This window comes from Lacticaseibacillus mingshuiensis (assembly GCF_016861785.1).
GTDB classification, from domain to species: Bacteria; Bacillota; Bacilli; order Lactobacillales; family Lactobacillaceae; genus Lacticaseibacillus; species Lacticaseibacillus mingshuiensis.
In genome coordinates this window covers 1-115,343 of record NZ_BOLS01000010.1, presented here as the reverse complement: position 1 = coordinate 115,343, position 115,343 = coordinate 1, and the positions used below count along the sequence as shown (strand labels likewise).

The window sequence follows — 115,343 nt, the reverse complement described above, 5'->3', positions numbered from 1 at the left end:
CCAGAGACCTGACGCAATTGAATCAAGAGGCCGCATGCCGCAACTTCCCGAAAAATAAAAAAAACCACTGACGCGGTCAGTGGGTTGTTAGGCAGATAAAACTTTACGTCCCTTGGCGCGACGACGAGCTAAAACTTTACGGCCGTTCTTCGTGCTCATACGCTTCATGAAACCATGAACGCGTTCGCGATGACGCTTCTTAGGTTGGTAAGTCCGCTTGGTGCTCATATGCTGCCACCTCCTGTTTCGATCACTTATATGCGACTCATTATTTCAAACATCTTCCCATTATACGGACGGGACCCCTTGGCGTCAAGGCGAAGCGAAAATTTTTCACCGAGAACTTATCCACAAAACTTGTCCAAAAGTCGTGTCCTTTGTGGACAACCCGTGAAACAGGCTGTGCCAGTTTTCCCGCTTATCCACAGTTCATCCGCCGCTTATTCGCAAATTCACACCCTGTGTAACACGTTATCCACAGGCCTGAGGAAAAGCGGGGAAAACTTGTGAAACATGCATTGCATCAAGGCTTCGGTTTCACAGGAGGCCTGTGGATAACATCTGTGATATGCGGTGCTATCAGTTTTTCCACAATTCTGTTGATAACTTGTCGACATCGCTGTCAAAAAACTTTCCACAGCCCTGTTGATCATGTGGAAAACTGCTTTGCCTGTGGAAAACTCCTAGGCGCAATGCTAAACTTATTCTTGCGGCAACTGATGACCCATGCAGCAGTTGCACCGCATTTGGCCTGGTCCGGCTGTGTGCGGCGAATTGAGGAGGAACCACTGTGGCAAATATCGATGATCTATGGACGTTTATTCAAGAAAAGTTCCGCGCCAGCATGACGGCTGTTGGCTATAACACCTGGGTCGATTCCGTCCGGCCACTGCGGCTGACCGACACCACGCTGACGATCGGCGTCCCGTCGGAGTTACATAAGGATTACTGGGAAAAGACGCTGGTGACGAAGATCGTCGCGTGGGCGTATGAGTTCGCGAATCTGGAGATCAACCCGCTGATTCAGGTCATGCAGGAGACACCAAGCGATGACGCCGAGGAGATCACGATCGCCAATCATCACGAGGAAGACCCGATTCCCACCTTCCGCACCACGACCCAGCTCAATAGTAAATACACGTTTGACACCTTCGTGACAGGCAAGGGCAACCAAATGGCCCATGCCGCCGCGCTGGTCGTGTCGGAAGAACCTGGCCAGCTCTACAACCCGCTTTTCCTCTATGGAGGCGTGGGCTTGGGCAAGACCCATTTGATGCAGGCGATCGGCCACGAATTGTTGAAAAAAGAGCCGCATGCGAATGTCAAATATGTGACCTCTGAGGCCTTTGCAAACGACTTCATCAATTCCATTCAGACCAAAAAGCAGGAGCAATTCCGGCAAGAGTACCGCAATGTTGACCTGCTGCTGGTGGATGACATCCAGTTTTTCGGCGATAAAGAGGCGACGCAGGAAGAATTTTTCCATACGTTCAACGCCTTATATGAAAACAAAAAACAGATCGTGCTGACGTCTGACCGCCTGCCCAACGAGATTCCAAAGTTGCAAGAGCGCCTGGTATCTCGCTTTAAATGGGGCTTATCGGTCGACATCACACCGCCGGACCTCGAGACCCGAATCGCGATCTTGCGGAACAAAGCCGATGCCGAACAGCTCCAGATTCCGGATGACACGCTGTCTTACATCGCCGGGCAGATCGATTCAAACGTCCGCGAGCTGGAAGGGGCGCTGGTCCGGGTCCAGGCTTATGCCACCATGCAGGGCCGCGACATCACGACCAGCCTCGCCGCCGACGCCTTGAAGGGGCTGGCGACCAACAACAAGGATGCGGGCCTCTCGATCAACCGCATCCAGGACGCCGTTGCCAAGTATTACCAGGTGACCGTGACGGAGCTGAAGGGGAAAAAGCGCGTCAAGCAGATCGTCATGCCCCGCCAGATCGCCATGTACCTCGCCCGGGAAATGACCGATAGCAGTTTACCGAAGATCGGCCAAGAGTTTGGCGGCAAGGACCACACAACTGTCATCCATGCGCACGAAAAGATCACCGAGGCGATCGCCGGCGATGAGCAATTGCGGGCGCAGGTCTTAGAACTGAAAAACAAGTTGAAAAATCGCGGCTAAGGGGCTGTGGATAATTCTCGGATCGTCCCCGTTTTTGTCCACAAGTTATCCACAGTGCATAACTCACTGCCTTGGTAGTTCCGCGGTCTTTTCCCCAGTTTCCTCAGTGCCTACTACTACGACTTAAAAAGATCTAAACTATAGATATAGATGCACCGCATCCATTCAGGAGGGACAAGATATGAAATTCACGATCACCCGCAGCATTTTTAGCAAAGCGTTGAACGATGTCTCACGCGCGATCTCGACAAAGACGACCATTCCCATTTTGACCGGCCTCAAACTCGATCTGACCGAGCAAGGACTTGTGCTGACAGGCAGCAATACCGATATCTCCATTGAAGCCACCTTGGACGTCAACTCCGAGCAAAATGACCTGCAGATCGAATCGACCGGCAGCATTGTGTTGCAGGCAAAATTCTTCGGCGACATTGTCCGCAATCTGCCGGAAAAGACGATGACGCTGGAGGTCAAGGATGGCTTCCAGACCGTGATCACGAGTGGCGCCTCTGAATTCAACATCAATGGCTTGGACGCGAACAACTATCCGCACCTGCCAGAGATCGACGCCGAGGATGCCTTGACCGTCCCAGCCTCTGTCTTGCAGCAGCTGATCAACCAAACGGTCATCGCGGTGTCCAACCAGGAGAGCCGGCCGATCTTGACCGGGGTCCATTTGGTGATCGATAGTGGAAAGCTGATCGCCGTGGCCACCGATTCCCATCGTCTGGCCCAGCGGACATTGGCACTGCCAGAAGCAGGGGATGCGCATTACGATGTGATCATCCCAGGCAAGAGCTTGACCGAGTTGAGCCGGACGCTGACCGACGATATTCAAAACGTCGAGATTCGCTTCGCGGAAAATCAGGTCCTGTTCATCGCTGGCCGCAACGCATTTTACTCCCGCCTGCTGGAAGGCAACTATCCGGACACCTCACGTCTGATTCCAACCACCAGCTCCACAACGGCGCAGTTCACCGCACCTGTTTTGCTAGCGTCCATTCAGCGTGCGAGCTTGATGTCGCATGAAAGCTCCAACAACGTGGTCCGCCTGTCCTTGGACCCAGCCAGTCAAACGGCGACCCTGTTTGGGAACTCACCTGATGTCGGGAACGTAGAAGAGCAGCTGACCTTCACGAGTCTGGCAGGGGAGGCCCTGGATATCTCCTTTAACCCGGATTACATGAAAGATGCCCTGCAAGGCGTCGGCCCAGCAACCATCGAGTTGGCCTTCACGGCACCGCTTCGCCCGTTCACCATGGTGCCAACAGAAGACCGTGACCAATTCATTCAGTTGATCACCCCGGTTCGGACCTTCTCGTAAAAATACAAAGCAATAGACTTGCTGAAAGCTGTTTGCGCGTGTTACGCAGATGGCTTTTTTGCTGTCTGTAAAAAGAAATGGTCTTCACCGAAAATACCGTTCGTTTGGTTTTAGGGTCTCAGGATGCCGCCGTTTTATCGACATGGCGGTCCATATTCATGCAAAAAACGTTTGCGTTTAGTATCTTAACTCATGCATCAAAAAACATTGTTACTCGCGGCTCATTCTGCGTAATTTGTTGATATGACAATGAAGGAGTGGAGTGATGCAACATGAATAGACGATGGCTTCTTTTTTGCGCCGCCTTATTGACTTGGATCGCCGTCGCTGTGAATCCGGGTCAGCCGACGCGTGCGGCAACCAGCGACCTCTTTGCGGGGGTCACCTATGACCCACTTTCGGCAGAGGGGCAAGTCATCTCGCCGCCAGCCGATCTTTATACGGTCGTCAATGAACCGCTTCTCTTGGCGGCGGTGTATGGCCTGGCTCGCGATCAGCCGGCGACCACCACCGTCCCATACATTCGCGGCCTTTCCAGCGACATGATCGCGACAACCGTCTATCGCCCTGCAAAAACGCTCGCGGCGGTCAGCTTTTTTGATGTCGTTGGGGCGGCTGGTTATGCGCACCGCCAACTCGTTTTTAAGGAAACCGGCACGTTTACCTTGTCTGTCTATCCGACGCTGTTTAATGGGGACACCGTCGCTGCAAGATCAGTCACGGTGCATGTGCTGCCCAGTGCACCCGCCCATTTGACGGCGCTTGTTGAGGGGCAGACGGTCGCGTGGAACGTGTTGTTGCCACTGTATTGGCAGGACGATCAAGGCCGGCTTTTTGCCCCAGCCAGCACCGTGACCTATGATCGCCCGCGCCCGCTCTATTATTATCTGGCCAGCACGCAGCAATTGATGACCTTGACCGCGCAACAGACGTTAGCGAAAACGCTGCTGGTCCCGCCGCTCGATGGCCCGCCTGATAAACCGTTTCAGGCCCATCTTCAGATCACAGTCGGTGGCCATGTGTTCACCGGCCAGTTCACGCAAGGCGGGCTACAGGAAGGACACGACGAGGTGGGGGACTACCTGGACGCGCCCGTGAGTTACCCTCCTCAACCGACGCATCAACGCCGCTTCCTCTGGTATCGCGAAACTGGTGGTCAACGCGAATTGATGCAGGCGGACACGCGCTCACGATTTTATCTGCCGGCTGGCGGCGGCCGCTCGCGGTATCAAGTTGTCACTCAGTACACGACCAGCGCCACAACCGCGGCCGTCGCGTTTGCGGAGGCCTTTCAATTGCCGCTTGTCAGCAGCGGTGATGAGCGCACGCTGTTGACTGTTGGCGTCCGCCAATTACTGCACCAAGACGTTCGGTTGGCACTGCCATGGACCGAGCTCACGATCGACGCAGCCGGGCCTTGGCAACTTTGGGTCACGGCCAAGCCGGTGAGCGATGGGCAACACACTTTGGCCGCACAATGGCATTTGGGTTCAGCCTTTGCCAATGACCAACGCCACCCATCGCTTTCAGAAAATTGGGTCGCAAGTGGCAACGGGCCTGCTATCCTGCCGTTTGAGGACCCGTATCTACAACTATTCGCGCAACCTGTTGTTTGGCGGGGTCAGTATCAGACGAGTCTGATATTTGAACTGCGGCAGGAGCCGACCCCGGAAGTGCTTGAGAAATGACACAAAATTGGGCCAGATCGTCGAATTTGGCCCAATTTTGCGTTTTAACCGTTTTTAGGGTGTTTTAGACATAGGGGCTATCTCTCACTAAAATCGAGTGAAACCGCCTGATATCGCCAAATCGAATTGTTTTAGGTACAAATAAACGGTATACTATATAGGTAGGATTATTCTCAAAAACTCAAACCAAGGGAGTGGCAAACAATGGCGATCGTGACGATCAACACGCCGTATATCACATTGGGTCAGTTACTGAAAGAAGCTGGCGTGATCGATAGCGGCGGGGCGGCAAAGGCTTATCTTGCTGTGAATACGGTGCGCATCAACGGCGCCCCAGATTCACGGCGTGGCCGGAAACTGGTGCCGGGCGACAAGCTGGCCTTGCCTGACGGGACTGCGATCACCGTCACTTCTGCGTAATGAGACTGGATCATCTAACGCTGAAGCAATACCGCAATTATTCGGCGGTGGATGTCGATTTTTCACCGCAGATCAACGTGCTGATGGGCGCCAATGCACAAGGCAAAACGAACCTGCTTGAGGCGATGTACGTGCTGGCATTGGCGCGCAGCCACCGCACTAATAACGACCGGGAGCTGATTCAATTCGGCGAACAATTTGCGCGCATCGCGGGCCATGTTTCACGTGAAACGACGAGCAACGACCTGGAGCTGATCATCAGCACTCAGGGCAAGCGCGCCCGCATCGATCGCATCGAGCAGCCAAAATTGTCGCAGTACCTGGGCCGGTTCAACGTGGTGCTTTTTGCCCCAGAGGACCTGGCCTTGGTGAAAGGCTCCCCGGCAACGCGACGGCGGTTCATTGATATGGAATTCGGCCAAATGAGCGCCAAATATCTCTTTGCACTCTCGAGTTACCGGACGATGCTCAAACAGCGCAATGCCTATCTCAAGCAACTCAAATTTCATCAAGCCAACGACCAGGTGTATCTGGAGGTGCTCGGCGATCAGTTGGCAGGGTTTGGCGCCGAGATCGTCGTAGCCCGGACCAGCTTACTCCAGCAAATGGCCACTTTTGCAGCAACGATACATGGCGGCATTACCAAAGGGCGGGAACAGCTGACCTTCGCCTATCAAAGCCAAGTCCCGGAAGAGGCAAGGCAGTCGGTGGAAACGGCGCAGGCGGCCTTGCAAACGCTTTTCAAGCAGCACACCGCGCGGGAGATCGAGCAGGGCACCACATTGGTCGGTCCCCATCGCGATGATGTGGCGTTTATCGTCAATGATAAAAATGTCGCCAATTATGGCAGCCAAGGCCAGCAACGGACCACGGCCTTGGCCGTCAAACTCGCCGAGATCGACCTGATGAAGGCACAGACTGGCGAATATCCGGTGTTGCTGCTGGATGACGTGTTGTCGGAGCTTGATGATGCGCGCCAGACTCATTTGCTCAAGGCAATTCAAAATAAAGTGCAGACCTTTCTCACCACGACCAGCCTCGATGGCATCGCGCGTGAGTTGATCGACGCGCCGACTGTTTTCCATGTCGACCACGGCACGCTTAGCACGCAATAATCAAAAGACGGAGGAATCAATCTCGTGGCAGAAAACACAAACGAAACACCTGAAGAGATCGAAGCAGAAGCCGAAAAGAAAGACGAATTGGCAGCGGAATATGACGCTAGCCAGATTCAAGTGCTCGAAGGCCTCGAAGCGGTCCGCAAACGACCGGGGATGTACATCGGCAGCACCAGCAGTCAGGGGCTCCATCACCTGGTCTGGGAAATTATCGATAACGGGATCGACGAGGCGTTGGCGGGTTTTGCCAGCGAGATCAACATCGAAGTCGAGCCGGATAACTCGATCACAGTTGTGGATGATGGGCGCGGCATTCCAGTCGACCTGCAAAAAAAGACTGGCCGGCCGGCGCTGGAAACAGTCTTCACCATTCTCCATGCCGGCGGGAAATTCGGCGGTGGCGGCTACAAAGTCTCCGGTGGCCTGCACGGGGTCGGCGCCTCGGTCGTCAATGCGCTGTCGACCTCGCTTGATGTGGTCGTCACCCGTGGCGGCAAGCGCTATTACATCGATTTCAAGCGGGGAAAGGTCAACACCCCGATGAAAGTCATCGGCGACGCGCCAGAGCACGAACATGGCACCAAGGTCCATTTTGTGCCGGATCCGGATATTTTCACTGAGACCACGGTCTATGACGATAAAATTCTGACCCAGCGCATCCGCGAGCTCGCGTTTTTGAATAAAGGCCTCAAGCTGACCTTTACCGACAAGCGCGCCGAGACAGCGGAAAAGAAAGTCTTCCATGCTGAAGGCGGGATCAAGGAATATGTTGAATTCCTCGACCGCAGCAAGGAACACCTGCTGGAAGAGCCGATCTATGTCGAAGGGCAAAGCAATGGCATCACGGTGGAAGTCGCCATTCAATACACGAATGACTATCACACCAACTTGATGACGTTTGCCAACAACATCCACACCTATGAAGGCGGGACGCATGAGACCGGGTTCAAGGCAGCGCTGACGCGGGTGGTCAACGACTACGCTCGCAAGTTCGGCTCGCTGAAGGAAAATGATGAGAGTCTTTCCGGCGACGATGTGCGTGAAGGGATGACGGCGGTTGTTTCCGTCAAGCATCCGGACCCGCAATTTGAAGGCCAGACCAAAACCAAGCTCGGCAATGCCGATGCACGGACGGTCACCGATCGCACCTTCTCGGAAGCCTTCAACAAGTTCCTACTCGAGCATCCAGATGAGGCCCATCAGATCGTCGATAAGGCGATGGTGGCGTCAAAAGCGCGCGCCGCTGCCAAGCGTGCCCGTGAAGCGACCCGCAAAAAGAGTGGGCTGGAGATCTCCAACCTGCCAGGCAAGCTCGCCGATAACTCCAGTAAGGATCCCGAGATCTCTGAGCTGTTTATCGTCGAAGGGGATTCGGCGGGTGGTTCGGCCAAGTCTGGGCGGTCACGCCTGACTCAGGCCATCTTGCCAATTCGTGGGAAGATCCTGAACGTTGAAAAAGCCAGCATGGAACGGATTTTGGCCAACGAAGAGATTCGGACCCTGTTCACCGCGATGGGCACCGGCTTCGGTGATGACTTCAATGTCGCCAAGGCGCGTTATCATAAATTGATCATCATGACCGATGCCGATGTCGATGGCGCGCATATCCGGACGTTGCTGCTGACGCTGATCTATCGCTACATGCGGCCGCTCTTGGATGCCGGCTATGTCTACATCGCCCAGCCGCCGCTGTATCGCGTGCGCCAGGGCAAAATGATGCGGTACATCGATACGGATGAAGAGCTGCAGGATGTCTTGGGCCAGCTGCCGCCTTCGCCAAAGCCTGAGATTCAGCGTTACAAAGGGCTAGGTGAAATGGATGCCAGCCAGCTTTGGGAGACCACGATGAATCCGGACACGCGCCGGATGCTGCGGGTCTCACCGGAAGATGCCGAAAGTGCGGATGGTATTTTTGACATGCTGATGGGCGACAAGGTCGATCCACGCCGCAAGTTCATCGAGGAAAATGCGAAGTTCGTCGACACTGAAAATATCGATGCTTAACTCAAGTTGCCTCGCTTCAATGCGGGGACTCGAGTTCTAAAAAAATCGGGGCGCGATTGTTAGACGCGGCCCAGCACCATTTTTGCTATGAAGGGAGATAGTAACGTCAATGGATGATCGTCAAGAAAGCCGCATCACCAACGTCAACTTGGCGCAAACGATGAAGACCTCATTTCTCGATTACGCGATGAGTGTCATCGTTGCGCGTGCCTTGCCAGATGTGCGTGATGGCCTGAAGCCGGTGCAGCGCCGGATTCTGTATGGGATGAACGAACTGGGGGTCACCCCGGATAAACCGTATAAGAAATCCGCCCGTATCGTCGGGGATGTCATGGGGAAATACCATCCACATGGGGATTCATCGATCTATGAAGGCCTGGTGCGGATGGCCCAGGACTTCTCATACCGGTACATGCTGGTCGACGGGCACGGGAACTTTGGCTCCGTCGATGGGGACGGCGCCGCCGCGATGCGGTACACCGAAGCGCGGATGAGCCGCATCACCTTGGAGATGCTGCGCGATATCAATAAGGACACCATCGATTACACCGATAATTATGATGGCACGGAAAAAGAGCCAGTAGTCCTGCCGGCACGCTTCCCGAATCTCTTGGTCAACGGCGCGACCGGAATCGCGGTGGGGATGACCACCAATATCCCGCCGCACAACCTCGCCGAAACGATCTCGGCGCTGCATCTGTTGATGGATGACCCGGATGTGACGACCGCCGATCTGATGACCGCGCTTCCTGGGCCAGATTTTCCAACAGGCGGCTTGGTGTTGGGCAAGGCCGGCATTCGGCGTGCCTATGAAACTGGGCGCGGGACGATCACGGTTCGCGCGAAGACCGAGATCGAGACCAGCAAAACAGGCAAGGAGACCATCATCGTCACGGAGATTCCGTACATGGTCAACAAGGCCCGCCTGGTCGAGCGTATCGCAGAACTCGCGCGCGAAAAGAAGATCGATGGCATCACCGACCTGAATGATGAATCGGACCGCGATGGCATGCGCATCACGATCAATGTGCGCCGCGATATGAGCGCCTCTGTCGTGTTGAACAACCTCTTCAAGTTGACGCCGATGCAGACCGGTTTTTCCTACAACATGGTCGCCATCGTCAACGGCGAGCCCCGCACGCTGAGTCTCAAGGAAATTCTGCAATACTATCTCAAGCACCAGGAAAGCGTCATTCGCAGGCGGACCGAATTCGACTTGAAAAAGGCCGAAGCGCGCGCCCATATCCTGGAAGGCTTGAAGATCGCGCTGGATCATATCGATGAGATCATCTCGATCATCCGCGGTTCCCAGACCGGGGATGCCGCCAAAGTGATCTTGATGGACAAATTCAAGCTCTCCGATAAGCAAAGCCAGGCCATTTTGGATATGCGTCTGGTTCGGCTGACCGGTCTGGAACGCGAGAAGGTCGAAAACGAGTACAACGATGTCATTGCGGCGATCGCCGATTTCAAGGACATCCTCGCCAAGCCGGAACGTGTGCACCAGATCATCTACGAAGAACTGCTCGATATTCAAAAGCGGTTTGGCGACAAGCGGCGCACCGAGCTGCTGGTCGGCGATGATCTGACGATCGAAGATGAAGACTTGATCGAGGAGCAAAACGTGGTCATCACCCTGACCCATAATGGCTATGTCAAACGCCTGCCAGCAGAGGACTTCAAGGCCCAAAATCGCGGCGGCCGCGGCATTCAGGCCACTGGGGTGCACGACGATGACTTTGTGGAGCACCTGGTCTCCACATCGACGCATGACTTCCTGCTGTTTTTCACCAACACAGGGAAAGTTTATCGCAGCAAGGGCTACGAGATTCCTGAATACGGTCGCAGCGCCAAGGGCATCCCGATCATCAATCTGCTGGGTATTTCCAATCAGGAAAAGGTCCAAACGGTGATCAATGTGACACCGGGCGGGGATGGCGAGCATTATCTGTTCTTCATCACCAAAAACGGTATCGTCAAGCGCACGCCGGTCAAGGAGTTCTTCAACATTCGTAAGAACGGGTTGATCGCCTTGCACATGAAGGACGGCGATGAGCTGAGCAATGTCATTCCAACAGACGGCACCGACAGCCTGATCGTGGCGACACGTCTGGGCTACTCGGTCCACTTCAAGGAAAGCGACATTCGCAGCATGAGCCGCATTGCCACTGGGGTGCGGGGCATTCGCCTGCGCGACAGTGACTATGTGATCGGCTCCGACGTGCTCCGCGATGACGAGGAAGTCTTCGTCATTTCTGAAAATGGCTACGGCAAGCAGACCGCAGCCAGCGAGTACCCAACCAAGGGCCGCGGAGGCAAAGGCATCAAGACCGCCAACGTCACGGAAAAGAACGGGCCGCTGGCAGGCATGGTCGCGGTCGATGGCAGCGAGGATATCATGGTAATGACGGACTCTGGGGTCACGATTCGCTTCAATATCCAAAGTGTCTCGCAAACGGGCCGCTCCACATTGGGCGTTCGCCTGATGCGGGTCGATGATGGCGCCAAGGTCGTTGCGATGACCAAGGTTGAGCCGGAACCCGACGAACCGGATAGCCCAGAGGCAGGCGATCAGCCAAGCGATGGGCTAACCTCTGAGAGGCCAGTCGCCACTGACGGACCAGTCGCCGAAGCAGACGATGGCGCGACGACGGAAGAAAACGCCGACACGACTGAGTATGCCGGGGACGCCGATCAACAGGTCCAAGACCTGCTGAACCGCGCGGAGACTGACGCCGATGACGATGATGACGCCAAGGATTCGACTGACGCCGATGATGACGACGACATTTGATCACCAGCACGAAAAAAGCGGGTGTGATGACCCGCTTTTTTCATAGAAAGGAGACGGCAAATGTATCATTTAACACTGATCGATATCGTCGGCCGCTTGCTTCTGGCGATCGTTGTGTCGGGAATCATCGGCTATGACCGCGAACATAAGAACCGGCCGGCGGGTATCAAGACCCACATGCTGGTTTGTGTGGGTGCCTGCATCCTGGCACTGGTGCAAAAAGAGATCGGCTATAATGCGCTGAACATGGCGATCAGCCATCCCAATTTGTCCGGGGTGCTGCGGGCCGATGACGCGCGGCTGATCGCGCAGGTCGTGTCCGGCATTGGCTTTCTCGGCGCCGGGACGATCATGGTCGAGCACCGCACCGTTCGCGGGCTGACCACCGCCGCCAGTTTGTGGGCCGTTGCCGGGCTGGGCATCGCAATCGGCATGGGCAACTATGCGATCGCGCTGGCCGCCGCCATTGTGGTGATCGGTGTGCTGACGCTGCTGCAGCGGGTGATTCACGTCAATCCGATGAAGCGGCTCGAGATTCAGTATCATCACAAGCTGGAGACCAAGCAGTTTATTCAGGATTATTTTGAGGCGCATCATATCACCGTCAACGATGTGAATTTCAAGGTGACGCAAAACGATGATCTGCAGGTCTATACGAATATCTATGAAATCGAGTTGCCGAAAAATATCAGCTACGCGGATGTCATTGAAGACATCTCATTGAACAAAAACATTATGCGAATCCAGACCATCAGCATTTGATGCCCTGGACGACGGAAAAACGGGCGGCGGCTCGTTTTTTTGAATCAGGGTGCGGAGGTCCGCGGGATGGCGGAACAGCTAGGGCGGCTCGTGGGCGTATGGCGTATTTGGCCATACGTACATGAGACGCCTAGATGCTTCCGCCATGCGGGCCGAAGCCCAACTCGAAAAGGGTGCGGCGCGCGGCGTTCAGGTCTGAGCAGCTAACAGGGGCTGGCACTTGGGGTCGAACTTAGCCCCGAGTGCCGGACCCAGTTAGATGTCTCAGACCTGCCGCGCGAAGCCCAACTATGATTCAGGGTGCGGCGGTCCGCGGGATAGCCGGGTAGCTGCTGCAGACATGCTGAGCGTCTAGGCCGGGCAGGTACCTCACTATTTTTACCAAAGCCCTGTCCTTTTTCGCCGACTTGCGTAATCTCTTTTATCAGCGAAAAATTCAGCGTGCACCCTTGTCCGTCAGGGGGCTTGCCGGAGTTTTCAGTTGAGGTTTCAAAGGTGGTATGGTACACTACTATCTTGTGAGTGTGCAACCTTATTTGGGTTGCGCTTACTCCTTGCCCCTAGGAAAAAGGGGCCAAAGTCCATAAGGAGGTGAAACGTCAATGGCTGAGACCAAGTATGAGATCACTTATATCATCCGGCCTGATCTGGATGAAGAAGCGAAAAACCAATTGGTAGAGCGTTTTGACAATATTCTGAAGGAAAATGGTGCTACCATCATTGATTCCAAGGATTGGCAAAAGCGTAAGTTTGCCTATGAGATCAAGAACTACACCGAAGGCATCTACCATATCGTAAATGCAACGGCTTCCGATGCAGCTGCGATCGATGAATTCGATCGTCTTGCGAAGATCAGTGGCGACATTCTGCGTCAAATGATCGTTAAGCGCGAAGACTAGTTCTGACGGACTGGCTACAGGCAACTAAAACGAAAGGGGAGCTAAAGGGATGATCAACAGTGTTGCATTGACCGGCCGCCTCACGCGTGATGCAGAATTGCGTTACACGCAAGCTGGCGCCGCCGTTGCATCGTTCACACTGGCGGTGGATCGTAACTTCACCAACGCCCAAGGGCAGCGGGAAGCCGATTTTATCAATTGTGTGATCTGGCGCAAAAGCGCAGAGAACTTCAGCAACTTTACTCGCAAAGGCTCATTGGTCGGTGTCGAGGGCCGCATGCAAACGCGGACTTACGACAACGCCCAGGGCCAGCGCGTCTATGTGACTGAAGTCGTCGTCGACAATTTTGCCTTGCTTGAATCCAAAGCAACCACGCAGGCACGGCCGTCTGAGCCAAATGCTGGCGGTCAAAACTTTGGCGGCAATCAAGGCTTCGGTGGTCAATCGACCCCGAACTTTGGTGGTGCCGCTGCCCCAACGTCGTCATCGTCCACCCCATCAAACGCTGGCCAAGGCAATGCGCCGCAGTCAGGTGATGGTGCGGGCAATAACGATCCGTTTGCCAATAACGGCCAGCCAATCGATATCTCGGACGACGATCTGCCATTTTAAGCCTCGGCTTGAATGGCATTCCAATACGTTTTTTCTAAAAATCCTATCAGTGAAGGAGTGAATTCCATGGCTCAACAACGTCGTGGTGGCCGTCGTCGGCGCAAAGTCGACTTCATCGCCGCAAACCACATCGAATACATCGATTATAAAGACACCAACCTGCTGGAGCGTTTCGTCTCCGAACGTGGCAAGATCTTGCCGCGTCGGGTGACCGGCACCAGCGCCAAGAACCAGCGCAAGCTGACTGTTGCGATCAAGCGGTCCCGTATCATGGGGCTCTTGCCTTTCGTCGCAGAAGACTAATATGTGCGAAGCCGTCCAGTGATGGGCGGTTTTTTTATTGGGTGGAAACGTGCGCCTATATAATAGAAGAAACACGTCTGCGAAAAATAGGTGGCAAGGGGCGATAGCGCGGCGCGTGCTGTGACGAGCAGCCTTTGCCGCCACGCCGGTGCATGCCATCAGGTGACCGACGCCATGCAGTAGGTTATACTAAGGCCAAAAGGAGGGCTCACTATGATCGAAATGAACGTCCAACTCGATGGGGCCACAACCACGGTGACTTTGGCCAATACTCAAGGCCAACTGATCTTCTCACCGCTGAATGATGTGCCTTCAGACGCGCACACTGTCGTTTTTTATCTCAAGGACAGACATCTGGCGGACCGAGAAAAAGCCGATGAGCAGGGTGTCCTGCGCTTACCTTGGACCGTTGAACCGGAATTTGTGACGCGCTGGCTTGCCAATCAGCAGGGGGAAAGCCCGGTGACGGTGATTCCGCTGGCGCAAGAAAAGGCCCTGGCGCCGAATTTTGACCTGCTGACCCAGGTGCTTAGTCGACTTGGCATTCACTTAGCGCCAGTCCCAGCCCCAACGCCTGCTTCGGCCGCATCGAAGCCGCATCCAGCCAAAGCCCGCCACCGCTTCGATAAAGCGCTGGTCACCACGCCGTTTACGGTCAGCCGAAATGGTAGCCGGGCGACGGTTTATTGGGTCGCGGCCAAGGAAATGCTCGTTAAGGCTGGCGCGGTCCTGACGCAAGAACCGCTTATGAACAAGGATGGCTCGCTGCGCTATGGCACCAAGTACGGCGATAAATTGCGGGATGATAACGCCGGCGCGATCGCTCATTTCACGTTGATCAAGGATGTCAGCTTGCGCAGCGTCAATGAAGTGGGCCTGTTTCTCTACTTCGGTGACACCAACGGCTGGCTGGAGTTGCGTGACGCGCAGGGACGCACACTCGACGAACTGACCCGGGTGGATTAGTTTCACGTGAAACGCTGCGCGAAAGGAGCGGCACGAAATGGGCTATGTAGAAAACTTGCGAGCGCTGGTCGGGCATCGCCCCCTGATTCTGCCAGGCAGTTGCGTCTTGCTCCTGGATGCACAAGGCCGGCTGCTGTTGCAACAGCGCAATGAACCGACAAAGCGCTGGGGTCTGGTTGGCGGATTGATGGAAGCCGGGAAGCGACCGGGCCAAGTGGTCGTCCGTGAAGTGCGTGAGGAAAGCGGCCTCGAATTGAACGAGGACCGGCTGCAGCTCTTTGGCGTCTATGGTGGAGACCGGCTCACAACGGCGCCGAACGGAGATCAGTTCTATCCCGTGATCACCGCCTTTGTGGCACGGCTCGAGGCAGGCCAGCCCGTGATCAGCGATGACGAGACGTTGCAGTTTCGCTGGTTCCCCCTCAATGGGGTGCCGGAACCACTGGCAGGCACCCACCAACAGATCGTCACAGATTTTCGAAAACAGATGGAGTCAACTGATGACTAAAGACGCACAAAATATCATTTATCAAACGCCGCGGCTGTATACGCGAAGGCTGGTCGGCACTGATCTGACGGCGCTTGCGCGGACCTTGCAAGACCCGCTGGCGATGACTGCTTATGCCCACGCCTTTTCAGATGCGGAAGTAGCGGCCTGGCTTGCCAATCAGCAGGCACGGTACCGCGAACCGGGGTTAGGATTGCTGGCGGTGTGTCGTCAAAGTGATGATCGATTGATCGGCCAGTGTGGGCTGACGCATCAGGACTTCGGCGGCCAGCAGGTACTGGAGATCGGCTATCTTTTTGAGCGTGACGCCTGGCATCAGGGCTATGCGATCGAGGCGGCGCGCGGGGCCAAGGCCTATGCCTGGGGACTTGGGGTCACCGAGTGCTGGTCGATCATTCGCGACACCAATTTTGCCTCGATGAATGTTGCGATTCGAAACGGGATGCTGGTCCGCGGCCGCATCGTGAAGCATTATTATGGCCTCGACATGCCGCATCTCGGCTTTTCGGTGCGGCGCCGCGGTTGAGCCGACAACAATAGGGACCTGGACATGCGCAACCGCGCGCGAGCCAGGTCCCTTTCTTATGGCCGTAATTGTTTGATCAAGGCCTCAACGGTGTGGCTGATCGCTGTTTCCGTCAGGGCTTGGTCGAAAAACAGATAGCCGATCGCTGCGCCGCCGACCGTTGACCAGATCAGGCGCAGCACTTCCTGGGGGTCCCACGGCACCATTTCGCCCAGTGCCTGGAGGATTCGCAGTTCATCGCGCACTCGGTCCCAGTAAGGCTTGGGTAGGCTCTTCATCAGGAGGTCGCGCATTTCCTCATGGTAAAACAGTTCCCCGATGAAGATCTTGACCACCCGTGCATTTTCGATCACAAAGGCCAACCGGTCGCGAATGATGCCGTCGATAAAATCGGCCAGCGTCTGATTATTTTTCGAGAGCTGGTTGTCGATCAAGTCGCGCAGGGTGAACGGGAAGATCTGGTCGATCACCGGATTCACGATCGCCTCGAGGAGGCCCCGTTTGTTGGTGAAGCGATTGAAAATATTGCCCTCGGCCACGCCGGCGCGGGCCGCGATCTCCTTTGTGCTGGAGTTCGCATAGCCTTTTTCGGCGAACACATCGATCGCCGCCGACAAGACGCGCTTTTGTTTTTCGGTCATGTCGTCGAGCAGGTGCTGCTGCTCATAAAGTTTCAAATTGGCATTCACTGCTTGTCGCCTCCAGGAATCCAGCCGGCGATGTCGGCCGCGGTAAATGGTGCGTCATAGGGACGCTGGTAGGCCGCCTCGAATGCGGCTTGTTTCTGCTTGAAGTCTGTGGCCATCATCTGCTGACTATTTTCGCGGACGGACAAGCGCTTATCTGGAAAAATAGGCGGTAAAATATGTGCCGCATAGCCGATCTGGTAAAAATCGGCCGCTTCCTTTTTGGCCAAGACATGCGTCGAGACAAATAGGGAGATGACCGGCACATGGGCCTGTGCTGCGTAAAAATAGGCCCCGCGCTTGGGCGGCCGCGGCTTGATGTAGTTGTACCACATCTCCTGTTCCGGATAGATCAACACCTTGTGGCCCGCTGCCAACACCTGGTTCAGACGCGCGGGAAAGGTGCGCCCCAGATAGGTCACGTCGCTGCCCAGGGGCAAGATGTCCGCGTAGTTCATGATGTAGCCGAGCAGCCCCGGCATCTTCAGATTAGTCGCTTGCGACACAATAAACAAGCGGGGCAGACCCAGCCCCTTGCGCACCGCCATATTTTCATGCGGATTGAAGTGGTTGGAGGTGACAATGGCGCCACCTGACACGCGGGCGAGGTTTTCCTTGCCGCTGACGGTCATGCCGGCGAATTGCACGCGCGTGGCGGTGTGCACCAGCGTCCGCGCCACCCAGTTATTGAGGCGGTACTTCGCCGTTGGGTACCGCTGCCAAAAAGCCGCCAGCAGCGCCGCTTCTTCAGCTGCGTCCAGGCCGGGATCATTGACTTCGACTTTCACGTTGAATGTTTTTGCTTGAATCGCCGCGCGGATGTTTGCGATGACCGGGTCGCGTAGTCCGCGGTCGAGCACTTTGCTCATAACGCCACCTGTACCCCTTGCGCTTGCATATTTTTGAACGTGACCGGCACCGTCACGATATCGCGGGCCAACTGCATCAATTTGGCCTGGTTCGTGGCATCGGTCTGCTCACCTGTTTTGCCCCAAGCGGCTTGGGTCGCTTTCAGGCCGGCTTCTTCCGGCGTCCCCGCCGCGTATTGCCAGAAATACTGATCGTTGGCCACATCGGCATAATGCCACGGCTTATCGTACAAGTTGAAATGCACGATATGCGGCTGATCGATGCCTTTTTGCGTGCCCTGGGTGTTCCAGCTCGGGTCCAGAAACTGGATGCGGTGCTGCGCGATCGCGTTGATGTAGTCCTGATCCGGCGCGAGGCTGGCGAAGTGATAATCATTGAGCAAGTTGAGAAAATGGGCGGAAAAGCCGGCCGCTCGCAGCGCCTTGAGGTCCATGATCAGAACGCCGGAATTGACGTAATGGCTGACAGGAATGCCGATCGCGTCTTCCGCATACCGCACCGTGACTGGGTCGCCAGCGATAAATGGATCCGGCACGGCGCCGAAAAAGTTGCCGTTAAGTGGTAGCTCAAAGAGGTCGGCGACATCCGTCAAGATCACGGTGTCGGCGTCCAGATACAAGGCCTTGTCCAGCGTCGGGAACAGCTCGGCGATGAACAACCGGAAGTAAATGGTGAAGGTGAAATAATCCGCGCGCAGTGTGTTGCCCTTGTCGGTGATGCGTGCCTTCAGCCGATCCGTGATCGAATTGAAATCGACCGTCACGTTGGCGCTGGCTTCCTTGAGCAATTGCGCCTGGTGTGGCTGGGTCAAGCCCTCCGTCAAAATAGTGACGTGATAGCTTTTCTGTGGATCGGTGTTGGCCACCAGGGACCGTAGCGCGATCGTCAGCGCCGGCACATAGTTATCATCAACGGAGAAAAAAATTCGGTAGGGTTCAGTCATGAGTTTGTCCTTTCATTTGCGCAAGTGTCGTCTCAAAGTCGGCCAGCAGCGCGTCCTGCGCATGGTAGTTCAACTGGTCATGGACCTTGGCGACCTCCCAGGGTTTCACCGAGATCGGGGTGAATTTTGGCAAGAATTTCAGCCGCGTGGAAAAATGGAGAAGCACGGTGTCCGCATGAGGGCCGTGCTGGTCGTTATACCGGCGCTTGGCCACCCGTTTTTTCGGGCCAGCCAGCTTGTTCAACGCGGATTGATCCGGCATGAACATTTTCACCTTGGCACAGCGCCGGCGACAGGCCGCCAGCAGCCCGCTTTCGCGCAGCGCCGCCAGGTCCATCAGCAGCACGCCGGAGTTCAGGTAGTCGAACCCCAGCCGGGTGTGGAACGCCCATTTGCCATAATGGTCCAGCACCCCGACCACCTCGGCACTGGCGAGGTCTTGATGGTAAAAATCGCTGGGGTCGGCCGCTGCGATCACGTCGGTATCTAAGTAAAGGAGCCGGTCGGGCAACGCGCTGATCTGATCGGCATACAGCCTTAGCATGCAATACGGCGTGAAACGCGTCGCCATATTCGCAGTTGGCGGCTCCCGCAAAAATTGGGTGGTGATATCCAGCCGCATCACTCGACTGCCGGGACGCGCGGCCTGTAGCCACCGGTCGATAAAAGCAGCATCTGCGGCAGCCAAAGGGGCATACGACCGGTCAGCGGTCTTGAGCTGCGCTGTTAATAGGAAGACTTGCAATTTTTCCGCGGTGTGCGCGACCAGCGACATCACTGAAAGTAGGACCCCCGGCGCCATCGACGCATCGCCGCAATATAAGATATTCATTCGCTGCGCCTCCGGTAATCGATGCGAGAATAAGTGCTGTGTTGGCTGCGGCGGGTCATGCACCGGGCGATCTCGTCGCACAATTGCCGCTGCTGAGCGCGCCGCGGCAGGTTCGGCTCGGGCCAAAATGGGCCGTCGACATAAACTGTCACATGATGGCGCTGGTAGGTCGTGGTGAAGCAAAAAGAGGGCGCGTGCATCGCCACTGGATAATGGAACACGGAATCGGAAAAGGGTCTGATCTGCGTGTACCAAGGCCATAAATGCGCCTCGGGGAAAATTCCGACTGCCTCATGGCTCGCGATCACCTGCTCGATCGCCGTGTAGAACTCGCCCATTTGGTGGGTCGATTGCGGCAAGATCAGCGCGTTGCCATAGGGAAGCAGGCCGCCGATCACCGGCATGCCCAAGTTGGCCGGCGACGCGATCGTGTGCACGATCTGCTTGCGGCCGGCCAGCACCATCGGCAGCAGTGGGTCGCCAAATGTCTGGGTGTGGTTCCCATAGAGAAAATAGCCGCGATCCGCATACGGCGTGAGCTTGGCGCGACCGACAAAGCGGGCGGCCAGGCGCGTACGCCAAAAAGCACTGCCGATGCGGCGCGCCGTTGGATAAACCAGGCGCTGCCCCACGCGAAAGCCAAGACTATCCCGCAGCCAGTTGAAATCGGCGGCGAGCTGATAGTCCTGATTCGCGCTCGTCACAATGTCATCTTGTAGCGTGTCGTAGTAAAGTACCGGTTTTTGCTGTGCCACGCAGACCCCTCCTTGGGTTGAGTAAGTACTCAACCAACCATGGTGAAAATTATAAACGAGTTCAAATCACTGTCAACAATTAAGCCTTGTGAATTAACCATTGCAAGAAATAGCGGGTTATTTAATCTGCGTTTTAATTATTTTCTGAAAGAATTTCACTCAAAGCCGAAAATGATGGGAAGTACTAGAAATATTTTTCCTCATTTCGTTTCATCGAGTCATCAGCGCCCGGCCATCGCATTCTTACCAGCAATTCGGCGGGTTTTCACTGCTGCCTCAGGTGTCCTCCATACAATGGACAGGCAACGGGTTTACCTGAAAGGATAGATGAAAATGGCAACGGAAAAACAATTGCGTTGGTATAATGTCGCCCTGATCGCCTTTGTCGCGGTGTGGGGACTGGCCAATGTGTTCAATAACTATGCGCAACAGGGCCTGGCGGTGATCACTTCCTGGGTGCTGATCATGGTGCTGTATTTCGTCCCATATGCGCTGATCGTGGGGCAGCTCGGGTCGGCGTTTAAGGATGCGGAAGGCGGGGTGTCTTCATGGATCGCCGCCACGTCAACGAAGCGCTTGGCTTATTACGCCGCATGGACCTACTGGGTGGTCCATGTGCCGTATCTCGCGCAAAAACCGCAGACGATCGTGATCGCGTTCAGCTGGTTGTTCCAAGGCAATGGCCGTTTTGTGCAGGAAGTGCCGGCCATGACCACCAGTTTGATCTGCCTGGCACTGTTTTTGCTGTTCTTGTGGCTCGCATCCCGCGGGGTGGCGACGTTGAACCGCATCGGTAGTATCGCCGGGACGGCCATGTTTATCATGTCGCTGCTGTTCATTATTTTGGCGGTGTCCGCGCCGTTCATGATTCGCGGCGTGCAGGTGGCGACCCCGGACATGGGCAAGCTAGCGACTTATTTGCCAAAATTCAATCTGAATTATTTCACCACCGTTTCGATGCTGGTCTTTGCGGTTGGCGGGGCGGAGAAGATCTCGCCGTATGTGAACAAGACCCACCACGCCGCGCGCGAATTTCCGCTGGGCATGCTGGTGCTGGCCGGGATGGTCGCGTTTTGCGCCATTCTTGGGTCCTTTGCGATGGGCTTTTTGTTTGACTCCGACCACATCCCGGTCGATCTGATGACCAATGGGGCGTATCTGGCCTTCGCCAAACTCGGCGGCTATTATCACGTCGGCAACCTCTTTGTGATTCTGTTTGCGATTGCCAACGTGCTGGCGCAAGTCTCCAGCCTCGCATTTTCCATCGATGCCCCGCTGAAGATCCTGCTCGGCGATGCGGACAGCCGCTTCATTCCGCGCCGCCTCAGCCAGACCAACAAGCGCGGCACGCCGGTCAATGGGTATGTGATGACTGGCGTGTTGGTCTCGCTGTTGATCATTGTGCCGGCGCTTGGCATCGGCAACATGAACGAGCTGTATAAGTGGCTGCTCAACCTCAACGCCTCGGTGATGCCGCTGCGCTACCTGTGGGTCTTTCTGGCTTACATTTTGCTGAACAAGCAGCTGGCGAAATTTCCATCTGCCTACCGCTTTGTGAAAAATCGCAAGTGGGGGATGACCATTGGTGCGTGGTGTTTTGTCTTCACGCTGCTGGCCTGCTTGCTGGGGATGCTGCCGAAGATCGACATGGCGGCTGATCCGGCGACCTGGTGGTTCCAATTGACGCTGAATATTTTGACACCGGTACTCTTTTTGGCCCTTGGGCTGATCCTGCCAGCGGTGGCCAAGCGGCAAAATCATCTCAAATCGTAAAAAAATAGCGCCACGGCCGTTTTGGTCGTGGCGCCTTTGCTATACTGAAGGCAGAAGAAAAATGGGAGGCCGCTTTTGATGAAAGTGATGCTGATCGGCAATGGTGGAACAGGAAAATCGACATTTGGGAAGGCGCTGGCTAAGCAGACCGGCTGGCCGTTATTGACGCTGGATTCGATCTGGCACCCCAACGACCAAAGTGCCGCCGCCAAAGCAAAATTTCGTGCGGATCAGCGCGCGTTCATGGCCGAGCACAAAGACTGGATCATCGATGGCAATTATTCCAGTTCCATCGAGGTGCGGCTGGCTGAGGCCGAGCTGATCGTTTGGTTCCGCGCCCCACGCTGGGTCAGCGAGGCCCGCGTGTTGCGCCGCTCGCTGAAACACGGTAAGCCGCTTCCTGGCCAGACAGCCGGTTTCCACGAGCATTTTGACCACAGTTATTGGCACCTGTTGCGCGCGATCTGGCAATACGACAATCGCGCGGAACAACACGTCTCGCCCAAACTCCATCATCTGAAAAATGGTCAGCGCGTGATCATGGTCCGCAATGCGATGGATGAGGAGATCCTGCTCAAGGCACTGACAGAAGGCGCCAAGTGAAGGTCCTACTGATCGGCAATAGCGGCACCGGCAAGTCGACCTTGGCCCGGGTGCTGGCGGCCCGCACCGGCTGGCCGCTTTTGGCGCTGGATCGCCTGTGGCACGCGGACGATTACTCTTCCGCAGCGAAAACACGGCTGGCTGAGGCCCAGCGCCAGTTCATGGCGACGCATGATGATTGGCTGATCGATGGCAACTACAAAGGTACCTTGCCGCTGCGGCTTGCGCAGGCGGATCTGGTGCTGTGGTGCCAGGCGCCGCGGCTGGTGTGTGAGGCGCGGGTCATGCAACGGTCCTGGGCCTTTCATCGCGACCCTGCCGCGCGTCCGGACATGGCCCCGACGTTTCGCGAGCATTTGGATCGCGATTACTGGGAATTTTTAAAATATGTCTGGCACTATGACGACGCGGCCATCCGTGCGATGGTTGCCGGCCACATCGTGATTCCGGTGCGCAATGGCGTGGAAAAAGCTGTGGTGGTGCGCGCTCTGAGTCAGCGATGAGAATGGACGTTCTCGGGAAACTGAGGACGTCTTTTTTTGTTGGCGTCGTCCCCCATCATGATTCTTCCTCTAATTCTAGATCTCGCAGCGGGCGGCCTGCGATCTTCACCCCGATCGTGCTGATGATCAGGCCCAGCGCAAGGAACGGGACGAAATCCATGCCGACCGAGAACCAAGGGATGAAGCGGGTCCCAAAGTCGATCAATTGCTGAAACAGCCCGAAGTGGTTCCACCCATATGGCAGGCTGTTGATCGCGTCGAGTAGGGCGGGGATGATCGTCAAACCGGTCGTGGTGGCGTAGATGACCCGATTTTTGCCAATGAAGGGATGCAAGAGGCCCAAGATGATCAGGCTGATCGCCAGCGGATACAGAAACATCAGGACCGGCGTGGACAGTGCGATGATCTGATCCAGGCCAAAATTGGCAATGACAAAGGCGCCAAAGCAATCAAGCGGCAGGAAGAACTTGAACCCGAGGTGCGGGAAGCGGCGGCCGAGGTCCTGCGACAGCGAGGTGACCAGGCCGATCGCCGAGGTCAAGCAAGCCAGCAGGGTCATCGCGGCCAGCAGTCCGGTGCCGATCAGGCCGGTATAGTGAGTCATGATGGCGTTGAAGGCCGGCCCGCCGTTTTCGGTCACCTTGGTAAAACTGAGGCTGAGCACGCCCAGCGCGATCAGCAGCGCATAGATGATGGCCTCAAGCCCCATCGCCAGCGCCCCGGTCTTGGCCACATCCTTCGCGCGCTTGGTGGCATCGCTGACGCCGAAGAATTTCAAGGCCGCAACGATCGTGACGCCAAAGCCGAGGCCTGCCAGCGCGTCCATGGTGTTGTAGCCCTGCAGGAAGCCGTTGATGAGATTGCTCCCGGCAGCGGTCGGCGTACTCATTTTCGCCAACTGCGCGCCATCGCCATGAATAAGGAAGGCCGCGATGAACGCCGCGGCGAGCAAGGCCAGCAGGACCGGATTGAGCATTTTCCCAACATAATCGGTGACCTTCGACGGATTGCGCGACAGCAAGTACGTCGCGGCGAAAAAGAGGGCGGAGAAGATGAACAGCGCCACCGTCTCACTGCCTTTAGGAATAAATGGCAACACCCCGATCTCAAAAGTGACCGTGGCCGTCCGGGGACTGGCGATCAAAAGGCCCAGCGTCGCATGCGTGGCGATCAGGAAAAATAGCGCAAAGCCATGCCCAACTGGCCGCGCCAAGTCATACATCGAATCGGATTCCGTCAGCGAAATGGCGAGAATGGCCAGCAAAGGCAAAAGCACGGCCGAAATCAAAAAGCCAAGCGTCGCGGGTAGCCAGTTGGTCCCGCTGATCTGTCCGAGATGAATAGGGAAGATCAGGTTGCCGGCCCCGAAAAACAGGCCGAACAGCATGGAACCCAATGCCAGATACTGTTTGCGTGTGAGTGTTGTCATAATGAGCCCTCCAGATGAGTGACGAGTCAGTTGCGAGACTAAAAAAGCGCCCCCTGCGATCGAAATGATCGCAAAGGGCGCGTTGCGCGGTACCACCTAGCGTTGCGGCTACGTCACCGCAGTCGCCTTACAAAGTACGGCCGACAAGCGGCGATACTTCTGCGCTGTAATGGGCGCATACCCAGCTGCCGCTTCCAGTGGTCGCAACAGCAACTCATAGCCTACTTTCATCGATCTTGTCAGGCCGCTTCACACTTTACGCGGCTCCCTGACTGACGCCATCGATTACTCTGATACTCTTCGTCAGTGATATGATGTTGAGCCTATTTTATTGGTTTTTGATGAGAAGTCAAGACAAATTTTTGCCGTTATGCCATCGCGCGGCGTCAGCACTCACTAGCGGGGCGCGTATTATTATTTGCAGGCACAGCAAACAGGCCGAAGTCTCCTCCGACCTGCCAATTTTTAGGTTGGATCCCTTTCCCTCTTCATTTTCGAGATTCCTCCCGTCGGTGTTAGGGAACTTATTCAGTTTGAAATGCAGGTGGTACATTTTTCCGGTACTTCCCAGTACCGGGTCCGTTTAAGCCCTTTGGGTCACCCAACATGTAACAGGTGACCGTCATTGCGTCGCTCGGGGTAGGTCGCGGGTTGGATCCCGCCGGACTGACCGACGCTGGGAGAAAACTCGTGGCCAGCTCCTCCACGCCTCTCAGTGTCGAGATTATAATAACCCAGGTAAGCGGATACGTCAACAGATTTGCTTGTAAAAAGTCTGTACATCTTACGTAAATAATTCTTCGAAATCCGGCCTCATTTATAGCGCTGATTTGCCGTTTTGTGGCGATAATAGGCAAAAAATAGATCGCGCCGAAATGGCCTTTCATTGACTGGATATCTTTCTGTGTCCGGCCAAAACGTTCGCTCAATAAAAAACAATGGACGACTAACGACGACGAGTCTAAATGTAAAGAAAAACCGAGGTGTCCGGGCCTCGGTCTACGATGCGACTTTTTTATCTGTTCGGCGCAACAGCTGGGGTTCTGAGACCCGAAGAAAGATCAGGTTGATGAGCAGCAGCATGGCGGTGGAGATAAAGACGGTGTTGTAATCGAACCAGCCGGCCAACGCCCCGCCGAGAAAGGCGCCGAACATATTGCCGAGGGCCTGGAAGCTCTGATTCCAAGAGAAGATCGCACTTGTGGTCTCCGGCGGCGTATTTTTCGTCAGCAAGGTCTGAATCGTCGGGAACAGGCCGGCATCTGAAACGCCGACAAACAGGCGCAACACGCCGAGGCCGATGATACTGCCGATGAAGCCCTGTGGCAGATAGACCAAAACGGCGAACAGGTAACAGCCGATGAGCACACGTCCTGAGCCATGCTTATCCCCATACCGGCCAAGCCGCGGTGCGGCAAGGATGTTTGAGATGCCAGGCAGTGCGGCGATCACGCCTGCGACCACGGTGACTGCGCCTTGGCCGTGCATCAATTCTTTGATGTACAGCGAGATGATCGGGGAGATCGAGGCATTGCCGATCTGCACGATCATTGTCGAGACAAGCAAAATGATGATCAGCTTTGGATCCGCCACTTTTTTCAGCAGGCCGGTGCGTTTTTCACCTTTCGGATGCTCGACTGGCACAAAGGATTCCTCGACCATGAACGCAGACATCAGGCAGACTACTGTAAGCAGGCCAGCGGTGATGAAAAACGTGTTGCGAATGGAAAAGACTTGGGCGAGGATGCCGCCGACGATCGGGCCAAAAAGCGTGCCGGACACGGAGCCGGTGACCAGCGTCCCAAGGGCGGTGCCTGCCTTGCTGCGCGGGGTCTGCGAGGCGACCAGCGCCTGCGCGTTTGGAATGTAACCGGAGAAAAACCCTTGGAAAAAGCGGCAGGCGAATAATTGCCAGATATTGGTGCACAGCCCCATCAAAAGCATCGAGACCGCGATGCCTAGGCTGGCGCGAATGAGCATCACCTTGCGCCCGGTGCGATCCGCCAGACTGCCCCACATCGGCGAGACGATCGCCGTGATCAAAAATGTGATGGCGTAGATCGCACCGCTCCAAAAGGTCAGCTGTTGTTTGGAAAAATCCCCCATCTGACCCACATATAAGGATAGAAAAGGCATGATCTCAGAAAAAGCGATGCCCGCCACGAAGGTACAAAACCAGAGGATGTACAGATTTTTCTTCCAAGGGCCTTGTTCGCGCTGTGCGTCATCCATGTTTGTCGCCTCCAGTGTGGGCTGATCGCCCAATTTTGGACCGCGGCCATGGCTGGGATAAGTCGTGGTCGCGGCCAGTTACAAACTGTCATTATAGGACTTTGGCGGGCCTTTGTTAAATGCAGACGGCCCGCTGCCTCTACCATAGCATATTGGTGCGAGGAAATGGGCTCGGTTTCACGTGAAACAAAAATGGTTTTAGTTCCCGAGCCAAGTTAGCTGCCCACCCCTGAGCGCTCGGCTTCGCACCGTAGTTGGGCTCCGGTGCGCATGGCGGAAGCATCTAACTGTCCCTGTCACTCGGGGCTAAAAGCGCCCCAAGCGCCAGGCTAGCCTAGCTGCTCAGCCCTGAACGCCGCGCTCCGCACCGTAGTTGGGCTCCGCCGAGCAGGGGTGGGACATCTAACTGGGTCCGGCACTCGGGGCTAAAAGCGGCCCCAAGCACCAGACCCTGTTAGCTGCCCACCCCTAAGCGCTCGGCTCCGCACCGTTATTTCCATGGCCACCATTCTGGTGCTTGTGGGAGGTGGGGTTGGGGGATGCTGGCGCGCAGGGCGATGATCAGTGCGCCCAACGCATGGCGCCAGTTGCGATAGACGTCAGGATCCTGCGCCCGCAAGCCGGTCAACAGGCGGCGTGCTTTTTGCGGCCAATCCTCTTTCAGTTCGTCAAATGTCTCGGCCTCGGTCTGGGTGATCAGCTGATACGCGGCATTCAAACAGGCGGCCTTGGTGGCATCGTCGAGGTCGGCGACCCAGGCGGCAATGGTGCGCTGGGCGACTTGTGAAACAGGGTCCAAGTGGGGAAGCCGGCGGAAATGCAGGCCGTCGATCGCCCAGGTGAATGGATCGTGCTGACCGATGCCGTGGGCGCTGCTCGCGACCACATGATAATCCTGGCCGGGATCAAACAGCGTCCCGATCATCGAGGTCTGGGGTACTAGTTTGTGGATGCGCGGGGTCAGGGCTGGATCGACAACTTGCGCGATGCCTGGGCCATCCGCGTTGAACACGCCGCGCACCCGTGCCTGCAACGTTGTATGACTATGCACAAACGCATAGGTGGCCAGACTGCCGCCTTTGGAGTGGCCGCCCAGCCAAAAATCGCGGTCCGGCGCGGCCTCGGCCAAGCGGCGAAAATAATGAAGCGCGGCCTGCTGCGAGGGAATGGCTGGCAGATAGGCCATATTGAAGTCTTCCTTCCAGTCAACAAACGCCGCGCGGGTGCCGCGGAAGGTGAGAAACTCGGTGTCATCCGGCAGGGTCAGGGCCAGCGCTGAGAACTGTTTTTCCTGCGCCAGGTCCAATTGGTCGACGCGGTCGTGGAAAATAATGTCCGCGTACCGGGGACTGCTGGCCATGGCGGTGAGCAGCGCTGCGTTTTTCGCTGGGCGCCAGGTGCCTTCAGTTAGACGACTGCGGTCCTTCACCGACAGATCACCGAGCCGCCCGCTGCCGGTGAAGTCAAAATAGGCAAGCTGGGCCAGCACCACGCCGTCGATAGTCGTCAGGGGCAGGCGCGCCAGTGGTTGTTTGCCAAATTGCAGGACATACCCGATCAGATCTGTCATTTTCTCACCTCCATGACTATTATTGCACAGACATTTTTTAAAGAAAAATATGAAACTTGACCGCCGTCAATTTTTTCGCAATACACACCCTGTAAGATGAGTCTTGTGATGAAGGGAGCGATGATCAATGAAGGTTCAACGTTGGATTCAAGCCCACACGACGCCGATCACCTGGGTGGTGGCGGTGCTGATCGCGGGCGGTTATCTAAGCAAATGGTTGCAGGCACCGCGCCTGTACGCTGGGTTATTGGCGCTGGCGTCGGTGTTGGCAGTCGTGCCCATCGCGATGCATGCCTGGCAGGCGCTGCGGGTGCGGGTCGTGTCGATCGAATTGCTGGTCACGATCGCGGTGATCGGGGCGTTTGTGATCGGCGAATACAACGAATCGGCGATCGTGACGTTTCTCTTTTTATTTGGCAACTTGTTGGAACAAAAGACATTGGCCAAAACGCGGTCATCGATTCGCAGCCTGACGGAAATGGCGCCAACCACCGCGGATCGCTTGCGCGCGGATGGCACGACGGAGACCATTGATGTCGATGACTTGGTGACAGGCGACGTGGTGGTTGTGCGGCCCGGCGCCGCGCTGCCTGTCGATGGCACGGTGGCGGATGGCGATGGGTATGTGGACGAGGCGGCGATCACTGGCGAAAGTCGGCCCGTGCATAAAACAGTCGGCGCAAGTGTGTACGCAGGGGCCATGCTCAGCAATGGGTTTTTGCATGTGCAGGCCACCAAGGTTGGGGATGACACGACCTTTGCGAAGATCGTGGAACTGGTCGAAGAGGCGCAGGACACCAAGTCGCATGCGGAAAAATTCATCGATCGGTTTGCGCAGTATTACACACCCGCTGTGTTGGTGATCGCGCTGCTGGTCGGGCTGGTGACGCGCGATCTGCGCCTGGCAATCACGGTGTTGGTGCTCGGCTGCCCTGGGGCGCTGGTCATCGGCGCGCCTGTGTCCAATGTCGCCGGCATCGGCAATGGCGCCAAGCATGGCATTCTCGTCAAGGGTGGCGCGGTGATGGACGACTTTGCTAAAATTGACACATTTGTTTTCGACAAGACAGGCACGTTGACGCAGGGCCGCCCGGCAGTCACCGCTTTGACGACATTTTCGGGGGATGAGGATGAGGTGTTGGCGCAGGTCGCCAAACTGGAAAGTCTTTCCGACCATCCGTTGGGCCAGGCGATCATTCAGGCGGCTGAGCAGCGTGGCCTACAATATGCCGCCTTGCCGCTTGCCGCCAGCGAAGTGATCAAAGGCGAAGGGGTGACGGGCACGATCGCCGGCCACCGCATCTGCGCCGGCAACGCCAAACTCCTGGCGCGGCACGGGGTCGCCTTGACCGCAGCTCAGCAGACCGCTTTGACCACGCTGCAGCAGCGCGGGGCCTCCAGCGTCTTGGTCGCGATCGATGGGGCGCTTGTGCAGCTGATCGGCATCGCGGATCAACTGCGGCCGGAAGTTCCAGCGGCCCTGGTCGCCCTGAAAAAGGCCGGTGCGCTGCATTTGGTGATGCTGACAGGCGATAATCGCGCGACAGCCACCACTGTCGCCAATCAATTGGGCATCGATGAGGTGCATGCGGAGTTGCTGCCGGCGGATAAGGTCGCCTATGTGAAAAAAATGCAAGCGGCCGGCCGCCACGTCGCGTTTGTCGGCGATGGCATCAACGACAGCCCGTCCCTGGCCACCGCGGACATTGGCATCGCCATGGGCAGCGGCACGGATGTCGCAATCGAGACCTCGGATGTGGTGCTGGTGCAGGCCAATTTTCAGGCGCTGGTCCACGCCTATCAGCTCGCGAAAAAAACGGTTCGGAACACTCGGGAAAATGTGGTGATCGCGATCGCGGTGGTGGTCTTTCTGCTGATCGGACTGATCGCTGGGTTCATCTACATGGCCAGCGGGATGTTTGTGCACGAGGCCTCGATTCTGGTGGTGATCTTCAACGCGATGCGCCTGATCGATTTCGGCGGGCGCCAAAAAAATCAGAAACTTGATGCATCAGCTTGACCACCGTCAATTTTTCCCCAGCGGCGTGCAGTTACAATAGAAGTAATTGATCAATAGGAGGTTATTCTGATGACAAAAAAATTGACCCTACAACTCGACGAGCTGACCTGCCCGTCTTGTCTGACGAAGATCGAAACGGCGGTCAAGAACCAGCCTGGCGTCGAAACGGTCAAAGTGTTATTCAATGCCGGCAAAGTGAAGGCGCAATTCGACGACAGCCAGATCGCCGCCGACCAGTTGACCCGAGTCGTGAGCGACCTGGGCTATGAAGTCAAAAGCAGCAAAGTCACCGAAGCGTAAAGGAGCGAAACGAAATGACGATTGAAGAACGTTATCAAGCAAGTGTGGCGCAGGCGGATCTGGACCATCACAAGCCGACAGCCGGGGCGATGACTAGCCACATCGTCGCCAATCTGTGGGTGCTGGATGTGAAATTTCACCAAGCGCGCTGGTTCGTCAGCGGCCCGCAAACCGCCAGTCTGCAGGCGCTGTATCAGACGCTGATCGACATGGTGCGGGGCCAGCTCGACCGTCTCGGCGATCTGTTGCTGGACGAAAATGAGCTGCCGCCTGCCACGACCGCGGAGATCGCGGCTTACGGTAAGATCGATGAGGAGCCGCGGCTGATGTTTTCGCCGGCCGAAACGATCGTCGATGCCAGCGCGCATGACCTGACCATGGCCAATCTCTTCATCGACCGGGCGATCAAGCTGGCCCAGCGCGAGGACCGGCCCGCAATGGCGGCGGTGTTGACCACGGTCCGCGGCGAAAACAATCACGCGATTCGCCAGCTGCAGGCGGTTTTGGGCAAAACAGCTTGGGAAGGCTTGCACGACGAAGACGAGGACGACGAAGATTAGCGGACACTTGGTCACACGCAAAAAGGACGTTGAGACGGTTGCCTCAGCGCCCTTTTTGAGTGGGGAATCACTGCCGCTGCGCTTTGATGATCAGCATCATCGGCATGCGCAGCGAGGACTGCATGTCCGGCCGGTCGCGCAAGGCCGGGGCGGGCTGTGGTTCGACCAGTCGCTGCAAGCTAAACCCATGCGTGAGCAAGGTGTCCACAAACGTCGTCAGGGTGTGGTGATATTTGGTCACGGTGCGGTCCAGAAAATGGGCCTCGCGTTTGCCTTCATCAAAATAATGATCGACGGGCCATTTCCACGGCTCGCCGTTTTTGTCGTACAGCCAGTCCTGACTACCTTCCGCGGTGAAAACCGGGTGCTCCACTGTGAACAAAAAGACACCACCCGGCGCGAGCCACTGATGGACATGCGCCACCACCGCCCCAAAATCTTCCAGGTAATGCAGGGCCAGCGACGACAAAACGAGGTCAAAACTGCCGGCTGGGGCGGAAAACGCTTGGATGGTGGCTTGCTGATAGGTGATGGCCGGCGCCGCATTTTTTTCGCGGGCCACCGCGAGCATCTTCTCCGAAGCGTCGACGCCAAGCACCGCCGCCGCGCCGTGATCGGCGACATAGCGGCACTGCCAGCCGTACCCGCAGCCCAGGTCGAGGACGCGCTTGCCGGCTAGATCGGGTAGGAGCCGTTCAAAAGTCGGCCACTCGCCGGCTGCGCTGAGACCCGCCTGGCTGCGCGGCATCGCCTGGTATTGGGCAAAAAAGTCTGGATCGTCGTAGAGTGCGGTCACAATGAAGTCCCCTTTCTTGATGAGGCCAGTGTACCAGAAACGCGTTGTCCCGGCTAAAACAACTTTATTTATAGGATACCGGCTGCATGAGTAGTGATCAAAGAATCTTTTTAAAAGCTTTCCACGGGTGATGAGAGCTTTATTCCACAAACAGATATAAACAATTTAATTGTCGCCAAACGACTTGCCAAAATAACTCACTTTAAGGCATAATTTCCTTGTCAATCGTAAGCGCTTCCCGCTCTGTCGTTGTCACTTTCTATCTCCTGGGGGAGGAATAGACATGAGATTTTGGCAAAAGGTGATCGGCGGTGCGGCAACGCTGGTGGTCTTGATTTTGCTGGTCGCCTGTCGCCCAAGTTCGCGTCAACAGCCGACCGCTTCATTGAATGGCAAGAACCTGGCTGGCGCGGTCACATTGTGGGTCGATGCGGTGCAGGTGCCTGCCTATCAGCAATTAGTAGCGACCTTTACGAAGAAGTATCCGCATGTGGTGGTGACGGTCACACCAAGTCCCAACGGCACTGTCAACGCAAAGACCGATGTCCCGAAAACAACGCCCAACGCGGCCGATGTATTTGAGGTCCCCAATGATCAGTTGGGGCAACTTGCTGAGGCGGGGTATATCAATCCGCTGTCGCCCGCAGCTGCAAAGAAGATCAAGGCGACCAACATCGAAGCGGCATACGACGCGATGAAGTGGCAGGGTAAGTTATATGGGTATCCGTGGGCCCAGCAAGCGAATGTCTTGTATTACAACAAGGCACGCCTTTCCGCTGATGATGTCAAGAGCTGGGACACCCTGACGGCCAAGGGTGTGATCGGGCTTGATTTCACCGTTCCCTATGACACGTTCCCGATCTTTGTGACAGCCGGTGTCCAGTTATTTGGGGAAGACGGTGAAACGTTGGCTGGCGCCACGATGGCCTCTCAGGCTGGGCAGAATGCGCTGGCCTGGTTTGCCCAACAACAGCATAATCGTGGGGTGATCGAGACCTCAACTGAGATGAGTCTGCTAAAGACCGGCCAACTTGGCGCGATCATTGGTGGGCCATGGGATGCGCAGGCGGTCAGGAAGATTCTGGGTGACGATCTCGCCGTGACGACCCTGCCAACGATCACGCTAGCAGGGAAGTCTGTCCCGATGAAGGCTTTCCTCGGGGTGATGGCCTTTGCCGTAAACGCGCACACTGCGCCAGCCAAACAGCAAGCCGCCCAGACCTTAGCCGCCTATCTCACCGATCGCATTGGCCAACTGGCACTCTATCAAGCGCAGGGCCAGATTCCGATCGATAAACAGGTGTTGCAAACGTCTGCGTTGACCACCGATTCCATTGCCGTTGCCGTGGTTGCGCGGGCCCGTCGTTCGGTCTTGATGCCGAAGATGCCGCAAATGGCGCAGCTGTGGGACAACGCACCGGCACTGATGATCGGCGCTTACACAGGGACGATTAAACCGGCTGACTATTCGGCCAAACTGGCGGCATTTCAAGAGGTGATCTCGCAGCCTTGATCGCACCGCTAGAGCGCCCGCGTTTTTGGTGCGGGCAAGACACCTTTATTTGGCGCGGACCGTCTGGCAGATGACTGTCGGGCGGTTTTTCTGTTGAAAACGGTCTCGCCCTCAGATAGAGTGGGGACTGTATCAATCAATTTAGGGAAAATAGATTGAAAAAATTTTTTAACGGAGTGCTGTCTTTGCCTCGGCGACCCTACTGCTGGGACTGACGCTGACGGGTTGCCGCGCGCAGGCCGCATCGCTGGATGGTGATTATTACGGCTATAGTAGTGGTGATCTGATTCGCGTCCATCTGCAGCTCAAGGGCACCAGCGGGACGCTCGACCGCAAGATCCATGGCAATGGGGGCATGGAGACCTTTACGATCGATACCGTCAAGCAAACGACGCCATTTAAGGGTCAAAAGGCCGTCGACTATCAGCTGGATAAAAAGACTCATGCGCTGACTGTGCAAGATAGCTCGACCAAACTGCAGACCGCCTGCGTCGACACCAAACAGGGCACTCTTTTCAAAAAACAGTCTCAACAACAAGCCGATAAGTGAGGGAAAACATAATGCACGAAGACATGCATGACGGCAGCTTGTATCTGCCGCGCGAGGACCTGCTGGCCGCGCAACGCGCCTGCCTGGAAAAACAATATGATTATAATCACAGTCGGCCCAGCGAAGTCGCCAAGCGTGCGCAGCTGCTGCAGGAGATGTTTGCCGAGATCGGGCCGAACTGCTACATTGAGCCGCCGCTTCATGCCAACTGGGCGGGCCATTTTGCCCATTTTGGCGACCACATCTACGCGAATTTCAATTTGACGCTGGTCGACGACACGCACATTTATGTCGGCGACAACACGATGTTTGGCCCGAATGTCACGATCGCGACCGGCGCGCACCCCATTTTGCCTGCCCTGCGTCGCCGTGAGTACCAGTTCAATCAGGCGGTGCATATCGGGGAAAATTGTTGGTTTGGCAGCGGCGCGATCGTGCTCCCTGGCATCACGATCGGCAACAATGTCGTGGTCGGAGCCGGCAGTGTCGTCACCCACGACCTACCGGACAATGTGGTGGCGGTCGGCAACCCGGCGCGGGTGTTGCGGCCGATCAACGACCATGACAAGGAATTTTATTTTAAGGACAGGCAGATCGACTGGGACCAGATCGATTAAAAAGGTTGCGGCGATTCTTGGCTTGCATAGAAAAAGACGTTGCGGCTTTTCTCAGCTTGCAACGTCTTTTTGAGTTGCCTGGTGACCTGGCCCGTCAGTGGTGCTGATACGCACCCCACAACCCGTTCAACGCATCGACTAGCATGATCGCCGCCATCAAGATCATCGCGGCCATATTGTGCATCGTCAGGACTAACCCGATCAAGATGACGTTCGCGATGACGATCAACCACGCGAGCGTTTTTGGCATTGTTCCCATATGGACCCCTCCATTTCTGCTTTCAGAAAAAGTGTACCACTTTGCCCACGGCGCGAATAAGGAATGCCTAAAAAATAATCTTCCGTCCCTGCATCAAGGTGGTAAACTAGAACTGGTACAAAGTAAAAGGAGGGCAATAGCATGAGCAAAGTCTACTCGGATTACTTTTTTGACGAACCGGCCTTTAACACCCACGATGGCGGTTATGTGCCGCTTGAGGTCGCAGCGGCGCCGGCGCGGCCGCTGGCGATTCCGCCGCTATTGAAGCCGGACAAGGAAACGGCGACGGATCTGTATTACACGGTCACCGCCCAAGCCGGCGAGACGCAGATCTTGCCTGGGGCTAAGACGAAGACCTGGGGCTACAACGCCAGCGTGTTGGGCCAGACCATCGTTTTTCCAGTTGGCAAACATATCCATGTGCATCTGCAAAATCATCTCAAGGAACTGACCACCTTCCACTGGCACGGGCTGGCGGTCACGGGACCTTATGTGGATGGCGGGTGCCACGCGCCTGTTTACCCGGGCGAAACCTCTGACATCGACTTTACGTTGGATCAACCGGCGGCGACCACTTGGCTGCACGCCCATCCGTGTCCGAGCACGGCCGAGCAGGTCTGGCACGGGTTGGCCACCTTGGCGCTGGTCACCGACGACCACATCAACAGCCTGCCGCTGCCGCATGACTATGGCGTCAATGATATTCCGCTGGTGCTTCAGGACCGCCGTTTCCACGAAAATAATCAGTGGGATTACCGCGCGGATTACGATCCGGATGGGGTGCAGGGGCCGACTGCGTTGATCAATGGCACGGTCAATCCGTATTTTGATGTGACGACGCAGAAATTGCGGCTACGCATTCTCGATGGGGCCAACCGGCGTGAATGGCGTCTGCATTTTTCCGATGACCTGCCATTCACGCAGATCGCGGGGGATTCAAGCTTGCTGGCGCATCCGGTGACGTTGACGCACCTGATGATGACCTGTGCCGAGCGCGCCGAGGTGATCGTCGATTTCAAGGACTACAAGGAAGGCGACACCGTCACCCTATTTTCCGATGACGTGCCGATCGTGTCGTTCCGCATTCATGTGTTTGCGCCGGATGACACGACCTTGCCCGCGGACCTGCTGGATGTGCAGGCGCCGTTGCCGGATCCGGCGATGCCTGTGCGCAAGGTCGTGATGAGCGGCATGGACGAGGCGGTCGCAATCGACGGCAAGAAGTTCAACATGCAGCGCATCGACGCCACCCAGCAGATGGGGCAGGCCCAGTATTGGGATGTGACAAACACCAACACGATGCACGGCGGCATGGTGCATCCGTTCCACGTGCATGGGACGCAATTCCTGGTGGTCAGCCGCAACGGCCACGCGCCGTATCCAAACGAGACCGGCTTTAAAGATACGGTCGGCGTCAATCCGGGCGAAACGGTCCGCCTGCTGGTGCGCTTTGATCTTCCTGGTGTTTACATGTATCACTGCCACATCATTGAGCATGAAGACGGTGGAATGATGGCCCAGATTCAGGTCATTGATCCAGCCGAGCCGAACAAGACGTACAAGCTGATGGATATGGACACCCTCGTCCACGCCTTTGCGGAGGAGCGCGGCATCAAGCCTGAGGACCTCTGGATGGCGGGGATGGATTCGTATATGAAAATGGGCATGAAGATGTAAGTCACGTGGTAGGGAAAAAGCGGCTGAGGAGGCCGCTTTTTTTGTGGACGGAGGCGGCGTGGCAAGCTGCGCTCAGATGGACTGTCCGCGCCTTTTCCTTCGGGTGAAAAAGTTATTTAAAATAAATATATCGGCCGCTGACAAGACAGCAATGGAAATGCCTTTGTGACGCGCTTTTTACGCGTTTAAATTGTCAGCAAATAAAGTTGACAAAACCGTTTACACTGGAGTATATTAATCGACAGTTGAAGGGGTATCTGGCGTGGCCACACAGATTGCTTTCCTCCGAGACGGCGTGCCCGGCGAGGGAGTCCACCCCCGTCGCAAACCTAGAGCAGCCGCTATGAAGGGCACCCGAGTCAGTGGTGTCATAAATTAGGCGAGAGGGCGTACCACCAGCACCACCGTTGTCCGGCAGCAAAAATCGCACCTTGATCGAGCTGCCACGTTGAAAATCTGATCCCGCTAAGCCCCGCGGCAAGGCGCCCTCAGTCTCCTAATTGAAAAGCTTCAATGCACACTGGCCATGGCTGAAAAGACACGTCGACCGGTGTGTTTGTCGTACATAGGGGCCGAATCTTTTTTTTCGATTCTGATTTTTTGAAAATTGGAAGGTCGTACATGGTGTTTACGATATTTGCTAGTGGTTGGATGCGAAAAAGGGGTGCAGGCAAGTTCGTCTGCACCCCTTTTTTGCGTGATCGATCTCACCGTGGCATGGTGCTAATCGCGAACGACCAAGACGGAGCAAGGGGCGTATTTCGCCATGTAGGCCGCCTGGCTGCCAAAATGCTTGGCGATGCCGGTCTTGGCGGCCGCGCCGATCACGAGTAGGTCCGGCGAAACGGCGGGGATGATCGTTTTGACGATTGTTTCGCCTGCGTCGCCTTCACCGATCACCGCACGGACGGATTTGATGCCGGCTTTTTCGGCCAGGGCGACATACTCTTTCAAGTGGGTCTCAAGTTCTTCGCGCTCACCATGGACATAATCCTTGGTGAGGGCTTCATACACGTTCATTTCGCCGGATTCGAGAATTGTGGTGATGATGAGGCTCGCCTCGTCGACGCGGGCGCGGTGAATCGCGTAACGGAACGCAGCCAGTGCGTCCTGCGAGTCATCGACCCCGACGAGGATGGTCCTAAAATCTTCTGCCATCGTACTTCTCCTCCTTATTTTGCGCGGCGGGCCTGATCTTCCTTCAGCTCCGTTGCGCGTTGCTCAGCTAGGGACATGTTGAATTCCTTGTCGGCGCGGTACATATCGATGATCGTCCAGGCCAACAAGGCGATGATCAAAACGATTGCGATGTAAGCCACAATATGCGCTTGCGTCGCCAGTGACGGGGAAACGAAATCTGCAAAGGCATCCGGCAGGTTCAGCATATTCAGGAAGGTCAGGCCGATGACTGAGATCCAGCCCAGAATCTTGACCCACATCACATTTTTGAACCGGTCGCCCATTTCGGTCGCGTTGTCGGTCATCAAGAGCAGCGGCAACATGGAAAATGGCAAGGCGAAGGCCAGGAACACTTGTGAGTTGTTCATCAAGGTGTTGAGGGCCTCGTGCTGCTGGACTTCTGATTGCCGACTGGTCATGGCCACGCAGACCAGGACTGGGATCACGGAGATCAACCGGGTGACGAGCCGCCGTGCCCACAGCGGCATCTTCATGTGAATGAACCCTTCCATGATGACTTGGCCGGTCAGGGTGCCGGTGATGGTGGAGTTTTGGCCAGAGGCGAGTAAGGCGACCGCAAACAGCACGGACAGGACCCCGGACTTGGCGACGCTGATCAAGATGCCGTTAGACAGGGTCGAGGTGTCAGAAAGCGCCTGGAACAGCCCGAAGAACGATGGATCCTTCACGGCGCCTGTTTTGAAAACAGCGACGCCCATGATCAACAGCAGTGAGTTGACGAAAAACGCGCAGGTCAACTGAATGTTGGAATCCCAAGCGGAAAAACGGACGGCCGTTGCGACGTCTTCTTCGTCGTTGTGGTCGATCTTGCGCGTCTGGGAGATCGCAGAGTGCAAGTACAGGTTATGGGGCATGACCGTTGCCCCGATGATGCCCAACGCACCATTCAAGGGGGTCATGCCGCCCACTGATGGGCTCGTTGCGAATGTTTTTGCCGACGGGACCAAACCGTACAGGACGGCGGACCAATCTGGGCGAGACAGCGCGACTTGGTAAACGAAAACAAAGAGGATCACGAGAATCAGGCAGACCACGATCGCTTCGATCTTGCGGAACCCGATACGTGTCAAAAGCAATAATAGCAAGACGTCAAATACAGTGATGAAGACCGCGATAACTAGCGGAATGTGGAACAGCAGGTACAGTGCGATGGCCGCGCCGATGACTTCCGCAATATCCGTGGCCATGATGGCGAGTTCTGTCATGATCCATAACACAATGCCGAGCGTTTTACTCGTCCTAGCGCGAATCGCCTGGGCGAGGTCCATTTGGGTCACGATGCCAAGTTTCGCCGCCATGTATTGAAGCAACATCGCGATCAAACTTGACATTAAAATCACTGACATCAGGAGATACTGGAAGTTTTGCCCACCGGTGATACTGGTCGACCAGTTGCCTGGATCCATATAACCGACGGCAACCAAAGCCCCGGGACCTGAATAAGCAAATAAGGTACGCCAAAACCCTTTACCATGGGGAACTTCAACGGTGCCGTTGATCTCCTCCAGCGAGGGGCCGTTCGCGTACTCGATCAATTTGTGTCGAGGCGCCTGCTCCGTGCGTGGTGTTTCTTTCATTTTGTCCCTTCCTTTCTGAAACCACCACTCAGTATACGACCGATGTCTTGAATGTAAAGTAAAAATTTAGGATTCCCTAAGATGATAATTGAAGCGACGGGCGCCTATTGTTCGGCAAAAGGGAAAAATAAAAGCACACAACCAAATGACGGTTATGTGCTGGCTAACAAAACTTTCCTGGGGTAAAAGAGGCGTTTTCATGAGGCGGTTGGGCAGACGGTTACGAGGAACCTTTGTTATTTTTAAGGCAATAACGGAAACTTGCGGCGAATTTGCTCGTTCGCGAGCTCACTCGCAAGAAGCCCTGTTGGCCTAGTTATGATGGATAAGATGCTCTCTTGCGTATGCCAACATGGATCGCAATAACGGAAACTTGCTACGTATCTGCTCGTTCGCGAGCTCACTCGCAAGAAGCCCTGTTGGCCTAGTTATGTTGGATTAGATTTTCTCTTGCGTATGCCAACATGGGCCAAAATAACGGAAACTTGCGGCGAATTTGCTCGTTCGCAGGCTCACTCGCAAGAAGCCCTGTTGGCCTAGTTATGTTGGATTAGATTTTCTCTTGCGAATGCCAACATGGGCCAAAATAACGGAAACTTGCGGCGAATTTGCTCGTTCGCAGGCTCACTCGCAAGAAGCCATGTTGGCCTAGTTATGTTTGATAAGATGCTCTCTTGCGAATGCCAACATGGCTTCTTGCTGCCAGTTCAGGAGGGGTGGGAGTTGGTCGAGTGGCCAATAGGCGAGGCCTTCTGTTTCGTCTGTCACGTGGTCTAGCAGGTGGCCGCCGATCGGTTCGCATAAAAAGAGCTGGGTAATGCATTGGGCCACGTCGCCGTTTGGGTAATGGACGTCGCCTTCATCGAACAGGTGCAGTGGGCGAATAATGCGGACGTCCAAGCCGCTGTCTTCTTTCATCTCGCGGATGCAGGCTTTTGCGAAGGTCTCGCCATATTCGAGGTACCCGCCCGGTAAACTCCAGTTGTGGGTGTCGGTGCGCAGGTTGAGCAGTACCTCGTTTTTGTCGTTCAAGATCAGGCCGGCGCTGGTGTTGAGGATGATCGGCATATGTCCGACCAAGCTGCGAATTTTTTTGATATAGCCGTATGTCATGAGGCCACCTCCTTGCCTGATTCTAGCCGCGCCAAGGGAAAAAAGCGAGTATCTATAATTTGACCACAGAATCCTTGAGTGCCTCACTGGCTTTTCCTACCCGAACCGGTACACTAAAGTTGAAGGAATCTGGAGGTATCTTGAGGAGGGCGTGTCATGGCAGAAAAGCAACGTGGTGGCAACTCGCCGCTTGAGCAAGTCGGCCGCAGTCTCGGTGGTCTTGGGGCAGGACCAACGCAGCGAAGCAATCTTGCGAAGGCGCGACTCGAAACGGACAAAAAGCAGACGGCGGTGCCCACCGATTTTCACCTGCCGGAGATGCGACCGCCGAAAAAGCAGTGGAAATACCGGCGGCCGGTGTGGGTGATCGGCATCGCGTTGGCACTTGTCATTGCGGCGGCAGTGGCTTGGCATAACCTGACTGTTTCGCCGATGGTTGGCTTGACGGACCCGAAGCAGTATTGGTTTGAATACACCCAGTCCGCGCTGACGCAGCCGTCCTCCAAATTCGAGGCGGAAAACGTGCTGCCGCTGTTTGACGACGCGCACCCGAGCAAGCGCACCAAAGCCGCCGCGGCCAGTGTCCGGTTCAACAAGGGCCACACCGGCGTCCGCGTCGGCACGGATGGCACGCAGACCTTTACCTGGACCTATGCGCCGAACAAGCTCATGGTCAAGTTCAAGGGCCAACCGGCGGCGCATTGGGGACTGGCCAAGGTGACTAACAATTTAGAGAAACAGAAGTATACGGGATTTTCCGTCAGCGTGGATGGCGGTGGCACGGCATTTTACCTGTTGCGCAAGCGCTGAGCGGACGCATTTCCCGGGAAATAGAAATGAGATGAGTCGATGGCAGAAGATGAAAACGAGCGCCGCGATGCGCAGCGCCAGCAGCCAACTGGGATGCAGCGGCTGGGCAAGGCGATGGGCAACATGTCGACCGGCCTGCATGATGACAAACAGGCGGTGGCCCAAGAGGAAGATAAGCCAAATATTTATATTCCAAACACGATGGACATCGAGCGGCCCCAGATCGCGCCGCCCAAGACGCCGTGGAAGTACTGGAAATTGGCGATTCGGCTGGGTATTGTGGCCGTATTATTGCTGGCGTTTGGTGGGTTCTGGCTCTATGTCCGGCGCTCGCCGATGAAGCCGCTGACGAATTCTGCATACACCTGGTATCAATATGCAGGGTCGGCGCTGCCGGAAGGGGACCAAAGCAACATGACCACCCAGCCGGATCGCCCGCCGCTGCCAAAGCCGCAAGCCCAGGTCGTTTTCAAAGCGGACCACACTGGCTCGCTTCAAGATCGAAAGACCGGCGATAAACAGACCTTCACCTGGACCTATTCCGCGAACAATTTACGGGTGAACCTCGCTAAGGCGGGGCCTGAGCGCTGGACGCTGGCTTGGGTCACGACCAACGCGGGTAGCCACAAGTACAAAGGGTTTCGCGTCGTGTTGCCAAGCGGGAAGAAGTTCTACATTTTGCGTCGCGCCTGACCGGGTCAGTCGGCGCCGGCAGTCCTGGTTAGCCGCGATTCGCCTTGGAAAGCGTATTCATCGGTCAAAATACTTCCAATTCGGCCGATTTTCTGTCATGATGTTTGCTGTCAAGACACCTCGGCTGCAGCTGAGGAATACAGGAGGCGTTTGTTCATGAAAAAAAGTTGGATTCTCAAGGCAGCCGGGGTGGCGGCCATGGCATTACTGCTGGTCGGCTGCGGCAAAAGCGCAACGACCACAAACACAAAGAAGGCGGCAGAGCCTGTCAAGATCACCTATTGGCACCGCATGACCGGGTCCTACAAGACCGCGCTGGATCACTTGATCAAGCAGTTCAATGATTCTCAGAAACAATACAAGGTGGTCGGTGTTTCTCAGGGCAGCTATGATGCGCTTCAGCAAAAGATCATGGCGGCGGCGAAGTCCAAGACCCTGCCAACGCTGTCCCAGACGCCGTACACGAACATCGGCGATTATGTTAAAAATGATTTTCTGATTCCGTTTGACGATCAGATGCTGAACGGCGATAACAAGTTATCGGCGGCACAGCTGGCTGACATTTACCCGAGCTTCCTTGAAAGTGGCAAGTACCAGGGCAAATATTACGGGCTACCATTTTCCGTGTCCACCAGCATCCTTTTTTACAATAAGGACCTGATGACCAAGTACAATGTGCAGTTGCCGAAGACTTGGGATGATGTCGCAACGGCGGGCAAGATCCTCAAGCCGCAGAAGCTGACGGCGATGGCGCTGGACAATTCATACGACGTGACGCTGGAAAGCATGGCGCAACAAGCCGGCCATCAGCTGATCACCAAGGATCTGAAGGCCAACCTCAATGCGCCGACAACGCTGGCGGCGGTCAACAAACTGCTGACGCTGCGCAAGGACGGGTATCTTCAAACGGCCGGCCAGGATTGGTATTTCGACGTGGCCCTGATCAACAAGAAGGCGGTCTTTGGCGTCGGCTCGTCTGCGTCCATTCCGGACATGGCCCAGCACGCACCGAAGGATATGAACTGGGGCACCGCCACGATTCCGAGCTATAACGGCAACACTGGCACGCCGCTGAACGGCAATGACAACGTGATGTTCAAGGGTGCGACCAAGGCCCAACAAGCCGGCGCCTGGGCGTTCAACAAGTTCTTGCTGAAGGCCGAAAGCACCGCGTACTGGGCGGAAAAAACGGGCTACGTGCCGGTCACCAAGAGCGGTACTGACTCGCAGTCCTACCAGGATTATCTCAAGCAGAACCCAGCCTACCAAGCGGCGGTCGATGCGGTTCCAGCCAGCTTTGGCTCGACCATTTTTGCCGGCTACAATGATTACCGCAATCAGCTGATGAGTACCGTCGACCTCACACTGACCAAGAACAAGGATGGTAAGACGGCCTTCGATGAGCTCCAAGCGAAAACGGAGCCGATTCTGAAAGCCGCGAAGTAACACGACTCGAATCAAAGACCCGGCCTGCGCCGGTCGCTTCTCAAGGGAAGCGGCTGGACGTAAGACCGGGTCTTTTTTGGTTGGCGCGGTGGGTGAAGGCGAGGGGGCGAACTGCGCCCCAAGCGCCAGGAGAGGGGGCGAAGATCGTAGCGACCCTCCCGCGCACCGCCACACCCTATGCTTTCAGCACGTTATCGATTGCCTTCAGTTCGTCCTCTGTGAAGTCGAGGTGATCGAGCACTTTCAGGTTGTCTTCCAGTTGGGAGACTTTGGACGCGCCGATCAAGACGGTCATGACGGCCGGCTGTTGAAGGTCCCAAGCCAGCGCCATTTCGGCCAGGCTCTGGCGGCGCTGCTGGGCGATGGCGTTGAGCTGTTGAATCTTTGGCAGATGCGCCTTGACCTCTTTTTGCATCCAGTCGCCTTCGCGCACCGCGCGTGAGTCGTCCGGAATGCCATTGAGGTAGCGGCCGGTCAATTGCCCTTGGGCCAGCGGCGAGAAGACGATCGCCCCTGTGCCTTCTTTTTCAAGGAGGTCAAACAGGCCAGAGGTCGCCGGCTCCTGATGGAACATGTTATAGGCATCCTGATGAATGATGTACGGGGTCTTGAGCTCGCGGAAGATCTTGGTGATCGCCGCGGTCTCTTCGACGCCGTAGTTGGAAATGCCGATATACAGCGCCTTCCTTTGGCGAACGAGGTGATCGAGGGCTTCTGCGGTTTCCTCAAGCGGGGTATTCGGATCATAACGATGGGAATAAAAGATATCGAAATAATCCAGGCCGGTGCGGCGCAGGCTCTGGTCGGCGCTGGCGATGATGTATTTGCGCGAGCCATATTCGCCATAAGGGCCCGGCCACATGTAGAAGCCGGCTTTGCTGGACAAGACGAGCTCATCGCGATACGGTTTGAAGTCTTCCTTATAAAGCTGGCCAAAATTGGTCTCGGCGCTGCCGGCAGATGGGCCGTAGTTGTTGGCCATGTCAAAATGCGTGATGCCATGGTCAAAGGCATAGCGGAGCAAGGCGCGCTGATTGCTCAAGGCGTCGATGTCGCCAAAGTTGTGCCAGAGGCCAAGGGCAAGTGGGGCAAGGCGCAACCCGGAGCGGCCGACATGGTTGTATGGCAATTGTTCATAGCGATCACTCGCTGCAAGATATTGAGTCATATGATTATCCTTCCTATGTAAAAGTTGATTTCGTTTCCAACTAACTAGTTTACGCAACTTTGTCCGGCAAAGGCTCCCTCTTTTGCCTGGGGTCAAAATAAAATTGGTATATCCGTTTAGACAAGTGGTAAAAGCGGCCGGTTCGCCTTGCAATTTGAGGTGAGTCCGCTATCCTGTTAGAGGTTGAGAGCGCTATCACATTTGGTGCCGGGTAAGCACCATCGGAGGGGTATCTTGCTTAAAATATTGGCAGTTGGGAACAGTTTTTCAAACAACACGACGCATTATCTTTACCCGTTGGCCCAGGCCGCGGGCGTTGAGTTGAAGGTGGTGAATCTCTTTGTTGGCGGCTGTCCGCTTGAGCGGCACTGGCATAATATTCAGGCGGATAATGCTGAATATCGCTATGAGTTAAATGGTGATGACACGGATGAGGCCCATCTTGTCAGCATCGATCAGATCCTGCCGGAAGAGCGATGGGACCATATCTTTTCCCAGCAGGCGAGCGGCGACTCGGGGCTGCTGGATACTTACCAGCCTTATGCGGGATTGGTCTATGCCCATCTGCGGCAGGCACAGCCACAAGCGCATTTTTGGATGCAGGAGACCTGGGCCTATGATCGCGCCAGTGACCACCGCGATTTTGCCTTTTATCACCGCGACCAAGATGAGATGTTTGCGCAGCTGGTGGCGGCTTACACCCAGACCAGCCGGGAAGTCGGCGCGACGCTGTTGCCAACAGGGACACTGATTCAAAAAATGCGGGCGTTGCCGTTTTTTGCCACCCACCCGCTCAATGTTGAGGATGGCTATCATCTGAACGATTACGGGAAATATGGGGCGGCGCTGCTTTGGCTTCAGGCGTTGGCCGGGGTGCCTGCCGACCAGGTGCCAATGCCGGATGATGCGGCGCTGCGCCAGCTGGAGCCAGACATTTGCAAGCAGATCGCGCAGGTCGTCACTGCGCTGGAGGGATAAACATGAACCATCATTTTACGATCACTGGTTTTGCCGATGAGATCGGCCCAAGTTTGACCGAACAGATCGCGGTGCTCCAGGCAAATGGCATCAGCCACATCGAGATTCGCGGAATCGATGGCGAGAATGTCGCCGATTTTTCCGATGACCAGGCACGCGCCTATCACGACACACTCACCGCGGCCGGCATCCAGGTGTCCAGCCTGGGCTCGCCGATCGGGAAGATCACGATCACCGATGACTTTGCGCCGCATCTGGCCAAATTCAAGCACGTTCTGCACCTGGCCGCGCTGTTTGAGGCGCCATATGTGCGGCTGTTCAGTTTCTACGCCCCAGCCGGCGAACACATCGCCTCCTATCAGGCGGAAGTGATCGCGCGCTGGCAACAATTTGCGGCCGCCGCGAAAGCCTATCCGCAGATCATTCTGCTGCACGAGAACGAAAAAGAGATCTTCGGCGAGACACCGGAAGCGGAGCTGGCCCTGTTTGACGCGCTGGCGGATGACCAGGTCCAGACCGCATTTGATCCCGCCAATTTTGTCCAAGGCGGCGTCACCGTTTTTCCCCATGCCTATGACCTGCTGAAGGCTCACATCGCATACGTCCACATCAAGGACGCGATCGCCTCAGATGGCCATGTGGTGCCGGCCGGCTTCGGCGATGGCCAGGTAAAAAAGGTGCTCGCCGCGCTGGCCGCTGCAGATTATCACGGCTTCTTATCGCTAGAGCCTCATCTGGCCGAATTTGGCGGCTTTGCCGGCTTGGAACAAACGCGCGTATCGCTGCCGCCTGCTGCGCAAGGCGATGGGGCCCAGGCATTTTCCACGGCCGCCGCGGCGCTGCGTAAACTGCTGCAGGAACTTGACGAAGCGTGGCAGTGAGCCGCGAGGAGGTTAGATCAATGACACAAGTACGCTTTGGCATCATCGGCATCGGTAACATGGGTTCGGCGCATGCCACGTCGATCACCGGCGGGCAGGTGCCCGAATTGCAGCTGGTCGCGGTGGCGGATCGGCGGGCCAGTCGCAGGTAGTGGGCGGCTGAGACGCTGCCGGCTGATGTTACGGTTTTTGAAGAAGGCACGGACCTGATCGCCAGTGGGCTGGTCGATGCGGTCTTGATCGCGGTGCCGCATTATCAGCATCCCGAGCTGGCCGAAGATGCCTTTGCTCATGGCCTGCACGTGCTGTCGGAAAAGCCGGCCGGGGTCTATACCAAGCAGGTGCGCGAAGAAAATGCGGCGGCAGCCAAAAGCGGGTTGACGTTTGCCATGATGTTCAATCAGCGCACCAATAGCGTGTACCGCAAAATGCATGACATCGTGCAAGGCGGCGAATATGGCGCGATCATGCGCGTCAACTGGATCATCACGGATTGGTTCCGCACCCAAGCCTATTATGATTCCGGCGATTGGCGCGGCACCTGGAACGGCGAAGGCGGCGGGGTGCTTCTCAATCAGTGCCCCCATCAATTGGACTTGCTGCAGTGGATCTGCGGGATGCCGAGCGAGATTCAGGCCTTTGCCCAAAATGGCCACTGGCATGACATCGAAGTTGAAGATGACGTGACCGCTTATCTGAAATATCCAAACGGCGCGACCGGCGTGTTTGTGACGTCCACCGGGGATTATCCCGGCACCAACCGCTTCGAGGTGACCATGGAACGGGGCAAGATCGTCTGTGATGGCGGGCGTCTGACGCTTTTTCGCCTCGATGAAAATATCCGCGAGGTCTGCCAGCACAGTGAGCAGGCTTTTGCCCGGCCGGTCGTGCACGCGGAGCTGGTCGAGACCGATGGCAGTAATCCCCAACATGTCGGTATCCTGCGCAATTTCGGCCAGCACCTACTGACAGGCGCGCCGCTGATTGCTCGCGGGGAGGAAGGCATCAATGGCTTGACGGTGTCGAACATGATTCATCTCTCCTCCTGGCTTGGCCGACCGGTGACGGCGCCGATCGACGAGGACCTGTTTTTGGCTGAATTAAATAAGCGGCGCGCGGCCTCTCAGGCGAAAAAAACTGGCAGCGACGTTGCGATCGATCTGACGGATACCTATTAACGCGACGCCGGGCAAAAGGTGGCGCGTTGCCGCCAAAATGATGCCAGTCGCCTGGCGCCCCTTTCACGTTGGCCTGCAGACGCGTATGCTACAGAGGACGGCGTTGTGCCGTGATCTTGCGGAAAGTAGGCCTTCAATTTATGAATCAGACTTCGATCAAATTACCGCTGCCGGAGCTGCTCGGCTATTTTGCCTTATCGCTGGTCATCAATGCGCTCGGCAATGGCATCACGGTCGCGCTGAACCTCGGCTCAGCCTTGTGGACCGCCTCGGCGGTGAACATCAGCCACCTGTTACCGATCGACCTTGGCACCGTGATGATGGGGCTGGGCGGCCTGACGATCATCGCCAATGCGCTATTGCTCCGCAAATGGGAGTGGCGGCGGGTGCTCGGCAATTTGATCTTCATGTTGCCATTTTCCTATTTGGTTGGCGGCTTTTCGGCCCTAGTCGCCCGCCTGCCTTGGGGAAGTTTGCCACTGTGGGGGCGCATTTTGTTCGACCTGCTCGGCATCTGCCTGATCGCGATCGGCGTGTCGTTGTACCAGCGGGTGAATCTGATGCTGCATCCCAGCGACGATCTGATGCAGATCATTCGCTTCCACTTTTTCAAAGGCAGTGCGGTGCGCGCGCAGTTGGTGGCGTTCATGCCGCCGCTGACGTTGATCTTGATCTGCGTGGCGATCTCGCATCATATTTATGCGGTCAATATCGGGACGATCTTCTCGCTGGCGTTTTCAGGTAGCGTGGTCGGCTGGGCGGACACCCATATTTTTCCGCGGCTGAAACACCAGCGAATCTGAGTGCGCGGGCATTGGCGGATCGTGAGCAAACTTACAAAGGACAGCAAACAGGAACTGGGACAAAACTTTTGTTTTGTCCCAGTTCCTGTATAGTGCACTAATGTTACAGCAGTGTCGTGGGCCAAATGTCCGGGTCCGAGCAGCTAAGGTCCCAATCACCTGGTCCAAAGTTCGGACCTGGCGCTTGGAACACTTACCTGTCGGACCCAAAAGCGACATTTGTCCCACTTCCTGTTTGTGTCCTCACCCGCGGTCGCGGTAGGCCCGCGGGGTGCAGTGATAGGTGTCACGAAAATGCTCGTCAAATGCACGCATGCTGGTGAAGCCCGAGCTAAATGCGATCGTTTCGATGGCGTTGCCACTTGCTTTCAATTGCTGGGCGGCCCGCGCCAGGCGCAACTGGGTCAGATATTGCTGAAAGGTCAGCCCCATTTCCCGGGAAATAAGCCGGGAAAGGTAACTGGGATTGTAGCCCAACGCCCGCGCGGCGGCCGGCAGCGTGAGCGGCTCGGTGTAATGGCTGCCGAGATAATCGATGATCCGGCCAAGACGCTCGCTTCCCAGCGCAGGCGCGGCGACGAGCGATTGGTCTAGATAGGTGTCGCACAGCATCGCGATCAGCCCGCGCACCATCAGCGGCCGGTGCAGCAATCGGCTCATGGTCGGACGGTCGGTGAGGTCAACCAGGCCAAAGTCCAGTGCCGGGGTCTGGGCGTGGCGGTCGCCCAATGCGGCCATGAACGTCGGCACAACACTCGGGGCGAAGGTCAGACACTGATAATGACTGCGCGGTCCGCTTTGGTAGCCATGCAGTTGGTTAGGTAAAATCAGCGCTGCTTGACCGGCCTTAAGGAGGGTCTGCTGATGCGGCTCAAGCACCGTCAACGTCCCGACCTGAAGCAAGATCATTTCCAATGAGCGGTGAAAATGCAGCGGATAGCTGAAGTTATCAAACGCCATCACGCTGATGTGGTCATCGACGCCAAACCATTTCTTCTGATATTCCATCGAGCGCCACCTCCTTTAGTCGGGCTTCGGTGCGCATGGTCGAGACAGCTAGGTACGCCAAGCACTCGGTGGCAAGAAGCGCCACCAAGCGCTTGGCTAGCCTACCTGCTCGACCATAAACGCGCACCTGCGCACCCTTTGAGAATACAACGTAGGTAAAATTTGCGCCACTTTTTCGCAAGCAGTCACTATTGCCGGTGGGGGCAGCTTGCTATGATATGACTGAGAGCGCATTTTTCTAAGGAGGATTCTGATGACATCACTTGAGGCATTGCAACGCGCGTTTATCGATCAGCGCAACGGTATTTTCATCCATTTCAACAGCGGCACCACGCAGTATCATCAGTCCGATATTATCGACTGGGACTACGGGGTGACGGGCAAAAACGATCCGCGCCGGCATCCATTTGAGCCTGCGACCTGGAATCCCGATCGGCTGGATACGGCGCAGTGGGCCGCGGTGGCTAAGTCGGCTGGCGCGCGGTTTGCCGCGTTGACGACGAAGCATCACGAAGGCTTTTGTCTGTGGCCGACGCAGACCACGACGCACTGTGTATCCAGCGGCCAGGTGACAACGGATGTCGTGGCCAGCTACTTGAAGGATTTTCGGGCAGCTGGCATCGAGGCTGGGCTGTATTTTTCCATGCTGGACCTGCAGCACGACATCACCGCAACACACTGCACGCCGGCGGATAAGGCAATGATTCATGCCCAGCTGACGGAACTGCTGACAAATTATGGCGATATTCCGTTTTTGATCACGGATGGCTGGAATGCGCCGTGGGGTGGCCCGTCCTATCAAGACCTTCCGTTTGCCGAAGTCGATGGCTGGGTCAAAAGCCTCCAGCCGAACTGCCTGCTGATGAATATCGGCAGTGTGGACGATCTGTCGACCACGGACATTCTCTTTTTTGAAAATGCGGCGGGGCAGGAAACGGCGGCGTCATTCGCCGGCCCTGGAATCGCCTGCAATCTCTTTACCACCAGCTGGTTCTGGAAGGACCGCTATGCGATGGAGCCGTTGAAGTCGGTCGACTGGGCGCTGGGCCTGGCTGAGCAGTACAACCGGCAAAATGTGAACTTCATGCTCAATATCAATCCGGACGATCATGGTCAGGTGGCGCCCAACCTGGCAGCGCAACTGGCGGCATATGGTCAGCGCTATCAACAACCGGCGCCACTGACGGCATTGCCGGCGGGATGGCTGTGGCGTTAATAAGACATTGAAATAGCGGCGTGGTCACACGCATTGGACCTGAGGCAGAATGAAAATTTTGTCTCAGGTCTTTTGATTCACGGTGCGCCGATCCGCGGGCTGGTGGCTGGCATGCGACTTCAAGGGTTTGAATTCCGCAAGAAGGCGCCCGGCCGCCTCGCAAGTCGTTATCGTGGACAAGTTTTTCCATCCGGTCTATAGTCTCAAATCGACGCAGGGGATGCGTTGGGTTGGGGGAATCGAGAACCGGCACGTGTCGCCGGCAAAGGGGGGAATGACTTGCTTCGCAATGAACGACTCAAGCAGATCATGGCGCTTCTGGAACGCCGCAAGTTAATGTCGATCAACGACATTCACAAAACACTGTTCGTCAGCACGTCGACGCTGCGGCGCGACCTGACGATACTCGAGCAAATGGGCTTGGTGATTCACCGGTATGGGCAGATCGAGTATGTCACCAGCAACACGCAGGAGCAGTCCTATTTGTTTCGGGAACAGAACAATGAACAGGAAAAAAAGCAGATCGCAGAGATCGCCAGCACCTTTTTGGCGGACAACATGGCGATCTTCATGGACTCCAGCACTACTGTTTCGTTTTTGGCCCCTTATCTGCGCAATTTGCGCAATATGGTCGTGATCACCAATGGCTTACGGCTGGCAGTGGCGTTGGATGAAATGCCGGCGGTCAAGACATTTGTCACCGGCGGCCAGCTTCGCGCAGGCACTGGCGCCTTGCTTGGGACGGGCGCCGAGGCGTATCTCAATCAGTTTCAGACCGACCTGGCCTTCATCTCCTGTTCTGGGGTGACCGCCGAAACGGTGTTTATGGCGAGCACCAGTCAATCGGGCGTGAAACAGCAAATGCTGGCTCTCAGCAAGCAGGCGGTGCTGCTGGCCGACCATACCAAGGTGGGCGTGGATGGCTACTATCGGCTCATTCCTGTCGCCCAGCTGACGGCGGTGATCACGGATCGTGAACCCGCGCCCGAGATCTTGACCGCCTGGAATCAGACGCCGGCTGAGGTGCTTTTTCCCGAGTGAACATTCCTGACGCAGTTTGAGCAAATTCGACCACCTCGCGTTGACTAATTACCATTTAAAGTGAAACCGCTTCCATTCTGTTTTTTCGTCCTATATGATGACCCCATCTCAGTGGCACACACACATTTTGAGGAGGAGACACAATGAAAATTGGCAAGCTTCTACTGGGCAGTCTGGCTGCGTTGGCCGCGGCACTACTACTGGCGGCCTGCAGCGGCAAAAGCAGCACGACTTCCAGCGATGGCAAGATCACGTTGCGCACGATGACGCGCAACAGCAAGGGTTTTGCGACCAGCGCGATCTATTTCGCCGCGCTGAAGCAGTTTGAAAAAGATCACCCGAATGTCAGGATCGTCGACAGCTCGATCGCCGACGAAAATGCCTACAACAATCTGCTCAAGACGAGCCGCGCCTCCAATGATCTGCCGGATATTTTCCGCGTGGAAGGGGTCGCAAACCTTTCTGAATATATCAAGGCCGGGCTGATCACTAACATTGACCCGATCATCAAGGCGGACCCGAAATGGGGCGACGGCCTCAGCAAGGGCGCGCTAAGTTATCTGCAGGTCCCGGGGTTTAAGGGCACCTGGGGCGTCCCGCAGGAATCCGGGCTCGTCGGCGTGTATTACAACAAGGAGATCTTCAAGCGCGCGGGGTACAACGAATTTCCACAGACGTTCTCGGAGTTTGAGGCGGCGATCAAGAAGATCCGAAGCCTCAACATCACCCCGATCGGCCTTGGGGCAAAAGACTCCTACAGTATTGGCCACATTCATAACCTGATCTTCTATCACATGGTCGGCGTCGATGCCGCCAAGGAGCTAGGCGAGCGCAAGATCAAGTGGACCGACCCGAAGATCGTGGCGACGATCGAAAAGGTCAAGGAACTCAATGACATGAAGGCCTTCGCCCCGGATTCGGCTGGGATCAGCCGTGAATCCGCCTTCACCGACTTTTTGACAGGGAAGGCCGCGATGTTTATCACCGGGCCGTGGGATATCCCGAATATGCAGGATAAGAGCAAGACCAAGCTGACGGCGGACTTTGCGTTTGCCAAGTTCCCGTATTTCGAGGATGAGCCGCAGTTCAAGGATAATGACATGCAGGCGATCTCAGCCATCCAGATTCGCGGCGATCTGACCGGTGAAAAGAAGAAGATGGCGATCGAGCTGGCCAAGGCGCTAAGCAGTGAAGCCTATGCCTCCAAGATGGCGAACGAGACCAACCAGATCTTCCCGCGGACGGATTACACGGTGGCCGCAGACAAGTCCACCCCGCTGTTCCGTGAGAATGTTGAATTGGCGAAGACATCCACCAATGTCGGCGTCGATGTCTTCGGTATGGATCCGCTGCAATCGATGCAGGATGTGACGCGTAACGCGCTGGTCGGCGTCCTTCAAGGCGACTCGCCGAAAAAGGCAGCCGAGACGATTCAACAGGAGATCGATAACAGTAAATAAAAGGAGGGTCACGTATGGAGGAAACTGCCGCTTCAAAGCCGTTAAAGCCCAATCCCAGAAGGCGGTCGCACGCGCTATTGACGACGCGCGACAAGGTCCAGCTAGTCGCGATGTCGAGTCCGGCGATCGTGATCTATACGGCCTTTCTGGTCATTCCAATCTTCATCGCACTATATTTCTCGTTTCACTCGTGGAACGGCATTAAGGGCGCACCGCTTGAATATGTGGGCTGGCAGAATTTTGCCCGCGCCTTTGCGAGTCCGCTGTTCCAGACGTCCATGAAAAATCTGGCGCTGATGGTGACCGTCAGTGTGCTGTTTCATACCCCGATCGCGCTGGTCTTGGCGGCGGTGCTGAACACCAAGGTGCGGGGCAAACGATTTTTCAAAATGATCTACTTTGTACCGACGATCTTTCCACTGATCGCGACCGGGCTGCTGTGGTATTTCATCTTCATGCCGACCGGCGCCCTGAACACAACACTGACCAATCTGGGCCTGGGTTCCTGGGCCCGGGGCTGGCTGGTTGATTCGGGCACGGCCATGCCGACGATCATCTTCGTCAACATCTGGGCTGGAATCGGCTACTACATGATCATTTTGCTGGCCGGTTTAAAAAACATTCCAGAGGATGTCTACGAAGCGGCCCGCATCGATGGCGCATCGGCGGTCCAGATCTTTTTCCGGGTCACCGTGCCGATCATGCGGCCGACCATCCTTCTTTGTTTGGTGTTGGATATCATCGGCACGATCAAGGTCTTTGACTTGGTCTTCGTGATGACTGGCGGTGGGCCAAACGGGTTGACGAATCTACCGACCACGCTGGTCTACTATGAGGCGTTTCGGTATGACAACTACGGGTTAGGCTCGGCTGTGGGCGTGATTCTGTTGGTGCTGGCCATGACCCTGACGCTTTTGACCCAGTATGTGCCGAAGTGGATCGCGCGAAAGCGGGTGAAGACGCATGCGTAGTCTGAAGTGGATCAAATACGCCTTTTTGTATCTGATGGTGCTGGCGTTTGTGCTGCCGATGCTGTTCACCTTCATTTCGTCGTTCAAAAACAATAATGAGATCTTTTCCGCCCCATTTTCGTTGCCGAAGATCTGGCGGTTTGAGAACTGGCAGATCGCGTGGAGCTCGGCGGGGATGTCGCGCTATCTGCTCAACAGCTTCGGCTTGGCGATCGGCTCCGTTGCGCTGATTCTGATCGTCGCGTCGATGGTGGCGTACGAGATCTCGCGGTTCAACTTCCGCATCAACAAGCCACTGCTGTCGTTTTTCCTGATGGGGATGATGATTCCGATGCATGCTATCATCGTGCCGATCTCCTGGATCATCGGCAACTTGGATCTGAAAAACAATATCGGCGCGCTGATGTTGCTGTATATCGCCTTTGCCATGCCGTTCACAACGGCGGTACTGGCCAACTTCATGCGGGCGATTCCAGTTGAGATCGAGGAAGCGGCGGTGCTCGATGGCGCCTCGAAGTTTGCGATCTACCGGCGAGTGATTCTGCCGATGAGTGGGCCGGCGCTGTCAACGGTCGCGATCTTCAACTTCCTGTCGGTGTGGAACGACGTCATGTTCCCATTGCTTTTCATCAATGATCCGTCGATGAAGACCGTTGCGCTTGGCTTGCTGAACTTTAGCGGCGAACACGGGACGGATTATGGGCCCATGATGGCGGCCATCAGCATCACCATCTCGGTGCCGTTCATTCTCTATATTTTCTTCCAGGAGCGCATCGAAAATGGCATCGCGGCTGGCGCCATCAAAGGGTAAGGGGATGAGACTGTGGTGAAGCTCAATCAACGTCAGATCCACCTGGATTTTCACACGAGTCAGTATATTCCTGAGGTCGGCGCGGCGTTTGATCCAGATGAATTTGCGGACACCTTTAAGGCCGCCGATGTGAATTCGGTCACTGTGTTTGCCCGCGATCATCACGGCTGGATCTATTATCCCTCCGAGCGGTTCGGCGAGATCGTGCACCCGCATCTGGTGCAGCGGGACCTGCTGCTTCAGCAGATCGAGGCGCTGCACGCCCGCGACATTCGGGCGCCGATCTATGTCACGGTTCAGTGGGACCATGTGATCATGCGCGAGCATCCCGAGTGGCTGTGCCGGGATCCAGACGGCGAGCCGATCAATATGCAAAACACTCCGGAGCCGAATTTCTATGATTTCATCTGCTTGAACAGTCCGTATCGGGATTATCTCAAACGGTTTGTCCATGATGTGATCGATGTGGTTGGCGCCGAGCGCGTAGATGGCTTTTTCTTTGACATCGTGTTGCCGGTGCCGTGCGATTGCGTCTATTGCCAGGCCCAGATGGCACGCCGCGGCATTGACCACACGGACGCTGAGGCACGCCTCGCTTATAGCCTCGAGATGCTGCACGATTTTAAAATGGAGATGTATCAGCTGATCGAGACCCGGGTGAAGGACGCCAGCATCTTTTTCAACAGCTCGACGATCTCGCCGGCTGTGAAACAGGATCTTGCGGCCACCACCCACCTGGAGATCGAAAGTCTGCCAAGTGGCGGGTGGGGTTATGATCATTTTCCTGTGACGGCGCGTTATGCGCGGACTTTGGGTAAGCCGCTTGTGGGCATGACGGGCAAGTTTCACACGTATTGGGGGGACTTCAATTCATTAAAGGAGGCAAGTACGCTTGCCTATGAGGTGCAGTTGATGTTGGCACTCAATGTCGACGCGGTGTCGATCGGCGATCAGATGGATCCGACGGGAAAACTTTCGCCGGCCGCCTATGACTTGATCGGCGGGGTCTATCATCAAGTCGCGGCCTTGGCACCGCATCTGGCGGGGGATGTGCCGACGGTGGAAACGGCGGTGCTGATGCCGCCGGTCCCGCCAGGTATCGATGTAGCCATGGCGGTGATCGGGGTCAAAAACCTGCTGACGGAGCTGAATGTGCAATTCGATTTTATCGATGCGGACACGCCGCTGACCCCATACCGGCTGGTCATTGTGCCGGAAGGGGTGACGTATTCAAAAGCGCTGTCGTTGAAGTTGCGCGCCTTCAAGGAAACCGGCGGGGCGCTCATCAGTAGCGGTGGGGGCATGCTAAATGAGCGCTCGACCTTGTTTGGCCTGACGCGGCACGGCGATGACCGCTGGCAACGCAGCTTCATCGTGGGCAATGACGTGATCGGACAGGCCCTGCCAAAGGAGCCGCTGGTTATGTACCTGCAGGCGATCGCCGTCCAAGCGGCAGGGGCAACGTCACTTCTTGAAACGCGGCGGCCGTATTTTAACCGTGAAGGCAAAACGTTCATCTCGCACCAACACGCACCGGCCACGGAAAAGGCGGGGCAACCGGCGCTGTGGCGATATGACAACACGTTCACGCTGACGCACCCGCTGTTCACGATCTATGCGCAGTATCGGCCGGCCTGGCTCAAGGTGATCTTCCGGGATCTCCTGCGGCTGGCCCTGCCAAATCAATTGGTCCATCATGATGGACCAGCGACGCTTCAGGTGTATGTGAATGGCAATACGGCCCGGCATGTCAGCCATGTCCATTTGCTCAATTATGTGATCGCCAAGCAGGCCAGCAAGCTCTACACGGTCGATCCGGCCTATCCGACTGCCCAGCTGACGATCGATCTGACCGTGCGCACCCAAACGGTCAAGGCGGTGACTGGCTTGATCAATGGGGCGGGCATCGCCTGGCAACAAATTGGCCGCCTCCTACAGATCAGGGTCCCGAGCCTGATCGGGTATGAGGTCCTGGAAGTGCAGTATCAGGCGTAGTTGACCGCAGCCAACCAATCGGGCACATGGCACAAGCAAAATTGATCTCGTGGAAGGCGAAAAAGGGTGTGGAGGCTCGCGGGATGGCCGGGTAGCTAGCTTGGCTTGGGTGCTTAAGGCGTACTTCGCCTCGAGTGCACAAGACTGCTAGATATCCCACCCCTGCGAGCCGGAACCCAACTAAAAGACGCGCAACCGTTCGATCTGGTTGCGCGCCTTTTGTGTTGCGGGGACGGATGCGGCCCCCAACAATTCGCGGGCTATCGGGAAAAGGTCGACGAGATCGCCTTGCCATCATGGTTCTGGACGATGGCTTCAAACTGGTGATATTCGGCGTCTCGATTCACAGCGGGCAGGATGTGTTGCGGGTGATAGATCTGGGCCAGCAGGGCGTCCCGATCAAAAGCCGACTGTTGAAGCACCATCAGTTGGCTGATCATGTTGCCGGTGGCGCTGGCTTCGATCGGCCCGGCGTCGATCGGCAGCCCGGTGAGATCGGCGGTGAGTTGGACCAGCAGTTGGTTTTGAATGCCACCGCCAAACATGGTCAGGCGCCGAATCGGCTTGCCGGTCGTTTCGGCCAGCGCACCCAGTGTCCGCCGGTAGGAACAAGCGAGACTTTGCAACACGATGCGGATCAGATCCCCGGCTGTTTGAGGTAGCGCCTGCCCGGTCTGGCGCAAGAAAAATCGGATCTTCGCTTCCATGTGACCTGGGCTTGCAAACATCGGGGCATCCGGATCGATAAAGGACGTGGTGCAAGTGCTGGCGGCGGCGAGCGTCGTCATTTTCCCAAAATCGACCATGTTGCCAGCCAGCGACCAGTCGCGTTGAAGCTCCTGAATGAGCCAAAGGCCGGTCAGATTTTTCAATAAGCGGGTGTGACCGCTGAAGGTGCCTTCGTTGGTCAGGCCGGCGTCAAATGCGGCGTGTGTCAAAATAGGCTTGCTGAGCTGGCGGCCGATCAGGGACCAGGTGCCGCAGCTGATGAAGGCCACGTCCTCGTCGCGCGCACTTGGTAGGGCCAGCAAAGCGGCGGCGGTATCATGGCCGGCACCGATCACGACCTGCATGCGATCGTCATAGCCGATCTCGCGCTGAATTTCGGGCACAAGCGGACCCAAACGCTCACCGCCGAGGCTGATTGGGGCAAGCCATTCGTCCGGAATCGCCAATGCGCGACTGATCTCAGGCGAGATGCTGGTTGTTCCCGCGGTGAGCAGGCCACCGGTCGAGGCGATGGTGTACTCGTTAGCGCCTTTGCCGGACAGTAAGAACGTGACGAGGCCAGGAATCATGAGCACCCTGTCTGCGAGCGGCTGCATCTCAGGATAGCGAAGCCGATCGGCGAAGAGCTGGCTGGACGTGTTGATGGGACTGGGTTGATTGCCACTGAGTCGAAACTGTTGCCAGCGCGAAAGCTTCTTATTCAGCTGACCCGCGGTGTAAGCCGTTCGCTCATCGCGATAGCTATGCGGTTGCAGGAGTAATTCGCCGCGGCTGGTCAGGTAGCCAAAATCGACCCCCCAGCTGTCCACGGCCAGCGACTCCGGGACGAGGCCATCTTGGCTGGTGAGCTGCAGGCCGTATTTGATCTCTTGGGCGATCTTGAGGACATCCCAGTAAAGGTCACGCCCGGTCGTCACTGGAAAATTGGAGAAGCGAAACTGTTCCTTGAGCGTCAATCCGGTTTTTGTCAGTTGACCTGAAATGACGCGGCCCGAACTGGCACCGAGGTCAACGGCGATCAGCGTTGTCTCGTTCATGAGGCGCCTCCTTTAGTGATAAAGCGGGCCAAAGGTACTGCAGGCGCGAAAATCGGCGCTTTCCGGCTCGCTGGTGCCAAGACTGCTCCAGGCCCGCGGGCGGAAGATCGCCGCATCGGCCACGTTATGCATGTTGACGGGAATCCGCAACATGGCGGCCAGTGTGATGAGGTCCGCGCCGATGTGGCCATAGGAGATCGCCCCGTGATTGGCCCCCCAATTGTTCATCACCGAATACACACTGGTGAACGCGCCTTTGCCTGTCAACGTCGGCACGAAGAAGGTCGATGGCCAGCCCGGATCGGTGCGCTGGTTGACGGTGTCAAAAACGTTGGCCGGCAGATCGACCGCATAGCCTTCCGCGATCTGCAAAACAGGTCCCACGCCGCGCACCAGATTCAGCCGTGTCATCGTCACCGGCATGCCATCCGCACCGCCTTCTGTGACGTAATTGCTGGAAAAACCGCCGCCGCGGAAGTAGCCGATGTTCGCCGGAATCCAGCGGGTCCGCGCTAGATTTTCCTGTGCTTCCGCTTCCGTGACCTCCCAATACGGCTTGATGGCAGGCTGGCCGTCGCGTTTTTCGGCGCCGGTCGCATCCAGGGTCTGGGCGCCGGAATTGGACAGATGTAAGAAACCACCGGCCAATTTTCCGCTGAGGGTAGTGCCGGTCACACGCTGGACGGCGTCGGCACTCCAATAGGTCCGCACATCCGCGAAGATCTGCGGGGTGTTGGTCAGCAGGTAGTTGAACAACATCGAGGCCCCGTTCAGCGCATCGTTTTCCGTGGCGAGAATGTGTGGGGCGTGCTGGCCGTTCCAGTCATATTGGGAGTTGAGGAGCGCCTCCATGTAATCGCCGTTTGGAAAATGGTCCGTCCATTGCCGCTGCCCCTGAAAACCCGCCGCGATCGCTTCATGGCCACCCGCTTCCTCTTCAAACCCGAGTTCGCTGAGGCGCTGGGAACCGCTCATCAGGTCGCGGGTGATGAGGGTCATTTTCACAGCAAAGGCCAGCTGCGCCTCTTTGTCAGCCGCAGAAAATTGGCCGGCTGCACCTTCGTTGTACAGATCTGGCCCGACTGGGGTGTTGGTTTTCGCCCAGGCAAACGCGCGCTCAAACTCAACGGGATCATAAATGCCTTCATCGATGCGGCGCACGAGCTCGCTCATGTCGACATATTCGTTGCGCATGCCGAGGTAATCCTGGAAAAAGTCGGCGTCGACGATCGACCCACCGATACCCATCGCGACACTGCCGATGGACAGGTAGCTGCGGTTTTTCATCTGGCCGACTGCAAGCGCGCCCCTGGCAAAGCGAATCAGCTTCGCCGCGACGTCTGCTGGAATGCTGGTGTCATCGGCGTCTTGCACGTCTTCGCCGTAAATACCAAACGCCGGGATGCCCTTTTGCGTGTGTGCGGCCAAGACTGCGGCCAGGTAAACGGCGCCTGGCCGCTCCGTGCCGTTGAAGCCCCAGATCGCGTGGGGGATGTCTCGGGTCATATCCATTGTTTCACTGCCGTAGCACCAGCACGGGGTGACGGTGATGGTGCCACAAATGGCTTCCTTGTCGAATTTGGCCTTGGCCAGCGCGGCCTCGTGCACGCCGCCGATCGTGGTGTCGGCGATCACGCATTCGACGGGGGTTCCGTCTGGATAGGTCAAGCTCGCGGCTAAAAGATCTGCCACACTGTGCGCCATGGCCATGGTCTGCGCTTCAAGGGACTCGCGAATGCCGCGGCGGCGGCCATCGATGGTGGGACGAATGCCGATCTTTGGAAATGTGGTCATGATTTTTTCCTCCTAATATAGGGTCTCGACGTCTGCTTTTGCCCAGGCGGCCAAAATGTCGGCTGGCGGCTTGATATCGGTGATGATCGCACTGACATCGCCTGGGGCACATAAGCGGTAATAGGCTTGCTGGCCGACCTTGGTGTGATCCGCTAGCACCAGGGTGGACTTGGATGCACCGAGCATCTTGCGCTTGATGCTGGACTGCTCTTCGCTGGACATGAAAATGCCGTCTGCGGTGATGCCTGTGCAGGAAATAATGGCAAGATCCGCCCGGAAATTATCCAGAAAATCAACGGCGACCTCCCCCAAGATCGAGCCGGACCCGGGGCGCAGGCGGCCGCCAGTGATGAACGTTTTCACCCCGGCCATGCCATCCAGGCTCTCGGCGAGGCGCAGGCCGTTGGTGATCACCACCATATTGTCCAGCCGCTCCAGATACGTGGCCAGAAACGAGGCCGTCGAGCTGGAATCGATGAACAGCGCCTGGCCATCACCTAAAAACGTCGAGCAGCTCTCCGCAATGGCGCGCTTCGCCTTTTCGTTTTCCTGCTGGCGAAAAAGATAGGGAAACTCGACCGTTGCCGGCCTGACCAGTTCGACGTTGCCATAGCGGCGTGTGATCTTACCCAATTTTTCCAGTGCCATCAGGTCCCGGCGCAGGGTGGATGAGCTGATATACAGCGAGTTGGCCAGCTCCCCGGTCGTCACCTGTTTGCGGCGCTGAAGAATCTGAAGAATCGTTTCTAATCGTTCATTTTGAAGCATGGCACCACCTCCTTGAAAACGCTTCATAGTTAGCTTTAGCGTACCACGCGATCTGGCGATTCGGGTGGATTTTGACTTGGTTGCGCCGGTGATGAAAGCCGCGCGGGCCGGATCCGCATCAGGCGGGCGCTCGGCTTGAGAAATCGGCGATTTGCGGCGCGTTGACGGCGGCTCGGTGACGAATCGCCAAAAACGCCATCCAGCCGGTCGCGCGGCATCGCACCATTTTATAATTGAAGAAAGACGCAACACAGGGAGGAAAAAAACAATGCTGATGATGTTTGAAGCCCAGCGCCAAGATCTGGCCGAGACGGTCCGCTTGATGTTCGACCGCAAAGACACCAATATTGCTGGCGGGAACGTCTCGATGAAGGTATTTGATGAAACGGGGAAGGCGTATATTCTGATCACCCCGAGTTTTATGTCCGAAACGTTTTACGCGCGGCTTTCGCCTGCCCAGATCCTGGTGGTCGACATGGCGACCGGCGAAAAAGTGGACGGCGTGGGCACTGTGACCCGCGAGATCAACATGCATGAAGGCGCGTATCGAGCCAATCCGGGCATCCGCACCGTTTTTCACGCACATGCCCCTGAGTCGATGTTCTGGGCCACAAGCGGGCTTGAGATGCCCAATGTGACTGAAGGCACGCGGGAGCTTGGCCGCATCCGCACCTTGCCCTATGCGCCGGCGACGAGCATGGCCCTGGCGAAAACAGTCAGCGACGCACTGGCAGAGCTGGGCGACCGAGCGATGGAAAATGTGTTTCTGCTCAACAGTCACGGTGTCGTGATCACGGCGACAGACCTGCATATCGCGGTGCGGATCCTTGAGACGCTGGAATGGAACGCGAAGATCGCGTATCAGCAAACTGTCTTCATTCACTTGGGGTTGTTGAAAGGGTATCAGTCGTGTGGCGCGGATTATCAGCCGGCCGAAGACGAGACGCACCCGGCGATCTCGCTGCCGGATCAGCCGGTGGTCGATCATCCGGCCCCGCTGCCAAAGGTCAATCGGGTCACATTTGGCGGGTAACACAAACGCAGCTGGCAGAACGTGGTGCCGGCTGTTTTTTTTGCGTTCGGTGAGGCTTCGCTGCGCACCCGATAGTTGGGCTCCGCGGGGCAGGTCTGAGACAGATAGTCGTCCCAGTCGTTCGATGGCCAAGTGCGCCATCAACCGCCCAGGCCGAACTATCTGCTCAGACCTAAGCGCCCCGCTGCGCACCCTTATTCGCAAAAGGGCCGAGACGGTTATCCAGTCTCGGCTCTTTTTGCATCTATCTATTTTCATGTCTGGCGAGGGGGCGTCAGCAATGATCGTGCGCGAGCCATATTGGATGGGCACACATGACTGTTTTTTCTAAAATTGGCTCGCAAGGGAGAGTGAGTGCGTCTTATTTCGCGTTGTTCCAGCGATCATAGGCGTCTTGGTAGACCTTCACGTACTGGTCGATGTTCATGCCCTTGATGGTGGAAACAAACTTGTCGAAGTTCGCCAGTGGCTCTACGCCGGTGATGAACTTGGCTTCCATCTGCTGCACATAGGTCTTCAAGTCGTTGGCGATCGGGGAAACGAGGTCCTGTTCGTCGTTGGTCAGATAAACCAGCGGATATGGGACGCGAACATATGGATCGATCTTCTTTTCAGTTTCAGAGATCGCGAACTTGGAGTACACATCGCCGGTTGGATCATCGGTCTTCTTTTCCAAGATCGTGTTGGCATATGGATCTTTCATTTCTTCGCCAGCCAGCATTGGCGGGGTCGTGCCGTAGTTCGGGGTGATCTTGGCCGTCGCTTCACCGGCGTTAGAGGCATCGATGCCCTTGTTGTAGACCTTGGCCTTATCGCCGTCTGCGGTGGTCTCGTAGTGCCAGATGCCGTTTTCTGGGCCTTGGCCTAAGAACGTGGCACCTTCTGGGGTGTAGAAGTAGTCGACCCAGCGCAGCGCAGCGGCCGGACTCTTGGCATTTTTCGTGATGACAAAATTACCGCGGTTGATTCGTGGATTACCAGGCAGGACCGCTTTTTTCGACACGGAGCTGGTCAGTGGTTGCCACATTGGGTTCTGGGCGTTTTGCTCAGGGGTTGTTTCGCCGTTGAAGCCTGGGCCGTAGCCTTGGGCAAAACCGACTTGGCTGTTCTTGAGCTTGGCGGTCAGCTGATCGCCACTTTGGGTGAAGGTGTTCTTGTCGAGCAGGCCGTTCTTGTACATCTTGTTCATGAAGGTCAGATACGCCTTGTAGTTCTTGGTGATCGGGTTATAAACGACCTTGTCGCCGTTGTTTTGCACGTCGTTGGACAGCATGCCAAACGCGGACATGATCCAGGTGCGGCTCCAGAAATCCTTCTGGTCGGCGTATGGAATTTCATCCTTCTTGCCGTTGCCATTTGGATCTTCGTTCTTGAAGCGAACCATCAGATCGTAAAATTCGTCGACAGTCTTAGGCAGCTCGGTGACCCCGAGTTTCTTCAGCCAGGCGCCGTTGTACCACATCGGGCCAAGGTACCAGTTCGACGTTGCGCCGCGCTGGATCATTGGCAGGGAATAAATGTGGCCATCCGGCGTGGTGATGCTCTTCTTGATGTTCGGGTCTTCCTGCATCAGTTTGTAGAAATTCGGCGCGTATTTTTTCAGCAGGCCTTCAAGTGGCACGATCAGGCCCTGTTTGCCATAAGTGGTTTCGTTGGCCGGGGTCATGACTGAGGTCCCGGAGGCATAGATCACATCAGGCAGGTCCTGTGAGGCAAAGGCCAGGTTCAACTTGGTCGCATAATCCGCTTGCGGCGGGGTGTTGTACTTCCAGTTGATGCCGGTCTTTTTCGCGTAGTCTTTCAGCACGAGCATGTCTTTATATTCGGCAAAGCCCATGTTTGGCGCCATCATCGACATGGTGATCTCTTTTTTGACAACAGGGAAGCCCTCGGTCGTCACGTTGCTGTCCGTTTTCGCCTTCGTCGTGGTGGTGTCGGCGGATTTGTTGGTGCCGCAAGCGGTCAGGGCCAAAAGAGAAACTGCGGTGATCGCGGCGACGCGTACTGCTTTTGATAACTTCATGTGAATGCTCCTCTCAACGCTTTTTTGTGTAAAACCCCTAATGAACGACTTAACCTTTGAGCGATCCGATCAGCACGCCTTTCACGAAGAAGCGCTGAAGGAATGGATAAATGAGAATGACTGGCAGAGACGACACGATCATCACCCCGTACTTGATGATCGCGGCAAGCTCGGCGCGCTGTTTCATCAGCTCGGCCGTGGATGCCGTCACCCCGCCGCCAGTGGATGCGCCTTGTTGCATATCCTGAAGAACCAGGATCTGGCGCAGGACCATCTGCAGTGGATACAGGCTCTTGTCTTGCAAGTAGACCAACGCACCGAAGTACCCGTTCCACATGCCAACGCCATAGAACAAGGCCATGACGGCGATGATCGGGGCGGACAGCGGAATCACGATGCGGAAGAAGATCTGGAAATCAGACGCACCGTCGATCTTGGCCGCTTCCTGCATTTCCCAGGGAATATTCGACTGGAAAAAGGCGCGGGTGACCACGATGTTATACACGGACACGGCCCCTGGGATGATGATCGCCCACACGGTGTTCAGCATGCCCAACGCCTTGATCAGCAAGTAACTCGGGATCAAGCCGCCAGACAGGAACATCGTGATCAGCATGAAAATGGTGAACCATTTTTTCCCGGAAAAGTCGGGGCGGCTGATCGCATAGGCGCAGGGGATGGTCATCACCAAGGAAACGATCGTGCCGGCGACGGTATAAAAGATGGTCATGCCGTAGCCACGCCAGATGTCCTTATAATCCATGATGACGTTGTAGCCCCGCATGGTAAAGCCCTTGGGCCATAACCACATCTGGCCTGAGTTCACGGCGGTCGGGTCGGAAACTGAGGCACTGATGATGTAGATCAACGGGTAAATGACGATCAAAACGGCTAACGCGATGAAGATATACAGGAAGATCTTGAAGATCTTATCCGCCTTGGTGTCTTTGACAAGCGTTGTGTTCATAACTGTGCCTCCTTTCTACCAAAGACTCGTTTCGGAAACTTTGCGGGCCAGCTGGTTGACGGCGATGAGTAAGACCGCGTTGATCAATGAGTTGAACAGGCCGACCGCCGCCGCGTAACTGTACGCCCCGTTGATCAGCCCCTGCTGATAAACGAAGGTCGCGATCACGTTGGAAGAGGACAGGTTCAACGGATTTTGCAACAGCAAGATCTTTTCATACCCCATCGAAAACAGGGAGCCGACGTTCATGATCAACAGAATGACCATCGTAGGCACGATGGCTGGCAAGTTGATGTGCCAGATCCGCTGGAGCTTGGTCGCGCCATCGACGATCGCCGCTTCGTGAAGCGCCGGGTCGACCCCAGCGAGCGCGGCGAGGTAGATGACGGAACCCCAGCCGGTGCCTTGCCAAACGCCGGACAACACGTACACGGTCTTGAACCAGCGCGGATCGCTCATGAACGCGATCGGCTTCATGCCCAGCATGCCCAAGCCGTGGTTGATGATCCCGGTCGACGGATCCAGAAAGGCGATCAGCATGCCGCCCATGACCACGACGGAAATGAAGTTTGGCGCGTAGGTGATGGTCTGGGAGAATTTTTTCCAGAAACCATCCTTCATTTCGTTGAGGGCCAAGGCCAGGATGATCGGCAGTGGGAAGCCCACGATCAGGCCGTAGATCTGAATGCCCAGGGTGTTGCGAATGAGGTCCCAGAAGTAATAGGAATTAAAAAATTGGCTGAAATACTTGAACCCCACCCATGGCGAGGCCCAGATGCCCAGGGACGGCATGTAGTTCTTGAAGGCAATGATCACCCCGTACATCGGGAAATAGGAAAAGACTAAGATACAGAGAAATGCCGGTAGTATGAGGACATAGAGCTGCCAGTTCTCTTTGAGCCGTTTGACAGAAAAGAGCCTCTTTGACTTTTTGACCCCACCCTTTGGCGGCAACTCGAGCGTTTCAGCAGGAGAAATTGCAGCCATGCGATCAACCCCTTTTCATAAATTATTTTTTGATCAGTGCAATGCCTTGTGTCAGTTTTTGACGCATCCCACCTGGCAAAAATAGCAGGCCGTCTTTGATCACCAGGTCGGCCTCCGCGTAGCCGAGCAGGTGGGCGGCACCGATCGTATCCGCCAGGCCAAGCGCCTTGAGGTCGATCGCTTGCTGCGGGACCTTGCGCTGTGGAAATAGGAAGTAATGAGTCTGGTTCTGCGTGATGAACAGGCGCTGGGCCTGCGCATTTTCGACGAGGGCATCCGCCACGCCGCGGGTGCCGTAGATGCCTTGGCCGTTGATCGCGAGCCAGCCGCCGAGTTGTTTCAGCAGCCGCACGCCTTCACGCGGCAGGGTGCCGTCGGGTTTTGGCCCGATGCCTAAGACGATGTTGCCGCCGAGGGTGACGACCTTGAGAATATCGTCAATGACTTCATTGATCGATTTATAATCCCCATGCGGCACATAGCCCCAGTCATGACTCAGCGGAATGTTGCTTTCCCATGGCATCGTTGGGCGCGTGGCCAAGGTCGGAATCGCGCGCTCTGGGGTGACGTAATTCTCATAGCGGCCGCCGAGCGTGCGATCAACGATCAAGATGTCCGGCTGGGCTTCGCGAATTTTCGGCATCAAGGTGTCAAAGTCCAGCGGCTCCCGGTCGGTGTTGACCCAGCCGGCATCGAGCCACAACATGCCAAGCGGGCCGTAATTGCGGGCGATCTCCAGCAGCTGGGCGTGGACAAAATCGACAAACCGTTGCCAGCGCGCCGGATCGGCCTTCGGGTCATAATCGGCACCGCGCCCCTTTGGCTTGTCATCGTGGCGCCAATAATCCTCATGGTGCCAGTCCGCCTTGGAGTAATAAGCGCCGGGCGTGATGCCGGCCGCGCGCATCGCCTCTGCATAAGCCTTGAACAGATCGGCATATTTCCCGTTCGCATACGGCATTCCAGGGGCGGTGACCTTGTAGTCACTTTCCTGGGTGTCGTAAAGCGTGAAGCCGTCGTGATGCTTCGTTGTCAAAATGGTGTAGCGGATGCCCGCTTCCTTAAACAATTTGGCCCAGGCGGCCGGGTCATAGTTTTCCGGATCGAACTGCTTGGCAAGCCCCCAGTAGTCATGCTTGAGCTGCTTCATATTCGGCCGGAACGGATGCTTGCCGCGCGCCCATGTGTCTTCGTCGGATAATTGCCACGACTCGACGATGCCCGCAACGGCATACAAGCCCCAATGCATCAACAACCCGATCTTTTGATCTTGAAACCAATCCCAGCGTTTTTGTAGCGTGGGATATTCTGGATAATCCGCGAAGTCGGCTTCAGTCCAGTCCGCTGTTTTGGCGGTCTCGATGTCGGCTCGCGGGGTCGTTTCTTCAGTCATTGTGTGCCCCCTTTCGCCTCCGACTATAACCCGGGAAATTAAGCGCTTTCAATATGTGAGATTTTCAAGTATGTGGTTCTTATGGTTTGCTTGTGACAATTTGCCGCGCAGGGTATAGTCAAAAATGTAAGCGGTCTCCTATATAACGGAAGCGAAAATTTAAATTGGAGTTGAGGGTATGAATGAACTGATGGCCTACCTGGATGACGGGAAAGAATGGACGATCGATCAGCTCGAGATCGACAAGCTTGACTGCATCAATTACGCCTTCGCCAAGATCGACGGGTTGAACTTGACGCGCGAGCTGAAAAAGATACACCTCGTGAACCAAATAAAGGTGACGCGGCCTGAACTGAAAACCTGCATCAGTATCGGCGGCTGGACCGCGGATGGCTTTTCCGATGCAGTGCAGACGGATGAGACGCGGGCGAGCTTTTCGGGCAATATCATTCGGTACATGCGCCGGTATGAGTTTGATGGGGTCGATCTGGATTGGGAATATCCGGGGATGGACACCGCGGGTATCAAGGCGACGCCGGATGACGCCACGCATTTTCTGGCCTTTGTCAAAGAACTGCGGCACCAGCTGGATGAAGCAGGCGCCCAAGACGCGCGCGATTATCGCCTGACGGTCGCAGTCGGTGCGGCACCGGCGCTGCTGGAGACGATGAGTCCAAATGGCGCGTTCGATTATGTGCAATACTGCGATTACATCAATCTGATGACCTACGACATGCGCGGCAGCTGGACGCATTTGGCCAGTCACCACAGCAATCTGCTGGGTTATACCGCGCCAAACGGGACGCTGTCGGCGCAGGAAAGTGTCAATTACATGCTGGCCAAAGGGGTGCCGGCTGAGAAATTGGTGATCGGGTCCGCGTTTTACAGTCGCAACTGGACCGGGTTTCCGGCAGGCACCGCGGCGCCACTGGCCACGCCGGCGGAGAGCCTCGGCGATCACACCAGCAACTACAATGAGCTCGCGCCACTGCTTTCGGCTCATCCAGAAAATGTGTATTGGGATGAGGAAGCCAAGGCCCCGTATTATTTTGACGGCCACCGCTTTTCTTCCTATGATGATGCCCGCTCCATGGCGGCCAAGGCGCAATACGTGGTCGCCCATGGCTTGCGCGGCCTGATGTTTTGGGAATCCTCGTTGGATCTGACCGGCACGCTGGTCGATGCGGCGGCAGCGGTCTTTGCCGCCACGCGGTAGAAAGGAGGCGCTGGGATGCGCAAACGAACGAAACTTTTGGCTTTGCTGCTGGTTGCGCTGTTTATGGGAATGGGCCTGGTCTACACCTTCGCCGATCGCGAGGTGGTGGTCCAAGGCATGACAGACGCCCAGGTGACGCAAGCCCGGCGCCAGGCCAAGCAGGTCTTGGTGAAAAATATCGACGCGGTCAACGCCGGCAGTGTTTCTGAGTATCTGGAGACGGTGCCGCCCAGCAAGCGCACCGAGACCGCGGCCCAAATGACAAAAGCCCTGGCCAAGCGCGACGCGACGCTGAAGCTGCAGGAATTCAAGGTGCAAAAGCAAACGCGCACCTCGCTGATGGCGAAGGTCGATCAGCTGCAGACCACCACCAAAACAGGCAAGAAACAGATTCTAGAATCGACGATTGAATTTGTGAACCAGGACGGGGCTTGGTACATTAAAAAATCGTTGCTGGTCAATCTCATCAAGGCGAACTGACCCGGACATTTGGCCCAAGGCACTGCTGTCACTGGGCGCTAGGCCGAATTCAGTTGCGTTCTACTATCCTGATTTTTCGTCAAACAAAAAGGAGCTCACTCATGGTCACGATCAATATTGATGCTTTACCGCAAGACTTGCGCACCGGCGCCACCGAATTAGCGGATGAAATCGGGTTTCGGATCGGTGAGACCGGGCTGGCCATTACGGCGACCCCGGCACAGACGCTGACGGTGCAGCTGACAAACGGGCAGGCCGCGATCGGCTACCCATTCCGCGCCGCCTTTTTCCGCGGATTGAACGCACTGGTCCAGGCTGCGCGCGACGGGGCGGACCTGACCCTTGACGAAACGCCGCAGTTCACGACGACGGGCCTGATGGTCGATATGTCGCGCAACGCGGCGTTGTCGCTGGCCGGGCTGAAAAAGATGATCCGCCTGTCCGCCAAGCTTGGCCTCAACTCATCGCTGCTCTATATGGAAGATGTTTACGAAGTCAAAGCGTATCCATACTGGGGTTACCAGCGGGGCCGCTTGACGCAGAGCGAGTTAAAGGCCGCCGATGATTATGCGGATGCGCTAGGCGTTGAGCTGATTCCCTGCATTCAAACGCTGGGCCATTTGCTCAACCCGATGCGCTGGCCGTTCATGAATCAGATGATCGACATGCCGGGCATCCTGCTGGTCGGCGAGGACAAGACCTACGAATTTTTGGCCACTATTTTGAAAAATGCTATGGCGCCGTTTCGCACGAAGAAGATCCACATCGGCATGGATGAGGCGCATGCGCTGGGTCGCGGCCGCTATCAGGACCAACACGGCCCGGTCGATCAGACCACGATCATGCTTGAGCATGTGAATAAGGTGATCGCCCTCACAGAAAAAATGGGGCTTGAGCCGATTATGTGGAGTGACATGTGGTTCAACGCCGCTGGGTATGGCTACGGCGATCCGAAAACTGTTTTCCCGGCGAAGGTCAAAGATCAGATTCCAAAAGTGAATCTGATGTACTGGGATTATTACAACAATTCCCAGGAAAATTATGAGGCGGTCTTCCGCCTGCACCAGCAGCTGGGCGTGCCGGTGAGCTTTGCCACCGGCGTTTGGACGTGGAACGGCCTGGCCCCGAACTACGGCAAGACCATGCAGACCATGAAGGCTGGCATGACCGCGGCGAAAAATGTGGGGCTGGATACGGTCTATGCGACGATGTGGGGCGACGACGGCGGGGAGACCCCATTTACCGCAGGCGCACTGGGCATTCAATATTTTGCGGAGCAGATCTATCACCATGAGGCCCCGGGTGCAGCCGCTTTGGCCACTGCGTTTGCGACCTATCAGCAAAAAACGGCGGCCACCTATCTGCTGTTGGATCAGTTCGACCAGTTGTCGGAACTGACGGCGGGCAATCCCGACGCCACGAATCCCAGCAAGGTGGTGCTTTACGAAGACTTACTGCACCCGCTGTTTGCCAAAAATCTCGCAAAGGTGGACCTGCTTGGGCACTACACCCAATTGGCGCAGGCGCTGGATGCGGCTACGACGACCCCGGACGACGGCGACCTGATCGCGTTTTACCGTGCCTTGGCGCAGGTGCTGGCGACGAAGGTGGCGGTGATGGATCAGACTCGGCAAGCCTATGAAGCCGGGGACAAAGCGGCGATGCGAGCTGTCCTAGCGCGTCTGCCAGAATTGGCCGCCCAGTACCGCACGCTGCAACAGGCCCACCGCGCCGTTTGGTTCAGCATCAACTCGCCGTTTGGCTGGGAAGTGATGGATGTGCGCTATGGCGGGCTGATTCTCAGCTGCGAGACGGCGGCTTGGCGGCTTACGCAGTGGTGCGACGGCCGGGTAGACCAATTGGCCGAGCCGGACGAGCCACAATTATTACTGGGTCAACCAACCGCAAGTTCGGTCGGCCGCGGCCTATACGCCGATACGGTCACCGTCAGCAAGCTGTCCGGGGTCTGATCGGCGCGGGGCAAAGCAGCGAAAATTAATTTTTGCGAGGCTCTAAGTTGACACTGAAAAGGTTTCCACAGTAAAATGGTTTATGACCTCATCTCAGTAGGAAAAACTTACTATATAGACCACTGAGACGGTTGTATTCTAATTTAAATGTTATCAATAAATAATGTCTGATATGTTTGAGGGGAAAGGGGCGCACGCAATGCATACGACTGAGCCGCGTGGTATTGTCAAATTTTCGTTGAATCTGGGGACCATCCTGCTGTTTGCAATCAAGGTGCAAGTGCTTTTTCTCGCGTACACGCTCCGCGGCGCGATCGTTGCCGGGGTGTTTCCGGCGCTGGCCAGTGCCGTGAAGATCCTGCTTCGGCGCTTTGAAGCAGGGGGCAAACCAATGGCCCATTTCACGGGGCCCACTGCGACGTTCAAGGCGCTGAATACGGAATTCGGCGGGTTTTGGCGCGCCTCCTTCAAAGAGGCCAATGCGCTGTTGTACCTGGATTTTGGGGTACTCGCTGTGCTGTGGCTGGATCTAGGTGTCAATCGCGTTTTGATCAAGTCCGCACCGCTTCAATATGGGCTGATCGTGCTCCTCGTGATGGCGATGATCTACACACTGTATATTTTGACGATCTACGGGCGTTATGAGCTACATTTTTGGCAGTATTTTCGCCAGGCCTTCGTGATCTCGATCGCGCATTTCAGCGACACGCTTGCGATTCTCGTTGGGACCGTCGTGGCGACCGCGCTGCTGACGCTATTTCCCGCGCTGTCGCTGGTGGCCTTGGTGCCCCTGTATCTGACGCCGATGGTTTGGTTCTCGCTGCATGCTTGCCAGTATGTTGAGACCGTGATCGGGAGTGCCGCGCATGAAAATGTCTAAGCATTTGCCCCAATGGCAGCCCAAAAAGCTGATGACGATGTACTGGGTCTTTCTCGTCGCGGCTTTTTTGCTACCGGTGATTCTGCTGACCATCAACTGGGTCGTCACTGAAACGCGGCGCCAGCAAAATGCGGTGGTCACCGCCCAGGACCGCGCTTTGAACCAGGTGGCGGGCAATCTGGATAACAACATGGCCCACTTGATCACCGCGGCCCATCAGATCGCGCTGGATCCCAGCTTTGCGAAGATTCCGCAAAACGTGACCGACTACCAGGCGATTCAGGACGCGCTGGGACGCTACAACCTGTCGTCCAGCCTGATCGACCAGACTTGGGTCAATGTGTTTCGCACGCCGGGGACGCTGTACACGGTCAAGGGCACCTATAGCCTGGACGACGCGGCGGCGAAATACGGCCTGATGCCCACTAATTTGTCCAGCCGGCAAAAACAGGCGATGATGCGCGACGCCAATCCCGAATTGTTTATCACACCGGCGCTTGCGGAAGGCCAACAGGATCAAATGACTCTGATGGTGCCGCTGATGCCGATGTCTGGCGAGCAAAAAGGGGTCGTGTATTTTTCCCTGAATCCCGTCGATATTCACGATATTTTGACCAGCGGGACTTCCTCTGACAGCCAGGTGATCGGTCTGACCGTCAACGATCGGACCCTCCAGCTGTCCAGCCCGACGCTTGCGGAGACGCCGCTGAAGGGGCTGCTCGGGCAAAAATACCAGCAGACTTACCGCTTGGCGGATGGCCATCAGCTCAGTGTGCACCGCAAGGCCAGCAGTACCGGCCTGTTTGAGGTGGTCTCCTACACCTTGCCACCGTCCCTGTGGGTGCCATTGCGCGGCTTTTTCATCCATTATCTCTGGCTGTTTGGCATCCTGCTGACTGGCGGCCTCGTGCTGATCTCATTTTTCGCCAAACGCCAATACGCCGTGATCTCGGGCTTGGAAAAAATTCTCCCGACCCCGGGCTTCAATGGCGATGGCGCAGGCGATGCGACGGAGGAAAAACGGCTTCAGCTGGCGATCGAGAATTACATCAACAATCACCAAAGCCTGATCTCGGCCTCAAAGGCGCAATTGCCCTTTGTTCGCAATCAGATTCTGCAATTGATCTTGAATGGGCGGGTGACGGATCCGGAAGTCGTGGGCCGCTTCTTGAAAACAGGCGCGATCGCCTTGCCATATCCGCATTTCGTCGTCGCACTGGCGGATCAGCCTGCCGAGTGGAACAGCAAGGGCGACGAACCGCTGGCGGGCACTAACTTCACTGCCTTGTTCATGCACCGTGTCAGCGAGGCACAGGTGGTGGTCTTGCTGAATTTTGCCAGCGGCGAGGATCCGGTGGCGCTGCTGGATGAGATTCGGGACCGCACGCCGTTTGTCCATGCCGAAACGGCGCTGTTTATCAGCCGCACGATCGACCAGCTGGCGGATCTGCATGAAGCCTATATCGAAGTGGTTTCCATGCAAGTCACCGCGCGGCCGGCCGAAGGGGACAATGTGCGCTACACCGCGACGGCCGATGTGGCGGCCAATGCGGAAAACCCGTTCGACTTCAATAACGAACTGAAGCTGGATAACAGCCTGCTTCAGGGCCATTTTGAACCGGCGCGCGAGGCATTTGAGGTGCTGTTTAATTTGGCGAGCCAAAGTTATGACCCGCAGGACCGCTTCGACATCGGCATTTCCAACCTGATCTCTCGGGTGCTCAAGGCGGATTATGAAAAACACGCGGAGGTCAATGAGACGCTGGTGCATTCGCTGCGCACGATCTCGTCGTTGAGCCAGTTGCACGGGATCCTACTGACGGCGATCAAAGACATCACCTCAGTCTCAACAGTTGATTCCGGCGCGTCGAGCAGCGAGGAGGATGTGGCCAGCCAGCTCAAACAGTATGTGACCGATCACGCTTGTTCGCCGACCTTGTCGCTGGTCGATGTGGCGGATCACTTTGGCTTTTCGGTGCCGTACACTAGCCACTATATCAAGGAGATCACCGGTAAGACGTTTACGGCGTTTGTCACGGAACACCGACTGCTCAGCATTCAGCGCGCCTTGATCACCACGACGGCGCCGATCAAGTCGATCATTGAGCAAAATGGGTACTACGATGTGGCCAATTTTACTCGCAAGTTCAAGAAGATGACCGGGGTGACGCCGGGCGAGTATCGCCGCATGCATAATGCCGGGGATCGCGTGGCCCAAAGTAGCTGATCATGCCGGATTGTTTCTTGTGAAACATAACAAAAACGGAGCTGACAAATTCTCGTCGGCTCCGTTTTTGCGTTCAATTGAGGTCCCCACTGTTCTAGGTGAAGTCCGTCTCCCAGATTAGGAACGAAACTAGAAACGAAACTGCGGCAGTAATGTCTTACTTAAGTTGATCAATTGCTGGATATCTGTCGAGGTCGGAATCTTCGGATTTAGCAGGTAAAAATCGCGGTGAAATTCCTCTGATAGCTGCTGATAGGGCAGTAAAGTGCCGACGATTGCTCGTTTGGAAATAATGGCTTTTCCGATACCCATCACCACCAGCTGTTTGAGCAGCGTATCATCTTGCACGCGAATGATGTGAGTAGGTCTTAGGTGGTGGAGTGTGAAGTACTTCTCGGTGTATTCGCGTTGGGTGGATCCTGGGGCACCCATCAACCAAGCGTTGTTTTCTGGGTCGCCGGCCAGCACGAGCTCGTCTGACGCAAAGGCTGTCTGTTCAACGTGTTCCGTCATAAACGGCTTCTCGAGGACGCCGAAGTCGATCTCATGTTTGATGATATCGTCCAAGATCTTACGAGAGTCAGCGGTGATCAGCTCAAAATCAAAGTGATCTGTATACCGCCGTAAACTGAGAATCAACCGCGGAAGGACATACATTGCGGTAGTTGGTGAGGCACCGATCACACAGCGGATGCGTCGACTATGGTGCTTCTTAACAAGGTGATTCAGTGAGTTTTCCCAGTTACGTGAAATAATTTGGGAGTCCATATAAAACCGGTTCGCATTTTCAGTTGGAATCAGGCCTTTGTTACCATTTCGGATGAAAAGTTGGACACCAAGTTCCTCCTCAAGCTTTTTTAATTGAACGGAGACGCTTGGCTGAGTGACAAATAGAGCCTTTGCAGCCTTAGTGATACTTCGAGTCTCATAGACCTTTTGAAAGATCGTTAATTCATGGAACATTCGTAAGAAACCTCCCGTTATAGTCAAAAGCTATGAACCTATTTACAAATATAATATCACGAAAAGATTGTGAAGAAACTCCTAATTAAGTATTGGCGATAAATCACCGAATACATTGAGAACTACAAAATTTGCGGTGCGAATTGTGAAGGCTAATTACAAAAATCACAAGTATAAAACATCGTATCCTGTGGTCTGACGGTGTTTATATTAAATATAGTTATGCTACTGTAAAGACGACAACCGAGCGCATCGAGGGAGTAAGGCGCGATCGGATAACTAATTTGGAGAGAAGGTATCTTGATGAAACATTTGGATTGCATTGCTGGATTTGTGCTACTGGCAGTACTGTTGATTGGCGGGCCATTTGCTCTGGCAACCAATATGCTATATATCCGCTTATTATTGGGGCTGGCCCTCGGGTACATCCTTTCACGTTCCTACACTGGGTTTGCAGGCAGCGTCAACCGCGCTTACAAGACGGGTTCTACGTCGCTGATGCGGACGATGATGTTTATGTTTGTGATCACAGCAATCGCGAACATGGCCTTTCTGGTGCTTGCACCAGATATCAAGGCTTATGATCTGTGGATCAACCCAATCAACTTGGGGTTGTTGCTTGGCGGCCTTTTATTCGGTCTTGGTATGTCGTTTTCGTCCTGCTGTGCATCTGGCGTCTTGACTGATCTGGCCACCGATGCGCCACGTGCAGGTGTGACGTTGATCTTCTTCTGCTTGGGTGTGTTTGTTGGTTTTCCAGTTCAAGCAACGGCGAGCTGGGTAAAAGACTCATGGTTCACTTCCAGCACGGGCGCAAAATTTGCCAATGGCGTGTTTATGCCGGATTGGTTCAAATGGGATGGCCTGAACGGGTATCTTGGCGCGATCATTCTGACGATCATCTTTGCCGGCATCGTGGTCTGGCTTTCTTATCGCTACGAGAAAATGCGTCGCAACAATAAGACCTATGTGGGCGTCCCATCAGAGCGAGTTCAAGAGAACGCCCCAAAACAGGATATTGCTGAGTTCGCTGTTGGATCAGAGAAAAACTATTATGCATTGTTCGTAAAGCCTTGGACACTGAAACAAGGCGCGATTGGCATGATGATGGTCTTTGTGCTGTTGATGGGCCTGACCAAATCGGGTTGGGGCGCATCGACCCCTTATGGCTTCTGGTTTGGCAAGGTGCTTAATCTTGTTGGGGTCTCAGCGGATAGCCTTGCTAACTTTACGCATCAGGCACCCGCAGTCTTTTCTAATCCCTGGTTAAGCAACCCTGTGACCGTCCAGAACTTTGGTATCTTCCTCGGCGCAGTCTTCTTCATTCTGTCCTCTGGGCTCTTTAAGGAGACGATGGGCGCAATTCCGCGGCTCACGGGTAAAAGTACTGTCATGTATATCATTGGCGGCTTTACAATGGGCTTTGGGACCCGGCTGGCGAACGGCTGCAACGTTGGGGCTTTGTACAGTCCGATCGCAGAGTTCTCGCTTTCTGGCTGGATTTTCTTAATTGTGCTGGTTCTCGGCGCGATTGGCGGTAATCGCATTGCCAAACGTGTTTACGGTTACTAAAGTGATAGAGGAGGCAAAATCATGGCTAAAAAAATTGTGATTGTTGGCGGTGTCGCTGGTGGGGCGTCTGTTGCGGCACGTGTTCGCCGGCTTGATGAAGAAGCAGAGATCACCATGTTTGAAAAAGGGCCAAACGTTTCATTTTCAAACTGCTCATTGCCATATCATTTAAGCGGGATGATCGAAGATGCGGATAACATCGTACTGATGGACCCAGATCAATTTAAAAATCAATACAATATCGATGCTCGAATCAACTCGGAAGTGATCGATGCCGATCCTTTAGCGAAAACAGTCTCAGTGAAAAATGTGAATACTGGCGAACTGACAACCGTCGAGTATGATGAACTGGTCCTTTCGCCAGGGGCTGAGCCCGTGATGCCGAGCTGTATCAAGGGAATCGACCGAGACAACGTCTTTTCTGTTCGCAACGTTGTCGATATCAAAAAGATTGCTACATATCTCGAGGTCAATCATGTTAGTGATGTGGCGGTGATCGGCGGCGGCTTTATTGGGTTGGAAGTAGCAGAGAATCTGGCCCAGACCGAGCGGCACATCTCCTTGATTGAAGCGGCGGATCACGTGTTGGCCACGATCGATAATGATTTTGCCCAGTTGGTGCATAAGACGCTCTACGATCATGGTGTGGATGTAGTTCTTAAGGATGGGCTGGCTGAGATCACAGCTGACCATATTGTCCTTGGCTCGGGTCGAACCGTTGATGCGCAGGCGGTCATTGTCGCGATCGGCGTGAAACCTGAGACGGCACTTGCGACAAAGATCGGCTGCAAGATCGGACTGACCGGCGGCATCTCAGTTGATCAGCATTTTCAAACGAGCCTGCCACACGTCTACGCGGTTGGTGATGCCATTGAGTTGACGCATCGCATCACGCGTGAAAAGACCAGATTAGCGCTGGCCTTTCCGGCGCAAATGGAAGCACGAGATGCGGTGGACCACATGTACGGTCGTCCTGTACAAAATCGTGGTGTGATCGGCTCACAAGCGATCCATATCTTTGACCTGAACGTTGCATCGACAGGCCTGACGGAAACAACATGTCGTCGCCTCGGCATCGATTATCGCAGTGTCACCATTATTCCTAAGGATAAAGTCGGGATCATGCCGAATGCCCGCCCCCTGCACATGAAGCTGGTCTTTGGCTATCCGAGTGGTGAAGTGCTTGGCGCTCAGGCAATTGGAGAATCTGGCGTCGATAAGCAGATCGATATTGTTGCGACTATGATCACCATGCATGGCTACGTTGAGGACCTGACCCATCTAGAGGTCTGCTACTCACCATGGTTCTCGACTGCGAAAAATGCGGTCAACATGGCTGCGTTGGTAGCGGAAAACATCTTGAACGGTGAATACAAGCAAGTGCCCGTCACAGATGTTCGCAAATTAGTTGAAAAAGATTCCTTTATCATTGATGCCCGCGAGCCTGATGAGTTTGCAGAAGGCCACATTATCTCCGCCATCAATATTCCGCTTTCTCAGTTCCGTCGACGCTTAGACGAGATTCCTGCTGACAAGCCGGTCTACGTTCATTGCTTGTCGGGACAGCGGTCTTATAACATGGTCCGGGCTTTGAACAACCTGGGTTACGATAATGTTGTCAATATTTCTGGGTCTTTCCTGGAGCTTTGTGAATACGAATACTTCGAAGACCAGGTGTCGGGGCGCAAGCCAATCGTCACCAATTATCGCTTCGACTTGTTATAAGATGTTTTTCAAATTGACCATCAAAGCGCAGCTGGTAATCAGCTGCGTTTTGGCATTTAGAAAGGAGGGGATACCTCGATGTCGCATAAGCGTTCAGAGATCCGCATCACGGGTGCTGTTTGGCTTTGTCTACTTGTATTGTGGATCTTGGTAACTAATACAGGGCTGGTCTCCTCGATTTTGATTCCTTCGCCGCAAGCTGTCTGGCGGACTTTTGTTGGGGTCTTAATACATGGCTATAATGGGATTCCGTTTTGGCAACACCTTGGAATCACGCTTTGGCGTTTGTTCGCGGCCCTCCTGCTGGCCATTCTCACAGCGGTTCCGATCGGATTAGGTTCTGGCGTGTCGCCGAAGATCTATGCCGCGGTGGACTCGCTGATTCAGTTTTATCGGCCAATTCCACCGCTCGCGTATTATACGCTCCTGATTCTTTGGTTCGGTATTGGTGAAGGGTCCAAGATACTGCTCCTATATTTGGCGGCTTTTGCGCCAATCTATTTGGCCTGTGTCGAAGGGGTCCACCACTTGAATAATGAGTACCTATTGTCGGCTCGTAGCCTTGGCGCGGGAAAATGGACGACATTTCGTTACGTGACTCTGCCCGGTGCGTTACCCGATATATTTACAGGGATTCGGACGGCCATGGGGGTCTCCTTTTCGACGCTTGTCGCGGCCGAAATGGTGGCTGCAACTTCAGGCATTGGCTGGATGGTGATCGATGCCTCCAAATATTTGAAGAGCAGCGTTATGTTTTTGGGTATCTTCATTCTTGGCGGACTTGGCCTCCTTTTGGATTGGTTTTTGCGAGTGTTAGAGAGACATATTGTCTTCTGGAAAGGCCATGAGTAAATGACCAATAGAAATCGAGGCTCTCGCGTTTTTATAACCGGTTGGGCTTCCTTCATGAAAAGGGTACTTGCTGCCTTCTTGTGCCTTAGCATCTTCATATTAGTTGGTTGTCAGCGTCATGATGTGGCCTCTGGAAATGCACCAGTGCGCATTGGTGTGCTGAACACCCCAAACGATGTGGCCGTTGCGCGGCACCTAGGATACTTTAAGGAGGCCTTCCCGGGACGCAAAATCTCGTTTATCACGTTTGACTCAGGTGTTGATGCTAATAAGGCACTGATGTCCGGCGGCGTTGATTTTGCGACTATGGGCGATACAAATGGCGTTGTCGCGTTATCGGCAGGGATTCCCGTGCGGCTGCTGTGGATCAATGAGATCTGCGGAGCCAATGAGGCGTTGGTGGCGAGAGATGGTTGCAAGATTCATTGCCTTGAAGACGTAGCGGGAAAGACGATCGCAACGCCATTTGCCTCGACCAGTCACTACAGCTTGATGATCGCACTCAAGCAGGCGGGACTGACGCATAAGGTACGGTTACTGGACATGGATACGCAAAATATCGTCGCCGCTTGGCAGCGAGGGAACATCGATGCAGCCTACACTTGGCAACCGACTTTGACCGAGCTGCTCAAAAACGGGCAGGTGCTGATCGACAGCAGTGACTTGGGAAAAAAGGGCGTCCAGACCGGCAACATTACGCTTGTGCGTGAGGCGATTCTGCAGGAACGTCCGGACGATGCGCGCCGATTCACGGAGGCGGTGGCGAAGGCGCATCGTCTGCGCGCAAGTGACCCAGCCAAGGCCGTCGCCGCAGCTGCAGCCCAGACTGGAATTTCGGTCGCCGAAGCCAAAACGCAAGTAGCGGGGACCACCTGGCTCACTCAAGCCGAAATGTATCGCCAAGATGGGTTGGGGACGCCATCTCATCCCGGGGCTTTTACACGGGCGATGATGCGTACCGGTCAGTTTATGCATCAGCAGCAGACCGTATCCACTGCACCGACACTCAGCGAGTTTTCAACATTTATTGATACAGGGGGCAAGTGAGATGACAGCGTTGGTGACAGCTTCAGATCTAACGATTCAATATCCCGAAGCACCAAGCCCGGTCGTCCAAAATGCGGCCTTTTCTGTTGAGACGGGCGAGGTCTTTGCGCTTGTCGGCCCTTCCGGATGCGGAAAAAGTACGATCTTGCGCGCTTTGGCGGGATTCATTCCTTATCAGGGTCGACTGACGATGGCTGGGGATGCCATTGCTGGTTCAAATTGGCAACGAGGGGTGGTCTTTCAGAACGCCTCGCTTTATCCGTGGCTCACGGTGGCCGATAACATCGGCTTTGGGTTAAAAGTGCGCGGGTTTTCCCGTGACGCCATTCAGAAACGAGTGACTGATCTGCTTGAGACCGTGGGCTTGTCTGGTCAGGGCGAGAAAAAGACATTTGAGTTGTCTGGCGGGATGCGGCAGCGTGTGGCGATCGCGCGGGTATTGGCGAACGAGCCGCCCTTGATGTTGATGGATGAACCATTTGGCGCGCTCGATGCGTTTACCCGCGCCCGTATGCAACAATTAGTTCTCGATATTTGGAAACGGCGCGACACCACCGTCTTTCTGATCACCCATGATCTGAATGAAGCGATACGTTGTGCGACCCACATTGCAGTGATGACGGCCTCGAGCCACCAAATTACGCAGATCGTACCCAACCCGTATCAGGGATGTGATCCGGAGACTGTGGCAGATCCAACCCTTGAACAACAGATCGACACCTTTCGTCGAGATTTACTGAAAGCAATTGACCCTACGCGAGATTAACAAGATCCTCAAAAATAGCGCGCCGCCACTGTGCAAATTGCACAAGTGACGACGCGCTATTCATTAGGGAGAAACGGGCCCCTTCATCTGAGAGTGCGGCCGCTTAGGGAGGCGTGCCGCACCGCTTTAGATGGGCTCCGGTGCGCATGGTCGAGACAGCTAGGTACGCCAAGCACTCGGTGGCAAGGTGTGCCACCAAGCGCTTGGCTAGCCTACCTGCTCGACCATAAGCGCGCACCTTCGCACCCTTTAGTCGGGCTCCAGCTCGCATGGTCGGGACGTCTAGCTGTCTCGTGTACTCGAGGCGAAGTGCGCCTCAAGCACCCGAGCCAAGCTACCCGCCCGACCATCCCGCGAGCTTCCGCACCCTGTAGTCGGGCTCCGGCGTGCATGGTCGAGACAGCTAGGTACGCCAAGCACTCGGTGGCAAGGTGCGCCACCAAGCGCTTGGCTAGCCTACCTGCTCGACCATAAGCGCGCACCTTCGCACCCTTTAGTCGGGCTTCGTGGGGCAGGGGTGAGTCATCTAACTGGTCCCGTCACTCGGGGCGAAGTGCGCCCCAAGCGCCAGGCCCAAGTTAGCTGCTCACCCCTAAACGCCCCGCTTCGCACCCTAGCCATTTTTTGATTCAAATGCGTTTTCGATTGCGGCGAGGGAGACTTCAGATGTTGCGGCAAAGTTCAGGTCGGCTTCGTGCAGGATCGTTGGGTCGCCGATGCCGACGGAAAATTCACCGGCCGCGTTGATCGCCTGAATGCCGGCGACGGCGTCTTCCAGGCCAACTGCTTCGCTTGGCTTGATGCCGACCAATTCGGCCCCCTTCACGAAGATCTCCGGATCAGGCTTGCCGTGGGTCAGTGTGGCGGGGTCGACCATCGCGTCAAAATAGTCGGCCAGGCCAAGGCGGGCGAGAATCGTCGGGGCGTTTTTCGAGGCAGAGGCCAGGGCGAGTTTGTAATCCGCCGCCTTGAGCGCTTCGAGAAAGGCCTGCATGCCGGGTAAAATGTCGGCCGGGGTCATATTCGCCAGCAGCCCGACATACTCGTTGTTTTTCTCCGTGGCAAGCGCCTCTTTTTCGGCCGGGGTGAAATCATTTTCGCGGTGGCCATGGCGCAAGATCACTTCCAGGGACTCCATGCGGCTGATGCCTTTCAGTGCCTCGTTGACTGTTGGATCGATCGTGATACCGATGCGTGCGGCGCAAGCTTTCCACGCCTGATAATGATATTGGGCGGTGTCGGTGATCACACCGTCGAGGTCAAAGACAAAACCTTTGAGCATTTGTTTCTCCTTTCTATTTTGCCCGCCAAGCCGCTGGTAAGGCGACGTTCAGCGGTGTTTCCTGCAGGGTGGTCTCCTTGCCGTACAGCGTCAGGGTCGTCGGCTTGGTGGCGGTCAGGGTGACGGTCTCTGCGGTCACCTTTACTTGAATGTTTGCGCCGCGATAGTTGATGCGGAACTGATAACCTTGCCAGCTGGCCGGCAGCCCCGGATTCAGGATCAGTTCCGGGCCGTCTGAGCGCAGGCCGCCGAAGCCATACACGATGTTCAGCCAGGCCGCCGCGATCGAGGTCGTGTGGAGGCCATCGCGGGTGTTGCGATTGAAGTTGTCCAGATCCATGCGCGTGGCAAAGCCAAAGAAGTTGATCGCGTCATCGAACTTGTGCAATTCCTGCGCCAAAATCGAGTGAATGGAAGGGGACAGCGAGGATTCGTGGATGGTCCGCGGGGTGTAGTAATCGTAGTTGAGGCGCTTGGACCGCGCCGTGAAGTCTTGGTTATAAAGGAACTGGAACATCAGGACATCTGGTTGTTTGATCATGTCGTTGCGGAACAGGCGGTCATAGGACCAGTGATCGTACAGCGGAAAATCGGTGACCGGAATCTTGTCGACATCGATGTGCGGCAGGTCATAAAAGCCTTGTTGCTGCTCGATCATGCCGTTGGTGTCGCCGAGAAAGACCATGTGATCGCTGGCGTCTTGGAAGTTGGCGAGCTCCTCATCGGAAACGCCAGTCTTTGCCACCAGGTCGGCGTAGGTTGCCGGATCTGTTTTCGCCAGGTGCTGGGCGGTCTCGATGGTGAATTCGAAGGTCTTGAGCGCCATGTAATTGGTGTAGGCATTGTGATTGGTCATCACTTGGAACTCATCGGGCCCCATCACGCCATAGAAGCTGAATTCGTGCTTGCGGTTCCAGGCGCCACGCGAGTACAGGAAGCGCGAGATCTCAACCAGCATCTCGATGCCATGGGTGTTGAGAAACGCGGTGTCATCGCTGAGGTGCGCGTAATGCCAGATCGCATAGGCAACCGCGGTGCTAGGCTGCAACTGGGTGTTGGCGTGCTGCCACAGGGAGGTGGATTCGTCGCCGTTGATCGTGGAGATCGGGTAGCTGGCGCCTTCGCAATCCACCATTTTTGCCCGGCGCTTGGCCGCATCCAGCGTCGAGTAACGGAACTCGACCAGATTTTTCGCCGCCTTGAGGTCGTTGAATAGGTAAAATGGCAGGCACATTGTTTCCGTGTCCCAGAAGGCGAGGCCCCCATACGCCTCGCCGGTCAGGCCCTTGGCGCCGATGTTGTTGGTCGGGTCCTGGCCATGATAGGTCTGGGCCATTTGAAAAATACAGTAGCGAATGCCTTGTTGGTCGGCGACATCGCCGTCGATCTGAATGTCATTTTTCGCCCAAAAATCATCCCAGTACCCAGTCTGCGTTTTCAGCGCAGCTGCATAGTCGGCCTGGTCAGCGCTGGTAGTGAGGCCGCGTTGCCAGATCGCGTCGTTGGCGACCGCCTCGTCTTTTTCAACGATGTTCGTGACCTGCTTGGTGAAGGTGAGCGGCTCGTTGGCGGTCAGGGGCAGTTCATACGCCGTGCCGACGACGCGCGTCTGGTCAAGCGGGGTGCTGGTCGTCGGAGTGACGCCAGTGAAGCTGACCTTGGCGAGGGTGAAGACGCGCTTGCGGGAGGTGCGGGTCTTGCCCAAAATGCCAAACGCCGTCAGCTCATTGAAGTCGCGCACATCTTCCCAGTGCGGATCGGGATCGGCGCCATGGCGGGTGTCAAAATCAACACGTGAGGTCAAGGTCGCGCTGCCGGAAAAATTCAGCGGCGTGAGGGTGACTTGCTGATAGGCACTGCTGGCATCCACCATGGAAATGAAACGGGTGAAGGTCAGCTTGACTTGGCGGCCGTCTGCCAGCTCCCAAACGAAGCTGCGGGTCAACACGCCGTTGCGCAGGTCGAGCTGGCGGGTGAAGTCGCTGACGGTTGCCTGGTGCAGATCGAGGCGCTCGCCGTCGATCTCAAGGCTCATGGCCAGCCAGTTATCCGCATTGACCATGAAGTGGCCGCGTTTTTGAATCCCGGCGTACTGAATGCTCGGGTCCTCTGCGCCGTATTCATAGACGCCGTTGAAGTAACTGCTGATCAGCGAATCGCCTGTGTAGTCTTCGTCGAAAAAGCCGCGTGCCCCGCTGTATTCATTGGCGAGTGAAAAGATCGACTCCGCCACGCGGCCGTGTTTTGGATCAAAACCGGCTTCACTGACGGTCCAGGGATCGACGGTGAAGTAGCGGTCTGCAATTTTTGCCATCCTAGTTTTCCTCCACTTCGGGTTGTTCTTGTCCTGCTTTGAGCGTGACGCTGTAATGCCGGCCGTGATAGCCGACGTGAAAACGCATCGCGCGCCACTGCGGCGGGAGCTGGTTCTTGAATTCAAGTTGCCCATCGCGCACCTGCATCCCGGCAAAGCCGCGCATCGCGACCAGCCAGGCGCCCCCATTTGCGGCGGGGTGGGTGCCGCCGATGTAGATCGACCCGGCCCATTGTTTGGACTGCCCGGTCAGATCGACCGTTGCCGTTTTGACGAAAAAGTCATGGGCGGCGTCCCCCAGGCCCAGCCGCGCCGCTTCGATCGCGTACATACTCCAGCTGAGTGAGGAGCCGTGTTCGGTGCGGGGCTCATAGTAGGCATAATTTTGCTGGTGCGTTTCAGGGGAATAGTCTTGTGGGAAAAGCGCGAGCATCATCATCACATCGGCCTGCTTGATCACCTGTGTCTGCGAGGCCACACCATATGCGCCGCCCCAATATTCACGCGGATCCAGCAGCCGGCTGCGCACGGCCTCGACCGTGGTGTCTTCGAGGCCAAAATAGCCATCAAACTGGGCGATCACGCCGTCTTTGACCAGCGGCTGCTTTAGTTTCGGCAGGCTGGCCGCGATCAATTGCGGCAAGTCGGCGTAATGGAGCTGGCCGAGCATCGTCTTGAGGGCGGACGGCGCCTGTTTTTGCAGCCAATCGATCACCGCAAGCGCCGCGCGCCAAGTCTCCTCGATGATCTTGTTGGTGTAGGCGTTGTTGTTGACGCGCTCGTGGTATTCATCCGGCCCGATGACGTCATCGCAAACGATCGTGTCATCCAGCAGGCCTTGCTTGACGTAATCCAGGTAAAAACGGGCGCATTCCAGAATCACTTCGGCGCCGCCGGACAGCAGCAGTTTCGGATCGTTCAGCCACTGGGCAGTCTGCCAGATCGACAAGGCGATCGCCCCGGAAATATGGACCTGCTTGTCCCGAAAATACGTCCGCATCGGCCGCTTCGTGAACACATCGGTGACGTTGAAATCGGAGGTGGCGTCAAAGCCATTCTCCTGGCTTTCCCAGGCATAAAACGCGCCTTGGAAGCCGTAACTGGCCGCTTTTTGCTTTGCTGCCTGCAGCCCGCGGATTCGGTAGCCCACCAAACTGCGGGCCGTTTCGGCATCCGTCGCCAGGAAAAATGGCAACATGAACATTTCCGTGTCCCAGAAAATGGCGCCTTTGTAGGTTTGCCCGGACAGGCCGCGCGCCGGAATCGACTGATCGGCGACGCCATGCGGGGCGATCGCGAGCAGCTGATACAGACTGTAGCGCAGGGCCCGCTGATCATCGACCGGGCCGTCGATCTCAATATCGCTTTGCGCCCACCACTTGGCCCAAACGGCTTCATGCGCCGCCTGCCATGTGGCGAAATCGCTGGCCTGCACCCCGCGCATCGCCAGGGCGATCGCGTTGTCGTCGCGCTCGGTCTCGCTGACGCCGAAAAAGACGGTCAGGGTGACCGGCACGTTTGCCGTCAGGTGCAGCTGATAATTGCGGAACAAGCCGGTCGTGGCGCGCTCGATGCTGGCTTCAGCCGGCGCATCCAGGAATTGCTTCTGCCAAACGGCGATCGGGACACATTTTTCCCCGGTGCGGGCGAAGACGCAGAACGTGTCATCTTGGACGGTCTGGGCGTAGTTGAATAAATGCGGTCCGTTGATGTCCCACACATCGTGATCGATGCCGGCGCGCAAGGTGAAGTCCCCGGCAAAATCCGCCTCGATGTGATATTGCAGTGCGCCGTAATGGGTGGCAGCGGCACTCAAGAAGCGCTCGCTGGTGATCGTCACGGTGCCTTCTGGGGCTTGGAAAACCGTGTGGCGGCTCACCTTGGCATGCTGGCAATCCAAAGTCATCGTGTGCGCAAGCGGGGATTGCTTGAGCACGCTGAAGGCCTGATCGCCGCGCGTCAGGGTGATCGCCATTGGGTCTGGCGCGTTAACAGTTTCGCGCCATTTGTCGCCATTGCGGTCATAGACCCCGCCGAGGTTCAAGGCGACCAATTGTTTTTTGCCATACTCTTCAAGGACGCCGCGGTAGCCCATATAACCGTTGGCGAGCATGAACCGGTTGCCCAAGCCATTGAGATCCTCGGGGTCATAACCGGTCTGTGTAAATAGCCAATCCGAATTCATTGTCTCCTCCTAGTAGGGCTTCCCGGGGCAGGTCTGAGACACTTAGCTGGACTGTGCACTCGAGGCGAAGAACGCCTCAAGCACCCAGTCCAAGCTAACTGCTCAGACCTAAGCGCCCCGCTTCGCACCCTGTTAAACTGCGCTTGGCTCAACGCGCGCGACGATCTGTTTGAAGATCAGGGACTGCAGCCAGACGCAAACGCCGAAGCCCAGGAACGTGAACCAAAAGATCAACGTCCATATGCCGACGCTGCCAGCCATCAATAAGATCAGCGGAAAAATAGACGCAAGCACCAATAGCGCGCACCAGCCGACGTGATGCAGCAAGATGATCAGCAGATTGTGCGTCGCGTGGCCGATCGTTTCGGCGTATCGACTGAGATACGGCGGCAGCATGCTCAGGATCGCCAAGGCGAAAATCGCCAGGACGATCAAGAGATTGCCGAACACGAGATGCAGCACGACTGGCAACTTGATCAGATATTTCAGGTCAAAGAACAAAACGAGCAGTACCGCCGCCACAATCAGGCTCCAGGCAACGCCTTGCTTCAGATTGGCCTTGAAATAGTGCCAGTAATCATGGATGACCTTGGTCTCCTGATTATCGTAAATGCGCGCCATCACAGCATTGCCAGCCATGAGCGAGGCCCCGATCGTCACAACTGGCAAGCTGGTGAGCAGCATGCAGAAGTGCAGGAGCCAGACATTGGTGACATTTTCCAGAAGCCGCATGAAGGAGCTGTTGTATGAGAGAATTTGTTTCATGATTGATCTCCTATTTGAAAAGGGTGCGGAGCGGGGTGCTTAGGGGTGAGCAGCTAACTTGGGCCTGGCGCTTGGGGCGAACTTCGCCCCGAGTGACGGGCCCAGTTAGATGCCTCACCCCTGCCCCGCGGAGCCCGACTGTGAAAAGGGTGCGGAGGTGCGCGTTTATGGTCGAGCAGGTCGCTTTGCCTTTACCTTGCAAAAAGGCGAGGCGGGTTCAAAACAAAAATGTTTTGTCCACAGCCTCGCCAGTCTGTCCGCTTTACAGCAGTATTGGTTTACTTATTGATGGTCTTTTCGTAGCGGTCATAAGCCGTCTTTTGAATCTTGACAAAGTCCTTGAGACCCATCTGATTCAGCTTGGAAATGTAGCCATCCCATTCCTTATCAACGCCGCCCTTGGTGACCCACTTCGAGGACATCTGGGTAACATAGCTGCTGATATCGGTGTACTGCTGGGACGTGGTCTGCAGTTCTTCAGGCGAGAAGGTGACATTCGGGAAGGCCGGACGCGCATACTGCTTGTATTGCGCATCGAGCTGAAGCTTGGTGTAATCCCCGTTGTCCTTTGGCAGGATGACTTTCTTGTCAAATGAAGGATCGGAGTACTTCGGCCCAAAGTCGCGGAAGGAGTTTGTCCAGGCAAAGATATCACTGGATTGACCCTTTGGCGGGGTGAGGACTTGGATGTCGCCGTTGTCGAGTTTCTTGGTCCCAACGCCAAATGAGCCGTAGTAGGTCTGAATCGTGGCATCGTTGGTGTAGTACTTGTCGGCCCACTTCATCAGCTTGTCGACGTTCTTGGCATGCGTGGTCACAAGGAATTCGTTACGAGAATAGTTCCAGTGATCTGGGTCAGAGTTGACGTAGCGGTTGCCATCAGGGCCTTTCAGCGGCGGCAATGCGACATACTGACTCGCGTTGGCACCGAAGATCGCATCGGCGGTCCAGCCAGCAGCGACCCCAACGATCGCGGTCTTGGCCTGAGCCTTGGCTTGCGCCTGAGAAACATCTTCCGTGAAGATCTGTGGATCGATCAAGCCGTTCTTGTAAGCAGAGGCCATCCAGGAGATACCCTCTTTGTAGTTATCCGTGGTCGGCTGATAAACAGGGGTGTCGCCATCCATGACCATGTTTTGCGCAGAGGTGTTTGGCGAGGTGATGCCAAATGGCTGGATGAAGTTCAAGATCGCGTCATCGTTGCCGGCGCCATAAGGAATCTCATCTTTTTTGCCGTTGCCGTTTGGATCGTCGTTCTTGAACGCGGTCAGAACTTTAATGAAGTCTTGATATGTGTCAGGCATCTTGAGGCCGAGCTTATCGAGCCAGGTCTTGTTGATGAACAGCTGGTTGGTGATCGTTGGCCGCATCGGGGACTTCTTTGGCAGGCTGTAGATATGGCCATCAGGTGAGGTGACCATCGCCTTCAGAGCCGGATCCTTGTCAAAAGCCTTCTTCAGATTCGGCATATCCTTGTCGATGTAATCTTCAAGTGGAATAAAGCTGTCCTGGTTCTTTGCGACTTCCGCGTCGGTCAAGCAGATATCGCCCCAGAAAGCATCGGGCAGATCACCGCCGGACATGACAACGGACTTCTTGTCGCCCCAATCGGAGTTCAAATAAGTATTCCATTTAACCTTGATCTTCGAGTCCTTTTCCGTTTTGGCGACAAAGCCCTTCAGGAAGTCGTTCCCCCAATCGGACCAACGGACTGTGGCGATCGTATATGATGGCGTACCGGAAGTGGTCGTTTTGTCAGCGGATTTGTTGCCACAAGCGGCAAGCATGAGCACACTGGCAGCGGCCAAAAGACCGGCACTGAGCAATTTCTTACTCAATTTCATGACTGTATTTCCTCCCCTAATTGAAATTCCCTAATTACCCTTTAACTGAACCTAACATAACGCCCTGGTTGAAGTATTTCTGCAAAAATGGATACAGTGCCATGATCGGCAAGGTGGAGATCACGATCGACGCGTATTTCATCATGTCTGACAACTGTTGAAGCTCGGCTGCCAGCTGCCCGGTGGTGTTGCCGGCCAGTTGCTGATTGGAGATCAAGATGCGCCGCAAGATGAGCTGCAATGGCTGCAGGTTCTCGTTTTGCAAATAGATCAACGCGTTGAACCACTGATTCCAGATCCCGACGGCCGTCCATAACCCGATGACCGCAAGCACCGCCTTAGACAACGGTAACACGATACGCGCAAAATAGCGGAAGGTTCCTGAACCATCCAACTGGGCCGCTTCCCAGAGACTGTCAGGAATGCTCGACTGGAAGAACGTCCGCGCCACGATGATGTTGTAAGGTGAGACAGCGAACGGAATGATCATGACCCAGAAGTTGTTGACCAAGCCAACACTTTTGACGGTCAAATAGATTGGGACCAACCCGCCGCTGATGAACATCGGAATGACGTAAAACACGTTCAACCATTTGCGTCCGCTCAGATCTTTGCGTGACAGCGCATAGCCGGCTGGAATGTTGACCAGCAGGCCAAACAACGTGCCGATCGCGGTGTACAAAATGGTGTTGAGATAGCTGCGCCAAATGATCGGTTGTTCAAACAGCGCGTTGTACCCCTTAAACGTCCATTGCCGCGGCCAGAACCAGACCTCACCGTTGGCCACATCAGCAGGATTACTGAACGACGCAATGATGATGAACCAGAGCGGGTAGATGATCGCGAGAATCATAAGTGCAGCGACAACGTAAATGATGATCTGAAAGGCCAAGTCTTTGCCGGCCAGTTTGACGTGCATGTGTTTTTCTCGCGGCTTTTTAGAAAGCGACATTGCCATTTTTCCCCCTCCTTATCAAAATAGTGTCGTATCTGTGGTCTTTTTCGAGATCCAGTTGACTGCCAGCAGTAAGATCACGTTGATGACGGTGTTGAACAGGCCGATCGCCGTCGACAGACTGTATTGGAAGTTTTGCAGCCCGATTTTGTAAACGTAAGTGGAGATGATCTCACTTCCGGCCAAGTTCAATGGATTTTGCAGCAGCAAGACTTTTTCGAACCCGACATTCAAGAGATTACCCACACTCATGATCAAGATGATCATGACGGTCGGCATGATCATTGGAATATCGATGTGCCGGATCTTTTGCCAAGCCGTGGCGCCATCCATGGTCGCCGCTTCATAATACGTTGGATCGATCGCAGAAAGTGCTGCGATATAGATGATGCTATTCCAGCCGAGATGCTGCCACACGTCCGACCAGACATACACATGGGCAAAAGAACCAGCGTCTGACATCAGATCCGGAAGCTTGGCGCCAAATAAGTGGAAGATATTGGCGAACAGCCCGGATTGTGGTGACAGGAAAATCAGCACCATCCCGCACATGACCATCGTACTGATGAAATGCGGCAGGTAAGAGATCACCTGGAAGACTTTCTTGAACCCTTGCTTGCGCATCTGGTTCGTTAAGATCGCCAGTGCGACTGGCAGTGGGGTGTTCACGACCAAACTGTAGATCGAGATCACCAACGTATTTTTCAAGGTGATCGGGAACTGGTAGGAATGGAAGTATTGAATGAAGTTCTTCATTCCGACGAATGGACTGTGAAAGACCCCGAGTGCCGGTGAATAATTCTGAAACGCCATCACCAACCCATAAAGCGGCACATAGGCGAATATGAGCAACAAAATGGCTGATGGTAACAGTAAGACGTACAGCGGTAAGCTCCGCTTGAGATTGCGGCGGCGCAACAGCTTGCGATGCGCGATGACCTCTGGATCGTCTTTGATACTTAATGCCGCTTGTGCCTCCATGATTGCCCCTCCTTTCATGGTCTTATCGTACTGTAGACGCTTTCAGCGAGGCTATAACTAAAAAGGGGATTTCTTGCACTATTCGGATGAGGACAAAAAAGCGCAAGCGGCGATGGTTATCACTGATAATCATCTTGAATGCACAAAACGGAGCCGATATCCGGATAATGTTAAAAAATGCCGGGATAGAGACAAACGGCCGGCGGAGAACACGTTATACTGAAGGAGCACAGACGGGGGAGGGGCGAAAATGACGGAACAGCGGCAAACGGGGTATTCGATCAATCGCTATATCCGCTTTTTGATGGGCGGCTTGTTGCTCCTGGGGGTCCTCAACATTGTGCTATTGGTGGTCACGGTGCATTATTCCCGGGCCGAGCGCGTGCGGCGGCTCGAAAATACCATCAGCATTTATCTTGAAGACGTTTCCACTCGCTTCAAGGCGATCGACCACTTCATGGTGTATTCGACGGTCAACGATCCCAATCTCAAAAAATTGGCTGGCCTCTCGCCGACCACGGACATCGCGGCGATGATCAAACCGCTGGACGGGTTTCGCCAGCGCGTCTCCGATCAGCAATATTCCACCGGCACGGCGTATCAGTTCTATTATTTTTCCTCAAAGACCGGGTATTTCACCAATGTGTCGCCGCTGCAAGTCGACTATGAGGATTATGGCAAGATCCAGTCGCAGCTGGTCGATGGCTGGGCGACCAAGACGACGATCATCGCCGAGCCGTGGAAGCCGATCGTGGTCAGTGGTAAATATTACCTCTACCACGAGGTGCGCTATCAGGATACCGTCCTGTTTTGCGTGATCGCCGTCAGTGCCCTGACTGGCCCGATTCAAAACGACTACCTGACGCCGCAGGATTTTGCCTATCTGCGCCTCGATGGCCAAGACCTCATTAAAGGGAAGCACCCGGCGCTGGTCAAATCCGGCACCCGCTACATGAAGACTACCGACCGGGCGCGCACGTTGCCATTCTCGTTCAACGTGCAGCTCGATCAGTACAGCCAGACGGAAAAGTTCACGGTCCTGCAGATCATCTTGGTGATCTTGACCACCATCATCGGCGGTGGGGCGATCTTCGCGGTGATCTATCTGTGGCGCAACTTCGCGATTCCGTTGCGCGAATTCTCCAGCGCGGTGAAAATGATGACCGCCGATCCGGACGGGCCAAACCTCGATGCGTCGCGCATCAAGGAACTGGAAAATGTCAATGAGCAGTTCCACACGCTGATGACCCAGGTGCGCAGCTTGAAACTGTCGCTGTATGAAAATGAGATCCAGCAGAAAAAGAGCCAGATCCAGTTCATGCAGCTTCAGATTCGCCCGCATTTTTACCTGAACATCCTCACGACGCTGTTTTCCATGATTCAGATGAACGAAATGGATCACATGTCGGACCTGATCATGTCGGCGACCAAATATATGCGTTACCTATTAAATGCAGGCGACGATCTGGTTCCGCTGGCGCAGGAAGTCGAGCATGCCAAGGAGTATCTGAATATCCAGCGGATTCGTTACGGGGACGATATCCTGCAGGCGGATTTTCAGATCGACGCCCGGGCGGCCGATGTGCTGGTCCCGCCGCTGTCGATTCAGACGTTTGTTGAAAATACGGTCAAATACGCCGTTTCCTTTGATAGTAAAACGTTGATCAAGGTGACTGCGGCGCAGACCATGTCCACTGAGGGGGAGTTCTTACAACTGGTGATCTCGGACAACGGCCCGGGGTATCCGCCGGCGATCTTGCAGGCGGTGGCGGATGAGCACCAGATCGATCTGTCCGAGCATCACATCGGCATCAATAATGTGATCGCGCGGCTGGATCTGCTCTACAACCACACGTATCATCTGAAGCTCGAGAATCTGAAAAACGGTGGCGCCTGCACGACGCTAGAGCTGCCGATTCAGCGCGCGGTAAAGGGGGAGAATCGCGATGAAAGTGCTGCTGGTCGATGATGACCGTTACGTGATCAATGTGATGAAAACAACGATGGACTGGGCGAGCCTGGGGTTTAGCGGCGTCTTGACCGCTTACAACATGCGCCAGGCCCAGGCGGTGCTCGAAGGGGAAGACATCGACCTGGTGATCTCGGACATTGAGATGCCCCAGGGCAGTGGCCTTGACCTGTTGGCCTGGGTCCGCGAGCGTGATCGCCCGGCCCCGGAATTTATTTTCCTGACCAATTACGCCGACTTCAATTACGCGCAAAAGGCGATCGAGCTCAAATCCTTTGACTATTATCTCAAGCCGGTCGTGCCGGCCAAATTCACCCCGGTCATCGAAAAAGCGGTGGCCAAGATCCGGCAAGATCAACACAAAGAACGGCATGGGGAATCCAAGGCCGAGGTGCGTCAGCGCTGGCAACAGATCTTCTTTGAGCCAACCAAGCCGCTGGATCAACTGTTGCCGGATGATGCCTCGTATTATCTGTTTGCGGCGGTGCAACCGGAGCGCCAGCGCGATGGCCAGATCCTACATCATTTGCTGGATAAAAATGCGTTGCCGCCGGAGCACGACGGTCTGCATGCGTTGACCTATATTTTTGAACGGGACGAGCAGCTGATCTTCGTTTACGAAATGGCCAAGGACGACCAGCTGTTTCAAGACCTTCAGACCCGGCATCTGGCGCTGGGTCAGGCGATCAAGCGCACCATCAATGCAGAAAACGTCAACGCAGCGATCTACATCAGCACGATCACCCCGCGTGACAAAATTCGCGCCGTGGTTGCCCGGCTGGCCAATATGGTCCGGCAAATGGCGGTGCACCGCAATAGCATCAATTTATTGAGCGACTATCATCCTAGCCAAGTTGAATACGTGGAGCCGTCGCTGGCGGTGATCGGCCAGGAGATCGAGCGCAAGGATCAAGCGGCGCTGCTTGCGTATTGCCGCGAGTATCTGACGGGCTGTGAGCGCGAGCACCGGCTGAGTAAGCACACGATGCGCAATTTTCGCGAGGATCTGGTCCAGCAGATCTACGTTCAGTTGCAACGCCACAATGTCCAGGCCCACAAACTATTTTCCAGCCGCGATTACACCACGATGTATTACAACTCGCTGACCAGCGTGGAGATGCTCCTGGACTTTGTCGCGTATGTCTGCGGGGAGGCCTTCTCCTACGCCAAGTTCGCCGATTCCAGCATCAGCGTGGCGCGCCAGTTGCAAAAATACATCGATCATCACTTGAATGAGGAGCTGACCCGCGACAATCTCGCGGAGATCGTCTACCTCAATCCGGATTACTCGGCCAAGTTGTTCAAGGACGAGTTTGGCATTTCGATGACCAATTACATCATTCGCCGTCGCATCACCATGGCCGAGGAGTTGGTGGCCAGCTCCGCCCAGCCGATCAACCAGATCGCCGAGTCGCTCGGCTATACCAACTTCTCGTATTTCACCCGGCTATTCAAGCGCGAGACCGGCATGACGCCGATGGGCTACCGGCGGAAAAACAGCGGAGGTAAGTGACAGGCGGGTCGTGACGTGATGTTTCACGCGAAACATTTGACGGGTGCCTGGTGCTTTGCCAATTTGTGGCGGGGGGTACACTTAGGTCACATACAGAAAATCGCGCCACCTAGGTGATGCGTTGAGCCTTTGGTTGAGGTGATCGAAATGGCCATGGTGAGAAGTCGCTCAGAGGATGAGACCACTGAGCTTGTGAAGGCAAAACAAGAGATCGTCGCAAGTGCGGCGGATCTCAAGTGGTTACGCAAACGGAAGCGGGATCTCATCATCCGCTGGGTGTTTTACATCCTGTTGTGGATTCCGTATTTTGCGATGTTTTTCACGTCGAATGTTTTGTCGTGGTTCATGCTATTTGGCCCGCCTGCGATCGTGATCGTGAGCATTGAGGAATTGATCGAAATACATTATCAAAAGAAGCATCCCAAGCCCCATAAGTGGGAATCAAACGCCTCCCATTTCGATGAAAAGTACGATGACCTGCATCGAAATTAAGGGTGCGGAGGTGCGTGTTTATGGTCGAGCAGGTAGGCTAGTCAAGCGCTTGGTGGCGCTTCTTGCCACCGAGTGATTGGCGTACCTAGCTGTCTCGACCATGCGCACCGGAGCCCGACTACAGGGTGCGCAGCGGGGCGTTTAGGGGTGCGCAGCTAACTTGGGCCTGGCGCTTGGGGCGCACTTCGCCCCGAGTGACGGGACCAGTTAGATGACTCACCCCTGGCCCGCGAAGCCCGACTACAGGGTGCGGAAGCCCGCGAGATGGTCGGGCGACCGACATGCCCTATATCTTACAATTAAGAGTCGTCTCAAAGCGGAGGCGGCTCTTTTTCAATGACTGCGCAAAAATGCCGCACACGCAAAAACGGAGCCGAGATCTTTCGTCTCAGCTCCGTTTCGCATCCAGCCGGGGTTGTGGGTGATCGCCACGGAGGGTGGGCCGATCACGCCCGATTTGGAATCAAGTTGCTCGTACATCTACGTGTGTGTTTTCCGGCGCAGGCCGGCTCAGGGTGATACAGGATAGCTTTAGAATAAATGGCTACCTCACTAATATGAGCCATGTAAGCGTTTTCGTCAAGCAAAAATAATTGTGTGACGGTCGCTATTTATTGGCCGGAGAAGCAGGGGTGTTACTTGCGTTTGGGGGGCGCCAATGGCAGGGGATGCCACCGGCGCGCGCAAGCAACGTTTGAGTATGCGGTGCCGCCGCTGCTGGACGCAGCGAAATTGTTACTTGTCAGCCCGGAAGTCGTCGTATTGCTTTTGCAACTCGTCGCGGACCTTATCCCAGCCGGCTGTCTTAAGTTCGGCATTCATCTTTTCGATGGTTGGGACGGGATCGCCGGTACCGGTGTTGATGACATTGATGTATTTACTCATCACGTTGGCGATGTTGGTCAGCTCGGTCTTGTACTTGGTGAGGCTTGGCGTGAACCCAAGGGTGGCTGACTCCGGCGTGTTTTTGATCGCCTCATCGCGTTCCTTGATCTGCGCGGCGGTGACCGTGTCCAAGGTATAAAGATTCTTGTTGTTGCCGGTCATCCAGGCACCGTAATGGGTCTTATCGTTGTAGCCTTTCAGTGTCTTGATCTTGCCATTGGCCTTGTCAGTGAATTCCCATTGCTTGCCTTCAATGCCCCAGACCATCGTGTTGATGATCTTTTTGTTGGTATTGATGGCATTCAGGACCTGCATGGCCTCTTTTTTATGTTTCGAGGACTTGGAGATCGCGTACATTGCCATTTGGGTATCGGAGGTCTTCTTGAACGGCTTGGCGATCACCGCTGATTCAAGCGGCTTGCCACCGCGAGCGCCAAGCAGCGCCGTGTTGCCATAATCAAATGGGCCGTTCGTCTCGATGCGGCCGAACCAGGTGTCGTCGCCCAGCGTGTACTGAGTCGTGGAGGTCGCCGCATCCCGCGGAATGTAGCCCTTTTCGTACCAGTCATGCAGGGTGGCCAGGTTCTTGCGCATCACCGCCAAGTTGTACGGATTTTGCACCTTGGTGTCCTTGCCGCTTTCATCGATGACGAATGGGTAGCCATTGCTGAGCGGGTATTCCCAGCCCGGCGTTGGTGCGCGGTAACCCGACACGATCGCCATCGGGGTCACGCTTTTATCCGCCTTGTGGAATTGCGCCATCGCGTCGGTCGCGCTTTGTAGGGAGGTCACGCCGGAGACGTCGATGTTGTATTTTTTCGTGTAGGTGCCGTTGAAAACAAACAGCTCTTGGGAAAAGACGTTGGCGTTGGTCGGGAAACCATAGATCTTGCCATCCACCTTCACGCCTTTCCAATACGCCGGGTCAACCTCGTTGTAGGCCTTCTTGGCGTATTTTTGAATCAGCTCGGTCATGTCGGCATACGCACCCTTTTGCGACGCGGCGACATAATCTTGCGCAAACGCGAGGTCAAACGGTTCGCCCGAGGCCAGCATCACGTTGAACTTGCTGGAATAATCGCCCCAGGAGATCGGCTTGATCTGTAGTTCGATCTTCGGATAGGTCTTTTGAATCTCCTTGTTCACGATCTTCATCATCTCGGTCTGGTTATCCAGTGGATCCCCAGGCCGATACATGGTGACGACCACTTTGCCGCTGGATGAGCCCCCATCGCTGGATGACCCGTTTCCGCAAGCGGCCAAGGTGGTCGCGCAAACGGCGGTCGCGGCAACTGCCAACCCTTTTCGCCAAAAATGCATTTTACTTCCCCCTTATTGGACATGTTGCGAGCAGGCCGGCCTTTGAGCATCGGTGAAAATGGTGCCCCGCAGGAAGTCAGATCGCATCCGCGCGATCCACGCGCCAACCGGCCTGGCTCACTCGCTCAATATGGCGGACCGCCAGCGTTTCGTCAAGCAGGCCAAAAGCGTGTTGGGACGCCGAAAACACACCTGAATTTGGTTTTTTAACTGCGCAGCAGGCGGTGATAAAGCTATTTATATCAAGCGCTTTCATGGCCAAAAAGGGTCACTTCAAACATGCGGCGGTGTTGCGTAATCCGCCGAAAATGTGGCAACATTTTTCCATACATTGGCAACCGAACCCGCTTTCATCGCTGGCCCCGAATCGGTACGCTACGGATGATGGGAAACATGGGCCAATAGGCGATGCAGACGGCTGGCCGGCGTCAGTCGCGGGTCGCGGTCGAGGAGGCGAGGCAATGCAATACGCTTGGCAAAAATACGCGTCGTATGGCGTCGATTGGTTGACGGAGGAATGCGGCTGGCAGCGCTGCACCCCGCTTGATTCGTATTACTACACGGTGGCGCGGGACGTGATCGTCCATTATGTGATCGCCGGTTCCGGCTGGGTCGAGATCGACGGGCAGGTCCATCCGGTCCAGCGCGGCGAATTTTTCCTGCTGACGGCCGGCGTGAAGGTCAAGTATGGGCCGACGCTTGAGGACCCGTGGGAATATTGCTGGCTGGGGTTCGGCGGGCAAATGGCCAGTCGCATCCTGGCACCGCTCACTGCGCGCGGCTTCTTGATCGCGGAAATGCCGCCAGCCGCCGGAAAAGATATCGTGGCCTTCACCCATGAGCGGGTCTCGAAAACAGACCGCAAGCACGACACGGGATTGCGGCGCAGCCGGGATCTGATCGCGTTTGTCGACGATTTTGCCACGGGACTCGGCGTCGTTCAGGCCACGCGCGACGAGGAGCATTACGACGAGACCGTGGCCGCGGCGCTTGCGTATTTCAACGCCAACTACACCCGGCCGATCAGCGTGCAGGATGCGGCCTCGCATGTGCATATTTCGCGCAGCTACCTGTACCGGTTGTTCATTCGCGAGGTCAATTTGGCGCCGAAGCAATACCTGCAGCGCCTGCGCCTGAGTCATGCCCAGCAATTGCTCGAATCGACGACCCTGCCGATCGAGGTGGTCGCCGCGCAATCTGGGTATCAAGATGCGCTGCATTTTTCCCGCCAGTTCCGGTCGTATTACAGCGACGCGCCGCGCGAGTATCGGCGCAAAAAGGCGGTCGATCGCACCTATTACCCGGATGCGGACCCGAAGTAGGAGGCACGTGAAATGGATTATCAGATTTGCTTGGTCGACCCCTTGACCAAAGTATTTGCCGATGAGGTGCCGGACGCTTGGGTCGCCGCGCCGCAGACCGTTTTGCAAGGCGAGCCCTTGGTGCTTCAGCTGGCGTACCAGCGCCTGCGCGATGACGATGCGAGCTTTTCGGAACTGACGCTGGCGACCAAGCTGCCGGCGCAGTGCTTTGAGATCAACCAGGTGCCGTCCCAGCTGCCGACCTGGCCGCATCCGGACGCCCGCTATTTGCGCACGACGCCGGGGCTGTTTCCGGATCTGTTGACGCCGCTGACCGGGCCGGTGCGCGCGTATCACGGCCAAGTGCGGACGCTGTGGTTGAAAATTCCGACAGGGTCTCTGACACCGGGAAGGCATGACGTGACGATCACGCTGACTGAAACGGTCAGCGGACAGATCGTGTTTGCCCAAACGGTGCCGCTGACCGTGGCTTCGGTGGTCGCCCAGCCGCCGCGCCTGCATCATACGGAATGGTTCTCGGTGGATTGCCTGGCGGATTATTATCACGAGGCGCCTTATACGCCGCGGTTATGGGCGATCATTGCCAATTTCATGGCGTTTGCGCATGACGAGGCACTGATGGACACGCTTTTGACGCCTATCTTCACGCCGCCTCTGGATACGGCGGTGGGGGCAACGCGGACCAATGTGCAGCTGGTGCAGATCCTGCCGGGGATGCCATATCGGTTTGAGTGGTCGCGCCTGCGAAAATGGTGTCAACTGGCCCAGCAAAGTGGGTTTTCGTATCTGGAAATGCCGCCTTTATTTACCCAGTGGGGCGCGCAGGCGACGCCAACCATCACGGATACGGCCGGCACCGCGCTGTTTGGCTGGCATGTGCCGAGTACCGCGCCGGCGTATCGCGCGTTTTTACAGGCCTTGTTGCCCCCACTCTTGGCGGTGCTGGCCGAGGAAGGCTATGACCGTGACCACCTATTTTTCCACCTGGCCGATGAACCCAACGCGTCGACAGAGGACGGGTATCGGGCGGCCCGCGCGCAGGTCGCGGATCTGCTGGACGGCTTGCAGGTGATCGATGCGCTGTCGGATGTCCGCTTTTATGAAAATGGGTTGGTGCCGCATCCCGTTGTCGCCGATGATGCCCTGGCGCCGTTTTTGGCGGCTGACGCGGCGCCACTGTGGACGTATTATTGTTGCGCCCAGTCAACGGCGGTGCCGAATCGCTTTTTCGCCTTGCGCAGTTATGACAACCGGGTGCTCGGGGTGCTGCTGTATCGTCATCAGATTCAGGGCTTTTTACACTGGGGCTTCAACTTCTACAACGCGCAGCTTTCCACGCGGCCAATCGATCCGTTTGCCGTGACCGATGCCGGCGGGGCCTTTCCATCCGGCGACCCGTTTCTCGTGTATCCGGGGGCGGATGGCCAGCCGCTGAACAGCCTGCGCAACGAGGTGCAGCGGCTGGGCTTTGGCGACCTCGCCGTTTTGCAGCAACTCGAAGCGCTCAAGGGCCGGCCGTTTGTCGAGCAATTGATCGACGCGACCGCCGGCATGGTCCCGCAATTTGACGATTACCCACCCGATGCGGGCTGGCTGACCCGCCTGCATGAAAAAGCCGTTGCGTCCTTGGCCGCAGCGGTGCTTGCCCACAATAAGAAGTGACCCGTGATGAAATTAGCTGAAGCCAAAAAAAGGAGTGACCCGATATGAAATTAGCTGAAGCGATCAACGTGACCCCCAGCCCCCGCCAGCTTGCCTGGCAGCAGCTCGGCTTTTACGGCTTTATCCATTTTGGCATGAACACGATGACCGATCGCGAATGGGGCGATGGCACGGAAGACCCCGCGCTGTTTGATCCTACGGGACTCGACGCAGCCGCCGCCGACCGCGCTGTGGCTGCGATGCAGGCGGCACACATGCGCGGGCTGATTCTGACGTGTAAGCACCACGACGGCTATTGCCTATGGCCGACGAAAACGACGACGCATTCCGTGGCGGCCAGTCCCTGGCAAAACGGCCGCGGAGATGTGGTGCGGCTGTTTGCGGATGCCTGCGCGCGACATCAGATGCAGTTCGGCGTGTATCTGTCGCCATGGGACCGTCACGCAGCGGTGTATGGGCAGGGCAAGGCCTATGATGACCTGTATGTCGCTCAACTGACGGAGCTGCTCAGCAATTACGGGTCGCTGTTTGAGATCTGGCTCGATGGGGCAAACGGTGAGGGTCCAAACGGCAAGCATCAGGTCTATGACTGGGACCGGTATTACCAGGTGATGCGGACGCTGCAGCCAAATGCGGTGATCGCCGTCAGCGGCCCCGATGTGCGCTGGATCGGCAACGAAGCGGGCCACACCCGGGCCAGCGAGTGGAGCGTGGTGCCGGCTGCGCTCAGGGAAGCCGAGCGGGTTGCCGCGCTGTCGCAGCAACGCGATGATGCCGCGTTTTCGCGCCAGTTCAAGTCCACCGATGATGACCTCGGCAGTCGCACCGCCTTGGCCGATTATGACGGGCCGCTCGTGTGGTATCCGGCGGAGGTCGACACGTCGATCCGGCCGGGTTGGTTTTTCCATGAAGCCCAAGACGCCCAGGTGCGCTCGGGCGATGAGTTGTTTGACCTGTACTGCAAGGCGGTCGGCGGCAACGCGGCACTCTTGTCGAATGTGCCGCTGAATCGCCACGGCCGGTTCGGCGACGCGGATCAGGCGGCGCTGGTTGCGGTCGGTAAAAAAATTGCCCAGCTAACTGACCCGGATGTGAGCGGGGCGGCCGTGGTGGCGGCGACCAGTTCTGTGGCGCCCTTTGCGATCACGGGCGGGGCAGGTGACGCTGCGGCTGCGATTTTTGGGGATGTAGGTGACGCCCCGGCCGCTCAGCAGGCCTGGGAGGCGGCGCCGGATGATGCGAATCCTGCCGTGACGCTGACTTGGGCGCAACCGGTGCGGGTCAACACGCTGACCCTGCGCGAAGCCATCAGCCGGGGGCAACGCGTCGAGGCCTTTGTCGTGATGGCCCTGCAGGCGGATGGGTGGCATGAGCTGACGCGCGCAACGACGATCGGCAATTGTCGAATCTTGCGCTTTGAGGACGTTGAGACCAGTGCCGTGAAGATCAGCTTCACCGCGTTTCGCGCCGCGCCGACTTTGATGGAAGCGCGGGTGGCACGATTGTAGGGTGTGGAGGCTCGCGTATTGGGGTGGGCAGTTAGCCTGGCCTGGGTGCTTGATGGCGCCCCTTGCCATCGAGTGCCTGGGTCAGCTAAATGTCCCACCCCTGCGAGCCGGAACCCAACTATAGGGTGTGGAGGCTCGCGTATAAGGGTGAGGCGCCCGCCTCGGCTAAGCGCCCTGGCGACGCGGAAAGGAAACGGCAAATGAAACCGAATGTGATCCTGATCGTGGTGGACCAAATGCGCGCAGAGGCATTGGCACTCAATGAGGCCACCCACTTTGCCAGTACGCCGACGCTTGATTCCATGGCGGCCAGCGGGGTCAATTTTCAAAACATGTATTCGGCCACCCCGACCTGTGTGCCGGCGCGGGCGTCGCTACTGACAGGCCTGGATGCCGATCACACCGGCCGCGTTGGGTATCAGGACCGGGTGCCTTGGGACTACGCGCAGACGCTGCCCCAGGCGTTTCGCGATCGCGGCTATCAGACGGAATGCGTCGGCAAGATGCATGTTTATCCGCCGCGCGCCCGGCTCGGCTATGATCACGTGCTACTTCACGATGGCTATCTGCATGTTCAGCGCAAATACGGCCAAGCATACGGTGCTCAGTTTGAAAATGGGGATGACTATCTCGCGTTTCTCAAAGGCGAACTGGGTACGGGGGCCGATCTGACCGACGATGGCATCGGCTGCAATAGCTGGGAGGCGCGGCCGTGGCCCTATGCGGAGCAGCTGCATCCAACGAATTGGGTCGTCTCTGAGTCGATCAAATTTTTGCAGCGCCGCGATCCGACCGTACCGTTTTTCCTCAAGATGTCGTTTGAAAAACCACACGCGCCGCTGGATCCACCGGCTTACTATTTTGACATATACATGGACAGGCTGCCGGCCAAGCTCGATCTGCATCTTGGCGACTGGGAGGCCCCAACCGGCGGGGTGCCCGACATCGAGGCCATGGACGGCACCTTGAAAGACGATGACGAACGGCGGATGGTTGCGGCTTATCTGGGGCTGGTCACCCAGATCGACCATCAGCTTAGCCGCTTCATGACCGCGCTGGGCGAATTCGACGCGCTGGGGGACACCCTGATCTGGTTTGTGTCGGACCACGGCGATCAACTCGGTGAACACCGACTTTTTCGCAAAGGCTATCCATACCAAGGCAGCATCCATGTTCCGTCTTTTTTGTACAATGCAGGCGGGCTCTTGGCCGGCGCGCGCCGTACTGTGCCGGAGCTCGTGTTGCTTCAGGATATTTTCCCGTCGCTGGTGGACCTGGCAAGCGGCGACGCGGTGGCCGGCGTGGATGGGCGCTCGGTGAAGCCACTCCTGTTTGGCGAAAATGTGGACTGGCGGCAGACCTTTCATGGCGAGCATGCCCTCGGCGCGGACTCGAGCCAATTCATCGTGGGTCCGCGCTGGAAATTGATCTGGTTTCCGGTACGCGACGTGTTTCAGCTGTTTGACCGGGACGCCGATCCTGACGAAAGGCATGACCTGAGCCGTGATCCGGCGGCACAGAAAATTTTCGCCGATTATCATGCGCAGCTGGTGACGGCCCTGACTGGACGTGAGGAAGGCTTTGTGCAAGACGGCCAGCTCGTGCAGGTGCCGGTCGAGAACATTCACGCGGTGCTGGGACAGACGGGGCAATGAGAAAGGAAAAAACAGAGTTGAGTGACGAAAATGGAACTGCTGTGACCTCGGCGGGGCAGGCGTATCTGGATGCCGTTTCGACGTACCCATTTTGGGAAAATACAGTGGCGACGGCCCTGCCGCAGAAGCGGATCGGTCAATTCGTGATGGCGTTTCTGCAGGCGCCCAGTGCGGATGGCCGGCGCAAAAAAGTGGCGCTGATCGGGTATGATGGCGCGCGGGCCGATGCCCTCGTCAACATTCTTCCGGCCAATGCGCCACAGTCGGCCGCCTCAACGACCTATTTTAGCGGCCACGCGCCAAGCCCAGTCTGTAGCGGCATCAGCAGTGAGGTCGCGGCCGGTGCACACGTGTATCTGACCTTTGCGGGCGGCATCCGGGGCACGGCCACCGAACAGGAGACCAGTACTGCCCCGGGCTGGGCCTCGATCACCACGGGACGCTGGGGCGTGGACCACGGCATGACGAAAAGCGGGGTCGCCAAGCACATTTCCGCCAAGACGTTTATGCTGCAGGCCGCCGAGACAGGGCTGCGGAGCGCCTTTGTCGCCTCCTGGCCGGATCATTTTCACGTCAATTATGTCGACGAGATCGCCTATCTCAAAGCGCATCCGGCCATTCCGATGCGGTTTATTGAAGAAGCGGATGATCGCGGGACGTTCGCGCAAGTGCGTCGTTGTCTGACGGCTGGGGCTGCGGATGAGTGCGATGTGGTCTTTTGCACACTGGAAGGCACCGACCATAACGGCCATGAGACCGGCTTTGGCAACACCAATTACCGGTATGTCGACGGGCTGCGGGACGAAGATGAAATGGCGTATCAGTTGCTGGAGACGATTCGCCAGCGGCCAAATCGGGCGCAGGAGGATTGGCTGATCATTTTGACCACCGATCACGGCGGGCTCGGCTGCAACCATGGCGGCCAGACCGTCGAGGAGCGCACAACTTGGCTGGTCTGCAACAAACCGGTGTCAGCGGGAGATGCGCCTCTGAGTTGATGTCGCGCAGTTAACTTTGCGGCTGAAAATGATGTTGCGCAAGATCGGGCGGCAGATCATCTTCTTCGAAAAATGGGACATGATTGCGCGCGCGGTAAGTGGCCTCGCCCTGCAGCCGCTCGAATAGATGGGCAAGCTTGGTCTCGTAGTCGAGATTCGATTCCTCAAAGAAATGTGGATCTACCCACCCATCGAGTTTTGCCTGATAGCGCCAGTCGCCAGGCTTGGTGTTGAGTAATAGTGGCACCGGGGCACCGTTTTTGGCATCATCCACTTCGATGAGGCCGAGCTCGGCCCGCCGTTTTGCGACCAACTCGTGTGCGAGACCGCCTCGGTACGGCTTGGTGATCTTCGTTTGGAGATCATAGAGTTGGTCGAGGGTCAGCTCGGATTTTTTGAAACGGAGATAGAGCCCATCAAGCCGAGCGAGATCGTGTGGGGACAGGTCTTTTGACTTCTTGAGCCGGCCGAGCCAGCTGGCTTCCATGCGCGTCAATTCTTTTGCTGTTCTTGCTTGGTGCGTCAGCCGCCATTTGGTCTGTGGCATTGAAACTGATAGGTAGCCTGTCGAGACTTTACCGGTAAAGCTGTTCATCCCGCCGATATCCAACCTGAAGATCTCCGTCCGAAGAACGGCGGGGGTGACGGCGACATAGACGATGATCGAGTCGATTGGAAGGCGCGGCTCGTCCCGCCCAGCTTGCATCCAGTCGGCACCGATCTCTAAAAAGACGTCGCTTGTAACTTGACTGGTCATAGGATCGATCATGTCCGCTTTAACGATGCCAAGAACCCAGCCATACAACGTGATGATCTGTTTTGGGGTCGCCATTTTGGTCATTCCTTTCCAGTTTGCCAAAAGTTTAGACCGAATATTGTTATTTGTCACGTAATTTGGCTTGTGAAATTTGTATAAATCGAAAATCAGATGAGTATCTAGGATGCAGGCCTTGAACCCGGTAAAATGCTTTGATTTTCTGGTCGTTCGGGCGATGATCGACATTCAACTAGTTACAAATATTTTACAAAAATGGGCCAAAATAGGTTCACAAAACCGTTGACGAGAACGTTTTCTTGCGTTATACTCATTTCGACACTGAGAGGCGTGGAGGAGCTGGCCACGAGTTCTCTCCCAGCGTCGGTCAGTCCGGCGGGAGACAACCCGCGACCCACCCCGAGCGACGCAATGACGGTTACCTGCAGTAAGGGGGTAACCCAAAGGGCTAAACGGACCCAGTGCTGAAAGGCACCGGAAAAATGTACCACCTGCATTTCAAACTGAATAAGTTCCCTAACACCGACGGGAGGAATCTCGAAAATGAAGAGGGAAAGGGATCCAACCTAAAATTTGGCAGGTCGGAGGAGACTTCGGCCTGTTTGCTGTGCCCTCGAAACGGCGGCTCCTGTGCGCCGCCGCGAGAAGACACCAAAAAAGCTGAGACCGATCGTCTGGTCTCAGCTTTTTTTCGTTGTGCTTGTCGATTTAGGTGTGGATCAGTCCTGCCGGTGGTCGGCATCAAAGCCGATCGCATGCAGCCATTCGTTGGCGACCAGGGTGTGACCGATGTAATTCGGATGGACCCGATCTGGCGTGAGCAGGTACGGCGAATTGTTTTTTAGATACGCATCGATGCGCGCTTGAATATCGATGTAAAGCAGATCGTTGGTCGCAGCGAGCTCCTTGGCCGCGGCTGTGAATTCGTCGACCATTTTCCGCATCGGATCGTTGTGATTGGCCTCAAAGAAGAAGGGACTCATGACTAAGACCTGGGCGCCGGCCGCTTTCGATTGGTCGATCAGCCATTGGTAATGCTCGCGGTATAGCGGTAAGTCAACAAGGTCGGTGGGATGCAGGAAGGTGCTGTCGAAATGGCGCCACACATCGTTGACCCCGATCAAGATCGAGACGACATCTGGATGTAGGTCCAAGACATCCGCCTGGTAGCGGGCGACCAGCTCGTTAGTCGTGTCGCCGGAGACACCGCGGTTGATGGTCAGGATCTTGAGCTCGGGATAGACTGCCGCCAGCTCAGCGGAGATCACACGCGGGTAGCCGGTGCCCAATGATGGCTCGGTGCCCGGCCACCCATTCCGGTCGCGGCCAAAATCAGTGACAGAATCGCCCGTCAATACAAGTTTCGTGTTCTTTTTAAAAAGCAAAAAACTCATCTCCAAGTTTGTATTTGTAAACGCTTCACCGGTATCTTCTCACTGGATGGCAAAAAAGAAAAGACTCGATGAGAAATTGCCAGAAACTGTTTTCCACCGGCCTGGATGGCGTAAAATAACGGTGCATGTAAGGAGGCAAGCCATGATCACCCTTCAATCATTGATGTCCCACATTCAAACCCCAAAACCGATCGCGCTGGCCATGACCGAAATGGACGCGCGGTACGCTTTTGAGTATGACGAACCCTATTGGCAGGGGCAATTGGATGCGTTGGCAAACTGGCAAACTGATCAGGAATTGGCAACCCAGCTGACCCCCTGGGATGGACGTGGCGAGGGCTTTGGAGGACGCTATTATGCGCTACTGAAACTGGCGGCGCTGGCGCACAATGGGTATGCGCATCGTGGCATCAGTATGCCGATCTACGATGCGACCATGCGCTTTTTCACGCGGATCCTGCAAAGTGACGCTCAGACGATCGACGTGGCACCCTATGATCTGCAGTGGCCGATTCGGCAGCTGACTCTGCGTGAATTTCGGCTCGGCGCGTTTGAGTATGAGCGCACCGAGACGGCGATTCAGGTCCACATTCCAAACGATGCGGATCTGCGCACCGCGTCACGGCAGGCCTCTTATCGCGCGGCCCGCGATTTCTTTACCGATTATTTCCCGGGTGATGCTGCGAAGTCCTATGAATGCCATTCTTGGTTGATGGCCCCAGGGCTGGCGGAGGTCCTGCCGCCTGAATCGAAAATTCGCCAGTTTCAGGATGACTTTGAGGTGATCGCCACGGATCTGTCCCATGAGGATGTGCGCAAGTGGGTGTTTGGTCGCACCAAAGCGGCCTTGATCGACTGGCCGGAGCACACGACCCTGCAGCGGAATCTGAAGACCTTTCTGTTGAAGGGTGGCAAACTTGGTGTCGGGGTTGGTAGGCTGCGGCAAACGGCGATCGATCGGTAATTAATGGGCGACTCTTTGAAGGGGGTCGCCTTTTGTTTTGTCGCAAGTGGTTGGCGAGCGATGAGGCACGTGCTACTATTTATATCGTACTGATTACGATATGAGGAGGCGGGACGCATGCGCCATTGGTTGAGGCATTACACGCGGCCATTTGATTATGTGCTGTTGGCCGTCCTGATTCCGCTGTGTTTTTTGCCATGGTGGCTCTGGTCTCGCCAGCAAGCCGCTCAGCCTTCCTCAAACCTGATCGCCGTGATCTCGATCGATGGGCAGGAGGTCCGTCGCATCAAGCTGGGCAGGCAAACACCGCACACGCAATTCACCCTGCATCCGGCGCCGGGCCAATACAATGTGATCGAAGTTGACGGCGCGCGAATCCGGGATAAAGAGGATAACACGCCAGATCAGATCGCGGTCCACACCAGTTGGATCTCGAAACCTGGGCAGCAAAGCATCTGTCTGCCGCATAAATTGATCATTATGATTCAGGCAGGTGACGACCCGAATGCAGGGGGACTTGTCCAACCTTAAACGAGACGTAAAAAGGCAACGCGGCGTGCGTTGCCTTTTTGTATGGCCCCTAGTTTGGGACGGTCAGTCGTCTTCATCTTCGTCGACGCCAAGCACGGTTCCGTTGTAGGCGTCGAGCTGGACCTCGGTCTCTTTGTTCCCGTCTTTGAATTGAAGTTCCCACACCATGCGGCCACTGTCTTCTTCGATCTCCCAACTGGTCAGCTTGCCAGTCGCATGGGGCGTGGCGGCGGCAACGGCCTTGCTCTGGGTCAGGAGATTTTGTCGCTCGATCACGGCGTCGCGGTCGTCGTCAAGCTCATCTTCGGTGATCTCCTCGGAGGCTGTTTTCAGGACTTTCCCCGAGGTGGCGTCGATCGTCAACTCGATCTCCCGGCTCGCATCTTGGCCGATCAGCGTGTAATGCCCATCTGCCAGTTTTACCTGGGTCACGGCGATCTCGCCATGTTGGCGCAGTAAGGTCGTCCAGGCTTCGTGCAGCGTCACATCCGGCGCCGCGGCATCCACGGAAGTCGGGGCGGCGGAACTGGTCGTCGTGGCCGGATGGGTCTTGGTGGTCGATTGCTGGCAACCTGTCGCCACGAGACACAAGGCGACCAGCGTTAGGATCGCTATTTTTTTCATTATATTATCGCTCCTTTTCGTGGGGGCGGTGCGAGCGGCAAATTTAGCCGCTTGTCTCATCATAACAGGCCGGCGCCAGGCAAAGATAGAGGCCTCAGGAAAAATCGCAGCAGTCCTCCCGCGTTAATTGGTATGCAGTGACGAAGGTGATCCCGCCGGATATGGGGCATGATCGCCGGTCAAAGCTGACCAATATTTTTTTCATTTGTTATCGCAACACGGGCCAATTACGCACGAAAACCGGCTAAAGGCGACTGGTATCGCATTCATTGGCATAGACCAACCAACAAGGACCGCGTCAGCGCTTTCTCATAATTGGTGTAGACCAAACGCTGAGGGGTTGTGTTTTTTTCGTTCGCCCTGTAAACTCGAAAATGCTTACATGACCGCCTTTTGATTGCGCTTTTGGAAAGCGATTGCATTATTTAATTTATATTTGGGGGGATAAACATGAAGTCATACATGCAACGACTCGGCCGCTCTTTGCAGCTGCCAGTCGCCGTTTTGCCAGCAGCCGCGCTGTTGGTCGGCATCGCGAACTACTGGCTCTCTTTTGGGCCTAACTCGATCGCCAACTTCTTGCTTCAGGGTGGACTTGCTATTCTCAACCAGCTGCCAATTCTTTTCGCAGTGGGCGTTGCGCTTGGCATGGCCAAAGATAAAGACGGAGCCGCGGCGTTTGCCGGGCTGGTCGCCTTTGAAGTGCCAGTTAATGTGTTGAAGCCGGACAACATTGCGGTGTTCACCGGCGTTAAAGTGACCGCCGTTAACCCGGCGTTCAATCAGATCACCAATGTTTTCATCGGGATCATGGCCGGGGTCATCGCCGCGGCGCTGTACAACCGATTCCATGAAGTGAAATTGCCAATGGCCTTGTCGTTCTTCAGCGGCAAGCGCGCGGTGCCGATCATTTCAGCGTTTGTGATGATGGCCGTGTCTGCCGTGTTGTTCGTTGTTTGGCCGCCAGTTTACTCCGCATTGGTCGCATTTGGCGAAAGCATCGTCAAACTCGGCGCAGTCGGGGCTGGCCTGTACGGGTTCTTCAACCGCTTGCTGATTCCGACCGGCCTGCATCAGGCGCTGAACTCTGTTTTTTGGTTCGACGTCGCCGGCATCAACGATATCGGCAAGTTCCTCGCGTCCCAGGGGCCAAAAGGGGTCACCGGGATGTTCCAGGCTGGCTTTTTCCCAGTCATGATGTTTGGTCTGCCGGCTGGCGCGTATGCGATCTACAAGAACGCGCGGCCTGAGCGGAAAAAGGAAGTCGGCTCCCTGATGTTGGCCGGGGCGTTTGCCTCATTCTTCACCGGTGTCACCGAACCGCTTGAGTTCTCCTTCATGTTTGTCGCATGGCCGCTGTACGTGATTCACGCGATCTTCACTGGCCTGTCCCTGGCCTTTGCCGCATTCATGCATTGGACCGCTGGCTTCGCGTTTTCCGCCGGCTTGGTCGATTTCGTGCTGAGCTTCAAGAACCCGATCGCGAACCAGCCGTACATGCTGATCTTGCAAGGGCTTGTGATGGCCGTCATTTACTACTTCGGCTTCAACTGGGCGATCAAGAAGTTCAACCTGATGACCCCAGGCTGTGAAGCCATCGATGACAGCGCCGATGACGAACCGATCATCACCGCCGCCGCCGAAGATGACAAATATATGCGTCAAGCCAAGCAGATCTACGCCGCTTTGGGTGGATTTGAAAACCTGACCGAGGTCGACAACTGCACGACCCGGTTGCGTCTGCAACTTTCTGATACCAACAAGATCAACGAAGGCGCCATCAAGCATTCCGGTGCGGCTGGCGTCAACAAGATCGATGATCACAACCTGCAGATCATCATCGGCACCGAAGTTCAATTCGTTGCGGATGCCTTGAGCAAGTTGGAAAATGCGAAGACGCCGCTGGCCACGTTGCAGGGCGGCGCGACTGCGGACAAGGATGCCGCCGCCGATGCAACGCCTGCAGCACCTGTTGCGGACGTCCCAGCCGGCATCAAGCGTGATGTCACTGAGAACTTCTACAGCGTCGCAGAAGGTCACGTCATGGATCTCGCCGATGTACCAGATCCGACCTTTGCCCAAAAGATGTTGGGTGACGGCTTTGCCATCGATCCGGCAAATGGTACGATCACCGCGCCTGTTGACGGGACGATCGAAGCAGTCTTCCCAACCAAGCACGCGATCGGCTTCAAGACCGATGCGGGCCTGGAAGTCCTGCTTCACATGGGCATCGATACCGTGGAGCTGAAGGGCGCGCCGTTCGATGTCAAAGTCGAAGTTGGCCAAACCGTTAAGCATGGTGACGTGGTCGCGATCGCGGATCTGGACGCGATCGTCGCGGCAGGCAAGAAGACGCCGATGATTGTGATCATCACCAACATGGACGCGGTCGGCATTATGAAGTTCAAGGCTGTCGGCGATGCCACAGCTGAGACACTGGTGCTGAGCACTACCACGAAGTAACCACTACTATAATAGAAGAAAAAAACAGGCAGCGCCGCATCACACTGGTGGAAAACACCGAGGTGACGCGGCTGCTGCCTGTTTTTTTGCGCATTTGGATGGCGAAATGGTGCGGAGAAGACTGGAAGATCCCGGGATCTCGGGCTCCCTGTCCCACGCCTTTTTTAAAAAGTAAATTTATATGAGATCCAGTCATCCCGCTGTTCGTCTGCGGCCAGCTTGATGGTGCCAGAGTCGTCTGTTGCGGCGGTTGGCAGGGTCTGGGCTTCAACGGCGATGCCGACGTATGGACGGCCTTCATAGCCTTCCAAGTCGTCCGCAGCCTCGAAGTGATTGCCGGAGTAGACGACAAGCCCATTGCGCGGGGAGGTGAGCGCGACACTCACCTTTTTGTCGCTGGACCACAGGGTGCAAACAGGGTCGTTTTCCTCGTGCTCGCTGATCACATAGACATCATCGATGCCTTTTTCGTCAATATCCTGCAGGCCGTCGATCGCGGCGCCGAGGTTGGCCGGAGCCTTGAAGTCATACGGGGTGTCCGCCAGTGGCAGAAGGTTGCCAGTCGGAATTTTTGCCTCATCGAGTTCAAGCCGCTGATCGGAAAGCACCTGCATGTCCTGCGCGTTGATCGTGTTGTCTGCGCCATCAAGGTTGAAGTAGATGTGGCAAGTCGGGTTCCACAGCGTGTCCTCGCTGGCGGTGGCGCTGTAGCTGATCGTGACGGTATCGTTATCGTCGAGCAGGTATTCGACCTGCGCGTCCAGATCGCCCGGGTAGCCGTCCACACTGCTTGGCATGTGGCAGGTGAAAATAATGCGCGACCCCTCAGCACGGCCGTCCCAGTTGAGGTCATGCAGGCCATGCTTGCCGCCGTGCAGGGTGTTGCCGTTTTCGTTGGTCGGGACCTGAACGAGCTGGCCGTTCAGTGTCGCCTGGCCTTTGCCGATTCGACCGGCTGTCCGCCCAATTGTTTTGCAGAGAAAAGAACTGGCCTGGTCGTATTCTTCTGCGGTGCGGTAGTGCAAAACCACGTCGCGCGGGCCGTCGTCAGTCGGGACGGTGAGCGAATACCAGGTTGCCCCAAACGACAAACAGGACAGTGTGACACCATTTGCGTTCGTCACGGAATATTTGGTAACGGGTTGACCATTTATCTGGCCAAATAATGATTGCATATGTGATCGACTCCTTTATATATGTTCCCTTGTATTATACCTGAATGGAAACCGGTTGCATCCCGCACCGCTGATTCGAGGCCGGTTTTTGACAATAATTGGTATATGTGAGTATTCGCGGTATTTTCGCTGTCTCTTTGCGTGGACGACCAGGACGAAATTGTTGCAAAAATTTCCCGGGAAATATTATTCTCAAATGACTAAAACATTAAACTGCGGTATATCACACTTTTATGCGCAGATGGATTCAATAATATTAAATAATACACCGTTGGATTGTGCCACGGATGTGCCACCTTCAAAATACAGATATAGAGCCTAATACGCTGACAAATCACTAGCGTATTAGGCTCTATATCTTTTATCACAGGTATCTTTGCCCCATACATGCTAGAGTCAAATACAAGAAGATCACTATTAATTCTCCATCTCTTTGTCGCAAGCACACATACGCTCTTACTGTACGCATCCATGATATTTACCGTGTTTGAGATTCACCGATTCATACAAATATTTCTTACTTACTGTCTTTGTCGAAACGATGAAGCTTCACACTATCTAAATGTATATTCCGCATACACACCTCAATCTTAATAACTTCATGCTTACTTAAGCAATGATCAGCCTTAACAGTTAAACACTTACAAATTGGCTATTTAAGAATTGTACAACAAAGTGTGTGACTTAATTTTCAGCGCAACAATCTTGAATTAATTACTTTTTATTCGCATTGATCTCAGATCTAATTCGATAAATGGTATTGTTTGAAACGCCTAATTCGCGATGTATTTGTGAAATGGTCCATCCGTTGCATAAGTATTCAACTATCTAATTATAATCATGTCGATACTTAGAGTTGCGACTATTAGCACAGTACAAAACAGGGCGGCCATGGTAAACACCGCGTTCTTTTGCTAGTTTGATACCTTGTGCCTGTCGCTCCCTAATTGCCTGTCGCTCTTGTTCAGCAAGATATTGGCATACAGTTAAAACAATGTTAGTCAACATGTTACGCAAATTTTCGTCAGGAACAGCACTAAAATCAGGCAAATCCAATGACTGAAAATTTGCACCTGCATCTTTAATTCGCTGCAGAATTAAAGAAAGGTCTTTTGAGTTGCGCCCAAGCCGGTCTAATGACTGAACGTATACGGTGTCTGACTCACGAATAAATTTTAGCATCTTAACCAACTGAAGGCGATTCGCAATCTTTGCACCAGATGCCTTTTCTCGAAAAATCTTCTCGACACTCGCTTTAGATAGAGCCTCAATTTGTCTAGCTAGGTTTTGATCAGTTGTTGAAACACTTGCATATCCAATCCTCATATACTGCCACCTCTAAACGTAGTTTCAATTTATACATCAATATTCATTTCTTATTTTGAATTAAAAACGACCCAAAAAGGAAGCTGAAACTGCATTTAAATCGCCTGTCTCTGCTTTTTTGGGGGGTGTACCCCAAAAAAAGCTCAATCTATCAATTCGAGTAGTGAACGCATCTTGCCAATAGGAAATTCTGGGCAACGTGCTAGCAATAAGTTCGTCGTTGGATCTCTGCGCCCGCCCTCGCATCTAAACACACTGTCGCCACGGTTGAAGAAGAACGGTTTGCAAACGACACCCTCGGTTTCATCGACGGCAACGGCAAGAACAGCTGCTATTGCGGCAAAGTGACTTGCTTTAGGAGATCGCAATATTTCATCGTACCTAATGCATTTCTTTTTTGGAATTCTTCCAGGTATTCTACATCCGGATTTGAAAACGAGATTTTAAAACGTCAACTTTTGTGGTACACTTCTAAAGTGTTATAGTTGGAAGTTTATACATTGAGTGACTCTAAATTTTACCCGCCTATTTCAAGCATCAAGATATTGTAATGATGAGGAAAGTCAGCTCTATTCCAACCGCAGTTTACGCGGACGCAAATAGTATGGTGATGTTCTTAATTATATTGGACAGTGAATTTTTGAGAGGCTATAAGTTATGAAAAAAAGGAAATTACTTCAGAAGACGTACTCTTTTATTCTGATATCATTGCTCTTCTTACAATCATCAGCCCAAGTTGTGGGAGCTGTTACATCCACATCCAGTGCGGCCGGTGACGCTACTAAGGTTCAACTTCTGGGGGCAACCCAGGAAACTGCTGGTTCACGGGACATTGATTTGCAACTTTCATTAAACAATTCGACGGATGAAAGTATTTATAAGGATGTTTGCGTATCTTTTTCTAACAATCAGCAACTGAAAGAGACGAGCAATTCTAATATTCTTGATGCTAATCAAAAAGTTGTCGGAAAATATACCTATTCGGCCAACAAATTACAGTTAGAGGTTTTAGGCAATATTTCTGGAACATCAACGATCCAACTAGGCCTCACAGATACTTCATCCTTAGAAGGATCTATCAATTTCTCAACGGATGGTCAAAACGTT

General features: G+C 55.6%; 101 protein-coding genes. 61 read left to right on the top strand and 40 right to left on the bottom strand.

All coding sequences use genetic code 11. The features are described from left to right. Nucleotides 1-87: 87 nt before the first annotated feature. On the bottom strand, nucleotides 88-228 hold the full coding sequence (gene rpmH, locus JUE67_RS07765) for a 50S ribosomal protein L34 (RefSeq protein WP_125698113.1): 141 nt from the start codon (nucleotides 226-228) through the stop codon (nucleotides 88-90). Between the two features lie 562 nt (nucleotides 229-790). Here rpmH and dnaA point away from each other — a divergent pair. From dnaA to JUE67_RS07695, 14 genes are all read left to right on the top strand, one after another. Then, nucleotides 791-2,143 (top strand): chromosomal replication initiator protein DnaA, encoded by a 1,353-nt coding sequence (gene dnaA / locus JUE67_RS07760; RefSeq protein ID WP_125698115.1) that lies wholly within the window; start codon nucleotides 791-793, stop codon nucleotides 2,141-2,143. Nucleotides 2,144-2,324: 181 nt separating this feature from the next. Beyond that, nucleotides 2,325-3,467: a DNA polymerase III subunit beta gene (gene dnaN / locus JUE67_RS07755; RefSeq protein ID WP_203626718.1), complete on the top strand. Its 1,143-nt coding sequence runs from the start codon at nucleotides 2,325-2,327 to the stop codon at nucleotides 3,465-3,467. Between the two features lie 272 nt (nucleotides 3,468-3,739). Then, a complete protein-coding gene (locus JUE67_RS07750) occupies nucleotides 3,740-5,155 on the top strand; it encodes a hypothetical protein (protein WP_203626717.1) in 1,416 nt (471 codons plus the stop codon). 204 nt (nucleotides 5,156-5,359) lie between these two features. Continuing rightward, entirely contained in the window at nucleotides 5,360-5,575 is a 216-nt protein-coding gene (gene yaaA / locus JUE67_RS07745) for a S4 domain-containing protein YaaA (protein WP_203626716.1), read from the top strand. Next, nucleotides 5,575-6,690 (top strand): DNA replication/repair protein RecF, encoded by a 1,116-nt coding sequence (recF, locus tag JUE67_RS07740; RefSeq protein WP_203626715.1) that lies wholly within the window; start codon nucleotides 5,575-5,577, stop codon nucleotides 6,688-6,690. Before yaaA ends, recF begins: the two co-directional genes overlap by 1 nt. Nucleotides 6,691-6,747: 57 nt before the next feature. Next, entirely contained in the window at nucleotides 6,748-8,697 is a 1,950-nt protein-coding gene (gyrB, locus tag JUE67_RS07735; RefSeq protein ID WP_225877905.1) for a DNA topoisomerase (ATP-hydrolyzing) subunit B, read from the top strand. Nucleotides 8,698-8,806: 109 nt separating this feature from the next. Further along, nucleotides 8,807-11,491, top strand: coding sequence for a DNA gyrase subunit A (gyrA, locus tag JUE67_RS07730; protein WP_203626713.1), 2,685 nt, complete (start codon nucleotides 8,807-8,809; stop codon nucleotides 11,489-11,491). Nucleotides 11,492-11,551: 60 nt separating this feature from the next. Further along, nucleotides 11,552-12,253 (top strand): MgtC/SapB family protein, encoded by a 702-nt coding sequence (locus tag JUE67_RS07725; RefSeq protein ID WP_203626712.1) that lies wholly within the window; start codon nucleotides 11,552-11,554, stop codon nucleotides 12,251-12,253. A gap of 602 nt (nucleotides 12,254-12,855) precedes the next feature. Continuing rightward, a complete protein-coding gene (gene rpsF / locus JUE67_RS07720; RefSeq protein WP_125698130.1) occupies nucleotides 12,856-13,152 on the top strand; it encodes a 30S ribosomal protein S6 in 297 nt (98 codons plus the stop codon). Between the two features lie 49 nt (nucleotides 13,153-13,201). Continuing rightward, nucleotides 13,202-13,765 (top strand): single-stranded DNA-binding protein, encoded by a 564-nt coding sequence (gene ssb, locus JUE67_RS07715; RefSeq protein WP_203626711.1) that lies wholly within the window; start codon nucleotides 13,202-13,204, stop codon nucleotides 13,763-13,765. Between the two features lie 66 nt (nucleotides 13,766-13,831). Beyond that, entirely contained in the window at nucleotides 13,832-14,068 is a 237-nt protein-coding gene (gene rpsR, locus JUE67_RS07710; protein WP_054718320.1) for a 30S ribosomal protein S18, read from the top strand. Nucleotides 14,069-14,281: 213 nt separating this feature from the next. Beyond that, on the top strand, nucleotides 14,282-15,034 hold the full coding sequence (locus JUE67_RS07705) for a hypothetical protein (protein WP_203626710.1): 753 nt from the start codon (nucleotides 14,282-14,284) through the stop codon (nucleotides 15,032-15,034). Between the two features lie 37 nt (nucleotides 15,035-15,071). Next, complete coding sequence (locus JUE67_RS07700; RefSeq protein WP_203637111.1) at nucleotides 15,072-15,542, top strand: NUDIX hydrolase; 471 nt, start codon at nucleotides 15,072-15,074, stop codon at nucleotides 15,540-15,542. Continuing rightward, nucleotides 15,535-16,068 (top strand): GNAT family N-acetyltransferase, encoded by a 534-nt coding sequence (locus tag JUE67_RS07695; RefSeq protein ID WP_203626708.1) that lies wholly within the window; start codon nucleotides 15,535-15,537, stop codon nucleotides 16,066-16,068. Before JUE67_RS07700 ends, JUE67_RS07695 begins: the two co-directional genes overlap by 8 nt. A 56-nt stretch (nucleotides 16,069-16,124) precedes the next feature. On the opposite strand, the gene JUE67_RS07690 is transcribed toward JUE67_RS07695, so the two are convergent. The 5 genes from JUE67_RS07690 to JUE67_RS07670 are packed head-to-tail and all read right to left on the bottom strand — an operon-like array spanning nucleotide 16,125 to nucleotide 20,154. Further along, nucleotides 16,125-16,757 carry a TetR/AcrR family transcriptional regulator gene (locus JUE67_RS07690; protein ID WP_225423267.1) on the bottom strand — a complete coding sequence of 211 codons (633 nt, stop codon included), beginning with the start codon at nucleotides 16,755-16,757 and terminating at the stop codon, nucleotides 16,125-16,127. Further along, a complete protein-coding gene (locus JUE67_RS07685; protein WP_203626707.1) occupies nucleotides 16,754-17,623 on the bottom strand; it encodes a 1-acyl-sn-glycerol-3-phosphate acyltransferase in 870 nt (289 codons plus the stop codon). The genes JUE67_RS07690 and JUE67_RS07685 overlap by 4 nt, the downstream gene beginning before the upstream one ends. Continuing rightward, complete coding sequence (locus tag JUE67_RS07680) at nucleotides 17,620-18,567, bottom strand: glycosyltransferase family 8 protein (protein ID WP_203626706.1); 948 nt, start codon at nucleotides 18,565-18,567, stop codon at nucleotides 17,620-17,622. Before JUE67_RS07680 ends, JUE67_RS07685 begins: the two co-directional genes overlap by 4 nt. Continuing rightward, a complete protein-coding gene (locus JUE67_RS07675; protein WP_203626705.1) occupies nucleotides 18,560-19,399 on the bottom strand; it encodes a glycosyltransferase family 8 protein in 840 nt (279 codons plus the stop codon). The genes JUE67_RS07680 and JUE67_RS07675 overlap by 8 nt, the downstream gene beginning before the upstream one ends. Next, a complete protein-coding gene (locus JUE67_RS07670) occupies nucleotides 19,396-20,154 on the bottom strand; it encodes a lysophospholipid acyltransferase family protein (RefSeq protein ID WP_203637110.1) in 759 nt (252 codons plus the stop codon). The genes JUE67_RS07675 and JUE67_RS07670 overlap by 4 nt, the downstream gene beginning before the upstream one ends. A gap of 333 nt (nucleotides 20,155-20,487) precedes the next feature. Between JUE67_RS07670 and JUE67_RS07665 the strand changes: the two genes are divergently transcribed. The 3 genes from JUE67_RS07665 to JUE67_RS07655 all read left to right on the top strand — a co-directional run bounded on the left by JUE67_RS07665 (nucleotide 20,488) and on the right by JUE67_RS07655 (nucleotide 23,033). After that, entirely contained in the window at nucleotides 20,488-21,927 is a 1,440-nt protein-coding gene (locus JUE67_RS07665) for an APC family permease (protein ID WP_203626703.1), read from the top strand. 78 nt (nucleotides 21,928-22,005) lie between these two features. Next, a complete protein-coding gene (locus JUE67_RS07660; protein ID WP_164510155.1) occupies nucleotides 22,006-22,530 on the top strand; it encodes a P-loop NTPase family protein in 525 nt (174 codons plus the stop codon). Continuing rightward, nucleotides 22,527-23,033 carry an AAA family ATPase gene (locus tag JUE67_RS07655; RefSeq protein WP_203626702.1) on the top strand — a complete coding sequence of 169 codons (507 nt, stop codon included), beginning with the start codon at nucleotides 22,527-22,529 and terminating at the stop codon, nucleotides 23,031-23,033. Before JUE67_RS07660 ends, JUE67_RS07655 begins: the two co-directional genes overlap by 4 nt. A gap of 55 nt (nucleotides 23,034-23,088) precedes the next feature. On the opposite strand, the gene brnQ is transcribed toward JUE67_RS07655, so the two are convergent. From brnQ to JUE67_RS07640, 4 genes are all read right to left on the bottom strand, one after another. Next, nucleotides 23,089-24,462 (bottom strand): branched-chain amino acid transport system II carrier protein, encoded by a 1,374-nt coding sequence (gene brnQ / locus JUE67_RS07650; RefSeq protein ID WP_203626701.1) that lies wholly within the window; start codon nucleotides 24,460-24,462, stop codon nucleotides 23,089-23,091. Nucleotides 24,463-24,570: 108 nt separating this feature from the next. Next, entirely contained in the window at nucleotides 24,571-24,693 is a 123-nt protein-coding gene (locus JUE67_RS12825) for a hypothetical protein (protein ID WP_268886783.1), read from the bottom strand. A gap of 768 nt (nucleotides 24,694-25,461) precedes the next feature. Then, nucleotides 25,462-26,694 (bottom strand): MFS transporter, encoded by a 1,233-nt coding sequence (locus JUE67_RS07645; RefSeq protein ID WP_203626700.1) that lies wholly within the window; start codon nucleotides 26,692-26,694, stop codon nucleotides 25,462-25,464. Between the two features lie 490 nt (nucleotides 26,695-27,184). Continuing rightward, complete coding sequence (locus JUE67_RS07640) at nucleotides 27,185-28,264, bottom strand: Mbeg1-like protein (protein ID WP_203626699.1); 1,080 nt, start codon at nucleotides 28,262-28,264, stop codon at nucleotides 27,185-27,187. A 127-nt stretch (nucleotides 28,265-28,391) separates the two neighbouring features. Between JUE67_RS07640 and JUE67_RS07635 the strand changes: the two genes are divergently transcribed. From JUE67_RS07635 to JUE67_RS07625, 3 genes are all read left to right on the top strand, one after another. Next, nucleotides 28,392-30,284 (top strand): heavy metal translocating P-type ATPase, encoded by a 1,893-nt coding sequence (locus JUE67_RS07635; RefSeq protein WP_203626698.1) that lies wholly within the window; start codon nucleotides 28,392-28,394, stop codon nucleotides 30,282-30,284. A 69-nt stretch (nucleotides 30,285-30,353) separates the two neighbouring features. Beyond that, nucleotides 30,354-30,584, top strand: a complete 231-nt coding sequence (locus tag JUE67_RS07630) for a heavy-metal-associated domain-containing protein (protein WP_203626697.1) — start codon at nucleotides 30,354-30,356, stop codon at nucleotides 30,582-30,584. 14 nt (nucleotides 30,585-30,598) lie between these two features. Next, entirely contained in the window at nucleotides 30,599-31,144 is a 546-nt protein-coding gene (locus tag JUE67_RS07625) for a ferritin-like domain-containing protein (protein WP_203626696.1), read from the top strand. Between the two features lie 67 nt (nucleotides 31,145-31,211). On the opposite strand, the gene JUE67_RS07620 is transcribed toward JUE67_RS07625, so the two are convergent. Then, nucleotides 31,212-31,940, bottom strand: a complete 729-nt coding sequence (locus JUE67_RS07620; RefSeq protein WP_225877902.1) for a class I SAM-dependent methyltransferase — start codon at nucleotides 31,938-31,940, stop codon at nucleotides 31,212-31,214. 283 nt (nucleotides 31,941-32,223) lie between these two features. Between JUE67_RS07620 and JUE67_RS07615 the strand changes: the two genes are divergently transcribed. From JUE67_RS07615 to JUE67_RS07605, 3 genes are all read left to right on the top strand, one after another. Next, a complete protein-coding gene (locus tag JUE67_RS07615) occupies nucleotides 32,224-33,453 on the top strand; it encodes an extracellular solute-binding protein (protein WP_203626695.1) in 1,230 nt (409 codons plus the stop codon). Nucleotides 33,454-33,808: 355 nt separating this feature from the next. Continuing rightward, nucleotides 33,809-34,003: a hypothetical protein gene (locus JUE67_RS07610; protein ID WP_203626694.1), complete on the top strand. Its 195-nt coding sequence runs from the start codon at nucleotides 33,809-33,811 to the stop codon at nucleotides 34,001-34,003. Nucleotides 34,004-34,014: 11 nt separating this feature from the next. Continuing rightward, nucleotides 34,015-34,620: a sugar O-acetyltransferase gene (locus tag JUE67_RS07605; protein ID WP_203626693.1), complete on the top strand. Its 606-nt coding sequence runs from the start codon at nucleotides 34,015-34,017 to the stop codon at nucleotides 34,618-34,620. 94 nt (nucleotides 34,621-34,714) lie between these two features. On the opposite strand, the gene JUE67_RS07600 is transcribed toward JUE67_RS07605, so the two are convergent. After that, nucleotides 34,715-34,879: a hypothetical protein gene (locus JUE67_RS07600; RefSeq protein WP_164510153.1), complete on the bottom strand. Its 165-nt coding sequence runs from the start codon at nucleotides 34,877-34,879 to the stop codon at nucleotides 34,715-34,717. A gap of 141 nt (nucleotides 34,880-35,020) precedes the next feature. Here JUE67_RS07600 and JUE67_RS07595 point away from each other — a divergent pair, with 141 nt between their 5' ends. After that, complete coding sequence (locus tag JUE67_RS07595) at nucleotides 35,021-36,556, top strand: multicopper oxidase family protein (protein WP_203626692.1); 1,536 nt, start codon at nucleotides 35,021-35,023, stop codon at nucleotides 36,554-36,556. 723 nt (nucleotides 36,557-37,279) lie between these two features. Here JUE67_RS07595 and JUE67_RS07590 read toward each other — a convergent pair. The 3 genes from JUE67_RS07590 to JUE67_RS07580 all read right to left on the bottom strand — a co-directional run bounded on the left by JUE67_RS07590 (nucleotide 37,280) and on the right by JUE67_RS07580 (nucleotide 40,446). Beyond that, the gene (locus JUE67_RS07590) at nucleotides 37,280-37,714 is read right to left on the bottom strand and encodes a universal stress protein (RefSeq protein ID WP_203626691.1); all 435 of its coding nucleotides are present in this window, start codon (nucleotides 37,712-37,714) and stop codon (nucleotides 37,280-37,282) included. 14 nt (nucleotides 37,715-37,728) lie between these two features. Beyond that, complete coding sequence (locus JUE67_RS07585) at nucleotides 37,729-39,333, bottom strand: Nramp family divalent metal transporter (protein ID WP_203626690.1); 1,605 nt, start codon at nucleotides 39,331-39,333, stop codon at nucleotides 37,729-37,731. A gap of 648 nt (nucleotides 39,334-39,981) precedes the next feature. After that, nucleotides 39,982-40,446: an NUDIX hydrolase gene (locus JUE67_RS07580; RefSeq protein ID WP_203626689.1), complete on the bottom strand. Its 465-nt coding sequence runs from the start codon at nucleotides 40,444-40,446 to the stop codon at nucleotides 39,982-39,984. A 156-nt stretch (nucleotides 40,447-40,602) separates the two neighbouring features. Between JUE67_RS07580 and JUE67_RS07575 the strand changes: the two genes are divergently transcribed. From JUE67_RS07575 to JUE67_RS07565, 3 genes are all read left to right on the top strand, one after another. After that, nucleotides 40,603-41,256 carry a hypothetical protein gene (locus tag JUE67_RS07575; protein ID WP_203626688.1) on the top strand — a complete coding sequence of 218 codons (654 nt, stop codon included), beginning with the start codon at nucleotides 40,603-40,605 and terminating at the stop codon, nucleotides 41,254-41,256. Between the two features lie 39 nt (nucleotides 41,257-41,295). Further along, nucleotides 41,296-41,949 carry a hypothetical protein gene (locus tag JUE67_RS07570; protein ID WP_203626687.1) on the top strand — a complete coding sequence of 218 codons (654 nt, stop codon included), beginning with the start codon at nucleotides 41,296-41,298 and terminating at the stop codon, nucleotides 41,947-41,949. 156 nt (nucleotides 41,950-42,105) lie between these two features. Further along, nucleotides 42,106-43,395, top strand: a complete 1,290-nt coding sequence (locus JUE67_RS07565) for an ABC transporter substrate-binding protein (protein ID WP_203626686.1) — start codon at nucleotides 42,106-42,108, stop codon at nucleotides 43,393-43,395. Nucleotides 43,396-43,570: 175 nt separating this feature from the next. Here JUE67_RS07565 and JUE67_RS07560 read toward each other — a convergent pair whose 3' ends face one another. Beyond that, complete coding sequence (locus tag JUE67_RS07560; protein WP_203637109.1) at nucleotides 43,571-44,563, bottom strand: aldo/keto reductase; 993 nt, start codon at nucleotides 44,561-44,563, stop codon at nucleotides 43,571-43,573. 234 nt (nucleotides 44,564-44,797) lie between these two features. Between JUE67_RS07560 and JUE67_RS07555 the strand changes: the two genes are divergently transcribed. From JUE67_RS07555 to JUE67_RS07540, 5 genes are all read left to right on the top strand, one after another. Next, nucleotides 44,798-45,541 (top strand): DUF4886 domain-containing protein, encoded by a 744-nt coding sequence (locus JUE67_RS07555; RefSeq protein WP_203626684.1) that lies wholly within the window; start codon nucleotides 44,798-44,800, stop codon nucleotides 45,539-45,541. A 2-nt stretch (nucleotides 45,542-45,543) separates the two neighbouring features. Further along, nucleotides 45,544-46,422, top strand: a complete 879-nt coding sequence (locus JUE67_RS07550; protein ID WP_203626683.1) for a sugar phosphate isomerase/epimerase family protein — start codon at nucleotides 45,544-45,546, stop codon at nucleotides 46,420-46,422. A 20-nt stretch (nucleotides 46,423-46,442) separates the two neighbouring features. Beyond that, the gene (locus JUE67_RS12695) at nucleotides 46,443-46,574 is read left to right on the top strand and encodes a Gfo/Idh/MocA family oxidoreductase (RefSeq protein ID WP_225877901.1); all 132 of its coding nucleotides are present in this window, start codon (nucleotides 46,443-46,445) and stop codon (nucleotides 46,572-46,574) included. Nucleotides 46,575-46,589: 15 nt separating this feature from the next. Next, entirely contained in the window at nucleotides 46,590-47,600 is a 1,011-nt protein-coding gene (locus JUE67_RS07545) for a Gfo/Idh/MocA family protein (RefSeq protein WP_225877904.1), read from the top strand. Between the two features lie 140 nt (nucleotides 47,601-47,740). Next, nucleotides 47,741-48,403, top strand: coding sequence for a YczE/YyaS/YitT family protein (locus JUE67_RS07540; protein WP_203626681.1), 663 nt, complete (start codon nucleotides 47,741-47,743; stop codon nucleotides 48,401-48,403). Nucleotides 48,404-48,646: 243 nt separating this feature from the next. Here the strand turns inward: JUE67_RS07540 and JUE67_RS07535 are convergent, their stop codons facing one another. Beyond that, on the bottom strand, nucleotides 48,647-49,411 hold the full coding sequence (locus tag JUE67_RS07535) for a helix-turn-helix transcriptional regulator (protein WP_203626680.1): 765 nt from the start codon (nucleotides 49,409-49,411) through the stop codon (nucleotides 48,647-48,649). Between the two features lie 253 nt (nucleotides 49,412-49,664). Between JUE67_RS07535 and JUE67_RS07530 the strand changes: the two genes are divergently transcribed. The 6 genes from JUE67_RS07530 (at nucleotide 49,665) to JUE67_RS07505 (ending at nucleotide 56,905) form a co-directional block, all read left to right on the top strand. Then, on the top strand, nucleotides 49,665-50,627 hold the full coding sequence (locus JUE67_RS07530; RefSeq protein ID WP_203626679.1) for an alpha-L-fucosidase: 963 nt from the start codon (nucleotides 49,665-49,667) through the stop codon (nucleotides 50,625-50,627). A gap of 279 nt (nucleotides 50,628-50,906) precedes the next feature. Then, the gene (locus JUE67_RS07525) at nucleotides 50,907-51,668 is read left to right on the top strand and encodes a DeoR/GlpR family DNA-binding transcription regulator (protein ID WP_203626678.1); all 762 of its coding nucleotides are present in this window, start codon (nucleotides 50,907-50,909) and stop codon (nucleotides 51,666-51,668) included. Between the two features lie 143 nt (nucleotides 51,669-51,811). Next, entirely contained in the window at nucleotides 51,812-53,128 is a 1,317-nt protein-coding gene (locus JUE67_RS07520; protein ID WP_203626677.1) for an ABC transporter substrate-binding protein, read from the top strand. Between the two features lie 14 nt (nucleotides 53,129-53,142). Continuing rightward, nucleotides 53,143-54,099 carry a carbohydrate ABC transporter permease gene (locus tag JUE67_RS07515; protein ID WP_203626676.1) on the top strand — a complete coding sequence of 319 codons (957 nt, stop codon included), beginning with the start codon at nucleotides 53,143-53,145 and terminating at the stop codon, nucleotides 54,097-54,099. Then, complete coding sequence (locus JUE67_RS07510; RefSeq protein ID WP_203626675.1) at nucleotides 54,092-54,910, top strand: carbohydrate ABC transporter permease; 819 nt, start codon at nucleotides 54,092-54,094, stop codon at nucleotides 54,908-54,910. The genes JUE67_RS07515 and JUE67_RS07510 overlap by 8 nt, the downstream gene beginning before the upstream one ends. A gap of 15 nt (nucleotides 54,911-54,925) precedes the next feature. Continuing rightward, nucleotides 54,926-56,905: an alpha-amylase family protein gene (locus JUE67_RS07505; RefSeq protein WP_203626674.1), complete on the top strand. Its 1,980-nt coding sequence runs from the start codon at nucleotides 54,926-54,928 to the stop codon at nucleotides 56,903-56,905. A 260-nt stretch (nucleotides 56,906-57,165) separates the two neighbouring features. On the opposite strand, the gene JUE67_RS07500 is transcribed toward JUE67_RS07505, so the two are convergent. From JUE67_RS07500 to JUE67_RS07490, 3 genes are read right to left on the bottom strand one after another with little or no spacing between them, the layout of a single operon-like run. Further along, nucleotides 57,166-58,671, bottom strand: a complete 1,506-nt coding sequence (locus JUE67_RS07500; protein ID WP_203626673.1) for a rhamnulokinase — start codon at nucleotides 58,669-58,671, stop codon at nucleotides 57,166-57,168. A gap of 12 nt (nucleotides 58,672-58,683) precedes the next feature. After that, complete coding sequence (locus tag JUE67_RS07495; RefSeq protein WP_203626672.1) at nucleotides 58,684-60,465, bottom strand: L-fucose isomerase; 1,782 nt, start codon at nucleotides 60,463-60,465, stop codon at nucleotides 58,684-58,686. A 12-nt stretch (nucleotides 60,466-60,477) separates the two neighbouring features. Beyond that, nucleotides 60,478-61,233, bottom strand: a complete 756-nt coding sequence (locus JUE67_RS07490) for a DeoR/GlpR family DNA-binding transcription regulator (RefSeq protein WP_203626671.1) — start codon at nucleotides 61,231-61,233, stop codon at nucleotides 60,478-60,480. 268 nt (nucleotides 61,234-61,501) lie between these two features. Between JUE67_RS07490 and JUE67_RS07485 the strand changes: the two genes are divergently transcribed. Next, nucleotides 61,502-62,266 (top strand): class II aldolase/adducin family protein, encoded by a 765-nt coding sequence (locus JUE67_RS07485; protein ID WP_203626670.1) that lies wholly within the window; start codon nucleotides 61,502-61,504, stop codon nucleotides 62,264-62,266. A 361-nt stretch (nucleotides 62,267-62,627) separates the two neighbouring features. On the opposite strand, the gene JUE67_RS07480 is transcribed toward JUE67_RS07485, so the two are convergent. From JUE67_RS07480 to JUE67_RS07465, 4 genes are read right to left on the bottom strand one after another with little or no spacing between them, the layout of a single operon-like run. After that, nucleotides 62,628-64,289 (bottom strand): extracellular solute-binding protein, encoded by a 1,662-nt coding sequence (locus tag JUE67_RS07480; protein ID WP_203626669.1) that lies wholly within the window; start codon nucleotides 64,287-64,289, stop codon nucleotides 62,628-62,630. Between the two features lie 49 nt (nucleotides 64,290-64,338). Continuing rightward, nucleotides 64,339-65,256, bottom strand: a complete 918-nt coding sequence (locus JUE67_RS07475) for a carbohydrate ABC transporter permease (protein ID WP_125697489.1) — start codon at nucleotides 65,254-65,256, stop codon at nucleotides 64,339-64,341. Nucleotides 65,257-65,271: 15 nt separating this feature from the next. After that, entirely contained in the window at nucleotides 65,272-66,243 is a 972-nt protein-coding gene (locus tag JUE67_RS07470; protein WP_203626668.1) for an ABC transporter permease, read from the bottom strand. Nucleotides 66,244-66,265: 22 nt separating this feature from the next. Then, nucleotides 66,266-67,636 (bottom strand): alpha-L-fucosidase, encoded by a 1,371-nt coding sequence (locus tag JUE67_RS07465; protein WP_203626667.1) that lies wholly within the window; start codon nucleotides 67,634-67,636, stop codon nucleotides 66,266-66,268. Nucleotides 67,637-67,814: 178 nt separating this feature from the next. Here JUE67_RS07465 and JUE67_RS07460 point away from each other — a divergent pair, with 178 nt between their 5' ends. From JUE67_RS07460 to JUE67_RS07440, 5 genes are all read left to right on the top strand, one after another. Beyond that, a complete protein-coding gene (locus JUE67_RS07460; protein WP_203626666.1) occupies nucleotides 67,815-68,852 on the top strand; it encodes a glycoside hydrolase family 18 protein in 1,038 nt (345 codons plus the stop codon). Between the two features lie 15 nt (nucleotides 68,853-68,867). Beyond that, nucleotides 68,868-69,332: a hypothetical protein gene (locus JUE67_RS07455; RefSeq protein ID WP_203626665.1), complete on the top strand. Its 465-nt coding sequence runs from the start codon at nucleotides 68,868-68,870 to the stop codon at nucleotides 69,330-69,332. A 101-nt stretch (nucleotides 69,333-69,433) separates the two neighbouring features. Beyond that, nucleotides 69,434-71,302 carry a beta-N-acetylhexosaminidase gene (locus JUE67_RS07450; protein WP_203626664.1) on the top strand — a complete coding sequence of 623 codons (1,869 nt, stop codon included), beginning with the start codon at nucleotides 69,434-69,436 and terminating at the stop codon, nucleotides 71,300-71,302. 199 nt (nucleotides 71,303-71,501) lie between these two features. Then, nucleotides 71,502-72,182, top strand: a complete 681-nt coding sequence (locus JUE67_RS07445) for a YesL family protein (protein ID WP_203626663.1) — start codon at nucleotides 71,502-71,504, stop codon at nucleotides 72,180-72,182. Beyond that, on the top strand, nucleotides 72,169-74,409 hold the full coding sequence (locus tag JUE67_RS07440; RefSeq protein ID WP_203626662.1) for a helix-turn-helix domain-containing protein: 2,241 nt from the start codon (nucleotides 72,169-72,171) through the stop codon (nucleotides 74,407-74,409). The genes JUE67_RS07445 and JUE67_RS07440 overlap by 14 nt, the downstream gene beginning before the upstream one ends. Nucleotides 74,410-74,538: 129 nt before the next feature. On the opposite strand, the gene JUE67_RS07435 is transcribed toward JUE67_RS07440, so the two are convergent. Continuing rightward, nucleotides 74,539-75,372, bottom strand: coding sequence for a LysR family transcriptional regulator (locus tag JUE67_RS07435; RefSeq protein ID WP_203626661.1), 834 nt, complete (start codon nucleotides 75,370-75,372; stop codon nucleotides 74,539-74,541). A gap of 303 nt (nucleotides 75,373-75,675) precedes the next feature. Here JUE67_RS07435 and JUE67_RS07430 point away from each other — a divergent pair, with 303 nt between their 5' ends. The 5 genes from JUE67_RS07430 (at nucleotide 75,676) to JUE67_RS07410 (ending at nucleotide 81,334) form a co-directional block, all read left to right on the top strand. Further along, the gene (locus tag JUE67_RS07430; RefSeq protein WP_203626660.1) at nucleotides 75,676-76,944 is read left to right on the top strand and encodes a YeeE/YedE family protein; all 1,269 of its coding nucleotides are present in this window, start codon (nucleotides 75,676-75,678) and stop codon (nucleotides 76,942-76,944) included. A 21-nt stretch (nucleotides 76,945-76,965) separates the two neighbouring features. After that, nucleotides 76,966-78,669 carry an FAD-dependent oxidoreductase gene (locus JUE67_RS07425; protein WP_203637107.1) on the top strand — a complete coding sequence of 568 codons (1,704 nt, stop codon included), beginning with the start codon at nucleotides 76,966-76,968 and terminating at the stop codon, nucleotides 78,667-78,669. Nucleotides 78,670-78,747: 78 nt separating this feature from the next. Further along, nucleotides 78,748-79,521, top strand: coding sequence for an ABC transporter permease subunit (locus JUE67_RS07420; RefSeq protein ID WP_203637106.1), 774 nt, complete (start codon nucleotides 78,748-78,750; stop codon nucleotides 79,519-79,521). 144 nt (nucleotides 79,522-79,665) lie between these two features. Continuing rightward, nucleotides 79,666-80,568, top strand: a complete 903-nt coding sequence (locus tag JUE67_RS07415; RefSeq protein WP_203626657.1) for a taurine ABC transporter substrate-binding protein — start codon at nucleotides 79,666-79,668, stop codon at nucleotides 80,566-80,568. Between the two features lies 1 nt (nucleotide 80,569). Then, complete coding sequence (locus JUE67_RS07410; protein ID WP_203626656.1) at nucleotides 80,570-81,334, top strand: ABC transporter ATP-binding protein; 765 nt, start codon at nucleotides 80,570-80,572, stop codon at nucleotides 81,332-81,334. A 613-nt stretch (nucleotides 81,335-81,947) separates the two neighbouring features. On the opposite strand, the gene pgmB is transcribed toward JUE67_RS07410, so the two are convergent. The 7 genes from pgmB to JUE67_RS07375 form a co-directional block, all read right to left on the bottom strand. Beyond that, on the bottom strand, nucleotides 81,948-82,616 hold the full coding sequence (gene pgmB, locus JUE67_RS07405; protein WP_203626655.1) for a beta-phosphoglucomutase: 669 nt from the start codon (nucleotides 82,614-82,616) through the stop codon (nucleotides 81,948-81,950). 13 nt (nucleotides 82,617-82,629) lie between these two features. Continuing rightward, entirely contained in the window at nucleotides 82,630-84,930 is a 2,301-nt protein-coding gene (locus JUE67_RS07400) for a glycoside hydrolase family 65 protein (RefSeq protein WP_203626654.1), read from the bottom strand. A 1-nt stretch (nucleotide 84,931) separates the two neighbouring features. Continuing rightward, the gene (locus JUE67_RS07395) at nucleotides 84,932-87,115 is read right to left on the bottom strand and encodes a glycosyl hydrolase family 65 domain-containing protein (RefSeq protein WP_203626653.1); all 2,184 of its coding nucleotides are present in this window, start codon (nucleotides 87,113-87,115) and stop codon (nucleotides 84,932-84,934) included. Nucleotides 87,116-87,247: 132 nt separating this feature from the next. Continuing rightward, nucleotides 87,248-87,880 (bottom strand): DUF624 domain-containing protein, encoded by a 633-nt coding sequence (locus tag JUE67_RS07390; protein ID WP_203626652.1) that lies wholly within the window; start codon nucleotides 87,878-87,880, stop codon nucleotides 87,248-87,250. 278 nt (nucleotides 87,881-88,158) lie between these two features. After that, nucleotides 88,159-89,724: a type 2 periplasmic-binding domain-containing protein gene (locus JUE67_RS07385; RefSeq protein ID WP_203626651.1), complete on the bottom strand. Its 1,566-nt coding sequence runs from the start codon at nucleotides 89,722-89,724 to the stop codon at nucleotides 88,159-88,161. A gap of 34 nt (nucleotides 89,725-89,758) precedes the next feature. Further along, the gene (locus JUE67_RS07380; protein WP_203626727.1) at nucleotides 89,759-90,643 is read right to left on the bottom strand and encodes a carbohydrate ABC transporter permease; all 885 of its coding nucleotides are present in this window, start codon (nucleotides 90,641-90,643) and stop codon (nucleotides 89,759-89,761) included. 54 nt (nucleotides 90,644-90,697) lie between these two features. Then, nucleotides 90,698-91,660 carry an ABC transporter permease gene (locus JUE67_RS07375; RefSeq protein ID WP_203626650.1) on the bottom strand — a complete coding sequence of 321 codons (963 nt, stop codon included), beginning with the start codon at nucleotides 91,658-91,660 and terminating at the stop codon, nucleotides 90,698-90,700. A gap of 250 nt (nucleotides 91,661-91,910) precedes the next feature. On the opposite strand from JUE67_RS07375, the gene JUE67_RS07370 reads away from it, so the two are divergent. The 3 genes from JUE67_RS07370 (at nucleotide 91,911) to JUE67_RS07360 (ending at nucleotide 95,634) form a co-directional block, all read left to right on the top strand. Then, nucleotides 91,911-93,629 carry a sensor histidine kinase gene (locus tag JUE67_RS07370; RefSeq protein WP_203626649.1) on the top strand — a complete coding sequence of 573 codons (1,719 nt, stop codon included), beginning with the start codon at nucleotides 91,911-91,913 and terminating at the stop codon, nucleotides 93,627-93,629. Then, nucleotides 93,607-95,142 (top strand): response regulator, encoded by a 1,536-nt coding sequence (locus JUE67_RS07365; RefSeq protein WP_203626648.1) that lies wholly within the window; start codon nucleotides 93,607-93,609, stop codon nucleotides 95,140-95,142. Before JUE67_RS07370 ends, JUE67_RS07365 begins: the two co-directional genes overlap by 23 nt. A gap of 147 nt (nucleotides 95,143-95,289) precedes the next feature. After that, nucleotides 95,290-95,634, top strand: coding sequence for a hypothetical protein (locus JUE67_RS07360; protein ID WP_203626647.1), 345 nt, complete (start codon nucleotides 95,290-95,292; stop codon nucleotides 95,632-95,634). A gap of 735 nt (nucleotides 95,635-96,369) precedes the next feature. Here the strand turns inward: JUE67_RS07360 and JUE67_RS07355 are convergent. Beyond that, a complete protein-coding gene (locus JUE67_RS07355; RefSeq protein WP_203626646.1) occupies nucleotides 96,370-97,839 on the bottom strand; it encodes an ABC transporter substrate-binding protein in 1,470 nt (489 codons plus the stop codon). Between the two features lie 76 nt (nucleotides 97,840-97,915). Continuing rightward, on the bottom strand, nucleotides 97,916-98,095 hold the full coding sequence (locus JUE67_RS07350) for a hypothetical protein (RefSeq protein WP_203637105.1): 180 nt from the start codon (nucleotides 98,093-98,095) through the stop codon (nucleotides 97,916-97,918). 205 nt (nucleotides 98,096-98,300) lie between these two features. Between JUE67_RS07350 and JUE67_RS07345 the strand changes: the two genes are divergently transcribed. From JUE67_RS07345 to JUE67_RS07325, 5 genes are all read left to right on the top strand, one after another. Continuing rightward, nucleotides 98,301-99,161, top strand: a complete 861-nt coding sequence (locus tag JUE67_RS07345; RefSeq protein WP_203626644.1) for an AraC family transcriptional regulator — start codon at nucleotides 98,301-98,303, stop codon at nucleotides 99,159-99,161. Nucleotides 99,162-99,173: 12 nt separating this feature from the next. Next, a complete protein-coding gene (locus JUE67_RS07340; RefSeq protein ID WP_203626643.1) occupies nucleotides 99,174-100,823 on the top strand; it encodes a DUF4091 domain-containing protein in 1,650 nt (549 codons plus the stop codon). Nucleotides 100,824-100,867: 44 nt separating this feature from the next. Continuing rightward, nucleotides 100,868-102,331, top strand: coding sequence for an alpha-L-fucosidase (locus JUE67_RS07335; RefSeq protein ID WP_203626642.1), 1,464 nt, complete (start codon nucleotides 100,868-100,870; stop codon nucleotides 102,329-102,331). A gap of 200 nt (nucleotides 102,332-102,531) precedes the next feature. After that, a complete protein-coding gene (locus tag JUE67_RS07330; protein ID WP_203626641.1) occupies nucleotides 102,532-103,986 on the top strand; it encodes an arylsulfatase in 1,455 nt (484 codons plus the stop codon). A gap of 17 nt (nucleotides 103,987-104,003) precedes the next feature. Beyond that, nucleotides 104,004-104,984: an alkaline phosphatase family protein gene (locus JUE67_RS07325; RefSeq protein WP_203637104.1), complete on the top strand. Its 981-nt coding sequence runs from the start codon at nucleotides 104,004-104,006 to the stop codon at nucleotides 104,982-104,984. A 10-nt stretch (nucleotides 104,985-104,994) separates the two neighbouring features. On the opposite strand, the gene JUE67_RS07320 is transcribed toward JUE67_RS07325, so the two are convergent. Then, nucleotides 104,995-105,816 (bottom strand): hypothetical protein, encoded by an 822-nt coding sequence (locus tag JUE67_RS07320; RefSeq protein ID WP_203626639.1) that lies wholly within the window; start codon nucleotides 105,814-105,816, stop codon nucleotides 104,995-104,997. A gap of 662 nt (nucleotides 105,817-106,478) precedes the next feature. After that, the gene (locus JUE67_RS07315) at nucleotides 106,479-107,144 is read right to left on the bottom strand and encodes an SGNH/GDSL hydrolase family protein (protein WP_203626638.1); all 666 of its coding nucleotides are present in this window, start codon (nucleotides 107,142-107,144) and stop codon (nucleotides 106,479-106,481) included. Nucleotides 107,145-107,295: 151 nt separating this feature from the next. On the opposite strand from JUE67_RS07315, the gene JUE67_RS07310 reads away from it, so the two are divergent. Together JUE67_RS07310 and JUE67_RS07305 are read left to right on the top strand one after the other, a co-directional pair. Further along, nucleotides 107,296-108,117: an acyltransferase domain-containing protein gene (locus JUE67_RS07310; protein ID WP_203626637.1), complete on the top strand. Its 822-nt coding sequence runs from the start codon at nucleotides 107,296-107,298 to the stop codon at nucleotides 108,115-108,117. A gap of 117 nt (nucleotides 108,118-108,234) precedes the next feature. Next, the gene (locus JUE67_RS07305; RefSeq protein ID WP_203626636.1) at nucleotides 108,235-108,648 is read left to right on the top strand and encodes a NusG domain II-containing protein; all 414 of its coding nucleotides are present in this window, start codon (nucleotides 108,235-108,237) and stop codon (nucleotides 108,646-108,648) included. A 63-nt stretch (nucleotides 108,649-108,711) separates the two neighbouring features. Here JUE67_RS07305 and JUE67_RS07300 read toward each other — a convergent pair whose 3' ends face one another. Continuing rightward, a complete protein-coding gene (locus JUE67_RS07300) occupies nucleotides 108,712-109,272 on the bottom strand; it encodes a PepSY domain-containing protein (RefSeq protein ID WP_203626635.1) in 561 nt (186 codons plus the stop codon). A gap of 450 nt (nucleotides 109,273-109,722) precedes the next feature. Here JUE67_RS07300 and nagE point away from each other — a divergent pair, with 450 nt between their 5' ends. After that, entirely contained in the window at nucleotides 109,723-111,735 is a 2,013-nt protein-coding gene (gene nagE, locus JUE67_RS07295) for an N-acetylglucosamine-specific PTS transporter subunit IIBC (protein ID WP_203626634.1), read from the top strand. 164 nt (nucleotides 111,736-111,899) lie between these two features. Here nagE and JUE67_RS07290 read toward each other — a convergent pair whose 3' ends face one another. The 3 genes from JUE67_RS07290 to JUE67_RS07285 all read right to left on the bottom strand — a co-directional run bounded on the left by JUE67_RS07290 (nucleotide 111,900) and on the right by JUE67_RS07285 (nucleotide 114,236). Further along, nucleotides 111,900-112,910 (bottom strand): aldose epimerase family protein, encoded by a 1,011-nt coding sequence (locus tag JUE67_RS07290; protein ID WP_203626633.1) that lies wholly within the window; start codon nucleotides 112,908-112,910, stop codon nucleotides 111,900-111,902. 714 nt (nucleotides 112,911-113,624) lie between these two features. Continuing rightward, complete coding sequence (locus tag JUE67_RS12690) at nucleotides 113,625-113,738, bottom strand: helix-turn-helix domain-containing protein (RefSeq protein ID WP_225884284.1); 114 nt, start codon at nucleotides 113,736-113,738, stop codon at nucleotides 113,625-113,627. Continuing rightward, nucleotides 113,739-114,236 carry a recombinase family protein gene (locus tag JUE67_RS07285; RefSeq protein WP_225877899.1) on the bottom strand — a complete coding sequence of 166 codons (498 nt, stop codon included), beginning with the start codon at nucleotides 114,234-114,236 and terminating at the stop codon, nucleotides 113,739-113,741. A 657-nt stretch (nucleotides 114,237-114,893) separates the two neighbouring features. Between JUE67_RS07285 and JUE67_RS07280 the strand changes: the two genes are divergently transcribed. Continuing rightward, a partial coding sequence (locus tag JUE67_RS07280) for a hypothetical protein (protein WP_203626632.1) occupies nucleotides 114,894-115,343 on the top strand: 450 nt, incomplete at its 3' end.

Bases quoted from the DNA above. Each gene is read 5' to 3' on its own strand.
- rpmH (WP_125698113.1), bottom strand. From the start codon at position 228: ATGAGCACCAAGCGGACTTACCAACCTAAGAAGCGTCATCGCGAACGC.
- dnaN (WP_203626718.1), top strand. From the start codon at position 2,325: ATGAAATTCACGATCACCCGCAGCATTTTTAGCAAAGCGTTGAACGAT.
- JUE67_RS07750 (WP_203626717.1), top strand. From the start codon at position 3,740: ATGAATAGACGATGGCTTCTTTTTTGCGCCGCCTTATTGACTTGGATC.
- yaaA (WP_203626716.1), top strand. From the start codon at position 5,360: ATGGCGATCGTGACGATCAACACGCCGTATATCACATTGGGTCAGTTA.
- recF (WP_203626715.1), top strand. From the start codon at position 5,575: ATGAGACTGGATCATCTAACGCTGAAGCAATACCGCAATTATTCGGCG.
- gyrA (WP_203626713.1), top strand. From the start codon at position 8,807: ATGGATGATCGTCAAGAAAGCCGCATCACCAACGTCAACTTGGCGCAA.
- JUE67_RS07725 (WP_203626712.1), top strand. From the start codon at position 11,552: ATGTATCATTTAACACTGATCGATATCGTCGGCCGCTTGCTTCTGGCG.
- rpsF (WP_125698130.1), top strand. From the start codon at position 12,856: ATGGCTGAGACCAAGTATGAGATCACTTATATCATCCGGCCTGATCTG.
- ssb (WP_203626711.1), top strand. From the start codon at position 13,202: ATGATCAACAGTGTTGCATTGACCGGCCGCCTCACGCGTGATGCAGAA.
- rpsR (WP_054718320.1), top strand. From the start codon at position 13,832: ATGGCTCAACAACGTCGTGGTGGCCGTCGTCGGCGCAAAGTCGACTTC.
- JUE67_RS07705 (WP_203626710.1), top strand. From the start codon at position 14,282: ATGATCGAAATGAACGTCCAACTCGATGGGGCCACAACCACGGTGACT.
- JUE67_RS07700 (WP_203637111.1), top strand. From the start codon at position 15,072: ATGGGCTATGTAGAAAACTTGCGAGCGCTGGTCGGGCATCGCCCCCTG.
- JUE67_RS07695 (WP_203626708.1), top strand. From the start codon at position 15,535: ATGACTAAAGACGCACAAAATATCATTTATCAAACGCCGCGGCTGTAT.
- JUE67_RS07685 (WP_203626707.1), bottom strand. From the start codon at position 17,623: ATGAGCAAAGTGCTCGACCGCGGACTACGCGACCCGGTCATCGCAAAC.
- JUE67_RS07680 (WP_203626706.1), bottom strand. From the start codon at position 18,567: ATGACTGAACCCTACCGAATTTTTTTCTCCGTTGATGATAACTATGTG.
- JUE67_RS07675 (WP_203626705.1), bottom strand. From the start codon at position 19,399: ATGAATATCTTATATTGCGGCGATGCGTCGATGGCGCCGGGGGTCCTA.
- JUE67_RS07665 (WP_203626703.1), top strand. From the start codon at position 20,488: ATGGCAACGGAAAAACAATTGCGTTGGTATAATGTCGCCCTGATCGCC.
- JUE67_RS07660 (WP_164510155.1), top strand. From the start codon at position 22,006: ATGAAAGTGATGCTGATCGGCAATGGTGGAACAGGAAAATCGACATTT.
- brnQ (WP_203626701.1), bottom strand. From the start codon at position 24,462: ATGACAACACTCACACGCAAACAGTATCTGGCATTGGGTTCCATGCTG.
- JUE67_RS12825 (WP_268886783.1), bottom strand. From the start codon at position 24,693: ATGAAAGTAGGCTATGAGTTGCTGTTGCGACCACTGGAAGCGGCAGCT.
- JUE67_RS07645 (WP_203626700.1), bottom strand. From the start codon at position 26,694: ATGGATGACGCACAGCGCGAACAAGGCCCTTGGAAGAAAAATCTGTAC.
- JUE67_RS07640 (WP_203626699.1), bottom strand. From the start codon at position 28,264: ATGACAGATCTGATCGGGTATGTCCTGCAATTTGGCAAACAACCACTG.
- JUE67_RS07635 (WP_203626698.1), top strand. From the start codon at position 28,392: ATGAAGGTTCAACGTTGGATTCAAGCCCACACGACGCCGATCACCTGG.
- JUE67_RS07630 (WP_203626697.1), top strand. From the start codon at position 30,354: ATGACAAAAAAATTGACCCTACAACTCGACGAGCTGACCTGCCCGTCT.
- JUE67_RS07625 (WP_203626696.1), top strand. From the start codon at position 30,599: ATGACGATTGAAGAACGTTATCAAGCAAGTGTGGCGCAGGCGGATCTG.
- JUE67_RS07615 (WP_203626695.1), top strand. From the start codon at position 32,224: ATGAGATTTTGGCAAAAGGTGATCGGCGGTGCGGCAACGCTGGTGGTC.
- JUE67_RS07610 (WP_203626694.1), top strand. From the start codon at position 33,809: ATGGAGACCTTTACGATCGATACCGTCAAGCAAACGACGCCATTTAAG.
- JUE67_RS07605 (WP_203626693.1), top strand. From the start codon at position 34,015: ATGCACGAAGACATGCATGACGGCAGCTTGTATCTGCCGCGCGAGGAC.
- JUE67_RS07600 (WP_164510153.1), bottom strand. From the start codon at position 34,879: ATGGGAACAATGCCAAAAACGCTCGCGTGGTTGATCGTCATCGCGAAC.
- JUE67_RS07595 (WP_203626692.1), top strand. From the start codon at position 35,021: ATGAGCAAAGTCTACTCGGATTACTTTTTTGACGAACCGGCCTTTAAC.
- JUE67_RS07590 (WP_203626691.1), bottom strand. From the start codon at position 37,714: ATGGCAGAAGATTTTAGGACCATCCTCGTCGGGGTCGATGACTCGCAG.
- JUE67_RS07585 (WP_203626690.1), bottom strand. From the start codon at position 39,333: ATGAAAGAAACACCACGCACGGAGCAGGCGCCTCGACACAAATTGATC.
- JUE67_RS07580 (WP_203626689.1), bottom strand. From the start codon at position 40,446: ATGACATACGGCTATATCAAAAAAATTCGCAGCTTGGTCGGACATATG.
- JUE67_RS07575 (WP_203626688.1), top strand. From the start codon at position 40,603: ATGGCAGAAAAGCAACGTGGTGGCAACTCGCCGCTTGAGCAAGTCGGC.
- JUE67_RS07570 (WP_203626687.1), top strand. From the start codon at position 41,296: ATGGCAGAAGATGAAAACGAGCGCCGCGATGCGCAGCGCCAGCAGCCA.
- JUE67_RS07565 (WP_203626686.1), top strand. From the start codon at position 42,106: ATGAAAAAAAGTTGGATTCTCAAGGCAGCCGGGGTGGCGGCCATGGCA.
- JUE67_RS07560 (WP_203637109.1), bottom strand. From the start codon at position 44,563: ATGACTCAATATCTTGCAGCGAGTGATCGCTATGAACAATTGCCATAC.
- JUE67_RS07550 (WP_203626683.1), top strand. From the start codon at position 45,544: ATGAACCATCATTTTACGATCACTGGTTTTGCCGATGAGATCGGCCCA.
- JUE67_RS12695 (WP_225877901.1), top strand. From the start codon at position 46,443: ATGACACAAGTACGCTTTGGCATCATCGGCATCGGTAACATGGGTTCG.
- JUE67_RS07540 (WP_203626681.1), top strand. From the start codon at position 47,741: ATGAATCAGACTTCGATCAAATTACCGCTGCCGGAGCTGCTCGGCTAT.
- JUE67_RS07535 (WP_203626680.1), bottom strand. From the start codon at position 49,411: ATGGAATATCAGAAGAAATGGTTTGGCGTCGATGACCACATCAGCGTG.
- JUE67_RS07530 (WP_203626679.1), top strand. From the start codon at position 49,665: ATGACATCACTTGAGGCATTGCAACGCGCGTTTATCGATCAGCGCAAC.
- JUE67_RS07520 (WP_203626677.1), top strand. From the start codon at position 51,812: ATGAAAATTGGCAAGCTTCTACTGGGCAGTCTGGCTGCGTTGGCCGCG.
- JUE67_RS07515 (WP_203626676.1), top strand. From the start codon at position 53,143: ATGGAGGAAACTGCCGCTTCAAAGCCGTTAAAGCCCAATCCCAGAAGG.
- JUE67_RS07510 (WP_203626675.1), top strand. From the start codon at position 54,092: ATGCGTAGTCTGAAGTGGATCAAATACGCCTTTTTGTATCTGATGGTG.
- JUE67_RS07500 (WP_203626673.1), bottom strand. From the start codon at position 58,671: ATGAACGAGACAACGCTGATCGCCGTTGACCTCGGTGCCAGTTCGGGC.
- JUE67_RS07495 (WP_203626672.1), bottom strand. From the start codon at position 60,465: ATGACCACATTTCCAAAGATCGGCATTCGTCCCACCATCGATGGCCGC.
- JUE67_RS07490 (WP_203626671.1), bottom strand. From the start codon at position 61,233: ATGCTTCAAAATGAACGATTAGAAACGATTCTTCAGATTCTTCAGCGC.
- JUE67_RS07485 (WP_203626670.1), top strand. From the start codon at position 61,502: ATGCTGATGATGTTTGAAGCCCAGCGCCAAGATCTGGCCGAGACGGTC.
- JUE67_RS07480 (WP_203626669.1), bottom strand. From the start codon at position 64,289: ATGAAGTTATCAAAAGCAGTACGCGTCGCCGCGATCACCGCAGTTTCT.
- JUE67_RS07475 (WP_125697489.1), bottom strand. From the start codon at position 65,256: ATGAACACAACGCTTGTCAAAGACACCAAGGCGGATAAGATCTTCAAG.
- JUE67_RS07470 (WP_203626668.1), bottom strand. From the start codon at position 66,243: ATGGCTGCAATTTCTCCTGCTGAAACGCTCGAGTTGCCGCCAAAGGGT.
- JUE67_RS07465 (WP_203626667.1), bottom strand. From the start codon at position 67,636: ATGACTGAAGAAACGACCCCGCGAGCCGACATCGAGACCGCCAAAACA.
- JUE67_RS07460 (WP_203626666.1), top strand. From the start codon at position 67,815: ATGAATGAACTGATGGCCTACCTGGATGACGGGAAAGAATGGACGATC.
- JUE67_RS07455 (WP_203626665.1), top strand. From the start codon at position 68,868: ATGCGCAAACGAACGAAACTTTTGGCTTTGCTGCTGGTTGCGCTGTTT.
- JUE67_RS07450 (WP_203626664.1), top strand. From the start codon at position 69,434: ATGGTCACGATCAATATTGATGCTTTACCGCAAGACTTGCGCACCGGC.
- JUE67_RS07445 (WP_203626663.1), top strand. From the start codon at position 71,502: ATGCATACGACTGAGCCGCGTGGTATTGTCAAATTTTCGTTGAATCTG.
- JUE67_RS07440 (WP_203626662.1), top strand. From the start codon at position 72,169: ATGAAAATGTCTAAGCATTTGCCCCAATGGCAGCCCAAAAAGCTGATG.
- JUE67_RS07435 (WP_203626661.1), bottom strand. From the start codon at position 75,372: ATGTTCCATGAATTAACGATCTTTCAAAAGGTCTATGAGACTCGAAGT.
- JUE67_RS07430 (WP_203626660.1), top strand. From the start codon at position 75,676: ATGAAACATTTGGATTGCATTGCTGGATTTGTGCTACTGGCAGTACTG.
- JUE67_RS07425 (WP_203637107.1), top strand. From the start codon at position 76,966: ATGGCTAAAAAAATTGTGATTGTTGGCGGTGTCGCTGGTGGGGCGTCT.
- JUE67_RS07420 (WP_203637106.1), top strand. From the start codon at position 78,748: ATGTCGCATAAGCGTTCAGAGATCCGCATCACGGGTGCTGTTTGGCTT.
- JUE67_RS07410 (WP_203626656.1), top strand. From the start codon at position 80,570: ATGACAGCGTTGGTGACAGCTTCAGATCTAACGATTCAATATCCCGAA.
- pgmB (WP_203626655.1), bottom strand. From the start codon at position 82,616: ATGCTCAAAGGTTTTGTCTTTGACCTCGACGGTGTGATCACCGACACC.
- JUE67_RS07400 (WP_203626654.1), bottom strand. From the start codon at position 84,930: ATGGCAAAAATTGCAGACCGCTACTTCACCGTCGATCCCTGGACCGTC.
- JUE67_RS07395 (WP_203626653.1), bottom strand. From the start codon at position 87,115: ATGAATTCGGATTGGCTATTTACACAGACCGGTTATGACCCCGAGGAT.
- JUE67_RS07390 (WP_203626652.1), bottom strand. From the start codon at position 87,880: ATGAAACAAATTCTCTCATACAACAGCTCCTTCATGCGGCTTCTGGAA.
- JUE67_RS07385 (WP_203626651.1), bottom strand. From the start codon at position 89,724: ATGAAATTGAGTAAGAAATTGCTCAGTGCCGGTCTTTTGGCCGCTGCC.
- JUE67_RS07380 (WP_203626727.1), bottom strand. From the start codon at position 90,643: ATGCACGTCAAACTGGCCGGCAAAGACTTGGCCTTTCAGATCATCATT.
- JUE67_RS07375 (WP_203626650.1), bottom strand. From the start codon at position 91,660: ATGGAGGCACAAGCGGCATTAAGTATCAAAGACGATCCAGAGGTCATC.
- JUE67_RS07370 (WP_203626649.1), top strand. From the start codon at position 91,911: ATGACGGAACAGCGGCAAACGGGGTATTCGATCAATCGCTATATCCGC.
- JUE67_RS07365 (WP_203626648.1), top strand. From the start codon at position 93,607: ATGAAAGTGCTGCTGGTCGATGATGACCGTTACGTGATCAATGTGATG.
- JUE67_RS07360 (WP_203626647.1), top strand. From the start codon at position 95,290: ATGGCCATGGTGAGAAGTCGCTCAGAGGATGAGACCACTGAGCTTGTG.
- JUE67_RS07355 (WP_203626646.1), bottom strand. From the start codon at position 97,839: ATGCATTTTTGGCGAAAAGGGTTGGCAGTTGCCGCGACCGCCGTTTGC.
- JUE67_RS07350 (WP_203637105.1), bottom strand. From the start codon at position 98,095: ATGAAAGCGCTTGATATAAATAGCTTTATCACCGCCTGCTGCGCAGTT.
- JUE67_RS07345 (WP_203626644.1), top strand. From the start codon at position 98,301: ATGCAATACGCTTGGCAAAAATACGCGTCGTATGGCGTCGATTGGTTG.
- JUE67_RS07340 (WP_203626643.1), top strand. From the start codon at position 99,174: ATGGATTATCAGATTTGCTTGGTCGACCCCTTGACCAAAGTATTTGCC.
- JUE67_RS07335 (WP_203626642.1), top strand. From the start codon at position 100,868: ATGAAATTAGCTGAAGCGATCAACGTGACCCCCAGCCCCCGCCAGCTT.
- JUE67_RS07330 (WP_203626641.1), top strand. From the start codon at position 102,532: ATGAAACCGAATGTGATCCTGATCGTGGTGGACCAAATGCGCGCAGAG.
- JUE67_RS07320 (WP_203626639.1), bottom strand. From the start codon at position 105,816: ATGGCGACCCCAAAACAGATCATCACGTTGTATGGCTGGGTTCTTGGC.
- JUE67_RS07310 (WP_203626637.1), top strand. From the start codon at position 107,296: ATGATCACCCTTCAATCATTGATGTCCCACATTCAAACCCCAAAACCG.
- JUE67_RS07305 (WP_203626636.1), top strand. From the start codon at position 108,235: ATGCGCCATTGGTTGAGGCATTACACGCGGCCATTTGATTATGTGCTG.
- JUE67_RS07300 (WP_203626635.1), bottom strand. From the start codon at position 109,272: ATGAAAAAAATAGCGATCCTAACGCTGGTCGCCTTGTGTCTCGTGGCG.
- nagE (WP_203626634.1), top strand. From the start codon at position 109,723: ATGAAGTCATACATGCAACGACTCGGCCGCTCTTTGCAGCTGCCAGTC.
- JUE67_RS07290 (WP_203626633.1), bottom strand. From the start codon at position 112,910: ATGCAATCATTATTTGGCCAGATAAATGGTCAACCCGTTACCAAATAT.
- JUE67_RS07285 (WP_225877899.1), bottom strand. From the start codon at position 114,236: ATGAGGATTGGATATGCAAGTGTTTCAACAACTGATCAAAACCTAGCT.